75 protein-coding genes, 1 tRNA gene, 2 pseudogenes and 1 riboswitch are annotated in these 85,185 nt (G+C 52.2%); of the genes and pseudogenes, 30 read left to right on the top strand and 48 right to left on the bottom strand.

Annotated features, from left to right (window positions below):
• The 3 genes from CHB59_RS11665 to galU all read right to left on the bottom strand — a co-directional run.
• The coding region (locus CHB59_RS11665) for a hypothetical protein (protein WP_218816230.1) at positions 1-180 on the bottom strand (180 nt) is incomplete at its 3' end.
• Between the two features lie 364 nt (positions 181-544).
• Positions 545-1,093, bottom strand: coding sequence for a hypoxanthine-guanine phosphoribosyltransferase (locus CHB59_RS10700; RefSeq protein WP_089376233.1), 549 nt, complete (start codon positions 1,091-1,093; stop codon positions 545-547).
• Positions 1,094-1,104: 11 nt separating this feature from the next.
• Positions 1,105-1,980 (bottom strand): UTP--glucose-1-phosphate uridylyltransferase GalU, encoded by an 876-nt coding sequence (gene galU / locus CHB59_RS10695; protein WP_089376240.1) that lies wholly within the window; start codon positions 1,978-1,980, stop codon positions 1,105-1,107.
• A gap of 488 nt (positions 1,981-2,468) precedes the next feature.
• Between galU and CHB59_RS10690 the strand changes: the two genes are divergently transcribed.
• Positions 2,469-3,167: an SDR family oxidoreductase gene (locus tag CHB59_RS10690; protein WP_089376239.1), complete on the top strand. Its 699-nt coding sequence runs from the start codon at positions 2,469-2,471 to the stop codon at positions 3,165-3,167.
• Between the two features lie 72 nt (positions 3,168-3,239).
• Here CHB59_RS10690 and CHB59_RS10685 read toward each other — a convergent pair whose 3' ends face one another.
• The 8 genes from CHB59_RS10685 to typA form a co-directional block, all read right to left on the bottom strand.
• Positions 3,240-3,632, bottom strand: a complete 393-nt coding sequence (locus CHB59_RS10685; RefSeq protein WP_089376232.1) for an RNA-binding S4 domain-containing protein — start codon at positions 3,630-3,632, stop codon at positions 3,240-3,242.
• Entirely contained in the window at positions 3,625-5,793 is a 2,169-nt protein-coding gene (locus CHB59_RS10680; RefSeq protein WP_089376231.1) for a Lon protease family protein, read from the bottom strand. Before CHB59_RS10680 ends, CHB59_RS10685 begins: the two co-directional genes overlap by 8 nt.
• A 33-nt stretch (positions 5,794-5,826) precedes the next feature.
• Complete coding sequence (gene moaE / locus CHB59_RS10675) at positions 5,827-6,276, bottom strand: molybdopterin synthase catalytic subunit MoaE (protein WP_089376230.1); 450 nt, start codon at positions 6,274-6,276, stop codon at positions 5,827-5,829.
• Positions 6,277-6,528 carry a molybdopterin converting factor subunit 1 gene (gene moaD, locus CHB59_RS10670; RefSeq protein WP_089376229.1) on the bottom strand — a complete coding sequence of 84 codons (252 nt, stop codon included), beginning with the start codon at positions 6,526-6,528 and terminating at the stop codon, positions 6,277-6,279.
• Positions 6,525-6,704: a hypothetical protein gene (locus CHB59_RS10665; protein WP_089376228.1), complete on the bottom strand. Its 180-nt coding sequence runs from the start codon at positions 6,702-6,704 to the stop codon at positions 6,525-6,527. The genes moaD and CHB59_RS10665 overlap by 4 nt, the downstream gene beginning before the upstream one ends.
• A gap of 7 nt (positions 6,705-6,711) precedes the next feature.
• Positions 6,712-8,037, bottom strand: a complete 1,326-nt coding sequence (locus tag CHB59_RS10660; RefSeq protein WP_089376227.1) for a DNA recombination protein RmuC — start codon at positions 8,035-8,037, stop codon at positions 6,712-6,714.
• Positions 8,038-8,148: 111 nt separating this feature from the next.
• Positions 8,149-9,870, bottom strand: a complete 1,722-nt coding sequence (locus CHB59_RS10655) for a tetratricopeptide repeat protein (RefSeq protein ID WP_089376226.1) — start codon at positions 9,868-9,870, stop codon at positions 8,149-8,151.
• 262 nt (positions 9,871-10,132) lie between these two features.
• Positions 10,133-11,941, bottom strand: coding sequence for a translational GTPase TypA (gene typA, locus CHB59_RS10650; RefSeq protein WP_089376225.1), 1,809 nt, complete (start codon positions 11,939-11,941; stop codon positions 10,133-10,135).
• A 353-nt stretch (positions 11,942-12,294) separates the two neighbouring features.
• On the opposite strand from typA, the gene CHB59_RS10645 reads away from it, so the two are divergent.
• The gene (locus CHB59_RS10645; protein WP_089376224.1) at positions 12,295-13,710 is read left to right on the top strand and encodes a DEAD/DEAH box helicase; all 1,416 of its coding nucleotides are present in this window, start codon (positions 12,295-12,297) and stop codon (positions 13,708-13,710) included.
• 29 nt (positions 13,711-13,739) lie between these two features.
• Positions 13,740-15,101 (top strand): DEAD/DEAH box helicase, encoded by a 1,362-nt coding sequence (locus CHB59_RS10640; protein ID WP_089376238.1) that lies wholly within the window; start codon positions 13,740-13,742, stop codon positions 15,099-15,101.
• A 51-nt stretch (positions 15,102-15,152) separates the two neighbouring features.
• On the opposite strand, the gene CHB59_RS10635 is transcribed toward CHB59_RS10640, so the two are convergent.
• The 7 genes from CHB59_RS10635 to CHB59_RS10605 all read right to left on the bottom strand — a co-directional run bounded on the left by CHB59_RS10635 (position 15,153) and on the right by CHB59_RS10605 (position 24,589).
• The gene (locus tag CHB59_RS10635; RefSeq protein ID WP_089376223.1) at positions 15,153-15,566 is read right to left on the bottom strand and encodes a group II truncated hemoglobin; all 414 of its coding nucleotides are present in this window, start codon (positions 15,564-15,566) and stop codon (positions 15,153-15,155) included.
• A gap of 3 nt (positions 15,567-15,569) precedes the next feature.
• Positions 15,570-16,772, bottom strand: a complete 1,203-nt coding sequence (gene purT, locus CHB59_RS10630; protein WP_089376222.1) for a formate-dependent phosphoribosylglycinamide formyltransferase — start codon at positions 16,770-16,772, stop codon at positions 15,570-15,572.
• A 94-nt stretch (positions 16,773-16,866) separates the two neighbouring features.
• Positions 16,867-18,300 (bottom strand): sigma-54-dependent transcriptional regulator, encoded by a 1,434-nt coding sequence (locus tag CHB59_RS10625; RefSeq protein WP_089376221.1) that lies wholly within the window; start codon positions 18,298-18,300, stop codon positions 16,867-16,869.
• A 53-nt stretch (positions 18,301-18,353) separates the two neighbouring features.
• On the bottom strand, positions 18,354-18,632 hold the full coding sequence (locus CHB59_RS10620; protein ID WP_089376220.1) for a hypothetical protein: 279 nt from the start codon (positions 18,630-18,632) through the stop codon (positions 18,354-18,356).
• A gap of 122 nt (positions 18,633-18,754) precedes the next feature.
• On the bottom strand, positions 18,755-21,076 hold the full coding sequence (locus tag CHB59_RS10615) for a TonB-dependent receptor (protein WP_089376219.1): 2,322 nt from the start codon (positions 21,074-21,076) through the stop codon (positions 18,755-18,757).
• 322 nt (positions 21,077-21,398) lie between these two features.
• The gene (locus CHB59_RS10610) at positions 21,399-23,906 is read right to left on the bottom strand and encodes an ABC transporter permease (RefSeq protein ID WP_089376218.1); all 2,508 of its coding nucleotides are present in this window, start codon (positions 23,904-23,906) and stop codon (positions 21,399-21,401) included.
• Positions 23,903-24,589, bottom strand: a complete 687-nt coding sequence (locus tag CHB59_RS10605; protein WP_089376217.1) for an ABC transporter ATP-binding protein — start codon at positions 24,587-24,589, stop codon at positions 23,903-23,905. Before CHB59_RS10605 ends, CHB59_RS10610 begins: the two co-directional genes overlap by 4 nt.
• A gap of 44 nt (positions 24,590-24,633) precedes the next feature.
• Here CHB59_RS10605 and CHB59_RS10600 point away from each other — a divergent pair, with 44 nt between their 5' ends.
• The gene (locus tag CHB59_RS10600; RefSeq protein ID WP_245835122.1) at positions 24,634-25,218 is read left to right on the top strand and encodes an arylesterase; all 585 of its coding nucleotides are present in this window, start codon (positions 24,634-24,636) and stop codon (positions 25,216-25,218) included.
• On the opposite strand, the gene tilS is transcribed toward CHB59_RS10600, so the two are convergent.
• The 3 genes from tilS to dnaE form a co-directional block, all read right to left on the bottom strand.
• Positions 25,192-26,532, bottom strand: a complete 1,341-nt coding sequence (gene tilS / locus CHB59_RS10595; protein ID WP_245835121.1) for a tRNA lysidine(34) synthetase TilS — start codon at positions 26,530-26,532, stop codon at positions 25,192-25,194. The genes CHB59_RS10600 and tilS overlap by 27 nt on opposite strands.
• A 61-nt stretch (positions 26,533-26,593) precedes the next feature.
• The gene (locus tag CHB59_RS10590; RefSeq protein WP_179212145.1) at positions 26,594-27,562 is read right to left on the bottom strand and encodes an acetyl-CoA carboxylase carboxyltransferase subunit alpha; all 969 of its coding nucleotides are present in this window, start codon (positions 27,560-27,562) and stop codon (positions 26,594-26,596) included.
• 27 nt (positions 27,563-27,589) lie between these two features.
• Positions 27,590-31,039, bottom strand: coding sequence for a DNA polymerase III subunit alpha (gene dnaE / locus CHB59_RS10585; protein ID WP_179212144.1), 3,450 nt, complete (start codon positions 31,037-31,039; stop codon positions 27,590-27,592).
• 157 nt (positions 31,040-31,196) lie between these two features.
• Between dnaE and tpx the strand changes: the two genes are divergently transcribed.
• The gene (gene tpx / locus CHB59_RS10580; RefSeq protein ID WP_089376212.1) at positions 31,197-31,697 is read left to right on the top strand and encodes a thiol peroxidase; all 501 of its coding nucleotides are present in this window, start codon (positions 31,197-31,199) and stop codon (positions 31,695-31,697) included.
• 94 nt (positions 31,698-31,791) lie between these two features.
• On the opposite strand, the gene CHB59_RS10575 is transcribed toward tpx, so the two are convergent.
• Genes CHB59_RS10575 through CHB59_RS10555 form a run of 5 tightly spaced genes read right to left on the bottom strand, consistent with a single transcriptional unit; the run spans position 31,792 to position 36,414 of the window.
• Positions 31,792-32,190 (bottom strand): group III truncated hemoglobin, encoded by a 399-nt coding sequence (locus tag CHB59_RS10575; protein ID WP_089376211.1) that lies wholly within the window; start codon positions 32,188-32,190, stop codon positions 31,792-31,794.
• 9 nt (positions 32,191-32,199) lie between these two features.
• Positions 32,200-32,574: a nucleotide pyrophosphohydrolase gene (locus CHB59_RS10570; RefSeq protein WP_089376210.1), complete on the bottom strand. Its 375-nt coding sequence runs from the start codon at positions 32,572-32,574 to the stop codon at positions 32,200-32,202.
• Positions 32,567-33,724 (bottom strand): THUMP domain-containing class I SAM-dependent RNA methyltransferase, encoded by a 1,158-nt coding sequence (locus CHB59_RS10565; protein ID WP_089376209.1) that lies wholly within the window; start codon positions 33,722-33,724, stop codon positions 32,567-32,569. Before CHB59_RS10565 ends, CHB59_RS10570 begins: the two co-directional genes overlap by 8 nt.
• A gap of 18 nt (positions 33,725-33,742) precedes the next feature.
• On the bottom strand, positions 33,743-34,546 hold the full coding sequence (locus CHB59_RS10560; RefSeq protein WP_089376208.1) for a polyamine aminopropyltransferase: 804 nt from the start codon (positions 34,544-34,546) through the stop codon (positions 33,743-33,745).
• A complete protein-coding gene (locus CHB59_RS10555; RefSeq protein WP_089376207.1) occupies positions 34,546-36,414 on the bottom strand; it encodes a ribonuclease catalytic domain-containing protein in 1,869 nt (622 codons plus the stop codon). Before CHB59_RS10555 ends, CHB59_RS10560 begins: the two co-directional genes overlap by 1 nt.
• Before the next feature lie 80 nt (positions 36,415-36,494).
• On the opposite strand from CHB59_RS10555, the gene CHB59_RS10550 reads away from it, so the two are divergent.
• The 5 genes and pseudogenes from CHB59_RS10550 (at position 36,495) to CHB59_RS10535 (ending at position 40,509) form a co-directional block, all read left to right on the top strand.
• Complete coding sequence (locus CHB59_RS10550) at positions 36,495-36,890, top strand: Fur family transcriptional regulator (protein WP_245835120.1); 396 nt, start codon at positions 36,495-36,497, stop codon at positions 36,888-36,890.
• Between the two features lie 159 nt (positions 36,891-37,049).
• Positions 37,050-37,469, top strand: a complete 420-nt coding sequence (gene dksA / locus CHB59_RS10545; RefSeq protein WP_089376205.1) for an RNA polymerase-binding protein DksA — start codon at positions 37,050-37,052, stop codon at positions 37,467-37,469.
• Positions 37,470-37,496: 27 nt separating this feature from the next.
• Positions 37,497-37,585: pseudogene (locus CHB59_RS11925) on the top strand (GTP-binding protein); the annotation flags it as partial.
• 247 nt (positions 37,586-37,832) lie between these two features.
• Positions 37,833-39,449 (top strand): LTA synthase family protein, encoded by a 1,617-nt coding sequence (locus CHB59_RS10540; RefSeq protein WP_089376204.1) that lies wholly within the window; start codon positions 37,833-37,835, stop codon positions 39,447-39,449.
• 37 nt (positions 39,450-39,486) lie between these two features.
• On the top strand, positions 39,487-40,509 hold the full coding sequence (locus CHB59_RS10535; protein ID WP_089376203.1) for a CobW family GTP-binding protein: 1,023 nt from the start codon (positions 39,487-39,489) through the stop codon (positions 40,507-40,509).
• Here CHB59_RS10535 and CHB59_RS11765 read toward each other — a convergent pair.
• Positions 40,478-41,485, bottom strand: coding sequence for a CobW family GTP-binding protein (locus tag CHB59_RS11765; protein WP_218816229.1), 1,008 nt, complete (start codon positions 41,483-41,485; stop codon positions 40,478-40,480). The two genes, CHB59_RS10535 and CHB59_RS11765, sit on opposite strands and share 32 nt — an antisense overlap.
• A 181-nt stretch (positions 41,486-41,666) precedes the next feature.
• Here CHB59_RS11765 and CHB59_RS10525 point away from each other — a divergent pair, with 181 nt between their 5' ends.
• The 3 genes from CHB59_RS10525 to CHB59_RS10515 all read left to right on the top strand — a co-directional run bounded on the left by CHB59_RS10525 (position 41,667) and on the right by CHB59_RS10515 (position 43,306).
• Positions 41,667-41,849: a PLD nuclease N-terminal domain-containing protein gene (locus CHB59_RS10525; RefSeq protein WP_089376202.1), complete on the top strand. Its 183-nt coding sequence runs from the start codon at positions 41,667-41,669 to the stop codon at positions 41,847-41,849.
• Positions 41,850-41,915: 66 nt separating this feature from the next.
• On the top strand, positions 41,916-42,212 hold the full coding sequence (locus tag CHB59_RS10520; protein WP_089376237.1) for a DUF1840 domain-containing protein: 297 nt from the start codon (positions 41,916-41,918) through the stop codon (positions 42,210-42,212).
• 35 nt (positions 42,213-42,247) lie between these two features.
• Positions 42,248-43,306, top strand: coding sequence for an AI-2E family transporter (locus CHB59_RS10515; protein WP_089376201.1), 1,059 nt, complete (start codon positions 42,248-42,250; stop codon positions 43,304-43,306).
• 251 nt (positions 43,307-43,557) lie between these two features.
• On the opposite strand, the gene CHB59_RS10510 is transcribed toward CHB59_RS10515, so the two are convergent.
• Positions 43,558-45,819: a TonB-dependent siderophore receptor gene (locus CHB59_RS10510; RefSeq protein ID WP_089376200.1), complete on the bottom strand. Its 2,262-nt coding sequence runs from the start codon at positions 45,817-45,819 to the stop codon at positions 43,558-43,560.
• A gap of 229 nt (positions 45,820-46,048) precedes the next feature.
• Here CHB59_RS10510 and CHB59_RS11760 point away from each other — a divergent pair, with 229 nt between their 5' ends.
• Both CHB59_RS11760 and CHB59_RS11920 read left to right on the top strand, forming a co-directional pair.
• Positions 46,049-46,225 carry a hypothetical protein gene (locus CHB59_RS11760; protein ID WP_179212142.1) on the top strand — a complete coding sequence of 59 codons (177 nt, stop codon included), beginning with the start codon at positions 46,049-46,051 and terminating at the stop codon, positions 46,223-46,225.
• Between the two features lie 115 nt (positions 46,226-46,340).
• A pseudogene (locus CHB59_RS11920) lies at positions 46,341-46,532 on the top strand (S24 family peptidase); the annotation flags it as partial.
• Positions 46,533-46,580: 48 nt separating this feature from the next.
• Here CHB59_RS11920 and yfaE read toward each other — a convergent pair.
• From yfaE to nrdA, 3 genes are all read right to left on the bottom strand, one after another.
• Positions 46,581-46,994 carry a class I ribonucleotide reductase maintenance protein YfaE gene (gene yfaE / locus CHB59_RS11890; RefSeq protein ID WP_089376199.1) on the bottom strand — a complete coding sequence of 138 codons (414 nt, stop codon included), beginning with the start codon at positions 46,992-46,994 and terminating at the stop codon, positions 46,581-46,583.
• On the bottom strand, positions 46,991-48,085 hold the full coding sequence (nrdB, locus tag CHB59_RS10500) for a class Ia ribonucleoside-diphosphate reductase subunit beta (protein WP_425435876.1): 1,095 nt from the start codon (positions 48,083-48,085) through the stop codon (positions 46,991-46,993). Before nrdB ends, yfaE begins: the two co-directional genes overlap by 4 nt.
• A 106-nt stretch (positions 48,086-48,191) precedes the next feature.
• Complete coding sequence (gene nrdA / locus CHB59_RS10495) at positions 48,192-50,471, bottom strand: class 1a ribonucleoside-diphosphate reductase subunit alpha (protein WP_089376197.1); 2,280 nt, start codon at positions 50,469-50,471, stop codon at positions 48,192-48,194.
• A gap of 449 nt (positions 50,472-50,920) precedes the next feature.
• Between nrdA and CHB59_RS10490 the strand changes: the two genes are divergently transcribed.
• Entirely contained in the window at positions 50,921-51,235 is a 315-nt protein-coding gene (locus CHB59_RS10490; protein WP_089376196.1) for a thioredoxin family protein, read from the top strand.
• A gap of 13 nt (positions 51,236-51,248) precedes the next feature.
• On the opposite strand, the gene CHB59_RS10485 is transcribed toward CHB59_RS10490, so the two are convergent.
• Positions 51,249-52,349 carry a hypothetical protein gene (locus tag CHB59_RS10485; protein ID WP_089376195.1) on the bottom strand — a complete coding sequence of 367 codons (1,101 nt, stop codon included), beginning with the start codon at positions 52,347-52,349 and terminating at the stop codon, positions 51,249-51,251.
• Positions 52,350-52,463: 114 nt separating this feature from the next.
• Here CHB59_RS10485 and CHB59_RS10480 point away from each other — a divergent pair, with 114 nt between their 5' ends.
• Positions 52,464-53,375, top strand: coding sequence for a LysR family transcriptional regulator (locus CHB59_RS10480; RefSeq protein WP_089376194.1), 912 nt, complete (start codon positions 52,464-52,466; stop codon positions 53,373-53,375).
• Positions 53,376-53,403: 28 nt separating this feature from the next.
• Here the strand turns inward: CHB59_RS10480 and crcB are convergent, their stop codons facing one another.
• Positions 53,404-53,793, bottom strand: a complete 390-nt coding sequence (gene crcB / locus CHB59_RS10475) for a fluoride efflux transporter CrcB (RefSeq protein ID WP_245835119.1) — start codon at positions 53,791-53,793, stop codon at positions 53,404-53,406.
• A 246-nt stretch (positions 53,794-54,039) separates the two neighbouring features.
• Positions 54,040-54,120: riboswitch (Fluoride riboswitch) on the bottom strand.
• Between crcB and CHB59_RS10470 the strand changes: the two genes are divergently transcribed.
• The gene (locus tag CHB59_RS10470; protein ID WP_089376192.1) at positions 54,093-54,482 is read left to right on the top strand and encodes a DMT family transporter; all 390 of its coding nucleotides are present in this window, start codon (positions 54,093-54,095) and stop codon (positions 54,480-54,482) included. Its footprint overlaps the riboswitch before it by 28 nt.
• Positions 54,483-54,515: 33 nt before the next feature.
• Here CHB59_RS10470 and CHB59_RS10465 read toward each other — a convergent pair whose 3' ends face one another.
• From CHB59_RS10465 to hrpA, 3 genes are all read right to left on the bottom strand, one after another.
• Positions 54,516-55,532, bottom strand: coding sequence for a Gfo/Idh/MocA family protein (locus CHB59_RS10465; protein WP_089376236.1), 1,017 nt, complete (start codon positions 55,530-55,532; stop codon positions 54,516-54,518).
• 39 nt (positions 55,533-55,571) lie between these two features.
• Positions 55,572-56,828, bottom strand: coding sequence for a lytic murein transglycosylase (locus CHB59_RS10460; protein ID WP_089376191.1), 1,257 nt, complete (start codon positions 56,826-56,828; stop codon positions 55,572-55,574).
• A 372-nt stretch (positions 56,829-57,200) separates the two neighbouring features.
• Complete coding sequence (gene hrpA / locus CHB59_RS10455) at positions 57,201-61,268, bottom strand: ATP-dependent RNA helicase HrpA (RefSeq protein ID WP_089376235.1); 4,068 nt, start codon at positions 61,266-61,268, stop codon at positions 57,201-57,203.
• Between the two features lie 235 nt (positions 61,269-61,503).
• On the opposite strand from hrpA, the gene CHB59_RS11755 reads away from it, so the two are divergent.
• The 3 genes from CHB59_RS11755 (at position 61,504) to CHB59_RS10445 (ending at position 64,099) form a co-directional block, all read left to right on the top strand.
• Positions 61,504-61,671, top strand: a complete 168-nt coding sequence (locus tag CHB59_RS11755; RefSeq protein ID WP_179212140.1) for a hypothetical protein — start codon at positions 61,504-61,506, stop codon at positions 61,669-61,671.
• 121 nt (positions 61,672-61,792) lie between these two features.
• The gene (locus tag CHB59_RS10450; RefSeq protein WP_089376190.1) at positions 61,793-62,812 is read left to right on the top strand and encodes a zinc-binding alcohol dehydrogenase family protein; all 1,020 of its coding nucleotides are present in this window, start codon (positions 61,793-61,795) and stop codon (positions 62,810-62,812) included.
• A gap of 348 nt (positions 62,813-63,160) precedes the next feature.
• Positions 63,161-64,099, top strand: a complete 939-nt coding sequence (locus CHB59_RS10445) for a YihY/virulence factor BrkB family protein (protein ID WP_089376189.1) — start codon at positions 63,161-63,163, stop codon at positions 64,097-64,099.
• On the opposite strand, the gene CHB59_RS10440 is transcribed toward CHB59_RS10445, so the two are convergent.
• The 3 genes from CHB59_RS10440 to CHB59_RS10430 all read right to left on the bottom strand — a co-directional run bounded on the left by CHB59_RS10440 (position 64,100) and on the right by CHB59_RS10430 (position 67,247).
• Positions 64,100-64,921, bottom strand: a complete 822-nt coding sequence (locus CHB59_RS10440; RefSeq protein ID WP_089376188.1) for a class I SAM-dependent methyltransferase — start codon at positions 64,919-64,921, stop codon at positions 64,100-64,102.
• Between the two features lie 69 nt (positions 64,922-64,990).
• Positions 64,991-65,722 (bottom strand): hypothetical protein, encoded by a 732-nt coding sequence (locus CHB59_RS10435; protein ID WP_143738719.1) that lies wholly within the window; start codon positions 65,720-65,722, stop codon positions 64,991-64,993.
• A gap of 13 nt (positions 65,723-65,735) precedes the next feature.
• Complete coding sequence (locus CHB59_RS10430; RefSeq protein ID WP_245835117.1) at positions 65,736-67,247, bottom strand: alkaline phosphatase; 1,512 nt, start codon at positions 67,245-67,247, stop codon at positions 65,736-65,738.
• Between the two features lie 257 nt (positions 67,248-67,504).
• Here CHB59_RS10430 and ylqF point away from each other — a divergent pair, with 257 nt between their 5' ends.
• From ylqF to CHB59_RS10385, 9 genes are all read left to right on the top strand, one after another.
• Entirely contained in the window at positions 67,505-68,425 is a 921-nt protein-coding gene (gene ylqF, locus CHB59_RS10425) for a ribosome biogenesis GTPase YlqF (protein ID WP_089376186.1), read from the top strand.
• Between the two features lie 126 nt (positions 68,426-68,551).
• A complete protein-coding gene (locus tag CHB59_RS10420) occupies positions 68,552-70,558 on the top strand; it encodes a UvrD-helicase domain-containing protein (RefSeq protein ID WP_089376185.1) in 2,007 nt (668 codons plus the stop codon).
• 171 nt (positions 70,559-70,729) lie between these two features.
• The gene (locus CHB59_RS10415; protein ID WP_089376184.1) at positions 70,730-71,881 is read left to right on the top strand and encodes an MFS transporter; all 1,152 of its coding nucleotides are present in this window, start codon (positions 70,730-70,732) and stop codon (positions 71,879-71,881) included.
• A gap of 55 nt (positions 71,882-71,936) precedes the next feature.
• Entirely contained in the window at positions 71,937-74,039 is a 2,103-nt protein-coding gene (locus CHB59_RS10410; protein ID WP_089376183.1) for an AsmA family protein, read from the top strand.
• 74 nt (positions 74,040-74,113) lie between these two features.
• Positions 74,114-76,015, top strand: coding sequence for an ATP-binding cassette domain-containing protein (locus CHB59_RS10405; RefSeq protein WP_089376182.1), 1,902 nt, complete (start codon positions 74,114-74,116; stop codon positions 76,013-76,015).
• A gap of 180 nt (positions 76,016-76,195) precedes the next feature.
• The gene (gene ahpC / locus CHB59_RS10400) at positions 76,196-76,765 is read left to right on the top strand and encodes an alkyl hydroperoxide reductase subunit C (protein WP_089376181.1); all 570 of its coding nucleotides are present in this window, start codon (positions 76,196-76,198) and stop codon (positions 76,763-76,765) included.
• Between the two features lie 90 nt (positions 76,766-76,855).
• Positions 76,856-78,409, top strand: a complete 1,554-nt coding sequence (ahpF, locus tag CHB59_RS10395; RefSeq protein ID WP_089376180.1) for an alkyl hydroperoxide reductase subunit F — start codon at positions 76,856-76,858, stop codon at positions 78,407-78,409.
• 109 nt (positions 78,410-78,518) lie between these two features.
• Positions 78,519-78,593: transfer RNA gene (locus tag CHB59_RS10390), tRNA-Arg, on the top strand.
• Between the two features lie 152 nt (positions 78,594-78,745).
• Positions 78,746-79,765, top strand: a complete 1,020-nt coding sequence (locus tag CHB59_RS10385) for a tyrosine-type recombinase/integrase (RefSeq protein WP_089376179.1) — start codon at positions 78,746-78,748, stop codon at positions 79,763-79,765.
• Here the strand turns inward: CHB59_RS10385 and CHB59_RS11915 are convergent.
• The 9 genes from CHB59_RS11915 to CHB59_RS11885 all read right to left on the bottom strand — a co-directional run.
• Complete coding sequence (locus CHB59_RS11915) at positions 79,722-79,814, bottom strand: hypothetical protein (protein WP_425435877.1); 93 nt, start codon at positions 79,812-79,814, stop codon at positions 79,722-79,724. The genes CHB59_RS10385 and CHB59_RS11915 overlap by 44 nt on opposite strands.
• 148 nt (positions 79,815-79,962) lie before the next feature.
• Positions 79,963-80,487 (bottom strand): hypothetical protein, encoded by a 525-nt coding sequence (locus CHB59_RS10375; RefSeq protein ID WP_089376177.1) that lies wholly within the window; start codon positions 80,485-80,487, stop codon positions 79,963-79,965.
• Positions 80,484-81,047: a hypothetical protein gene (locus CHB59_RS10370; protein WP_218816228.1), complete on the bottom strand. Its 564-nt coding sequence runs from the start codon at positions 81,045-81,047 to the stop codon at positions 80,484-80,486. Before CHB59_RS10370 ends, CHB59_RS10375 begins: the two co-directional genes overlap by 4 nt.
• Before the next feature lie 278 nt (positions 81,048-81,325).
• Complete coding sequence (locus CHB59_RS10365) at positions 81,326-81,514, bottom strand: hypothetical protein (protein WP_089376175.1); 189 nt, start codon at positions 81,512-81,514, stop codon at positions 81,326-81,328.
• Between the two features lie 12 nt (positions 81,515-81,526).
• Positions 81,527-81,985 carry a Gp49 family protein gene (locus tag CHB59_RS10360; RefSeq protein ID WP_089376174.1) on the bottom strand — a complete coding sequence of 153 codons (459 nt, stop codon included), beginning with the start codon at positions 81,983-81,985 and terminating at the stop codon, positions 81,527-81,529.
• 145 nt (positions 81,986-82,130) lie between these two features.
• Positions 82,131-82,601 carry a hypothetical protein gene (locus CHB59_RS10355; RefSeq protein ID WP_089376173.1) on the bottom strand — a complete coding sequence of 157 codons (471 nt, stop codon included), beginning with the start codon at positions 82,599-82,601 and terminating at the stop codon, positions 82,131-82,133.
• A gap of 99 nt (positions 82,602-82,700) precedes the next feature.
• Positions 82,701-83,768, bottom strand: a complete 1,068-nt coding sequence (locus CHB59_RS10350; RefSeq protein WP_089376172.1) for a recombinase RecT — start codon at positions 83,766-83,768, stop codon at positions 82,701-82,703.
• Positions 83,769-83,773: 5 nt separating this feature from the next.
• Positions 83,774-84,676 (bottom strand): YqaJ viral recombinase family nuclease, encoded by a 903-nt coding sequence (locus tag CHB59_RS10345; protein WP_089376171.1) that lies wholly within the window; start codon positions 84,674-84,676, stop codon positions 83,774-83,776.
• Positions 84,677-84,805: 129 nt separating this feature from the next.
• On the bottom strand, positions 84,806-85,185 hold a 380-nt coding region (locus tag CHB59_RS11885), incomplete at its 5' end, for a pentapeptide repeat-containing protein (RefSeq protein ID WP_143738718.1).

Genomic DNA, 85,185 nt, shown 5'->3' with positions numbered 1-85,185 from the left:
GTTATCGCCGCCGCCGTTGTTACCGCCGTTATCGCCGCCGCCGTTGTTACCGCCGTTATCGCCGCCGCCGTTGTTACCGCCGTTATCGCCGCCGCTACCACCACCATTCAGTGGTGGTACCTTGATGTGGCTACCGCCACCACAACCGACAAGCGCTATAGTTGAACAAAGAATAGCCATGCTGACTGCATGACGCAGTTTTCTGTTTGGTTTCACAGACATTGTATTTCCCCTTACAAATGCGTGTTTAGCGGGCTATAAATATAAAGCCCACTCAATGCCGATCACCTCAGATAATTCAGGAAACCACTCAATTTCCTGGATGATGCGTGATGATCAAGCGCCTTTTTATTACTAGTCAAAAATTACAAACCTTTGCAGGTTAAGGCCGATTCTATGATGTTGACTATAAAAGTCAATGATTTTACAAAAATCGCCTACAAAATTTAATGTAATGATAAAAAAGCGCTGAATATGTTTGAGACATCAGCGCTATTTTGCAAGGACTGGAAATTATTGAATGAATATCTGTTTGGCTATGGTATCAGCCATGAATGGCATAGATTGCCGGCAAATTACGCCACCATCCATGCACATCCATGCCGCATCCAAATACATACTGATCAGGAACAGACAACCCCACAAAATCGGCCTGGACCGGTTTGTTGCGGCCTAACTCCTTTTCAACCAAGACAGCAACAACTACTTGTTTCGCACCCAGAGCAAAGCATTGCGCCTTGACCTCTGCAAGCGTCACTCCTTCATCCAGAATATCATCAAGAAGCAACACGGTTCGACCTGCCACCTGATCACCTGGACGAACTTTCCAGGTCAACTGTTTACCATGTATATGGCCATGATAACGGCTGGCCTGTACGTAGTCGAACTCCAAAGGAAATTGCAATTGTGGTAACAATTGCCCTGTAAATACAACGCCACCACCCATGACACATAACACTAGCGGCACTTCTGTTGCCAGCATTGCGGAAATTCCATCCGCCATGCGGGAAATTGCCTCCTGCACTGCTCCTGCATCATGTATCAATACAGCTTGCTGAAGTATGGTCTCCGGGTTGAGTGGCGATTGCAACACAGTTGTGTTATTTACTTGACCAGATCGCGCAAATATTGAGCGAACTCAGTTCCAAGCTCTTCATGTTTTAATGAATATTCAACGTTGGCCTTGACATAGCCCAGCTTGCTGCCACAGTCATAGCGCTTGCCCTTGAAACGATAGGCCAATACTTTCTGCTTATCCATCAAGGCAGCAATACCGTCGGTCAATTGGATTTCACCACCCTTGCCTGGTTTGACGTTCTCAAGACATTCGAAAATTTCGGGAGTCAGCACATAACGCCCAACCACAGCCAGGTTGGAGGGAGCATCTTCCGGCTTGGGCTTTTCCACAATGCTGTTAAGTTGCAGCACATCTGGCCCTGCCACTTCCTGAGCATCCACAATACCGTAGCTGGCGGTATCTGCAGGATCTACATCCTCCACTCCCAGGATCGACACCCCTTCTTTTTCAAACAATTCCGTCATTTGCTGCATTGCAGGTGTATCTGCATCGATCAGGTCATCAGCCAGGATGACAGAAAAAGGGGCGTCGCCCACGACGGACTTCGCGAGCAATACGGCATGACCGAGGCCCAGTGCCTCTGCCTGGCGCAGGTAAATACAAGACACATGCTTGGGCAGAATATTCTGAATTTGGTCCAGAATTTCGTGCTTTTTACCGTCTTCAAGCGCCAACTCCAATTCGAAGGATTTGTCAAAATGATCCGGGATAGCGCGCTTGTGCCGCCCAATAATAAAAATCAACTCTGTTGCACCAGCTGCAACTGCTTCTTCTGCCGCATATTGAATCAAAGGCTTATCGACAATAGGTAGCATTTCCTTTGGACTTGCCTTGGTAGCCGGGAGAAAGCGGGTACCCAATCCTGCAACGGGAAATACTGCTTTGGTAATCTTGTTCGTCATTTCAATCATCTTTCTTTTAATATAGACATAATACCCAAGTGACAACGCAGGTCAGGAAATCCGGCCACACTCATTACTTTCCTCTCCCACACTCTACATTTTTGTTATCAGAGCTTCACCATCAACCGGTGGCCCCTTTAGTTATGTATGCTTCAGTAGATTTGGCACTCAAGTCTCATCGGCACTGCGCACTCACACAATACGCAACTTATCGTATGGCAGCGGCTAATCAAATGTGATTTACAAGTACCTCTCATGCTCTTTTCCCCAGGTACTCGTCCGCATAAGCTACTCCCCGTCCACTACCGATACCGACTTTTTAATCATACCATAAAGCCACCTCTGAAATTTCCAGTCCCACATGCCTGAAAAGTATTGTTTACCTTGCGACTACACGATCAGACGTGTATACAATACCATTACGCAACTGGGTATTTTATTCCCGAAAATTAAGATTCCGTAGGCATAGATAATAAGGAGTAACAATGATGCCCAATGTCCTGATAACAGGTGCCAGCCGTGGTCTCGGTCTTGAGTTCACTAAACAATATGCTCAAGCTGGCTGGCATGTGCTTGCTGGCTGCCGGAATCCTGAAAATGCAGAAGATCTGTTGCAGCTGGCCACCCACTTCAAGGATTTGATCAGCGTACACAAATTGAATGTGGGAAACTTTCATCAGATCGATGAACTGGCTGCCTCACTGGACAATCAGCCGCTGGACATCCTGATCAACAATGCGGGTATTTATCCTGACAGCCCCAATCAGAACTTCAGCGATGCAGATTATGACGCCTGGCTGGAATCCTTTAGAATCAACAGCCTAGCTCCTGTCAAGATGGCCCAGGCATTTACACCTCACCTGAAACAAGGCCGGATCAAGAAGCTGATCAACATGACAAGCAAAATGGGCAGCATTGCTGACAATACAAGCGGTGGCAGCTATCTTTATCGCTCAAGCAAGGCAGCACTCAACGCAATCAGCAAGAGCTTGTCCATCGAGTTGGCAAAAGACGGCATTACCACACTGGTGCTGCATCCAGGCTGGGTGCTAACAGATATGGGCGGCCCCAATGCCCTGATCAATGCTGAACAGAGTGTCAGTGGCCTGCGCCAAGTGATAGATCGTGCCACACTGGCAGATGCAGGTAAGTTTATTGCCTATGACGGACAGGAGATTCCCTGGTAATCATTCTCCCTGCCCTCCTGCCATTGTCCTGGATGTGTTGTAGCACAAACCTGGAGGGCAACTCCCCGGATACTACCAATCGATACCAGTAAATTTCTTGATATCACGTCGCTGGCGTTTGGTAGGACGCCCCATGCCACGCTCACGCTGGCCATGCTCATACTCACGCGTGACTGCAAGATTCTCGCGCTTGCTGATGCTTTCCGGGGTTTCCTCGTACAATAACGCTGCCTCTGGCGCACCACGACGCTGTGTACTGAGTCCGCGCACCACGACTTCCATTTCCAGCTCCTTGCGGCGGATATGGATATACTGCCCGACACGCACTTCCTTGGCAGGCTTTACCCTATCTCCATCCACATGCACCTTGCCAGTATCCACCGCATCAGTCGCCAGGCTACGGGTCTTGAAAAACCTCGCGGTCCACAGCCATTTGTCCAGGCGGCACTTTGCGTCTTCACTCATGTGATGGCTTTACGGAAAATTGATGGTTACGCTGGTATATACCTTGATATGCCTGCAAGGTATGTTGCACCCTCCCCAGCACGGTTTCATCTGGATACATACCTTGCCTATCTGGGCTGCCAGCCGGCATACCAGTCAAATGCGCGATACCATCCAGTACATGTTCCATGGTGTAGATATGAAATTTTCCATCAGCCACGGCACGCACAATATCCTTGTGCAGGAGTACATGGCGTGCATTACGCGCAGGCAGGAGCACACCCTGCTGCCCATCCAGTCCCAGCTTCTCGCAAAGCCTGAAATGACCTTCTATTTTTTCGTTGATTCCACCTACCGGCAGCACATCACCATGTTGGTTGAGTGCTCCCGTGACAGCTATACCTTGCAATAAAGGCAAACCGGAAAGACTGGAAAGCAAGGCATACAACTCAGCACAAGAAGCAGAATCACCTTCTACACCGTGATACTCCTGCTCAAACACCAGGGAAGCATTCAAGGTCAATGGTGCTTGTTGCGCAAATGTCGCAGCCAACCAATTCTGCAGGATAAACATGCCTTTATCATGTTGCGGGCCAGTCATCTTGACTTCACGGTCAATGTTGATAACTCCCTGACGTCCAGGGTAACAACGCGCAGATATCTGTACTGGGGATCCAAACGCAGCACTTCCCACATCAATATGCGTCAAGCCATTAATACGCCCTGCCTCATGTCCATGCACATTGATCACCAGTTCACCATCCAGGATGGATTCCCGTATCTGCTGTTCGGCATATCCATGACGATTGTGTACAGCACTCAATACCAACTCGACTTCAGCTACGTCCGCAAAATTACCGGCAGCAGTCAAGGCGGCAATCTCTTGCAGTAACGGGATCAACCGTCCCAATTGCAGGCTGACGCGCGCCTGATCCTCTTCCCATTCATGCAATATTTGCAACAATCGCGCCACTGCTGGAGCAGTGAAATGTGGCAGGTGATGATTGTGACAGACATGTGCGATATAACGTGCCAGTTCATGATAGGCATCAGCGCCTGCCAGCATGCTCTCGGCAAACTCGACCTGGACGCTGAAATTTTCAAGAAATGCACCATGCTGTTCATGCAGATGATAATAATCTTCCCTGCTGGCGATCAGGATCAATTTTAAATCAAGAGATACAGCCTCGGACACCAGAGGGTTCAATGCAGCATTAGCAGACACACTGGCAGCATCCTCGATTTGCAGCTTACGATTACGCAGTACCCGCATCAGTTTATCCAGTATGGAATTGGCGCCCTGCTGTTGATCCGTCAGAATATCCTCCAGATGCAACAGCAAAACACCACCATTCGCACACAGCAATTTTCCAGCCCTGAAGCGCATAAAATCTGCCACCTGCTGTTCAGATGCCGACTCTATGCCGCCAAATAAAGAGGCATAGCTGGGATCATCGTCATAAATGACCGGCGCCCCGGTAAGGCCACTATTATTGACCAGCACATTGGCACGAAACCGTCCACAAAATGCTTCCAGCATGCCATCAGACTCACTGCCTGTTGCTGAGGCGAATACGTCCAGATTGTCCAGCACCTCTTGCGTCAACTGTGCAATCCAATGCTCAAATAAAGCAGTATCAAGCACACTATCCTGCATGCGCTCCCGTACCTGAGCAAACTCCTGCTCAAGATACAGCTTCAGTTTTGTCTCGGCTAATTGCAGCAATACAGGGTCATCACCCTGCCCTTCAGCCTGGGATACACGTCCAGATTGCAACAGCTCCGGGATGATACGTAACTGCCTGCGGACAATCTGATCCAGTAACTGGCGCAGCTCATTACCTTTTCCAGCCTTGAGACGTAACAAGTATGGCTTTTCCGGCACCTGCACATTCAGCAGGTAAACCAGGTCAGGCGGCAATGGCTGATGTGCCAATTCATTTTCTGCCATATTCCTGATCAGGGTGGTACGACCTGATCTCGGCTCGCCAATCACCAGTATATGATGTCCGGCATGCTGCATACGCATCCCTGTGCTGGCAGCAGCGAATGCACGATTCTGGCCTATCCATGATGATGTCGTGGCTTGCGTCTCTGTCAACAACTCCAGTGTATTGCTGAAGCCCAGAGTTTGCGGATCAATGGAAATATTGAGTTGTGACGGCGTGAGCTTGCTTAGCATCAGATGACTTTAATGATTAAGGATAAAAAAGGCTTATTGCCAACGTTTCCGTGATAACTGGTCGCTGTCACGCGCATCCAGCCAGACTGTGCCTTCTGAAGTCGCTTCCCGCTTCCAGAAAGGCGCTTCTGTCTTGAGATAGTCCATGATGAATTCGCAGGCAGCGAAGGCATCACCGCGATGCGCACTGGCCACAGCCACCAGCACAATCTGTGCTTGCGGTGGTAACTCCCCGACACGATGAATCACTGTGGCATCCAGCAACGGCCAGCGCTGCATGGCCTGCTCGATGATGGTAGCCAGTGATTTTTCCGTCATGCCAGGATAATGCTCCAGCGTCAACCTGGAAACCGCCTTACCGTCGTTCAGGTCCCGCACCTGGCCAACAAACGCGACAACAGCGCCTGCCATTGGATACTGGAGTCGCAGCTGTGCAATTTCCGCTCCGGTATCAAAATCTGCCTCTTGCACACGTACTGTCATTCAGCCCCCGGTTACTGGTGGAAAGAATGCAATTTCATCGCCTGGCTGGACTGTAGCGGTTTCTGTTGCCAGTTGCTGATTCACAGCCACGCACAAGCTGGGATTGTCGGCAAACTGCTCATGCCAGTTCCCGCCACGCGCAGCCAGTTGTCGTTTCAGCTCCGCGATGCTGGCTGGTACCGGCCATTCCAGTTGTTCACTCCTGGTTCCCAGACTTTCCCGCAGCCGGGCAAAATACAGCAGCTGGATCATGCGCCAGTGACATCCTCGTCAGTGACCGGCCCGCGCTTGCCACTGATTGCCTCTGCCATCAGCACCAGTAATCTTGCTTTGTACTCTTCGTTGTCCATCAGGCTGGAACTGAACGTAATACCAAATTTGGCAGCATATTGCTGCACCAGCATAATCAAACCCTGTTCACTGCTCATATTTCATCTAATCCTCTATATCATTATCCGGCAACGCCAGGCCGGCCTGGATTTCGCCTTCCAGCTCCACCCGCTCTATCTGGGCGAAGCGGCGTGAGATTTTCTGGCTGGTGGTATGAACATCCTGTACATCCTCATGTGCCTGGCGAATATGATCGGCCAGCTTTTTCATACGCACATCAAAGCGGGAGAACTCTTTGGAAAGTTTGCCCAGCTCATCCTTGATGATATGCACCTGCTTACGCGTTTCCACATCCTTGAGTACAGCACGCGCTGTATTGAGCACTGCCATCAGCGTGGTAGGAGATACGATCCACACCCGGCGCTGCATGGCGTAATCGACAATATCTGCATGATAAGCATGTATTTCCGCAAACACGGCTTCCGCCGGAATGAACATCACTGCACCATCAGACGTGATACCGGAAATAATATATTTTCCGGCAATATCATCAATATGTTTTTTGACATCTGCCTTGAACTGCCGCTGTGCAGCCATACGCTCAGCATCTGCAATATCGCGATCCAGCATGCGATGGTAATTCTCCAGCGGGAACTTGGAGTCCACAGCCACGGTACCGGTAGGCTCAGGCAGGAACAAGGCACAATCCACGCGGGTACCATTGCTCAGCACATACTGCATCTCATAGGAACTGACGGGCAATACATTACGCACCAACGCCTCAAGCTGCACCTCGCCGAATGCGCCTCGTGAGCGCTTGTCTCCAAGCAATTCCTGCAAACTCACCACATTGGTAGTCAGCCCGTCAATTTTCTTCTGTGCTTCATCAATCGTCGCCAGGCGCTCCATCACGCGCATGAAAGTATCATTGGTTTTCTTGAAGCCTTCATCCAGTCGTTCCGATACCTTGCCACCAATCTGCTCCAGACGCTGGTCCACAGCCTTGGTCAGGCTCTCGATGCTGCCAGTCAGTTGTGTCGTGGCCTTGAGCATAGTGTCCTGAATCAATGCTTGCTCAGCCTTGCCCTGTTCTGACAAAGTGACATGCAAGCGTTCCAGCACAGTTTCCCGCGTCTGCGCCAGGCTTTCTGTCTGCCTCAATTGCAATACCTGCATGGCATCCCGGGTCTGCTGCAATTCCTGGGCAACAGAAATACGCAGGCGCTCAGATTGTTCACTGAAAGTCTGGTTCAGGCGGTCACCCAATTTATTCAACCCATCATTCAGATCATGCAGCATTGCACGGTGTTTTTCCTCCAGTTGCTGCAGTAATACCTGATTGGCATCGCTGCTATTCAGCTGACGATAAGCCAGCCATAGCAAAAGCAGAAGAATCGCAAAGGAAAGAGCTAGGGTAAGAATAGAGATCATAGGGAGGGAATTATAACGCATCCCCTCCCCACCGGCTGGGCAGCCAGGCAACTAGTTGAAAAATGGTCGTATCGAACCTGGGTCAAGAAAGAACCAGAAGTACCAATCTGACTAAATAAAACCTCTCACAGCCCAGAGAGATACCTCTGCAAACTCAGCTGCAATCATGCTCATGGCACCCAGCATCATGGTTTTCATACTGTTAAAGCTGAGCATCTCCCGCGAAAACTTGCTCGCAGGCTTGATATCGAATGCAATACAGATACGCTCCTCATCGGAATGGAACGGAATAGTCCGATGGAACAGAGAGGATGGAAACAAGACGATATCGCCTACCCGTGGCTGGACAGTCTTTACCGGAAAATCTTCATGCAGTTTAGGATAATCATCCCCATGCGTGCTGAACTCGATACACCCATCGTCCCTGCCTGGTACTTGTTGCGGCAACGCCAGATAGACACAGCCGCTCAACCAGCCAATCTCATGAATATGTGATGTCAGGTGTCCGCCCTGGCGCATGCGCACATACCAGGAACTGGCAAATTCAATATCGTCAGGGAAATACCGCATCAGGTCACAATCACGCTGGGCAAATTCCCCGGCATAGGCATGAACCTCTTTCTTGATCAGGTCAGCCAATGTGCGGAATGACTCCTCCTGCCGCTTGAACAGATTACCGGCCGACTGCATACCATGATGCAAGCGCCCTTGTTTACGTTCAGCAATTTCCGTGAGATTAATATCCTTAAGCAACTGTGCCAGCAACGTATTTTCTAATTGAGCAAGTGCAGGAATGCTGCGATGAAACACAAAATCGACCGGCTGAGCACAAAAACGATATGCATTGTTCTGGCGGAAATTGGTCGCATAATGGGTGGCAAGCGTTGCCAGGAAAGGAGACACATGCTCCTTTTGCATCAACAGGGGCTGCAGGCGCTGCTGGAATAACTCGTATTGACCAGATTTATACAGGCAGTACAGGATGCGCTCCTGCCAGTCTTCCAGGCCGGACATTTCAAAATAGGGTATGGCCTTTGAGAACTGTCCAGCATCATAAAGAAACTGGGCCATATTGAATGCAGCTGCCCGGTGGCCAGGCATCATCGCCAGAGCCTTTTGATAACATGCTACAGCATGCTCCATATGCCCCTGGTCACGGAACACTTCCCCCAGGTTATTGTGAGCATCGGCATAATTGGGCTGCAATACTATGGCTTGCCGATAATGCGCAATGGCCTGCTCCAGCCCTCCACGGTCCCGCAATGCAGTCGCCAGGTTGAAATGACCCAGTGCATGATCAGAAATTGCCAATGCCTGGCGATAACAGGCAATTGCATCATCCAGATGCCCCTGCTGCTGCATGGCAGTCCCCATGGCGCCGTAGGCCTCAAAAAAACCAGGCTCTATAACGACAGCCTGGCGATAATGCCGCACCGCTTCATCGAGCAATGATTTTTTCTGCAATAAAGTCGCAAGATTGAAATGTGCCACGGCCAGGCCAGGGCTGATCTGTATCGCACGTTGATAAGATGCTACCGCCTCGTCGTCACGTCCAAGCTGTGACAATACCGACCCCAGATTAAAGTGCAATTCAGAAATTGAGGGATTAATCACCAAGGCCTTGCGATAATATTGCACCGCCTCTTCCAGCTTACCCTGCCCCTCCAGCGCAACACCCAGCACATTGTAAACAACCAATGCGCCAGGATACTGCTTCAGCAATGCTTTTGCATTTGACTCAGCCGCCTGCAACTGTCCAGTATTGTATAGATTGAAGAGTGCATGCACCTCTTTCTGACCTGGCTGCCTGACTGCATGTACACCTTGTTTCATACCTCATCCCCACGGCTTATTGATGCATATCGGCTCTCTGACCGTTGATGCAATGCTATCCAATATCATTGAGATCAATGCATATACAATGTTGTATATTCACGAGGCATTCTGCATGAAGGATATAGGGCTTGGCAATAGAAATTAGGAAAATATCCCATTCACACCAATATCAACTCCCATCGAAAGTCGGAAAGTATCCTTTACAGGCAAAATAAAACCCCGGCAAGCCGGGGTTTGTTAACGATACCTTGGTGACTGATCAGTCTTTGGCAGCGCGTTTACGTTCATGCTCCAGCAGGTGACGCTTGCGGATACGGATATTTTTCGGGGTAATTTCCACCAACTCGTCGTCATCAATGAATTCCACAGCAGATTCCAGGGTCAGCTGCACAGGCGGAATCAGACGAACGGCTTCATCAGTGCCAGAGGCACGGACGTTGGTCAATTGCTTTCCCTTAATCGGGTTGACCACCAGGTCATTATCCCGGCTATGGATACCGATGATCATGCCTTCATACAGTTTATCGCCAGGCACGGAGAACATACGGCCTCGATCCTGCAATTTCCACAGCGCATAAGCCACTGCTTCACCCTGCTCGGAAGAAATCAGTACACCATTACGGCGACCTGGCATATCTGCCTTCACCGGGGCATATTCATCAAAAATATGTGCCATCAGGCCGGTACCACGTGTCATGGTAAGGAACTCGCTCTGGAAACCGATCAGGCCACGTGCCGGAATCTTGTATTCCAGGCGGGTACGACCATTGCCGTCGGATTCCATGTTCTGCAGTTCACCACGACGACGACCCAGCTCTTCCATTACTGCGCCCTGGCAATCATCTTCCAGGTCAACTGTGAGGATTTCATAAGGCTCACACTTCTGACCATCAATTTCTTTATACACCACGCGAGGCTTGCCCACGGCAATCTCATATCCTTCGCGGCGCATGTTTTCCAGCAAAATGGTCAGGTGCAGTTCACCACGACCGGAGACACGGAAAATATCCGCATCAGCCGTATCTTCCACCTTGAGCGCCACATTGGTCAGCAGCTCTTTGTTCAGACGGTCACGAATCTGACGGCTGGTGACGAACTTGCCTTCAGTACCTGCCAATGGTGAGGTATTCACCATGAAATCCATGGTCAGGGTAGGTTCATCTACTGCCAATACGGGCAGACCGACAGGGTTATCGCGGTCAGCAACGGTAACACCAATGCCGATTTCCTCAATCCCGGAAATAATGACGATATCACCAGCCTCAGCTTCTTCCACCTGCACGCGTTCCAGGCCACGGAAGCCCAGCACCTGGTTGATACGGCCCTGAGCGACCTGTTCATCTCCCTTCATAACGGAAACCACTTGGCCTGGCTTGATGCGGCCATTACGGATACGACCAACACCCAGACGACCAGTATAAGTAGAGTAGTCCAGTGCGGAAACCTGCAGTTGCAGGCCAGCATCACTATCGCCTACAGGCGGCTGCACATGGCTGAGAATAGTCTCAAACAGGGGACGCATATTGTCGGACTCTTGCTTCAGGTCCAACTTGGCAAAGCCATTCAGGCCAGAGGCGTAGACGACCGGGAAATCGAGTTGCTCGTCGGTTGCACCTAGATTGGCAAACAGATCAAAAGTCTGGTTGATTACCCAGTCAGGACGCGCACCGGGGCGATCCACCTTATTAATTACCACGATGGGGCGTAAACCGAGCGCCAGTGCCTTCTTGGTCACAAAACGGGTCTGCGGCATCGGGCCTTCTACGGAATCCACCAGCAGTACCACACCATCCACCATGCCCAATACACGCTCAACCTCGCCACCGAAATCGGCGTGTCCTGGTGTATCGACGATATTAATATGGGTGCCTTCGTAGTTGACGGCGGTATTCTTGGCAAGAATCGTGATGCCACGTTCCTTTTCAATATCACCGGAGTCCATGACACGTTCTGAAACCTGCTGGTGGGCGGCAAATGTACCGGCCTGTTGCAGGAGCTTGTCCACCATGGTGGTCTTGCCATGGTCAACGTGGGCGATGATGGCAATATTACGAAGGGCGCGCGACATGTGTAATTACTCTATTTGCGAAAAAGTGCGCGATTTTAACACATACTTGATTAAATTCGCGTTAAAACCTTTGACAAATTATATCCAGGCTATATACTGCCCGCCTGACTCGATTCACACTGAATCGATGATTCATCGCCCTAGCCTCTCGAAGCCGAGTGTAATTTTACGGCTCTCTTGCATTTGTTACCGGTTAGTGGCTATGCCCGTGCGCCGGTAAGAATGCTAAAAAATAAATTTAGTCATTGCGCCTCAGATACTGCTTGTTGAAAGCTGGTGTCATGATGGCTGCTTGCGCCCTTTTGATGCCTTAGTAGTCAAGGCGTCGCCAGTTTTCCTTGAAAGGGAATTTTGTGTCTTTTGAAAGTTTAAATCTACATCCAGCCATCCTGCGTGCATTAACCGAGGCTGGCTACAACACCCCAACCCCCATCCAGGCCCAGGCTATTCCTGAAGTCCTGAAAGGTCATGATCTCATGGCCTCTGCCCAGACAGGCACCGGCAAGACCGCTGCCTTCACGCTGCCTGCACTCAACCTGCTGGCTACGCCGCATCCCGCTAAGAGTCGCGGCCCGCGCATCCTGGTATTGACCCCAACCCGCGAACTTGCCGCCCAGGTCAATGATGCAGCCCGCAAATATGGCAAGTTCCTGCGCGCCCGCACTGTCAGCATCGTCGGCGGGATGCCATATCCATTGCAGAACAAACTGCTGTCACAACCTATCGACATTCTGGTTGCAACTCCCGGACGCCTGCTTGATCACATGGAGCGTGGTCGTATCGATATGTCTCGCCTGCAGATGCTGATTCTGGACGAAGCTGACCGCATGTTGGACATGGGTTTCATGCCGGATATCGAGCGCATTTCCGCCGCCTTGCCAGGTGAGCGCCAGACATTGATGTTTTCCGCCACGTTTGAAGGCCAGATTGCCAACATCGCTAAGACCTTGTTGAACAATCCCAAGGTGATCCAGATCGCGGCACAAAAGGAAAAACATGCCAATATCGAGCAGAAGTTGCTGTTCGTCGACGACATGGCACACAAGAATAAATTGCTGGAACATTTATTGATTGCTCCTGAAGTGAATCAAGCCATTGTCTTCACCTCGACCAAGCGTCATGCCGACTTGCTGGCTGAAGACCTCTATGCCGCTGGCCACAAATCTGCAGCCTTACATGGCGACATGACCCAGGGCGCGCGCAACCGTACCTTGACCAAGCTGCGTCATGGCGATGTGCGCGTATTGGTAGCAACTGACGTGGCTGCCCGCGGCATCGACGTACACGGCATCACGCACGTCATCAATTACGACCTTCCCAAGTTTGCAGAAGATTATGTACACCGTATCGGTCGTACTGGTCGCGCCGGCAATACCGGAGTAGCACTCTCTTTTGCCTCGCATATTGACCGCCACCAATTGCGCAAGATCGAGCAATACACCGGACAGCGCCTGGAAATTTCCGTGATTGAAGGACTTGAGCCCAAGCGCCCTGCTCCACGCACTGATCGCAGTGACAGACCACGCAATGGTCGCCCGGGACAACGCCCTGGTGGCAACGGCGGCGGTTACAAGTCCAGAGGTCAAGGATATGCAGGTAATCGCGACAACAACGGTTCACGCCCTGAAGGTCGTACCTTTGGTGACCGTGCAGCCAGCGGTCGCGGCGATAGCGCACGTGGCAATGCTCCGCGTGGAGGCGACAAGTTCGGTGCAAACAAACGTCATGATGGCGATCGCCCAGCACGCCGACCACGTACTTTTGCTTAATTTTGTCTAACATCACTACCGAAGAAAACGTGAATACAGAGACTATCAACTTTGCATCACTCAATCTGGCGCCCGAAATTCTCAAGGCGCTGGATGAGTCAGGCTACACAACTCCCACACCCATTCAGGCCCAGGCGATTCCTGTGGTTCTTCAAGGTGGCGACTTGATGGCAGGCGCGCAGACAGGGACCGGCAAAACTGCCGCGTTTACCCTGCCGCTGCTGCAGCAACTACTTCCCCTGGCCAGCTCAAGTGCCTCACCGGCACGGCATCCGGTCAGAGCCCTGATACTGGCTCCAACCCGTGAGCTGGCGATTCAGGTGGAAGAAAGTGTCAAAGCCTACGCAAAACATACGTCACTGCGCTCATTAGTAGTTTTCGGTGGTGTTGATATCAAATCACAGACTCCTACCCTCATGAAGGGAGTGGAAATACTGGTAGCAACACCCGGCCGCCTGCTGGATCATGTAGAACAACGCACGGTACAACTGGGTCAGGTACAGATGCTGGTATTGGATGAAGCGGACCGCATGCTGGATATGGGCTTCATGCCTGACCTCAAACGTATCCTGGCATTGTTACCGAAAAAGCGGCAGAACCTGATGTTCTCAGCTACGTTCTCTAATGAAATCAAGAAACTGTCAGAAGCATTCCTGACCAAGCCGACATTGATTGAGGTGGCGCGCAGTAACGCCACCTCTGAAAATGTCACACAAAAAATCCTGCTGGTGGAAAGCGAGCACAAGCAGCATGTCCTGGCTGACCTGCTGCGCAAGGAAGCCACCCAGGTCATCGTATTCACAAAAACCAAACTATCGGCCAGCCGTCTTGCACGCCACCTCGAACGTGAAGGGATTGCCGCTGGTGCTATTCATGGTGACAAGAGTCAGCTTGAACGCATCCAGGCTCTGGATGCCTTTAAACAAAACAAGATCACTGCTCTGGTGGCGACCGATGTTGCCGCTCGCGGACTGGATATCGACCAGTTACCCATGGTGATCAATTACGAATTGCCAAGCGCAGCCGAGGATTACGTACACCGTATTGGTCGTACAGGTCGCGCAGGAGCATCAGGAGTTGCCATTTCTCTCGTTGCCAATGAAGAACTTAAATTCCTCTTGGAGATTGAGAAGCTCATCAAGCGTGAAATTACCAAGGAACAAGCCGAGATTCCGCATCGAAGCGGTCGCGACAATCGCGGACAATCCCCACAACACCAAGCACAGGTATCATCTCCTCGCCAACGTCAGGCTCCTCGCAAAAAAGAGGACGAGTGGTTTTTCAAGCCTTATGAACCCTCTGCCGATGCCCCTAGCCCCAAACCAGGTCGCTCCAAGGAAAGTCCAAAAAAGGAAATTGCCGCTCTGCTGGGTGGATTGATACGCAAATAATCAACAAAAAAGGCGCTTTAAGCGCCTTTTTTGTACAGTGACCTCAGGTAATCAGCCTTCGCGGTTACGCATAAAATCAGCCACCCCATGCAACGCGGCCCCCATTTTTTCGATCAAGGCCGCCTCCATGCCAACATCATGCATGGCCTTGATCATGCAATACATCCACTGGTCGCGCGCAGACTCATCAATCGGAAATGAGATATGGCGCATGCGCAGGCGTGGATGCCCATAGCGCTCTATATATAATTGCGGTCCGCCAGTCCAGCCTACCAGGAACATGAACAGCTTTTCGCGTGCATTACTGAGATCAGCCGGATGCATGGCACGAATTCCGGCAGCACGAGGGTCGGTATCCATGATGTCATAGAAACGCTCCACAAGTACACGTACCTGCTCTACGCCTCCCAGCAGTTCAAACAATGTTGCCTTGCTGCTGCCAGGTTCGCCAATCTTGTCCAGCACAGCCTATGCCCCATCCCGTGTCTTAACCAGGCCGACAACCCTGCGTGCACGTTCACGTGCCTCATCAATATTATCGCCAGTAGCCAGTGCCACACCCATGCGGCGGCGCTCAAATGACTCTGGCTTGCCAAACAGGCGAATATCCGACTCCGGCACAGCCAATGCCTGTTCTACATGTTCGAAAACCAATTGCTCGGTGTTCACTCCGCCATAAATCACAGCACTGGCTCCTGGGCGTCTCAAATCAACATTGACAGGCAGACCCAGAATAGCGCGCGCATGCAATTCAAACTCACTGAAACGTTGACTGCCCATGGTGACCATGCCGGTATCATGTGGACGCGGACTTACTTCGGAAAACCACACCTGGTCCCCATTCACGAACAGTTCAACGCCAAAAATACCCAGGCCGCCAAGGCTATCAGTCACTGCCTTGGAGATTTCCTGCGCCCGCTGCAATGCCAGTGCATTCATGGGTTGCGGCTGCCAACTTTCAATGTAGTCACCCTTTTCCTGCAAATGCCCGATCGGTGCACAAAAGCTGGTCTCAACCTCGCCCTGGGCATTCAGTGCACGCACGGTCAGCAGCGTAATTTCATAATCAAAATCAATCTGCCCCTCCACAATCACTTTACCCTGATTTACCCGTCCGCCTGTGGCCGCATATTCCCAGGCAGCAGCCACTTGCTCCGGCCCGGTAATCCGTGATTGACCCTTGCCTGATGACGACATGGTAGGTTTGATGAAACAGGGATAACCGATACCTCCTTCAATGGCATCCTGCAAGGCCTGCTGGCTATCAGCAAATGCATAGGGGGATGTCGGCAGTTTCAGCTCCTCAGCTGCCAGGCGACGAATACCTTCGCGGTTCATCGTAAGTTGAACCGCCTTGACAGTAGGAATCACGCGCGTACTGCCTGAACGCTCAATCTCTGCCAGCAAAGCTGTGTTCAAGGCTTCTATTTCAGGCACGATCAGATGCGGTTTTTCCTGTGCAATCAAGGTACGTAACGCTTCCGCATCTGTCATATCCACCACATGGGCACGGTGGGCCAGCTGGTGGCCCGGCGCATTCGGATAACGGTCTACCGCGATCACCTCAACTCCCAGGCGCTGCAAGGCAATAATCACCTCTTTGCCCAATTCGCCACTTCCTAGCAACATGACACGGGTCGCAACAGGAGTTAAAGGGGTACCGATATTCATGAGGTCTCCAGAATTGAATGGCGTGGAAATGGCCGAAATAATACCACGAGCAGCCCGACCAACCCACCACCAGCACAGTCAGGCCATGGAAAACTCAGAGTTTGATCCCGTATCTATCTATACGGTAACGCATCGCCATACGGGTAATGCCAAGCTGGCGCGCTGCTTCCGAGACATTATTGTTGGATTGGCGCAAGGCATTTTCGATCAGCGTTTTTTCCGCCGTCTCCAGGGTAGTCACCATCAGCTCTGACTGTTCTGACATCAACAGCGCGCGCGCAGCCTGCATTTCCACGCCTGGCAATGCAAGGTCCTGAGGAGTAATCTGCTCACCCCGGCACAGCAATACCGCACGACTGATCTGATGCTTGAGCTCCCGCACATTTCCCGGCCACTCATAAAACCTAATCATGTCGATCGTCGCATCGGAAAATGGACTAGCCTCCAGGCCATAACGTCTTTCGGTCTGGGCGACAAAATGCTGCGCCAGCAAAAGAATGTCATCTTCCCGTTCCCGCAAGGGAGGCATTTTCATCGTCAGTACATTGAGTCGATAGAACAAATCCGAGCGGAACCGCCCTTCTTGCACCATCTTATATAAATCCCGGTTAGTCGCTGCAATAAATTGTGCAGCGACACTATATTCCTTCGTCGATCCCAAGCGACGCACCACTCGGCGCTCCAGGACGTTAAGCAACTTGGCTTGTAAAGGCAGGGACAATTCCCCCACCTCATCAAGAAACAAAGAACCATCTTCCGCTGCCTCAATCAGACCTGAGCGTGATCCGTGTGCGCTGGTAAACGCCCCTTTTTCGTGACCAAACAGCTCACTTTCAATCAGTTCTGCCGGTAAAGAAGCGCAATCCACATGTACAAAAGGCCGGTTACTATTTGTGCAGGACAAGTGCAGTAAGCGTGCTGCCACATCCTTGCCAGTCCCGGTTTCTCCCTGGATCAGCACCGTCGGGGGCACGGCATCGGAGCGCGCAGCGATCTGGGCAACACGTTCGATTTGGGCGCGGATTTCCTTGATTTCCTCACTATCTCCCAGTAGCTCCACTCGCTCAATAGCATGCGCATTACGCTGGCGGGAATAATCCAGGTGGTGCTTGAGCTGAGCGGCTTGCTGTGCCTTCTGGACAGTCAGCAGCATTTCATCCAGATCAATCGGTTTCTTGAGATAGTCTGTGGCACCAGACTTCATCGCATGCACAGCATCCGTGACCTCACCATAAGCCGTCATCGCAACCACGGAAATACCACGGGCCACCAGCTCTGACAACAAATCCAGGCCATTGCCATCTGGCAGACGCATATCCAACAACACCACACTGGGCACCATACGACGAACAAGCTCCCGTCCTGATTCCAATGTCGTGGCATGCTCACAATCATATCCTGCCTGTTGCAAACACTTTGCCACTGCGCGTGCAAAGACTACTTCATCCTCAATCAGCAGGACGCGTACCTTACGGTTCCATCGCCCTGCCTGCAACTGATGTTCCTGTTCCGGTAATTGTGCCTGCATGATTGGGTTTGCTTTTTTATATCAAAAATAATTCAAGTTAATTGGAGAAGAAGCTATATTCCTAGGAGCGCCGAATTCCCAGCACATGTCAATCCAGCCAGTTCGTGGCGCACCCACGGCGGCGAAGGTTTCATCCAAGGAAGTGGAACGATGGCATTCACCATTATCCCTCCTGTCGCCATACCAGCACTCAAATTGACCACTACATAACCAGCAATCTTGCCGCTGCCATTGTACAAACCACCCGACTGGTGCTTGTTGTTTTTCTTACCGCAAGTATAAGAATCAGATATCACAATAATATCACCATCAACAGTGAAACGATCAGCCACACGGTAGAGTGAGATTGATCCATAACACTTAAATACCTGAGTTATATAAAAACAGGGCATATCCCGTGAAAGATATGCCCTGTATGCAACGCTTATACGTCTGCGTCTATCAATGGAAGAAATTAGTTCTTCGGTCCGCCGAATTCCCAGCGTACGCCAACCCAGCCCGCACGTGGTGCACCAGGTGCACGCAAGCTGGCACGATGGTCTTCACCACCGTCGAAAGCACCATTAGCCAGGAAATAGGACTCACCAATCATGCCGCCGCTACTATATTCGCGATCGAAAATGTTGATGGCCTTGGCAAACAACTGCCATCCATTGCCGAAGTTGTAACGGGTATCCAGGTTCACAATTGTGTAACCACCCAGTTTCGCACCTTCACCCTGGTCCTTGTTGTTTTCGTTACCGTGTGCATATTGGTCAGAATACATCATGACATTGGCACCTACACTCCACTGCGGAGTGATGGCATATTCACCACGGAACTTCAGGCGGTGCGCAGGGATACCAGCCAGGCGGTCACCCTTGCGTACACTGATCACATCATTATCTGCCGATGTGTTCACTTCATTGGCCAGGGTCATATTGCTTTCATAAGTTGCCTTGATGTAGCTATAACCCACTGTCCAGTTGAAATCACCCTGGTTGCCCATCAGGTTGGTATCGAAGCCCATGCGGCGAGTCTTGCCCACGTTGTCGAAGTAACCCATGCCGTTGGTGGCGTTTGCATAGATGAACTGAATATCATCAGTATTCTGTGCACGATACACACTGGCGGTCCAGCGCAAATCCTCTGCCAGGTTACCACGCAGACCTGCCTCATAGGTCTTGGCAACCACCTGCTTCAATGGTGGGTCACCAGCCATGGCATTAGGCAGTTTGCAAGGCTCATCAGGATTGGCACAACCCAGCTCAATTGCTGTTGGCGCGCGGCTACCTTCATTATAGGAACCGTAGAACGTCCAGTCCTTGGTTGGCGTGAAGTTCAGGCCAATTGCAGGATTGATACGGTTATAGGTATGGTAGCCAGACAGTGACTCAGGACCTGATGGTTCCAGCTTGTCACGGTTTTTCACTGTGGTGTAGTTGTAACGTGCAGACAGTGTCAGATGCCAGAAGTCATTCAATGACAAAGTGTCTGTCGCGAACAGGCTCCAGGTACGGGTACGGCCTGTCAGCTTTACGTCGCCCTCATCGTTGAATTCGCCAATTCCATCTATGCCACGGCTGGCGTTCAGGTTGCCGAATTCGGTTGATTGGCTGAAGCTGGTCTTGCCTTCATCATAGCCAAAACCCACGATGAACTGGTTTTTCTTCTCAAACAGGTTCTGGTTGAAGCTCAGCTGGGTGTTGAAACCATAGCTTTCCTTACGGGCACGGCTACGATTCAACGCGCCACCACAAGCTTCTTCCATCTCGTCATCATCTGCAACGCTACAGTCAGCCAGGTACTCGTCGTCGTCCACATCATCGTTACCATCACCATTCAGGGTGCGGGTATTGGAGTGACGGAAATAGACGTTACCACTCAGCATGACATCATCATTAAACCAGTGGTAACCATTCAGGTTGATAAAAGACATGGTATTCCGTGTCTGGTCAGGACGAGTCAGGATGGTATCGCGACCCAGTGTGCGCAACATGTCGGAAGGCGTCAAACCATTGCCGATCATATCGTTATCCGCACCGGTGTAGCTCAGCTCCAGACGGCTGGTCTCGTTTTGCCAACCTACCTTGGCGAACATCTGACGCACATCGGTTGGAGAATAGTCACGCCAGCCATCTTCACGGAAAGAGTTGGCAGTGATAAAGAAATCCACTGCTCCGTCATCTGACAACACGCCATATTCAACAGAACCTGTCTTGCGCCCCCAGGAACCAACACTGGCTTCCAGTGCAGCACCCTGGTTGTCACGACCATTCTTGGTCTGCAGGGACAAGGCACCGCCCAATGTATTCAGGCCGAACAATGGGTTGGAACCAGGAATCAGTGACATGTTGGAAATGGCGTTCACAGGAATCAGATCCCAGCTGACGACATCACCAAATGGCTCATTGACGCGCACCCCATCAACATAAACCGACAAACCCTGGGGAGTTCCCAGCAAAGGCGATGCGGAATAGCCACGGAAACTGATATCAGGCTGGAACGGGTTGTTTTGTGTATCGTTGACGTTCACACCGGCAATATTGTTCTGCAGGTAATCAGCGATTGTGACACTGCGCTGCTTCGTCATCTGCGGACCGGTAATCAACTGAATGCTCGCAGGTACCTGCTCCAAAGGCACCCCCAGTGATGGCAAAGGTGTAGTGCTGACCACACCAACCTTGTCTGCAACGATAGGGCTGGCATCTTCAGCCTGGGCCATGGATGACATGGCGCAAGCATTCGCAACCAGCACGGCAACCGCGCTTAGCTTGAAGCTCTCTCTCTTAGACATACAATCCTTCCATAGTAATTTTTTTTAGATATAAACCGGTTGAATTTTTACAACCAGCGTACTGACATAAAAGCAACTTCTGTGCCATTTTTACAACAAATCATAACTCATTGTATTTATTAAAATAATTTTTTAGCAAAAAATCATGATTTTGAAATTGGTTATATATAGCCAATTCAGTTGGTTGTATACAGCCAATTGGCTATATATAGCCAATTTATGGTTGTGCTCCAACCAACCATTTCGGCAGCCTAAGCATATAAAAAAACCGTCATTGCCTGGACACGTTATCCAGGCAATGACGGTTCAATCAAAACATGCTTCAGATACTTTGCAATAATGCTTTCGGAGACTGATTCAGGAAACGCCGCATACCCAGCCAGGCAGCCAATGGTACCAATACGGCAGCCAACAACATGATGCCTAGCGCTCCCGGTACATTGAACTGATAGGGAATGTTGAATACCCGGCTGCTGAGGTAGTACGCCATGATGGCAGCCGAGACAGTTGCGACCATCGCGGCCAGCAGTCCTATCATGGCAAACTCGGTCCACAATGCTTGCACTACCTGCCTGCGCGATGCGCCGAGCACCCGCAGCAAGGTTGCTTCTCGCACTCGCTCTTCCCTGGTGGCCACCAGGGCTGCATACAGGACAGACAACCCGGTCAGCACGCTGAAGGCAAATACATACTCCAGCGCGTGACTCATTTTATTCATGATCTCGCGCACCTGCTCCAGCAAAGCTGCCACATCAATAATGGTCAGATTGGAGAATTCGCGTACCAGCTGGTTCAAGACCTGCTCCTGCCCTGCAGGTAGATGAAAGCTGGTAATGTAACTGGCAGGATACTGATCCAGTACTCCTGGTGGTGTCACAGCGAAGAAATTGGCACGCATGCTGTCCCACTCCACTTTACGTATGCTGCTGACTTCCAGTTCAAGCGCATTGCCTGCCACATCGTAAGCCAGTTTGTCCCCCAACTTGATATGCAAGTCCTTGGCAATGCCCTGCTCCAGAGATATCAAAGGCTTGCCCTGCGCGGATGGCTTCCACCACTGCCCTTCCAGCAGCTGGTTGTCTTGCTGCATTTCTGCTGCCCAGGAGAGATTGAACTCCCGCTCGGCCAGGCGACGCACCCGATCATCCTGATAATCCGCCGGATTCAGGGGGCTTCCGTTAATGGCAGTCAAGCGACCGCGCACCATGGGAAAAATGTCCACCTGGTGCAAGCCTTGCCGGGCAAAGAATTGCCTGACCGGTTCTATTTGCTCCGGCTGGATGTTGATAATAAAGCGATTGGGCGCATCTTCCGGCAGGCTCTGCTGCCAGCTGGATAACAAGTCTCCGCGCACTATCGCCAGCAGGATCAGCGCCATCAGCCCTAGGCTGAACCCCATGATCTGGGCAATGGCCAACCCGGGCCTGCGCTTGAACGCTGCCAACCCCAGCCTCCAGGAACCGGTAACATCTTGTGGAAGTCGCATCAACAGACGAATTCCCAGCCAGGCAAGCAGGACCACGGCCAATAGCACTCCTGTCAGGGCCAACAATACAATCCCTGCCAGCCTGAGGTTCCCTGCCTGCCATAACACTAATGCAGCCAGCACCAGCAGGGCTGGCAGGAAATGCAGCCAATGTGCCCGGTATTGCTCTCCAAGGTCCCGACGCAAAATGCGCAAAGCAGGCACATCACGCAAGCGTGCAAGGTGCGGCCATACCACGGCCAGCATAGTGGCAAACCCTGCAGCCAGTCCGGCTAGTGCAGGTGTCAGCCCGGCTGCTGGCAGTTTTTCCACCAATAACCTGCCAGCCAGCACTGCCAATCCTTCCTGGGCCGCAAACCCCACCAGTACGCCGACTCCGCTCCCGACCAGCGCAATCAGCAATGTCTGGCTCATCAGGATAGAAAAGATAAAACGGCGGGAAGCGCCGAAACAACGCATAAGCGCGTAGCTATCCAGGCTTTTCTGCACATAAGGCTGGCTGGCCAGAAACATGGCCACCATGGCCAGGATCACACTCATCATGGCAGATAAGCCGAGGAACTGACTGGCTTTTTCCAGTGCATTACGCATTTCCGGCCTGGCATCTGTCACACTCTGCAACTGCTCTCCGCGTGTCAATTGCGGTTTCGCCCAGTCGGCATAAGACGCTATTTCAGCGGCATCCCCAGCCAACAACAACTGGTATTTCACCCGGCTGCCAAACTGTATCAACCCGGTTGAAACAATATCTTCTCCATTCATCATCAAGCGCGGCGCAATACTGAATACATCGCCCCCACGGGAAGGCTCTCGCTGCAGAATGGCAGATACTTGCAACTGGCGCTCCCCTACTTCCAGGTGATCCCCTATATTCACACCCAGACGGCTCGCCAGCCGTGGCTCGATCCAGATCGTGCCAGGCTCAGGAACACCATGTGCTGCAGCGCCACCCGTCAGCATCAGCGCCGGAGCCACTTTCTGCAACAGCACCGTCAGCTCACCACGTAAGGGAAAACCACTGGCAACCGCCTTGACCTCGACCAGCTGGCTATCCTCGCCATGCAGCACCATGCTGGGAAATTCCGCTGCCTGCGTCACCTGCAATCCGCGTTGCACAGCTTCTTTTGCATATTTTTCCTGAATGGCATGATCTGCTGCCAGCACCAGATCACCACCTAACAGCATGCCACCTTGTCGCACCAGCGCTGATTCCATGCGATGGGTAAAGAATCCCACCGAGGTCGTGGCAGCAACAGCCAGTATCAACGCCAGTACCAACACACGGATTTCACCTGCAGCCCATTGACTGCGCAGTTGCCGCCAAGCAATCAGGAATGCGGTCATGCTGCGACCTCTACCTGCAATTTCCCTTCATGCAAACGTAAGATACGCTGGCATCGACGTGCCAGATTCATATCATGGGTGACCAGGATCAGGGTTGTGCCGGATTCGGCATTCAGGCCAAACAACAACTCAATAATCCTTTCCCCCGTCTGTTCATCCAGGTTGCCCGTGGGCTCATCCGCAAACAGGATGGCAGGCTGCGGCGCAAATGCGCGGGCAATCGCAACACGCTGCTGCTCGCCACCGGACATCTGGCGCGGGTAATGGGAAAATCTGTGTCCCAGACCTACCCGCTCCAGCGCCGTCATGGATCTGTCCTTGGCATCCTTGCGGCCGGCAAGCTGTAACGGCAGCATGACATTCTCCAGCGCCGTCAGGGCAGGCAACAACTGAAACGACTGAAAAACAAATCCCATGCTGCGTCCGCGCACAGCTGCACGGCCATCTTCATCCAGATGGCTGATTTCCGCACCACTGATCAGCACTTTTCCATTGCTGGGGCTGTCCAACCCGGCGAGCAAGCTCAATAAGGTTGACTTGCCGGAACCGGAACTGCCGATAATCGCCAGTTTTTCTCCTGCTGGCACTTGCAGGGACAGGGATTTCAGAATATCAAGCCGGCCGGCATTATTTTCTATATATTTATCAAGACTGATTGCTTCAACTGCCAAAGGTGTTTGCATTAATGATGTTCCGCTTCATATTTTTATTCAGTGTCATCTGGGCCATGATGATTCATTCTGTACAAGCCGCCACGATTGTCGTGCATGGCGACAGCCTGTCCGCGGCCTATGGCATCCCACGCGAACAAGGCTGGGCCACGCTGCTGGAACTCAGGCTCAAGCAGCAATATCCGGGCTACAAAGTGGTCAATACCAGCATCAGCGGCGAAACCACCAGTGGCGGGTCAAGCCGCATGGCTGCAGTGCTGCAGCAGCACAAGCCCGATATCGTCATTCTTGAACTGGGTGCCAACGATGGCTTGCGTGGGCTGCCCATCCGCGATATGCACGCCAATCTGGCCTCCATGATCAGGACCAGCCAGCAGACCCATGCCCGCGTCCTGCTTGTTGGCATGATGATACCCCCGAACTATGGCCCCAAATATACAAAAGAGTTCAGCGCAACCTATCCTGCGCTGGCTCAGGAGTTCAAACTGCCTTTGGTTAAATTCCTGCTGGATGGTGTTGCCGGCCAGCCTGAGTTCATCCAGGATGATGGCCTACATCCCAAGGCCAATGCCCAGGAAAAGATACTTGATAATGTCTGGCATAGCCTGGAACCACTACTCAGGAGCAGTCAATCGCGTTGAGCCGGCAGGCTGCCAATGCACGACTAGCCCCTGTTCCCCTGCCTGGGCCTGCCACCCGCAGGCAACTCCTATCCCTGGCACAACAATTAACTCATCGCCCAGGTAAAGCAGTGGCATGCGCTCACGCAACCATGGAGGCACATGCCGCTCCTGATATAACTGTTTGAGCGTGCGTGTAGGCCTTCCAGCATCCGGCTTGAAACGCTCACCGCCACTGCGATAACGCACTGCAAGCTGGCGCCCCTGGATCCGCACCATGGACAAGCCTACACCATAAGCCTGTTCACACGACAAACAGCCGTTTCCCGGCAATGACAGCAACGCTTCTCCCTGCCAGAATAAATCCGCAGACATGGGCAATGGCAACTCCACACTCAGGTATGCCATGCCTTGATAGCGCCGCAGATAAGTTGACTCGTGCACTTGCACCTTGATCATCGCAGTCTCACCGGCCTGCAGCAACTGCTGCAGCATTTCCTGCAATCGTGGCAGGCCTGGCATGGGCAAGGCATGCATATTCAACCACCAACGTAACAGGTTACGCGCCCGGGCATCAGACAACTGCGACAGCATGGCCAGCTGCAAACCATTGCCATGCAGCACTTGCTGCGCATCCAGGGCGGCCAACTCATCCAGCAACCCTGTAGCCTCCGCCAAATGTGTTGCAGAGCGCGCCAAGGTTTTGCTTACGGCAGGAAAACGCTGCGCCAACAATGGAAACACCTGGTGCCTGCAGAAATTCCTGTCGTAGCTGACATCCTGGTTGCTTTCATCATCCACCCATCCTAACCCCGCCCATGATGCATAGGACTCAAGCTCGGCACGCGGGCAATCCAGCAAAGGGCGCAACAAGCGCCTTGCCCGGTCATGTACTGCCATGCCTGCCAGCCCTTTTGCCCCTGCACCACGCAATAACTGCAACATCAATGTTTCCGCCTGGTCATCCTGATGATGCGCCAGCACGACATGATCAGCCTGTACTGACAACAGGGCTTCATAGCGCGCACGTCTCGCACTGGCTTCTATGCCCAGGCCAGCATCTCTGTCTACCGTCACATGCCGGCAGTGAAATGTCACCTCCAACCTGGCACATTCGGCGCGGCAGAACTCCATCCATGCATCTGCATTGGGACTCAGGCCATGGTGCACATACATGGCCTCAAGGGTGAAACCATATTGATCACGTGCTTCGGCCAGCAGCTGCAGCAGGACTCGAGAGTCCAGGCCGCCACTGAAAGCCAGCAGCAGATGTTGCCCTGACTGGATATGGGAAGAAAGAAAAGCATTCACCCGGCCTGGCAATGCAGGCGGCAAATGAGAGGCTGCAACAGGATCACACGGCTGGGAGCGCTCGCTTCCAGCCGTGAAAATTGGATTATTTGACAGGGGTTTCCTTGAACTTGCCATAACTCATGAGACGCTCATAACGGGCACCCAACAAGTTATCTGTCGACTTGACTTGCAGGCGGGCAATTTCATCTGCCAAAGCGCGACGCAGACTCTGCATCATTTCTTCCGGCGCACGGTGGGCCCCGCCCATGGGTTCTGGCACGATACGATCAACCAGCCCAAGGGTCTTGAGTCGCACAGCAGTGATACCCAGGGTTTCAGCAGCTTCCGAAGCCTTGTCCGCACTTTTCCAGAGAATGGAAGCACAGCCTTCCGGTGAAATAACCGAATAAGTGGAATACTGCAACATCATCAGGTGATCCACCACACCAAGCGCCAGTGCGCCACCAGAGCCACCTTCACCGATAATTACACCGATGATGGGCACAGTGAGTTCAGCCATCACGTACAGGTTGCGTGCAATCGCTTCCGACTGGCCACGCTCTTCCGCACCGATACCCGGATACGCTCCCGGGGTATCAATCAGGGTAATGATAGGCATCCTGAACTTTTCAGCCAGCCGGTACAGGCGTAAAGCCTTGCGATATCCTTCCGGACGCGGCATGCCAAAATTGCGGTACTGCCGTTCTTTGACATCCCGCCCTTTCTGGTGGCCGATCACCATCACCGGCTGGCCTTCAAAACGGGCAATGCCACCGACAATCGCCGGGTCATCGGCAAATGCGCGATCACCATGCAACTCCTCAAAATCAGTGAAAATACCACGGATATAATCCAGGGTATAAGGCCGCTGAGGATGACGTGCCACCTGGGAAATCTGCCACGCGGTAAGCTTGGCATAGATATCCTTGGTCAAGGTCATGTTTTTCTGTTGCAGTCGCTCTATCTCTTCGGAGATATCCAGTGCGGAATCATCCTGCACATAGCGCAGCTCTTCAATCTTGGCTTCCAGTTCGGCAATGGGTTGCTCGAAATCAAGGAAACTGGTTTTCACGTTATTGGTTTTGGCGTTCATAGGGCGTCAATTATAAAGTATTTTCACGTTTTCATCGCTGAGCCATCCCTTCAGCCCATGCAATAATTCATCCTGCAATTCCACACGCCAGTCATCTCCCAGCATCAGCTCAACCTGAGCTTCCTGATTGCGGTATGCCACTTTCACGGCACAACCACGCTCAGCCGGCGCGGTTTCCCGCTTGCAATACGGTGCCAGCAAGCCACGCAGCTTGTCGGCATCAGCCTGACCATTACAGCTGATCTTCAGCAGGCTGGCATAATCATTACGGGCGCCTGCTATATCATTCAGGCGGCGTGCATTGACGCGTACACCACCAGAGAAATCGTCATGGCTGACCCGGCCTTCCACGATCAGCAACTGATCTTCCTTGAGCAAGGCGGCATTTTCATTCAGCAACTCGCCACTGACCACAATATCGACGCGTCCGGCCATGTCATCCAGTGTCACAATCGCCATTTTTCCGCGCCCGGTCATGCGCACACGTATCCCCATCACCACACCAGCCAGTAATTGTGGCTGGTCACTGGGTTTGATATTGGCAAGACTTTGACGCACAAAGGTCGCCACTTCTTTTTGGTAGGCTGCGTAAGGATGTCCACTCAGGTAAAAGCCCAGCGCGGCTTTTTCCTCCTGCAGCTGTTGCTTCTCCGTCCACGGTGGCGTTTCTGGCAACACATGGACAGCACTGTCAATCACGGAACCAAACAGGCTATCCTGCCCGCTTGCAGCCCCACTCTGTTCAGCAGCACTGATGGCAAGGCTGACACCTGTCAGTAATGCCGCGCGATTGGGCTCGATCTTGTCGAATGCGCCTGCACGGATCAAGGATTCAATTACGCGGCGATTGACCTTACGCAAATCCAGGCGGCTGCAGAAATCGAACAAGTCCTTGAATGGCCCATTCTCCTTGCGTGCAGCGAGTATCAGCTCAATCGCTGCCCAGCCCGTGCCCTTGATCGCGCCCAGACCGTAGAGCATCTGTTTGTCATTGATAGGCTTGAAGCGGAATTCACTTGCATTGATATCGGGAGGCAATACTTCCAGCTGGTTGGCAACACAGTCATCATGGAACAGGTGCACGTTATCCGTATTGTTCATATCGGCTGAAATAGTCGCCGCCATGAATGCTGCTGGATAATGTGCCTTCAGATAAGCAGTATGGTAGGCAACCAAGGCGTAAGCTGCAGCGTGAGATTTGTTGAAGCCGTAGCTGGCAAACTTTTCCATCAAGTCAAATAGCTCGCCAGCCTGCTTTTCTGGGGTGCCATTATTGACTGCGCCCTCAATGAAAATGCTGCGCTGCTGCGCCATTTCTTCCGCTTTTTTCTTACCCATGGCGCGGCGCAACAAATCAGCGCCACCCAGGCTATAGCCCGCAACCACCTGGGCAATCTGCATCACCTGCTCCTGATAGACCATGATGCCATAAGTCTCTTTCAGGATGGGTTCCGTTGCCGGATGTGGATATTCCACGCGCTGCAAGCCATGTTTGCGACGACAGAAATCCGGGATCAGATCCATCGGACCTGGTCGATACAAGGCCACCAGTGCAATGATGTCTTCAAACACATCAGGCTTGGCCTGTTTCAGCATATCCTTCATGCCGCGCGATTCCAGCTGGAATACTGCTGTCGTGTTGGCGGCCTTGAGCAACTGGAAGCTGGCTTTGTCATTGAGCGGCAAAGTTTCAAAACTCAGCGGCTCCTGGCCTTTTTCTGCGCGTTGCAGGTTGGCACTTTCCAGCGCCATATCCAGAATGGTCAGGGTACGTAACCCCAGAAAGTCAAACTTGACCAGGCCCACCGCCTCGACATCATCCTTGTCATACTGGCTGACCACACTCTCGCCACCAGCCTGACAATAGATAGGAGAAAAATCAGAAATCTTGCCGGGTGAAATCAGTACGCCACCTGCGTGCATCCCAATGTTGCGTGTCAACCCCTCCAGTCGCAATGCCAGCTCCAGCAGTTCGCCCACCTCTTCTTCCTGCTCGCGACGCTCCTTGAGCTGCGGTTCCTTTTCCAGCGCATCGCTGAGACTGATACCCAGCTCGTTCGGAATCAACTTGGCAACACCATCCACAAAATTGAAAGGCAGGTCCAGTACACGCCCGACATCGCGGATCACGGCCTTGGCGGCCATGGTACCGAAAGTAGCAATCTGTGAGACCGAGTCCAGGCCGTACTTGCGTTTGACATAGTCAATGACACGGTCACGGCCTTCCTGGCAGAAGTCGATATCGAAGTCGGGCATGGAAACCCGCTCTGGATTCAGGAAACGCTCGAACAGCAGCGCGTACTGCATAGGATCAAGGTCGGTAATCCCCAGGCTGTAGGCCACCAGTGAGCCTGCACCCGACCCCCGGCCCGGCCCGACCGGCACACCATTGTTCTTAGCCCAGTTGATAAAGTCCGCCACGATCAGGAAATAGCCGGGAAACCCCATCTGGATGATGATGCCGGTCTCAAATTCCAACCTGGCCTCATATTCCGGGCGCTTAGCTTCACGCTCAGCCTCGTCCGGGTAAAGTACGACAAGCCGCTCTTCAAGACCAGTCTGGGCCTGGAGTTTCAAATACTCATCCAGGCTCTCGCCATTCGGTGTCGGAAATTGCGGCAGGTAATTCTTGCCCAGTGTAAGGGTCAGGTTGCAACGCTTGGCAATCTCGACGCTGTTGGCCAATGCCTCAGGAATATCGGCAAACAATGTTGCCATCTGCGCCTGGGTCTTGAAATACTGCTCTTCAGTGAAAAGTTTTGGCCTGCGGTTGTCTGCCAGCACATACCCCTGGGCAATACATACCCGGGCCTCATGTGCCTTGAAATCATCCTGGGTCATGAACTGCACCGGATGCGTTGCCACTACTGGCAGACTCAAGGCACTGGCCAGAGCCAATGCCTTATTGATATACGCTTCCTGCTGGACATGATCGGTACGCTGCAATTCAATATAGAAACGCTGCGGGAACAGCGCCGCCCATTTTTCTGCCAGCTGCTGCGCCTGGGCGGCATTCCCCTGCAGCAAGGCTTGCCCAATATCACCCCCCATGGCCCCCGACAGGAGGATCAACCCTTCACTGCCTCCTTCATGCAGCCACTCATACTTGATCTCAGCACGATCACGATACTGGTTATGCAGGTAGGCACGACTCAGCAACTCACACAAGCGCAGATATCCCTGATCTGTCTGACACAGCAGCAACATACGGTAAGGCTGGTCGCGCTTGGACTCATTTTCCAGCCAGATATCGGCTCCGATCAGCGGCTTGATACCTTTGCCCCGGGCTGCTTTGTAGAACTTGACTGCACCAAACAGGTTGTTCAGGTCAGTCAATGCCAGGGCCGGCATCTGATCAGCAACTGCCTGCTTGACGTAATCGCCAATACGCACAGTGCCATCAACGACAGAGTATTCGCTATGACAGCGAAGATGGATGAATGATGGATTAGACATAACTGCCCCGATTTTACCTGATTCCCCCATCTTGATACCAAGATATTGTAGCCGGAGCTCCTTCTCATCTGAAGAAGCACTACCCACTTGCGCCCTTACTGCGCTACACTGGGCCTTTAACCATCATTCAACTTGTTTACGGAAAAGGATCTGATTCATGGCAACAGTCACTCTCAAAGGTAACCCGGTACAGATTGGCGGCAACCTGCCACAGAAAGGCGCAACAGCTCCTGATTTTCAACTGGCGGATGCCAAGCGTAGCCTGTTGAGCCTGGCGGATTTTGCCGGCAAACGCAAAGTACTGAACATCTTCCCAAGTATTGATACCCCGACTTGCGCTACCTCAGTACGCACTTTCAACAAGCAAGCCAGCAATCTCGACAATACTGTCGTACTCTGCGTCTCTGCTGACTTGCCATTTGCACAAAGCCGTTTCTGCGGCGCTGAAGGTCTGGAAAACGTAGTGACACTCTCCACCTTCCGTGACACTGCAAAATTCTCCGGGGATTATGGCGTGCAGATTCTCGACAGCAGCCTGGCAGGCCTGACTGCCCGTGCGGTTGTGGTACTGGACGAGAACAACCAGGTATTGCACAGCGAACTGGTTTCTGAAATCGCCAACGAACCCAATTACGAAGCGGCACTGGCAGTACTGTAAATCAGTAAAGCAGTCGCGGCATGCCGCGGCTGCCTCCTCTACTCTTTCTGGAACCTGTCCAGACGAGTCCTGCTCCACTTCATGTCATCAGGCTTTACGTCAATCCTGACGGCAATTCACCTGGCTTATGATGCATTTGGTAACCCATCCATAAGCTATTGGCAATCCTGCCTGCCATTAACTCGGCCTGCGCCTGCAAAGCCTGGTTGGGCTGCATGGCAAGAGTCTGGTGAAACAATGCCAGCCAGTGCTTGAATAATTCTGCATTTAGTTCCGGCAATGCGATATGCCTGGACATGGGCGTGCCCGAGAAGCGCTGGGTGCCCAGCAGGATACCGCTCCAGAAATCAGTCAACTTCCTCAGATGCTCATCCCAGTCACTGACATGGGCATTGAAAATAGGCCCCAGCTGAGCATCCTCGCGCACGGTTGCATAAAACGCATCAACCAGCGAACGGATTTCATCTTCTGTGCAAATAAGGCGCTCACGCATGGAAAAAGCCTATTGATCCTGATAAGCGGTATATTTGGCATTGCTGCCACGTGCCTTCTCGACCGGGTACTTTTTGGCATTCAGGTCGATCTTGGCATTGGCAGCCGCAATCAGGTCTATACCGCAGACTTCTGCAATACGCAGCAGGTAGACCATGGTATCAGCCAGTTCGTAGCCAATTTCCGTCTTGCGCTCTTCGCTCAACGCAATACTTTCCTGCGGCGTATCCCACTGAAAATGCTCAACCACCTCGGCTGCCTCCACAATCATTGCCATGGCAAGATTCTTCGGTGTGTGAAACTGCTCCCAGTCGCGCTCAGCCACAAACTGGTTGATACGCGCACGCAACTGCGCCAGTGAGTCTGCACGAGACTGCTCAGTCATGAGATTTTTCCTTGCGATTAGAACCCGCCACCATCCTGATCTCAAACAAGCGGCACTCAAGTGCCCCATTAAACAAGGGTGTACGCTTGCTTGGCGCAAGGCGCATAAGCTTGGGCAGTCTCATGTCATTGGTCAGGAAATAGGTATTCCATCCCGCAAACTTCCTTTTCAGAGATTCTCCCATCTTGGGATATAACGCTGCCAAGTCTTCATCTTCCCCGATGCGCACACCATACGGTGGATTTGCCACCAGGGTACCTTCTGTTGCAGGAGGCAGCGTTTCGGTAAAGTCACCATGTGCAATCTGTACCGCGTCGCGCAGCCCAGCCTGTTCCAGGTTCTGGCGTGTCACCCTGACTGCCCGCAGATCCAGGTCACTGCCATATAGTTTCTGGAATGTCACAGGCTTGGCACGGCTTTTCGCCTGCTTGAGCAACGACTGCCAGGCAGCGGCATTGAAATTCCGCAATCGTTCAAATCCAAAGCGGCGATTGCTGCCTGGCGCAATGTCCAGTGCCATCATGGCAGCCTCCAGCAGGAAAGTCCCGCTGCCACACATAGGGTCCAGCAATGGCGTACCAGGTTGCCAGCCTGATAGTTTCAGGATGCCTGCAGCCAGGTTTTCGCGCAATGGCGCCTCAATACTCGCGCGACGCAAGCCTCGCTGATACAAGGCATTGCCGGAAGTATCCACATAAAGCTGATACTCCTCTGCGCCCAGGTAGGCATGTACACGGATATCCGGCTCGCGGGTATCAATGGAAGGCCGGCTACCCACTTCTTCACGGAAGCGGTCGCAAATGGCATCCTTGATGCGTAGGGTGGCGAACTCCAGGCTCTTGAGCGGACACTTGACCCCGGTCACCTTGACCATGAAGTTCTGCTCCACATCAAACCATTGAGTCCAGTCTATCTTTTTTGCCCCCTGATACAACTCATCCTCGTTGCTGTAACGCCCCTTACCAACCTGCAGCAGGATGCGCGTGGCAATCCGGCTTTCAAGATTAGCGCGGTAGCAAAGCAACATATCTCCGGCAAACCCCACACCGCCATCCGTTGGCTTGATCTGGCGTGCGTGAAGGCTTTTCAACTCATCTTCCAGCAAAGACTCCAGTCCTCGAGGACAAGTGGCAAAAAATTGATGATGCATGATGTATCCTGAATACTTTTAGGTCTCCAGCAACAAACGGTTGCTGGTACCAGGGTTATGTTCGCGCAGGCGCTCGACAAATTCGAGAAACTCTATCTTGTATTCCGCTTCCAGCGCCTTGGCGCGTACGCGTAATGTACTCCAACGCAGATCATTAGGTGCGCGCTTGAAGCCAAACACCACCACATTGCCTGGTCGGCCTGTCGGCATCACCAGCATCCGGCCATGAAAGCTGGTCTCAATACGCTGCAGGTAAACATCGTAATTTTTATCGCTGCCCCAGAGATTGATCGCACACATGCCATCCAGGGTAATAGCTTCGAAACAGGAATCGAAAAAATCCTGCGAGCACAGCTCTGCCGGCATACCATTGCTACCGAACGCATCCATCATCAGCATGGAAGTCGTACCCGGGTTATCCCTCAGGAAAGCAACTGCGTCTCCCTCAATAATCTCAAAACGCGCATCATTTTCCGGTGTAAAAAAATGGCTGCGGGCCACCTCGATGATGCGTGGGTTAATTTCCACCACCCGTGTCTTCATTTGCGGCAGGTGATGATAAACATACTTGGGAATCGAGCCTCCGCCCAGGCCGAGCACCACCAGATCCACGGGCTTTTTCTGGAACAGCATGAATACCATCATGCCACGGGAATAACGCAGCTCGAGCGCGTAAGGATCCTTTACACGCATCGAACTCTGGATGGTGTCCGAACCCAGGTGCAGGGAGCGTACGCCATCAATTTCGCTCACATCCACGCTATCCTCGCTGGTAATGGCCTTATGGATACTGCGTGCAATCTTTCTTCCGACTCTCAGCATCAGGCAGCCACACTTTCTTCAGTCTCCTCACCCTGCTCCAGGGATTTGAAGCGGCTTTCCAGCTCAACCAGCAGGGTATCAACCTTTTGTATTTCAATCAGCACACGGCTGCCCGGCGCCAGCTCAGGCATGCCATGCACCTTGGTGATCAGTGGCATGCCGTCAATCCGCACCAAACTCTCGCGCCACACCACGGCACCGATCTCACTGATACCTTCCTGCAGTAAATATTGCAGGCACCAGTAGCGCTCCATACGCGTCTGGAATTCGTTGTAGGCGTTATAGGTCAGGTCGAAATTGCGCATTGTCACGGCGAGTTCGTCACTTCCCTGCGGATAAATCGGGCTTTCCTGCCGAACGACAGAAATGATCTGTCGCTGATTCACAAGATCAACCGCCCGGCGCAATGGCGAAGTACTCCAGCTGTACTGGCTCACCCCTAGACCCTGGTGCGGCTCAGCCTTGACGGTCATATACACTTTTCCGTTCCCTTGCGCGCGATAGATTCCAGGTACCTGGTGTTCTGCCAGCAACCCACCCCAATGACTGTTGGCTTCTATCATGAGTTCGGATACCAATTTATCAATAGGAGCCCCTCGGCGGCGGCCCACAATACTGACATGCCCATCTTTCACATAAAAGTTGTAATCTGTTTGAATCGGTCGCGTTGGGTCAAATTTCCCTCGGGCTTTTTCCAATGACTCTGCCAGCCTGAACAGGAACAGCAACTTCTGCCAGTACGGATGCCCGCTATCCTGCTCCAACGTGTTCTCATTGAAATATGGCTCCAGCGTATCATGGCGCAGATTGGCAGCCACTTTCACCTGCTCCACCCGGCTTTCATGGGCAATGATGCTGTAATCAGGTGCCACATCCAGATACAGCGACAAGGCAGGACGCCATTCTCCTTCGTTGAGGCTGAACGGCGTCACCACCTCCTCAGGCAGCATGGTGATCTTGTTCCCAGGCATATAGACTGTAGACAAGCGCTGCAACACCACCTGATCCAGCTCACTACCCGGCAATATCCCCAGCGCGGGAGCCGCAATATGGATGCCTACGCGCGTTATGCCGTCCGCCAGCGCCACCAGCGTAAAGGCATCATCAATTTCCGTGGTGGTACTGTCATCAATACTGAACGCTTCTGCCTCAGCGCGCGGTAAATCCTGTGCAAGTACGGGCAGCTCCAGTTGCGGAAAATCTGCACCATCCGCAAAATACTCGCGCAGGAATGCTCCAAGGTGATAATCATGCACAGAAGCAATGGCCCCACATGCAGCCAATATGCGCACCATATGCTGATGGGTTTCAATCGCCGCTTGTTCTAGCGCTTTCCACTCGAGGCTGTTTTTGTCCGGCTGGTACAGCAAGGCATCTATCACCTTGGCGTCGAACTCTGCCGGCAACTGGTTACGCTTGAGTTGCTCTACATATTGCGCTACTTTTTCTGCTTGCAACCGCTTCTTTTCCAACCCTGCCAACGCTGCCTGCAAGGTCTCCTCAGGGGCCGCCTTGTACCGCCCCTTGCCTTTACGGTAAAAATACATGGGAGCGCTGTGCAACCGTATGGCAATTGCAGCAGCCTGAATGGAAGTAGGCTTGGCACCATGATATTCCTGGGCAAGCTCCTCAAAGCCGAACTCGGGTTCGCCACAACACTCCCACAGGAAAGATACATCCAGCGTTTCAGCCTCAGTTGTCGCCTGCTCCATGAATCCCGAAAGTGTGCCCTCAAAATGCATCAGCACATTGGAAGACTTGATTTTGGAGCGTTTGCCGGAAATGGATTCCACCTGGAGAGAACTGGGGTTTTCCGTCATGACCGAGGCAACCTTGAAACTACCCTCTTCTTCAAAAAATACGTTCATAATCCTGCTTTTTGGTCGTGCCCAGTTGACGGCACGCGTTGATTGTCTGTAATTTAGCGCCTATGCATAACGCCGAACGAATGATACATGAGATCGGGCAACGCCCAACCTCTTCCCGTGTCGCAGTACTCAATATCCTGCTGGAGTCCGAGTTTCCCCTCACTCACCATGAGCTGCTGCAGACACTCACCCAATCAGCACCATTTGATCGTGTCACGCTTTACCGTGTCCTGGACTGGCTGGTGGAATGCAGCCTAGTACACCCTATCATGGGTGAAGACCGTACCAGGCGCTTTCAAGTCACCCAGCATAATGCCAAACACCATCACGCACACTTTGAATGCACGTCATGCGGCAAAATGTTCTGTCTGGATGATGTAAAACCAAAAGTACCCAATAGCGTACCTGCCCACTTTACCGTCGAATCCGTCGAACTCAATATCAAAGGCCAGTGCGATCAATGTAATGCCGCTTGATTAGCGGGCACATTCCTGGCCAGCACATCTACACTGGCCAATTTTACCAGCCTTTTCCTGACGCCTTGTATTACCAATCCAAAAAATAATGCAACATAGTTGCAAAAATAAACTTACCGCCTTAATATGCAACTTTGTTGCATTATTGGAACTCAGGGAATGTCAACTTCCTCTGTCATAACTACGGAAGACTTGCTGTGCATGCCTGGCAATCAGTATATGAATGCACAACAACTTTTATTTTTCCGCCAGCTACTTGAGCAGCAGCTGATTAGTATCCGCAATAACGCTGTCGCCACAGGAAACCATCTGCGTGAACACGAAGATTTTCCTGACCCCGCCGATCGGGCCACGCAAGAGGAATTGCATACGCTGGAATTGCGCACGCGTGATCGCGAAAGAAAGCTGGAAAAGAAAATCAGCGCCGCACTGCAGCGCATCACGAATGGCGAATACGGATATTGCGAAGAGACCGGAGACCCCATCGGCCTAAACAGGCTACTTGCCAGGCCGACGGCCACACTATCACTGGAAGCTCAGGAACGTCATGAAAGACGGGAGCGCCAATTCAGAAGCTAGCTAGTCATTATGAATACAGAAATCAATATGAAAAAAGATAAGAAACTACCCGTCACAGTCCTGTCAGGATTCCTTGGTGCAGGTAAAACTACCTGCTCAATCATATTCTCAATAATATAGGGGAAGTCATACAAATAGGAATTATTCAATAAAATACGTTATGCAGCAGAAAATGGATCATGTATCTTCTGGAAGCATCTACGGGTTATCCGCAGGATGCTCAGGAACACCACAAATCTATCGTACAAAGATGATCTGTTACAATCCTTCCCAACGTCAAATAGAGAAATTGTGATTCAGTACCGTCTGTAAAAATAATCATCATAAAAAATGACAAGATCAAATCGCAATTCAACTTTTATAATGAGTTTCATCAAGAAATACCACTATCCACTTATTTACTTATTGGTCACATCCGCATTGCTTTTTTTCTTTAGTGATGCGTCTTTTTCCATTTCACTCCGCATATGTACAGAAGTATTCCTCATTTGCATCTTTGTTTGCGCAATTAGCAACAACTACCTCAGGTCTACGCTGTGGATCATATATAACCTTGTCTTATCAAGTCAGATAAATTCGGTCATCAGCACAGGAGAATTCCTCATCCCCCTCACCATTTTGAATATAGAGGAGGCATCTGCTGTAGGTAATGAGGCATTATTCAAAATAATACTGGTTACCATATTATATTTCTCTTTATCCCTGCTTATTATCAAACAGAAAAAGTTAAAATTAGGAAGATTCTTAATTGCTCCAGTCATTATTTCCCTGCTATTCACTGGACCGATAAGAAGTAGCATATCCACACTGTATTATACATACAAGCAGGTATCCTATCACCCTTCATATAATTACTTCGATTTAGACCAGAACTTCCTGAAACATAAATTCTACGACACTTCAACACTGCCTGACTCGCTTCAGCATATCAAGAAGAGTCCCAATATCATTGTTATTTTCTCTGAAGGATTATCTTCTATTGTCATCGATAAAAACAATAACAAGGCGCTGAATCTAACCCCTAATATATCCTCGGCATATGAAGAAGGATTTTATGTAGATAATTACTTCAACCACACCGCCGCTACATTCAGAGGATTGAGAGGACAATTAATTTCTGGATATCAGTACAGGGACGGCATCACCAAGCAGAATAATGGCCTGGACCAGATCAATAAAGAAAAAGTAAAAAAAATGTATTCAGGAAAATTGATCTCCCTGCCCGAGATATTGAATAATCACGGCTATCACACCTATTTCATCTCTTCCACAGAAAGAGATAGCAACCTCAATAGCCTATTGGCATCCATGCCTTTTCACAAAGTGTTTGGTATGGAAGATTTCAATTGGTCAGTAAACGATAGAATGTCAGACAAGGCATCATTCAAGGCATTGAGTGATATAGTATCCAGCATGGATACAAATGACCAGCCATTTTTTATTGGCATATATCCATCAGGCACTCATCATGGCTTGGATAGCCCAGATACAGCGTATATGGATGGAAAAAACTCTTATTACAATAAATTCCACAATCTTGATGAGCAAATTGGTTCGTTTATCTCGTGGTTCAGATCCAGTAAATATTATGACGATACGATATTAATCCTGACCGGAGATCACTCAACCTTCCCCACACCTGAATTTAAGAAAAGTTTCGGTACAAACAACTCATTCTTTGTTGACAAAATTCCATTTATGATACTAGGAAAAAGCATAAAACATGATGTGTTTGACGCAAAAGGAAAAAACAGCCTGTCTCTGGCACCTACAATTTTAAATATCATCGGCATTAATGCCGGCGACAATTATTTTCTCGGTTGCTCTTTGTTCGATATTGACTGCAATAATCCCTTATCCAATATTTCTGCCATCGGGGATATTTTCTTTTCAATCAATCCAGACTCCAAAGGGAACTATACCGTCACGCCGTTAGAAGACCATCACTTAATCAGGCTGTTTTATCACATCAGCGGATAGTTTTTATTATCCACCATAATTATTATCAAGGCTTACCATGACTCTGGACCATCGTATCCCGGTCACGCTGCTGACCGGATTTCTTGGCAGCGGCAAGACCACGCTGCTCAATAAACTACTCAATAATCCAGGCATGAAGAATACTGCCGTGATCATCAATGAGCTGGGTAGCGCCGGGCTGGATCATATCCTCGCCCGCACTGTGGAAAGCCAGCAGATTGCCGACAACACCGTGCTACTGGAATCCGGCTGCCTGTGCTGCACCCTGAGCAACGAGCTCGCCGACACCATGCGTGACCTGTTTTTCAAGCGTCAGCTGGAGGCCATCCCCATGTTCAATCGCCTGGTCATTGAAACCACCGGCATGGCCGACCCTGGCCCCATCATGGCCAACTTGCTCAATGAGCCGGTGATTTCCTCGACTTACCGTTTGGACGCAGTGGTAGTCACCATAGACAGCCAATATGGCTTGCAGCAAATCTCTGAACATGGCGAGGCCCGTAAACAAGCGGCTGTTGCCGATGTCCTGTTGCTCAGCAAGACCGACCTGGCCACTGCAGCGGAGCTGGATACGCTATCAGCCACTCTGCAGCAGATCAACCCTGGGGCCTCCCAGTATCGTATTACACATGGCGAAATTGATCCGTCAGCCATCATTGATGCTGGGCTGTTCGATCCCAGCGGCACGCAGGCGCAGCCACAACGCTGGCTACGCGCGCCATCCCGCTCCAAGGCTGTACGCGGAATGTTGCCGCAAACCGTGCATGAAGATGAAATCACCAGTTTCACAGTCACCATGCCCAAGCCGTTGACCTGGATGCAGCTTGAGCCGGTGTTGCAATGGTTGTGCGCCGAACATGGGGAAAGCCTCCTGCGCATGAAAGGCATCATCCATGCTGAGGATCTCCCTGCCCCGATTGCCATCCATGCCGTACACCATACTCTTTATCCGCCTAACCTGCTGCAAGGTTGGGATGAGGATGAACCCATCACGCGCATCGTGCTGATCGGCAAAGGGCTGGATGAACTCAAGATTCGTGATGCATTGATGCAAATCTAGCCAGGGGTTGTAGCAACTGCCTGATTTCATGATCCAGTTCATCCTGGGTGATAAAAACCAGGCGGCTGCGCTGGTCACTTGCATCCCAGTGCCGCAATATTTCCGGCTTACCCAGAACATGCTGAACCCGATGCACAGTCACGGGAGCAGCCTCGTTCTCTAGGTGAAAGATCCCCTTGAAGCGCAATAAGCCCGGAGCAGCAAAACCACGCAGATGGTCCAGCCATTGCTCAAAATCCAGTCGTGGTACCGGCCGATCCAGCGCCAGGCTCAAGGTGCTTATTTCTGCGCCATGCAATACGGGCTGAAGCAGCGCTGATAACCAGTGAGGAAAACCGCGTTCTTCTGTGCTACCGAATAATAGAGCGGGTGTTGGCACTTGCCCGGAGTTGAAGTCAGATAGCAACAGCTGGGCCTGGGGATTCAATTTGTGCAGGCGCGTTTTCAGCGTTTGCAACATGGAAACATCTGTCATATCCAGCTTGGACAGCAAGAGAATATCCGCCAGCTGCACTTGCTTGACCGCTTCCGGATACTTGTCCAGCGTAGTCTCGCCCAGCATACCATCCACCACTGTCACGATGCCATCCAGCTGGTATGCTGCAGCCAGGTAAGTGTCGCGCATCAAGGTATGCAGGATGGGAGCTGGGTCTGCCACACCGCTGGTTTCAATCACGACACGCTGGAATTGCCGCTTGCCATTGCGCGAGAAACGCCACTGGATATCCTTGAGTACCTGCTTCAGGTCTGTGCGCAATTGACAGCAAAGACAGCCATTGCTCAACTCCATCACGACTGTACTGTCCAGCTGGTGCGCTACCAGCAGATGATCTAGGCTGATTTCCCCGAATTCATTGATGATGACCAATGTATCCCGCATTTCCGGCTGAAGCAGCCAATGGTTGAGCAAAGTAGTCTTGCCACTCCCGAGAAACCCGGTCAACAAAGTCACAGGCAGGCGGGTCGCCTCATTCATCAATATACTCCTGGTCAAGATGAAACATTAACTTGCCAAGCTTGCCGGCAAGTCGGTAAAGTCTTACGTGTAATTCACGTATGATCTGATATACGGTATTACATGTGCAACATATGCTCTTGTATGAAGCCCAAACAGGGGGTTGGTCGTTTATTTCATTACTAAGAAAAAGGAAAACACCATGCAAAACCAAAGCATTATCGCCTTACTGATTTTCGTAGCAGATATCTATGCCATCATCAAGATCCTCCAGAGCTCAGCTGATACGGTAAAGAAAATCCTCTGGATTCTTGGCGTATTGATATTCCCCGTAGTCGGCCTCATTGTCTGGTATTTTGCCGGCCCAGGCAGCAAAACCAACTAAATCAGTTGATTGACAGGCTGCATGTTCTCATGCGGCCTGCCTGCCCATATCTTCAAGGCCTTTATCATGCTCGTTACCTTTTCTACCAGCCGTTACAGCGACATCATGCTGTTCGGCGACATTGCAACACAACTGCTCCACCTCATGGGTCATAGCGGCACTATTCCTGGCGCCATCCTGGCTGATGATGTGCCACAGGCCTTGCAACATTTGCAGCAAGGTTTGAGTACAACTGCAGATACCGCTAGCGGAGAGGATAGTGAAGGCAACCCCGCGCATGTCAGCCTTAAAAACCGCGCCCTGCCTTTGATCAAGTTGCTGGAATCTGCCATCAACAACCACAGTGACGTCATGTGGAAATAAATTTCCTGCTCATCCTTCTACCATAGTCCACTTTCATGAACAGCGCTGACTTCCACAACAAATCCTTTATTTTCCTCCTGCTCCTGGTTTCCGCCGGACTCATCATCATCCTGCTGCCATTTTACGGCGCCGTGTTCTGGGGAGTCATCCTTTCCATCCTGTTCACACCACTGTACCGCCGTCTGCTGGTAAAAACCAAACAGCGCAGGAATCTGGCTGCTTTCGGCACCTTGTCTGTCTGTTTCGTGATTGTGATTGTGCCTGTCATCCTGATCGCCAGTTCACTGGTGCACGAAGGCACCACTCTGTTCCAGAAAGTGAAATCCGGCCAGATCAATCCTGCGCTTTATACCCAGCAGATTCTCAATGCCGCGCCTGCGCCGGTACACAAAGTACTGGAGCGCACCGGGTTCGCTGACGTCAGCAACTTTCAGGAAAAACTTTCGCAGATTGCCACCCAGGCCAGCCAGCTGCTGGCAACCCGCGCATTGAGCATAGGCCAGAATACATTCGAGTTTGTAGTTGGCTTTGGTGTCATGTTGTACCTGATGTTTTTCCTGCTGCGGGACGGCTCTGCCCTTTCCATGCGAGTGAAACAGGCAATTCCACTGAGTGCGGAGCACAAGCGCCACTTATTCAACAAGTTCACTACCGTGATTCGTGCCACGGTCAAAGGCAATATCCTGGTAGCGATTACCCAGGGAGCACTCGGCGGATTGATCTTCTGGATATTGGGCATACAAGCTGCCCTGCTCTGGGCCACTATCATGGCCTTCCTTTCCCTGCTGCCCGCTGTCGGTGCCAGCCTGATCTGGGCACCAGTTGCCATCTATTTCCTCGCCACTGGCGCCACCTGGCAAGGCATTACCCTGATTGCCTTTGGCGTATTCGTGATCGGGCTGGTAGACAACATCCTGCGCCCCATCCTGGTCGGCAAAGATACCAAACTGCCGGATTATGTCGTGCTGATCTCCACACTGGGTGGCATGGCAGTCTTCGGCCTCAACGGTTTTGTCATCGGGCCGCTGATTGCCGCCCTGTTTCTGACCATGTGGGATATTTTCGGCAGCTCTCGTCCCACGGATAGAAACTAGCTGGCAGGCTTTTCCTGCAGCTGTTGCATCAAGCCAGAACCAACAGCTATCAGGAAAAGCCAACTAGCCCATCTGGCTTCATGTCCAGGCGAAGAGTAAACGGAAACGGCAAACCCCACACTCATGGCAATCCTTGACAGCTGTAGCACCGCAGCACAGCAACTATCTGTGCACTAGCCCCAGCAACATGATGCTTCCATAAAAAAATGGCCCGCATTCAGCGGGCCATTACTTCAATATTTCAATTCAAACTACCAGTTGTACTTCAGGGTAGCATTGACTACACGCCCCATCCCGTAATAGCAGGCTGTCAATGCAGTACAGGCTGCGACATAGGTTCTGTCTGTCAGATTGCTTGCATTGATTGCAACTTCCGCACCGTGATAACCGAAAGACTTCAGGTTGTAACGCACTGCGGCATCATAGGTAGTGTAACTGTCAGTATGCAAGTAAGGATTGTCAGCAGGCCCTGCTGCACGGGTCATACCGTATGATCCGCCAACATAGCGCACGCCCAGGCCGGCACTCAATCCGTCAAGCTGACCATTGAAAGCATAATTGGCCCACAGAGAAGCCATGTGTTTTGGCACCAGGCTCAAATCCCTACCCTCGGTCTCCGTCACAGTCGCGCTCTTGGTAATTTCGCTATCCATATAGGTGTAGCTGCCAAGCAGGGTCAGGCTATCGGTGACTTCCGCCTTGCCTTCCAGCTCAAAGCCGCGAATCCTGGCTTCACCCACTTGAGTATAACAAGAACCATCGATGCTCTCCGGACAGCTACCAGCTGCGGCCAGGCGGTTTTCCTGCTTGAGCTCATAAACAGAAGCGGTCACCAAGCTATTACTGCCTTGCGGCTGATATTTCACGCCAGCTTCATATTGCTTGGCCTTGATCGGCTTGATGGACTCGTCATTGAGAATGGCGATACCAAGAGCCCCTGGTTCAAAAGAGGTGGAATAACTGACGAATGGAGCAAAACCACTATCAAACAGATAGACTGCGCCAGTGTTCCAGGTGAACGCATGGTCGTTGAAACCGTTACGGCGGTTGTTGGTAGCATTGAAGGCAACCTGGTCGAAATAGTCATAACGTGCGCCAATGCTGAAGCGCAGTTTATCCCAAGCCAATTGTTCCTGCACATAAATACCGGTTTGTTTCTGGTCTACATCATAATCCGATGCTGTCGTCAGTTGCGAAAGGCTAACTGTAGGAGACAAACCATATACTGGATTGAATATGGACATGGAGGAAGCCTGATTGAACGTCCTGCGGTCGCCAGTCCAATTGATGCGCTGGGCATCCAGGCCAACCAACACGGTATGCTTCAGCGCGCCAGTGCTGAAATCTGCCTGCAACTGATTATCGACAGCCACGCCTTCAGATTTGGACGCACCATACGCGAAGGTACGCAAACCGACAATGCCGACTGCAGGCACCTGTGTAACTCCGGCAGTGTAAGAAAGTCCGGTTCCACGGTTCACCACACCCTTGTATTCTGTTTCCAGGTTGGTATATCTCAGGTTCTGGCGGAATTGCCAAATGTCATTGAAGCGATGCTCGAATGCCCAGCCGACCAGCGATTGCTCTCTATCGTATGAATTCCAGTACGGCTCCCCGAGGAAATTAGAATTGCTCATGCGGCGACCGCCAGCACCAGCAGCATACGTGCCATAGTAAGGCAGAAACTGAAAAGTGGAGCCGCCTTTGTCGCGTTGATATTGCGCCAACAGGGTCAGGCTGGTGTTTTCAGAAATTTTCCATAGCAAGCTGGGCGCAAAATAAGTACGCTGCAGATCGGTATGGTCAAGCTGGCTATTGCCATCATTGAAAGAACCTACTAGGCGAAACAGTACGGAATCATCGTCTGCCAGGCTGCCGCCAATATCAGCGGAAATCCTGTATTGATCGAAGCTGCCACCTTGCAGGCGGATTTCATTGACATGATTCGCAGTTGGTTTTTTGGTCACCAGATTAATCATGCCGCCAGGCACTACCTGGCCATACATCACACTGGCAGGCCCCTTCAAGACTTCAACCCGTTCCAGGCCGTAAGTATCAAAACTCGCGCGATTCCATTGGCCACCAGCTTGCACCTTGAGGCCATCGATAAACAAGTTGGAGGCGCCGCTTTCCGAATCCATGCCACTTTTGAAACCACGGATCATATAGGTATCAGCCCGGCTATCCACACCGCTGAGCTCCGTCCGCACGCCAGCCGTATATCCCAAGGCATCGACCAGATTCTGCACATTACGGTCATCAAGTTCCTTGCGGCCAACGATGGAGATTGATTGCGGTGTTTCTATAACCGGGGTATCAGTCTTGGTCGCACCTTTCGTATTCTTTGCAACATAGCTGCTGGTTTCATCCCCCCCCTTGGCGCCGACAACCGCTACTTCCGGTAATACTGAATTATCGTTATCTGCTGCAGTCGCCGGCACTGTAAACAATGCGCTGACCACAAGACAAACAAGCTTGGGCTGCCAGACTGCAGCTATTAAAGTTTGTTGCATTGGTTTTCCCTGACGTAAAAAAGATGGATTATATTAAAAATAATTCTCAATATCATTAGCAACATGAAAAAGTCCAGGCTTTTTTACACTTTGTTAACACTGACACTAACAGATGGAAAAGTAACACCTGTAATTGCTGTCACCTCAGGCAAGACATGGTGTTGGACATATTCAGGACAGGCCGACCCTGCGCTCATGCTGCACAGAAAATATTCAAATAAGGAGTGTATTGCGTTGGGTTCATGGCAGTATTCTCGACCAGCATCGGCCATGCCCTAGCATGTGTCATAAAGAAAAGCAGCAAGGAAAAACCTTGCCGCTCAACCCACAATACTTGGGGGATACGTATCGCGAGGCTTCAATCAAGACGGCAATTCCCTGGCGCGGTTTCTATCCTGCATCCTGAGTAAGTTTTACTCCGTCAGTACCCTGGCATTTGCTCATGCAGTAGGGGATTCCATGTTTCCCACATTCAATGATGGCGATATCCTGCTGATGGATACGGAAAAAAGCCGGTAAAAAAAGACAATATTTATGTGCTAAATATTCAGGGGCGCTTATTCATCAAGCGGGTTCGGCAAAAGATTGACGGGACGTTCGAAATCAGCAGTGACAATCCTGCAATCAAAACCGTTGATTCGCTACATGCAGATGCTGGCATTGAAATCCAGGGACGTTTAGTGTGGATATGGAAGGGCAAAAAAGTATACTGAGCCATCCACTACGCCACCCTCTCTTCCGCGATACCCTGCAGCAAGATTTTAGAACAATGATAAAGTATCGTCGCGCCCGTACTGGGGTGTGACACGCTGCCTGCGCTTTTTCTGCACATGGGATGTTTCCGGCAATGGCAGTTCTTCAGAAAACAGTGATTGCTGCAGTGGGAACATGTCTTCCTGTTCCTGCCATTCACGCCGCTCGGGCCTGAGTTCACAATCCACGCGGATATCCGAAACAGGTACGCAACAACAGGGCAGGATTTCGTCTGCCGCAACAAATGCCAACGGCTGCTCAAGGTATTGCACCTCACCATCCAGTAAACGTACTCGGCACATGCCGCAATATCCATTACGGCATTGATATTCTATTTCATGGCCGGTACGCTCCAACCCTTCGAGCAGGGTCTCATGCGGTGTGAGGTTGAAACTGATGTGTTGGCTGCGTACCTTGCTCACAACTCAAAATCGTTGAGGTCGTCAGCAGACACTTCAGAATCAATCTGGCCGATCAGGTAAGAACTCAGTTCCACCTCCTGTGGCGCCACCTGCACGGTGTCCGAAGCCAGCCAGGTGTTGATCCAGGGTATCGGGTTGCTCTTGGCATGAGGAAATGCCGGAGCCAGCCCCACAGACGCCATGCGGCTATTGGTAATGTATTCGACATACTGGCAAAGAATATCCTTGTTCAGGCCTATCATGGAGCCATCCTTGAACAAGTATTCCGCCCACTGCTTTTCCTGCTCTGCAGCGTTGCAGAACATTTCAAAACATGTCTGTTGCAGCTCTGCTGCAATTTCCGCCAATTCAGGATCATCCTGACCAGCACGCATGATATTCAGCATGTGCTGTGTCCCTGTCAGGTGCAATGCCTCATCCCGCGCAATCAGGCGGATGATCTTGGCATTGCCTTCCATCACCTTGCGCTCGGCAAAGGCAAACGAGCAGGCAAAGCTGACATAGAAGCGGATTGCCTCCAGGATATTGACACTCATGAGACAGAGATACAGCTGTTTCTTCAGCTCACGCTGATTCACCACCTTGGTTTCGCCATTAATCATGTGCTCACCTTCGCCCAGCTGTGAATACAGCATGGTCAGGTGTATCAAGTCATCGTAATAGGCTGAAATATCATTGGCACGCGCTACGATGTTTTCATTGCGTACGATATCGTCAAAAATCAGTGACGGGTCAGACACAATATTGCGAATAATATGCGTATAGGAACGCGAGTGTATGGTTTCGGAAAATGCCCAGGTTTCAATCCAGGTTTCCAGCTCAGGCAAGGAGACCAATGGCAGCAACGCGACATTGGGACTACGCCCCTGGATCGAGTCAAGCAGGGTCTGGTATTTCAGGTTGCTGATGAAAATATGTTTTTCATGCTCGGGCAGATTTTGGTAATCCATCCGATCCTGTGAAACATCAACTTCTTCCGGCCTCCAGAAGAATGACAACTGCTTCTCAATCAGCTTTTCGAATACGGGGTATTTCTGCTGATCGTAGCGCGCCACATTCACCGGCTGACCAAAGAACATCGGTTCTTTCATCTGCTGGTTATCATTTTTTGAAAAAATACTATAGGCCATGTGTCTTCCCGCTATTATTCAATCAGGACAGCATTGCGTCAGTTGCCCTACTCCACCCAACTCCAGACTAGATCTTGCAAGCACCGCTTGCGCAAGCATCGTCCTCGGCTTCTGCCCCGCCTTCGCTCGCACCATCACGCGTGTTGTGGTAATACAGGGTTTTCACGCCCAGCTTGTAGGCCTGCAACAGATCCTTGAGCAATTGTTTCATCGGCACCTTGCCGCCTTCAAAGCGCTTGGGATCATAGTTGGTATTGGAGGAAATCGACTGGTCGACAAACTTCTGCATAATACCTACCAACTTGAGATAGCCATCATTGTTGGGCAAGGTCCACAGTAATTGATAGCGGTCACGCAGGCGGTCAATCTCCGGCACCACTTGGCGCAGGATACCATCCTTGGATTGCTTGACAGTCACCAGGCCGCGCGGAGGCTCGATACCATTGGTCGCATTGGCAATCTGGCTGGAAGTCTCAGATGGCATCAAGGCAGTCAAGGTGGAGTTGCGCAGGCCATGAGTCACGATTTCCTGACGCAGTTGATCCCAATCCAGACGCAATGCTTCCTTGCATACTGTATCCAGATCCTTCTTATAAGTATCAATCGGCAGGATACCCTGGGCATAGGTCGTTTCATTGAAAGCCGCACATGGGCCAAACTCGCGTGACAGCTGCACTGACGCCTTGAGCAAGTAATACTGGATTGCCTCAAAAGTACGGTGTGTCAGGCCCAATGCTGCATCATCGGTATAGCCAGTGTCATTCTTGGCCAGGTAATAGGCGTAGTTGATGACACCAACCCCTAGGGAGCGGCGCTTGTCAGTCGCATTCAGCGCAGCCTTGACTGGGTAATCCTGATACTCCAGCAAGGCATCCAATGCACGTACCACCAGGTCTGCCAGGCCTTCCAGCTCGTCCAGGTTTTCCAGCGCACCGAGGTTGAAGGCAGATAAAGTGCACAGGGCAATTTCACCTTCTTCATCGTTGATGTCATTGAGCGGGTGCGTCGGCAGTGCAATTTCCATGCACAAGTTGGATTGGCGTACAGGAGCCAGCTTGGGGTTGAACGGGCTGTGCGTATTGCAGTGATCCACATTCTGGATATAGATACGGCCTGTACCGGCACGTTCCTGCATCATGAGGGAGAACAGCTCAACAGCGGGCAAGGTACGCTTGCGTATTGTGCTGTCCGCTTCATATTGCGCGTACAGACGCTCGAATTCATCCTGATCGGCAAAGAAAGCCTCATACAATCCCGGCACATCATGCGGGGAAAATAGGGTGATATCCCCGCCCTTGATCAGGCGCTGGTACATGAGACGGTTGATCTGCACGCCGTAATCCAGATGACGCACACGGTTTTCTTCCACACCACGGTTGTTTTTCAGCACCAGCAACGATTCCACTTCCAGGTGCCACAAAGGATAAAACAGGGTTGCCGCACCGCCACGCACACCACCCTGTGAGCATGATTTCACCGCAGACTGGAACAGTTTGTAGAACGGCAGGCAGCCAGTATGCTGGGCTTCGCCACCACGGATCTCACTGCCAAGTGCACGGATACGTCCGGCATTGACGCCAATACCCGCGCGTTGGGATACGTATTTCACAATCGCGCTGGTAGTGGCATTGATACTGTCAAGGCTGTCATCACACTCAATCAGCACACAGGAGCTGAACTGGCGTGTCGGCGTGCGGACGCCAGACATGATAGGTGTAGGCAGGGAAATCTTGAACGTGGAAACAGCATCGTAGAACCGTTTGATATATTCCAGACGGTTCTTGCCTTCATACTTGGCAAACAAGCACATCGCCACCAGGATGTAGAGGAACTGCGGGCTTTCGTAGATTTTCTTGGTCACCCGGTTCTGCACCAGGTATTTGCCTTCCAGCTGCTTTACCGCAGCATAGGAGAAATTCATGTCGCGCCAGTGGTCAATATGCGCGTTCAGCTCATCAAATTCTTCACGGCTGTAATCCGCCAGCACATGCTTGTCATACTTGCCCATTTCAGTGAGCTTGGTGACATGGTCAAACAAATGTGGTGGCTCGAACTGGCCGTACGCAATCTTGCGCAGATGGAAAATCGATAAACGTGCTGCCAGGTACTGGTAATCCGGGGTTTCCTCGGAAATCAGGTCGGCGGCGGATTTAATGATGGTTTCATGGATAGCGTCAGTACGAATGCCATCGTAGAACTGGATATGGGATTTCAGCTCCACCTGTGACACGGAAACGTTGTTGAGGCCTTGCGCCGCCCAGTCAATAACACGATGGATCTTGTCCAGGTTGATTGGTTCCTGACGGCCATCGCGTTTCGTGGCTTTCATGGACTCGTACTTTGTCATCTACGGCTCCCTTATAGGAAGCAAGGCATCCATCATGGCGACAACCACACCATGCATCCATTGCACTCTGGGAACACCTGGCCCAATATCAGCCACGATGACATCATGCAGGAAAGACACCTTGCCTCAAACGTTATAGTATAAAGACAGCTACAGTTGGCAACCGAATTCATGCCCGGGCATTCGTAATTCACACCACTGCTCCGGCAGCTTTTTTCGCGTCAGGGCAGGATCACTACTGGTGCATTACCTGTGCCATCACTCCCATGGCATCGCCTGATCAAATGACAATCAACACTGTAGTGGGATGAAATATACCTCAATAAAATGGGGTTGTGTACTCAAAAAAACACTAGATATAGTTTTTTTTGCTAGTTGCCGGATTTTTAAAGAGAATTTTTTTCGACGAATTATCATTAAAAAATATATTGACTTCGCGCTCACATCCCATGAAACCAGCCACACTCCCTGAACCAGCTCGCACCGCCATTGATCAGACGCAAGGCAAGTTATTGATTGAATTCGGGGCAAGCTGGTGCAGCCATTGCCAGGCCGCCCAGGCGCATCTCAATACCGCGTTATCCGAGCATCCTGATTACCAGCATATCAGGATCGAAGATGGCAAGGGCAGACGCCTGGGACGCAGCTTCGGAATAAAGTTATGGCCCACTCTGGTGATATTGCGCGATGGTGTGGAAATCAGCCGCGTGGTACGCCCGCAGTCAGCCGCAGAGATTCAGACTGCCCTGCGCATTGCAGATTGAAGTATCCAGAACCTCAGACACATACTGGCGTCCCAGCCTCCTGATTAAGCTGGGCAGTCAGCGCCCTTACCTCCTCCAGCTTCTGATCAGCCAATGCCAGCCATGATTTAGCAGCCGTGCCCGAGGCGCCGGTATCAAGCTGATTCATCGGCGTATGTCGCAAGGAGCAATTGGGTGCCACCCAGAGGCGCTCTCCAAGTTTCCTGACCAGTGGCCGCAGAGTTTCAAAACTGCGCTGCAGGTCATTGTTCATCGCGCTGTCTCCGCCCACTATCCCGGCTGACAACACCCAATGGCCAGGCAAGGCATTGAGCCACGGAGCCAATTGCTGCGGCGCATGCACCAGGTCAATATGGATACCGTCAAATGGCAGGTAAGTGATGTATCCCTGATAGCGCGCCACATTGGCAAAATAGGTAGCCAACAATAACTTGGGCCTAGTGGTACGAAACCAGGCATAAGCCCGTTCAAAGGCTTTCAGCCAATGGTCGTCAAGATCCAGTGCAAAAATGGGTTCATCGATCTGCAGCCATTCAACCTTCCTGTAATACAGCTCGCGCAGCAATAAAGCATATTGCTCCGCCAGATTATCCAGCAAATCCAGTTTATCAACCCCAGTCGCTCGGCTCAGATAAAGGAAGCTGACGGGGCCGAGCAGCACGGGTTTTAATGGCCGCCCCAGCTTTTCCGCATCCTCAAGCTGCGACAGGAATTCGTGCACATTGATGGAAAACCTGGTTTCAGCATTCAGCTCCGGCACAATATAGTGCGAAGCAGTCCCGAACCATTGAGCCTTTGCCATGGCTGGCTGAGTGCTGCTGCCCAATGCCAGGGAAAAATAATCCTGCTCGGTCAAAGGCAGCTGCAAGCCAAAACGCTCAGGAACAGCACCCAGCATGACAGCATGATCAAGCACATGGTCATAAAAAGTGAAATCCCCGATTGTGACAAACCCAAGCTGTTCCTGTTTCTTCCAATGCTGCTCACGCAAGCCCTTTCCAACTTCCTGCAAAGCTGCTGTACTGAGATCCCCTTTCCAGAATGCTTCCAGGGCGAATTTGAGCGCTCGCCTCTCACCCAGCGATGGATATCCCAGAATATGTGCAACTGCCATACCAACTTTCCTGTTCCAAAATCACTGCCTATTTTCTGACATGAGATAAATTCAAAAAAGCGAAAGTTTTTTTGATAAACTTGAATCAATTTCATATTAAGAACCCGGGCTGCCATGCTGGAAATCCGCCACCTGAAATCACTGATTGCCATTGCCGATACCGGCAAACTGGTCCATGCTGCAGAGCGGGTATTTCTGACCCAATCCGCGCTGTCCCACCAGATCCGTGTCCTGGAAAATCATTATGCCATCACACTGTTCCAGCGTACTGCCCACGGCATTCGCTTTACGCCCGCCGGAGAACGCCTGCTGGCCCTGGCGCGGGAAGTACTGGAAGCCCAGGAAAAAGCCGAACGGGACTTGATCCGCCTCAAGAGCGACCAATCCGGGGAGTTACGCCTGGTACTGGAATGCCATACCTGTTTCGATTGGCTGACTCCCGTCATGGATGCATTCCGCCGCGCCTGGCCGGAAGTCGAGATTGACCTGGTAGCGGGATTCCATAGCGATCCCTGGCATTTGCTGCACGAAGGCAAAGCTGATCTCGTGATCGGCAGCTTGCCTGAAAAACAGCGTGAGCTGGGCGCCATCCCATTGTTCAAGTTCGAAATCATGGGCGTATTGCCTCCGGAACACATGCTACGTACCAGAGCGCGGCTGATGGCAGAAGATTTTGCCGGGGAGACCCTGATTACCTATCCTGTCCCGGAGGAACGCATTGACGTCATCCGCCAGGTGCTCAAGCCTGCGGGCATTTCCTTCTCGCGCCGTACCAGCGAGCTGACCATTGCCATCATGCAGCTGGTCGCCAGCCGGCGCGGCATTGCCGCCCTGCCCAACTGGGGAATCCAGAGTTATGTGGAACACGAATACGTGATTGCCAGGCCCATCGGCGCCCGGGGACTATGGTCGGAGCTGCATGCGCTCGGCATGCCGGATATCATGGTGCGACCTTACACGCAGGATCTTGCGCGCATCATCCGCGATACGTGTGCGGAAAGACTGAACGACATCAGACTGCTGTGACCCTGGCCTGCAGGCCGTACTGCATGATTCAGGCCTGCACCGCCGCCTTGACCAGCGCAAACCCGAGCCACATCATGGCAAGCCCGACGACGACGCTTGCAACGATGTACGCAGCGGCAATACCGATACGCCCTTCGCGCAGCAGTATCATGGTTTCCAGCCCAAAGGCGGAAAATGTAGTGAACCCACCCATCAACCCGGTAAACAACAGGACGCGCATATCGGCGGAAATAAACCCCTCCTTCAAGGCAAACCCGGCCAATATGCCGATGATGAGGCATCCGAGGACGTTGACCGTGAAGGTAGGAAAGGGAAACCGCCAGTCCAGACTATAACGCAGGACCAAACCTGAAAGCTTGAACCGTGCAACGGAGCCGATTGCGCCACCCAAGGCTACGAGCATGACTTGATTCATCATATCCCTTTCAAAAAGCAAGCCTGAAAAACTGGCATAAGCATTATATCGAATGACAACTCCTGGTCAGGCGGCGGCGCGGGAGGTAGCCTGGATTTTTTCGGCGGATAAGGTTGTGGCGGGCATGAAATGCCTGCACCCGATCTAACGGTTGAGTTTATGTAATATGGATTTTTCATACGCTTGTCCTCTGCGTGCATCAACGTCGGGACAAGGTGCACAGACACGCCTACACATCCCGGTCCCGGGATTCGTGTAGGCATCATCAGCTGTTATAACAGCGGTTGAAAGGTATTCACCTTATGGAGGAATGCCATCTCCAATTGCTGGCTACTATATTACAAAACAGCAGCTCATACTGCAATCCAAACATACAGTCCGGAAGAATAGATTCTCCACCTCTAACGATTTCCATTCCCTTGATCCTGTATGCGGGCATACTGGCTTCCATCGTCCTGCCCTATTGCTGGATCAAGGGTATCGAACACCTGGACCCAGTCCGTTGCAGTATGGTCATGAACTTGCTGCCCGTGTTCACTGCCGTGCTGGCTGTGTTGATATTGCACGAAACCCTGAGCAGTTATCATGTCATCGGCAGCGTAATGGCGCTGATGGGTGTGATGCTTTCCCAGGAGCCTGCACTATGGAATACGCCTGCGCTATGGAACAAGCCCTCAAGACACCCTCGGTGACAATACCGGGCTGGATATCCAGCCCGGATTGGCTCAGATAAGATTGATACGCTGACCTGCAGCAGCCGACTGCATGGCAGCCACAATTGCCTTGCAGTTGCCGCGTGCATCCTCCAGGCTCAGGAATGGTGATTTGCCGTTGAGCACACAATCGCTGAAATGCTCGATCTCGCGATTGAAATGGTTGCTGACTGGCAAGCGCTCTTCCCAGAACCTGCCATCCTCTGTCCACCAACTGATCACCGGCACATCGCCCGCCTGCTGCCAGACGGTATGGCATTTCAATCCACCCTTGCTGCCTGTCACCTGGTATTCGGAACGGCGCGAGCATTCAAAGCTGATATCAAAATGTCCATGCCTGCCGTCGCCAAAATCGAATACGCCGCTGGTGGCAACATCAGCACCGCTTTCGGTGTATTTGGCAAGTGCTGTCACGCTGAGTGGCTCGGTGCCAAAGCAGCTGCGCAGCGAATGGATGGCATAAGGCCCAATATCCCACATGGCGCCGCCGCCATGATCCACATCCTTTTCCAGACGATAGAGCCGAGCGGGTTTCATGATGAAGGAGTAACTGGCACGCGCAAACTTCACTTCGCCAATGATTCCAGAACGCAGCAGTTCTTGCACGCGTGCGAATTGCGGGTGGAAGGCGTACATAAACCCTTCCATGACAGTGACACCATGCTGGCTGGCCGAATTGGCAATGGCATCCACATCCGCCACTGTCAGCGCCAAAGGCTTCTCGATCAGCGCATGCTTGCCTTTTTCTATCGCCTTCAGCGCCCATTCAGTATGCTCATGATTGGACATCGGCAGATATACGGCCTCGACGCGCGTGTCATTGAGCAAGGCGTCAAGATCGTCATAGCACTCAACTCCACCAGCCAGCTGAGGTGCGTGCTTCTTCAGGGTAGCTGCCGCAGCGCCTGCACGGCGGCTCGCAATCGCCACCAGTTCCGAATTCGGTGCCTCGACAATTGCAGGCAAGAGGCGTTCATTGACCCTGGCAGCCCCCAATATACCCCAGCGCAACTTGCGTTCCTGATTCATGTGCATCTCCTCTCAATGATAAATTCGCGATATTCGTGCTTATGGTTGCGTTCCCGGGAAGCCCGGAATCAGTTCAGTATCTGCATGTTGCGCAGCCTGGCTTTTTGCCACATGCAATATCAGTTCTGGCGATGCATAGCCATCTGCCGGCAAATCATGAGCCAGTTGGTATCCACGAATCGCATTCTGCGTTCTGGTTCCAGGCAAACCATCATAACCTCCAGTATCAAAGCCCTGCTCCGTCAACTGCTGCTGCAAGCGCTTGATCGCCTCCATGCTGATGGGCTCCTGCTCAGCAGACGTGGAAGCACGCAAGGCCGGAGTACCGAGAAAACGGTTGGCAAGATGCGCCACTGTCAGCGCATAGTTGGTGGAACGATTCCAGTGCATCACCACCTGGAAATTATCAAATACCATAAAAGCCGGACCGCGCCAGCCCTGAGGCAAGATAATCGCGGCATCGCGGTCCGCTGCTGGCAATGTTCCCTGGCTTGCCGCCCGGACGCCCATTGACTGCCATTGTCCAATACTACGCTTCTGGCTGGCCCCTGCCTGCTGCCAGGCAAATCCTTCAGGCAGGCTGACCTCCACGGCAATCGGCTCATTTCGCTGCCAGCCTACGGATTGCAGATAATGTCCCGCAGAATACATGGCATCAGGAATGGATTTCCAGACATTGATCTTGCCATCCCCATCACCGTCCTCCGCGTATGCCAGGAATGTGGACGGCATGAACTGCATATGCCCCATGGCCCCGGCCCATGAGCCGGTCATATCCGCAGGCGCAACATGGCCTGCATCCAGAATACGCAAGGCATCCAGCAGCTGGTTGCGGAAAAAGACATGGCGACGCCCTTCATAAGCCAGCGTTGCCAGCGCCCGCGGCGTGGAAAAATTCCCCAATATCTGTCCGTAGTTGGTTTCCAGCCCCCAGAATGCCATGAGTACTGCAGGGGGCACGCCATATTTCTGTTCCACTCGCTGCAGCAATTCACGATGCTCCTGCAGCAGCGCCTGCCCACGTTCAACCTGACGCGAAGTAACCCGCTTGCCCAAATATGCCATGAAGGTTTGAATGAATTCAGGCTGGGACTGATCCAACTCGACGACACGCTCGAGCGGATACGCATTGGCAAATGCAGCCTGCAGGCTTGCAGCCGAAATACCCTGTGCCTGCGCCTCGCGGTTGAAATCCGACAGCCAGGCTTCAAAACCCTGTTCCGCTGCCTGGGACAAAGGACTCACCATCCCTCCCGCCACCAGCAACGCAGCCACCACCTGACGCAATCTCAACACCACATTCTCCTTATATATTGAAGCAACCAGCACAAGGCAGATCACACACAACCTACGAGTATGCCCGAAAATCAACCAGCGGGAAGACTTGTCCGCGACAAAACCAAGAGCAAGCAAAGCAGTGCCAAATCTCCGCTGATTTTCCTCCCCTCTGGCTGCGCCGATTAGCACAGCTTTTAATGGATTAAGGACTGCTATCTGTCTGAGCACAGCGAGTTCAGCCAGTTCCCATTAAAAGCGAGCAATGCAGGCATATACCCGAGTCTTCAATACCTCCGCCAAACCATCCACCATCCGCCTGGTGACATGACAGCATCACGACAAGACCTCAGCGCGGAGGCCGGGGCAACAAGCAGGTAACACCCTCCTTGATTACCGTACCAAATCCTCCCAAGCCTTATCCAGCCGCTTGGCCGACACCGGGAACGGCGTCTTCAATTCCTGGGCAAACAGGGAAACCCTCAACTCCTCAATCAGCCAGCGATAGTCCAGCAAGGCTGGCGGCACTTCATGGCTGGCCTTGCGCAATGCCAACACGCGAGACTCCCAGCGTTCCCATATCTGCTGCACAACCTGCCCACTGCGGGTATCGCGATCCACGCTGCCAGGATATTTTTCCAGCCGCAAGCGCATAGCCTTGATATAGCGCGGCAAGTGCTGCAGGGTCTCCCACGGCGTTGCGCTGAAAAATCGCTTGGGCAGTAACCGCGCAAGCTGGGTTTCCACTTCCTTCTTGATTCTGGACAGGCTGGCAGGAACGGCGTTCAACTTTTGTGTGAGTTGCGTATACTCCGCCGCTATGGCTGTCGCCAGACGGCCTGCGCCCTCTACCACCGCTGGCAATCGGGTACGTGCGCGCGACTTCAGTGCCATGAAATCCTGATTGCTACGCGGCGACTCATCATCACCGATGAACGCCCGATCGCTGATGGCAACCAACATGTCCTCGCGCAACTCGTCCGGGTTCATGATATTGCGCAGCTGCAAGGCATATTGGTTGAAACCGGGAAGGCCTTTTTCCAGCTGCTTCATCTGTTCCTTGAGCTCAAAGCGCATCAAACGACACACCCCGGCCCGGTGCGATTGTTGTGCGGCCAGCCCCGTATCAAATAGCTTGATGGCAACGCTGTCCTTGTTGTCCTCCAATGCCGGATAACCGGTCAGCTGGTGTCCATCGCGGCTAAAACTCAAAGTCGGCGGCAAGTCGCCGAAATCCCATTGCTTGAGTCCGGATTTCTCAATGCCGGGCGAACTACTGCGGAAGGTCAGTTGCGCCGCCTGGCCGAGTTGCGCCTTGAGCGCATGCCAGTCACGTCCGCTGCCAAGCTCGCGGTTTTTCTCGTCAACCACGCGGAAATTCATGTAAAGATGCACATCCAACGTATCGGCCTGCCATTCATTGACACTGAGCTTCAAGCTGGTGCGCTGCTGGATATAATTGGCCAAGGCAGGCAATAAAGGCTCTTTTGTATTGGCTGCCGTTTCCAGGAAACCGGTCACGAAATCCGGCACTGGCACGCAGACACGGCGCAAGGTTTTGGGCAGCGCCTTGATCAGCGCCGTGACCTTCTCACGTATCATCCCCGGCACCAGCCATTCCGCCTCGACCGGGTTGAGCTGGTTGAGCAAGGCCAATGGCACGGTCACCGTCACGCCATCCAATGGATGCCCAGGCTCGAAACGGTACTTGAGCGGCAGCTTGACGCCGTCCAGCTCCAGGCTCTCCGGGAACTGCACCTCGGTGACGCCCGCCGCACCGTGGCGCATCAGGTGCTCGCGCGTAAGGTACAACAGCTTAGGGTTGTCCTTTTCCGCATCCGCGCGCCATTTCTCGAAACCCGCGCCATTGACGATACCAGCCGGTATTACGCCATCATAGAACGCAAACAGCGTATGCTCGTCCACCAACACATCCTGGCGGCGCGCCTTGTGCTCCAGCTCCTCGATCTCCGCAATCAGGCGGCGATTGGCGGCGAAGAACGGAGCACGGGTATCGAACTCCATGTTCGCCAGCGCCTCACGGATGAAAATTTCGCGCGACTCCTTGGGATCGATCGGGCCGTAATGCACGCGCCGGCGCGGCACGACGGTAAGGCCATACAGGCTCACCCTTTCCCAGGCCACGACTTGCGCGGGCTTGCGATCCCAACGCGGGTCGCTGTAATGGCTCTGTGTCAGGCTTCGCGCCAGTGGCTCTATCCAGTCCGGCTCTATTTTCGCAACGCAACGTGCATAGAGCTTGGTGGTTTCCATCAGCTCCGCCGCCATCACCCATTTGGGCCGCGCCTTTTTCAAGGTGGAGCCAGGTGCAACATGGAAGCGGATGCCGCGTGCGCCGAGATAATTGTCCGCCTCGCCATCCTTGAAGCCGATATTGCCCAGCAAGCCTGCCAGCAAGGCCCGGTGTATCTGTTCGTAGGAAGCAGGCTCCTGGTTGAGCTTGAGTTCCAGCTCCTCGGCAATTTCGCGTAGTTGCTGGTAAAGTTCGCGCCATTCCTTGAGCCGCAGGAAGGAAAGGAAATTGCTGTGGCACTTGTTGAGCAGATCCTTGTTCGACTTCTTGGTCTTGAACGCGTCCTCGTACCACTCCCAGATCTTGATGAATCCAAGGAAATCGGAATGCTCGACCTTGAACTTGGCATGCGCCTGATCGGCCGCCTCGCGCTTGTCCATTGGTCGCTCACGTGGGTCCTGAATCGCCAGAGCACTAGCGATGATGAGGATTTCCCGCGCACAGCCTTGCTTCTTGCCTTCCAAAATCATGCGCGAGACACGCGGATCCAGCGGCAGCCGCGCCAATTGTCTGCCAGTGTCGGTAATGTTCTGCGCCGCATCCACCGCGCCCAGCTCCTGCAACAGCTGGTAACCGTCAGCGATATAGCGCGAGCTTGGCGCCTCAATGAACGGGAATTCCTGCACGTTGCCCAGCCTAAGTGCGGCCATGCGCAGGATGACGGCAGCCAGCGAGGAACGCAGGATTTCCGGGTCTGTGAACTCGGGACGGTTGTTGAAATCCGCCTCGTCATATAACCGGATGCAGATACCGTTGGACACCCGCCCGCAACGGCCCGCACGCTGGCGTGCCGCCGCCTGGGAGATTTTCTCCACTTGCAGTTGCTCGACCTTGGCGCGCGCGCTATAACGATTGACCCGCGCCAAACCGGTATCGATGACGTATTTGATACCCGGCACGGTGAGCGAAGTCTCGGCGACATTGGTCGCCAGCACCACGCGCCGCCCGCCGCTGGAGCGGAATACTTTCTGCTGATCCTCTATCGACAGACGCGCGAACAGAGGCAATATCTCGACATGGCGCAAGTGCTTATTGAGATAATCCGCGGTGTCACGAATCTCACGCTCGCCCGGCAGGAACACCAGGATATCGCCACCGCCAAGCCGGGAAAGCTGTTCGACGGAATCAAGGATCGCCTCCTCCATCTCCTCTTCGGCGTCATCTTCCTCCAGCCACTTGACCTCCTCGCGTGGCTTGCGCTGCACGCCCATGACATCCTGCCCCAGCAGCTCCACATCCTCCTCGTCGTCGTCCAGCCATTTGCGGATGGAAGGGTCGATATTGCCAGCCTTGCGCCTGACACCGATGTCAATGATATCCTCTTGTGGCACCTCTTCCCGTACCGCGGCAGGCGCTGGCTTGGCAGGCACGGCAACTGGTGCAGGCTGCGCGATCACCATGCGCCGGCTGCCCAGTGGCCGGTAACGGATTTCCACCGGATAGGTGCGACCCGACACTTCGATCACGGGCGCATCGTTGAAATGCTTTGAAAAACGCTCAGCATCGATCGTTGCCGACGTCACGATCACCTTGAGGTCAGGGCGGCGCGGCAACAGCTGCTTGAGATAGCCTAGCAGGAAATCAATATTCAGGCTGCGTTCGTGCGCCTCGTCGATGATGATGGTGTCATAGGCGTTGAGGAAACGGTCGCCCTGCGTTTCCGCGAGCAAGATGCCGTCCGTCATCAGCTTGATGTAGCTGGTCGCCGATACTCGCTCGTTGAAGCGGACCTGATACCCCACAGCTTCGCCCAGCGGCGATTTCAGCTCCTGTGCAATGCGTGAAGCAACGGAGCGCGCGGCAATCCGCCGCGGCTGAGTGTGACCTATCATGCCAGCCACACCGCGTCCCAGCTCCAGGCAAATCTTGGGCAACTGGGTGGTCTTGCCGGAGCCCGTTTCTCCGCTTACGATCACCACTTGATGCTTGCGTATCGTCTCGGCAATTTCATCCTTACGGTTGCTGACCGGCAGCTCGGCGGGATATTCCGGCCTGGGCAATTGCGCCAGCCGCGTCTGGCGCCGCTGGATGGAAGCTTGAATCTTTACTGTCAACTCTGCCAGGGATTGGTCAACGGGCTTGTCCTGCCGAATCAGCGCATCCAGTTGCTGAAGACGGCGCTTGAAATTGAACTGATCCTGCAACATGCATTCGGGAAGTTGCGCCTGCAATCGTTGCAGCATCTGGCGTTCGGAAACGGGGGAAGCGGTATTCTGGACTGTATTCATAGATAGGAACAGATTTTAGCACGGCTGCCTATCAGGCTTTCAGCCTAGGCGACTTGCTAATTGACAAACTTACATAAAATTTACTTTATCCATGCTCGTAGTTTCTATTGGATTCCTGTTATCACAGCACTTCCATGCAGATGAAAGTTACAGCATGGCAATACTCAACGACTACTTATCACGCAGCCATCCCAGGGAGAACAATATGCGGCGACATGATAACAACACCGACCAGGAAATCTATCTCACCAACTATAGCGACAACCTCACCTTTACCCCTCCTCAGCGCCACGACAAAGAAATATTAAGTTGTTGCCGGTGAGGGCGACCAAGTCATGCCGGGCATGACTGACAGTATCTGGCAAGTCTTTACTCTTGCGTCTTTGCCATTGCAGGGCACATTGCTAGAATAGCCAGCATCCCAAACTGTAAGGATCATTGTTGTGAAAGCTGTTGCACTGACGCGCTATTTGCCAACCTATCACCCTGAATCCCTGCAGGACATGACATTACCGACACCGACACCTGGGCCACGGGATCTACTGGTCAGAGTGGAAGCCATTGCGGTTAATCCGGTCGATACCAAGGTACGCGCACCCAAAGACAAAATCGAGCCTGAACCACGTATCCTGGGCTGGGATGCTGCAGGCACAGTCGTCGGCATAGGCAGCGAGGTCTCGCTGTTCCAGGTCGGCGACCCTGTGTATTACGCGGGAGATATTACCCGTCAGGGCTGCAACAGCGAGTTCCAGATAGTGGATGAACGTATTGTGGGCCGCAAACCGCAATCACTTAGCCCGGCAGCGGCAGCTGCCCTGCCGTTGACCACTATTACAGCATGGGAAGCCTTGTTCGAACGTATGGGCGTGGAAATGCCGCCGCGCAAGCAGCGCCGCAAGAGCATCCTGATCATTGGTGGCGCAGGTGGGGTTGGTTCGATGGCGATTCAGCTGGCAGCCAAAGTCGCGGAATTGCGCATCATCGCCACCGCTTCCCGTCCGGAATCCGCCGCCTGGTGCCATGAGTTCGGCGCGCATGCCGTGGTCAACCATCATCAGGATCTAGTGAGCCAGGTTCATGCATTGGGATTTGAGTTTGTGGATTATGTCCTGATACTCAACAATACCGACCAGCATGCTCCTGCCGCCGTGCAGTTGGTCGCGCCCCAAGGTTCCATCTGCAGCATCGTGGAATCCACCAGGCCTGTGGATATTGCCCCGCTCAAGCAGAAAAGTGCGCGTTTCTGCTGGGAGACGATGTTCACTCGTGCCATGTTCAAGACTGATGACATGATCCAGCAGCATCACCTGCTGAACCAGGTTGCCGAACTGATCGACCTGGGCATCCTGAAAACGACGCTAAACCAGACACTCTCCCCCATCAATGCCGCCAATGTCAGGGAAGCACATGCCCGGATTGAATCCGGTCAGACCATCGGTAAGATTGTACTGGAAAGATTCTAGGCTGATTTACAGACTCCCTGGATACTACCTTCGTGCCATCCCAGGCATGACGCCGGCATCAATTTCCCCTATCATTTGCCTCTCGTACCGTCGATGGGCAAATGATAATGTTCCCCTTTCCACAAAACGTCGTACCCCATAATAATTAAATACAAATTATCATTTATATCAATAAATTAAAATAAACACCACATAAATTACTTTAAATAAATACAGTCAATATTCCATCTTCGGAATACGCAGCACAGAATAACTATTGCCTGTCAGTAATATCAAAAAACCTGACAACATTGCCTCCTCACTGCGCAAAACTGCCCAGCGAATGCAACAGGTATAAGGAGAACATTTTTGATCACGAAACTTTTATACAGCCTGAGCCAGCACGCACTCTATCGTCTCAAGTGCCTGCGCCAGCTACTCATCCAGTCTGTCCTTTCCTGGTTCTCGCATCGTGCCACCAGCAAAGGGGCTGCGTTGGCGTTCTACACCATGTTTTCCCTCACACCCATCCTGATACTGGTGATTGCCATTGCCGGCTATTTTCTTGGTGAACGTGCAGCTCACGGGGAAATCGTGGCACAAATTTCCGATCTGGTGGGAGACAGCGGAGCTCAGGTCATTCAAAGCATGCTGGCTCGCGCCCACAACCCGAAATCCGGCATCATCGCCACATTGATTGCCGGCTCCTTGTTATTCATCGGTGCCACGACGGTATTTGCCGAACTCAAGGCCAGCCTGGATGAAATCTGGGAAATCAGCAAAATCAAGGCTCGCGACAAGAAACAGGCTCTCGGTGCATTGGTCAAGACCCGCCTGCTGGCCTTCAGCATCATTCTATCACTAGCTTTCCTGCTATTGACCTCCTTATTGGTCAACGCCGGACTGGCGCTGGTGGAGCAGTTTGCCGCTGAATTCGTGGGCCGTTTCATTACGACCATCGGCATTTTCAAGCACGTGTCAGCATTAGTCAGCTTTGGCGTGATCACTTCCATGTTCGCCGTCATTTTCAAGATGCTGCCTGACGTGAAACTGCCATGGTCGGATGTATGGATAGGCGCTGCGTTTACCGCCATCCTCTTCGGGTTGGGGAAATACCTGATCGGTATTTATCTGGGAAACAGTGCTGTTGCTTCAAGCTTTGGTGCCGCAGGTTCCCTGATCGCCCTATTACTCTGGGTATATTACTCCGCACAGATTTTCTTCTTCGGTGCCGAAATCACGCGGCAATATGCGCTGACCTTCGGCAGCCTGAAAAATATCCCGGCAGACCAGGTACCTCGCAAATAATCAATACACAAACCGGGAGTGCAGGTCCTGCAGGTTGAGCTGTTCCAATATCTGCTCCAGACGTAGCTGGGCATTGCGGCGTGGGCTGTTTTTGTAGCGGGCGACAATCAACTCGTTCTTCATCGAATGTTCCCAGCCTACAAGTTCTGTGACCGTCACTTGGTAGCCATGCGCCTCCAGCTGCAGACAGCGCAATACATTGGTAATCTGGCTGCCGAATTCACGCGTGTGAATCGGATGACGCCAAATCTCGGATAATGGCGTCTTACCGAACGACTCGCTCTTATGGCGGCGCAGGACTTCTGCCACCTCGGCCTGGCAGCATGGTACCAACACCATGAACTGGGCTTTTTTCTCCAGGCCAAACCGGATCGCATCGTCGGTCGCTGTATTACAGGCATGTAGTGCAGTGACAATGTCCACCTGCTCCGGCAATGCACGCGAAACCGTCGCCTCCTCCACACTCAGGTGCAGGAAGTCCATACGATCAAATCCCAGGCGACTGGCCAGTGCCTGTGATTTTTCCACCAGTTCACCCCGTGTTTCTATGCCGGCGATACGCCCCGCCGCTTGTTGCTTCATGAACAAGTCATAAAGAATGAAGCCAAGATAGGACTTGCCCGCCCCATGGTCCACTAGCAACGGGTTGGCATTATTCTCCATCACCTCAAGCAACAAGGGCTCGATGAAGTGATACAGGTGATAAACCTGTTTGAGCTTACGGCGCGTATCCTGATTGAGCTTGCCATCCCGGGTGAGGATATGCAGCTCTTTCAGGAGTTCTATGGATTGTTGTGGCTTGATTTCGGGAATGAGCGTCATGCCTGCATTTTAACATTGAGGCATGCCGATCCGTCATCCACCCGGATTTTTCCTGCTTCATTTTTCAGGCTACTGCCAGTGATCATGCTCCCCTGGCGCGTGATGACGCAGCGACAGACCTGGTGCCCCGCCGCTGGCCAGGTCCAGCCAGGATAATGCATTGCGATCATGCTCCATATCGCCGATATCAGTGAAATCTACATGCGCATATGTGTGCAATATCCCATTCGTGGTTTTCACGACAGGCAATTGTTGATGATAGCGCTCTACCATTTTTACCTTTACCTGATATCCGGGATAGTGATAGGTCAATTGCAACGGGATGCTCAGCGCCGGAATCCAGGTCACTTCAGTGTCCACGCCATTCAACCTGCCTCGGTAGATATCAGTCGCCATCCGCTGCCAGGGTGGGCCCGGCCTTTTATCCAGTCCGGCAAGCTCCTGCTGCGTGACCAACTGTGTCAGTACCTGCCATTGCCTATCATCAGAAGCAATGCCCAGCAAATTCAGATCAATGTTCGTATAGTCAATAGCACGCTGTTTTTCATGCAACAGATACGCATACTCCAGCTGGCCATCCTGCCGCCGTTGCCACAGTTCACTGTGCGCGGCATGCATATCCCGTATCTCGACCTGAGTTGCCTCACGCATCATCAGCCATTCCCGCTTGACGGAAGACTGGCAGGGCAATACACACTGGATGGTTTCAAAACGGGCATCCAGCGCCGGCAATGTCCCTGCCACCGCATGACCGGGCAACCATCCCATCATCAGCCACGCTGCCACTAGCCTATTCTTCATGCTTGCTGCCATCCTAAAATCCGAACGCATCCTTCATAACGTGGAAAATGTAGTTCTGCTCATGAATGCCATGAAAAAGATGCGCCTTAGGGCCGCCTGCAAATATTTGCACCTCCTCAGCGCCATGTGTTTCAGAGTTCAGCGGGACCAACACCTCCTGGTGGAAATCAGGGTGCGTAGTATCCACATTGCTCATGTCTTCAATTCGCCCACTACGGGCCGGCAAATCCAGAACCTGGTCTCCCGGCACACCTGGGTAGTATCCCTTACCATTGGCATAGGCAATGGTGGTATATGGCCGGCCATCCGTGGCACGAACCAGCTTACCGCCTTCCATCACCTTACCCAGGATAGGATTGCCACGCTCAGGATAGCCCCCTATCGTCATGGTGTGGCTATGGTCAGCAGTAACAATCACCAGCGTATCATTCAGATCCACTTTTTCCAGTGCCACCCTGACTGCATTGGACAGGGAAATGGTTTCAGTCAGTGCGCGGTAGGCTTTATTGGCATGATGGGCATGATCAATGCGGCCTGACTCCACCATAAGGAAAAATCCCCTGGGATTCTTCTTCAGGATATCGATTGCCTTACCCGTCATTTCAGCCAGCGACGGCTCCTTGGCAATATCTCCTGGCCGGTCATATTCATACTGCATGTGGGATCGATCAAACAATCCCAGCAGCCGTTGTGTCGTGGCCCTGTTGATGGCATCAAACTGCTCCTGGTTCCAGACGTAAGCAGCACCAAACTTCCTGATATATTCATGAACCAGGTGACGCCCATCACGGCGCTCCCCTTTGCGGCCTGCATATTCGGGGTCATCCTCTGTATCCGGCAGAAAACGACTGCGCCCTCCACCCAATACAACCTCAATGCCATCACCAATACCGTTGGCACCAAAATTATCGATCAGTTGCGATGCGATATCCTTCACATCGGCACCCGCAGGGATATCACGGTCAGATTCCCAATCGCGTGTGGAAGTATGGGCATAAGTAGCCGCTGGCGTGGCATGGGTCACGCGCGCAGTTGATACCACACCGGTAGCCCGGCCATGCTGCTCTGCCAACTCAAGGATAGTAGTCAGCCTGGCTTCCTGCACCTTGCGGTTATCCTTCTCTCCGTTCAGCACACGCTGGTCAACGGAGATGACACCATCGTTGATTTTCACGCCTGTCACGATTGCCGACATGGTAGGAGCAGAATCAGCCGTTTGCTGATTGGCTGAATAAGTCTTGGACAAGGCAAGATATGGCAATGTCTCAAATGCCAACTTATTACGCTCTCCCTCGCGCCCTTGCAGCTGACCTTCAAGAATGCGCGCCGCTGTCACCGTCGATACTCCCATGCCATCCCCCACGAACAAGATGACATTCCTGGCCTGGTGATGATTGGGTTGCAGCTTCTTGGCTGTCGCCAGCGCCTGCTGCCCTTCCTGGTACCAGGTACTGGCATCCTCGGCCAACGTCATGACAGGCCATGCCATCATTACCGCCATGACAGATATTCTTCCTATGCTCATTCCATGTATCCACTGCATCCGGTTGAAAGAAATTGCACCATAAAGCCGCAAACATAGAAGAATAGGCCTTTATCATGTCATTTATATGAAGCAGTAAAGCTGCCTTGTGTCTGCCAACAGGTTATAGCCTCTGTACCATAAGCGTGTAAAACCAGGCCGCGATACGGAGCAGGATGTTAAAATAGCATCCATGCATGGCAGCAAGCTGGCCTGCAACATAAGACGTTACCGCAATCATCACTTCTAGAGCACCCAATATGGCAGCAATTCAATGGTTTCCCGGACATATGACCTCTGCACGCAAAAAGGCAGAAGAAACCATGGAGTTCACGGATATCGTGATTGAAGTACTGGATGCCCGTGTACCTGAAGCCAGTCACAATCCCATGATTGAGGAGCTTCGTCTGTATCGTCAGCGCCCCAGCCTGAAAATCCTGAACAAGGCAGACCTGGCCGACCCGGCGGTGACACAGGCTTGGCTCAATCACTTCAATCGCCAGGACGGCGTGAAAGCCGTTGCACTCTCCTGCAAAAAGCCCGGTGACGCAAAAAAGATTCCTGGGCTCTGCCGTAGCTTGGCCCCACATCGCGGCACCAATCTCAAACCACTGCGCATGATGATCATGGGTATCCCGAATGTAGGAAAATCTACCCTCATGAATGCCCTGCTCAACCGTAGGATCGCCAAAGTGGGAGATGAACCAGCGGTCACCAAAAGCCAGCAGCGCTTCGAACTCAGCCCTCAGCTCGCCATTACTGACACACCGGGCATGATGTGGCCGAAACTCCAGTACGACTCGGATGGCTACATGCTGGCTGCCAGTCATGCCATAGGCCGCAATGCGGTGATCGATGAAGAAGTCGCAGAATTCCTGGCAGGCATCCTGCTGGCACGCTACCCTGAACTGCTACAGGCACGCTACAAGACAGATGTCAGCCATATGGATGCCATAGACCTGCTTGAAGCCGTGGGCAGGCGTCGCGGATACCTGCTCAAGGGCGGTGATTTTGATATGGAGAAAACCGCCATGGCATTTCTGGTCGACTATCGATCCGGCGTCCTTGGACGCATCAGCCTGGAAACACCGGAATCCAGGAATGCCATGATCGCCGCAGTGGAAGCATTACGGCAGCAGCAGGCAGAAGAAAGCCAACAAGCAGAAAACCTGGAAGACTGATGCCATTACACCCAGTTGTTTCCCGCTGGCCTTCATCTCCAGCCCAGAATAAAATTTGCAATGATGTTGTTACATGCTTGTAGCAGCTTTTCCTGATCGACAATCACACCTGCAGGCAGAATCAACATGTTGAACTCAATGAACCCTCAGCAACGTGAGGCTGTGAAATATCTCGATGGCCCTTTGCTGGTGCTGGCGGGTGCCGGTAGCGGAAAAACCCGCGTCATCACGCAGAAAATCGCCTACCTGGTCGAAAAGTGCGGCTATTCTCCCAAGGAAATCGCCGCGATCACCTTTACCAACAAGGCCGCGCGTGAAATGCAGGAACGTGTGGGCCATTTGCTGCAGGGCAATCATTCCAAGGGATTGACCATTGCCACTTTTCACTCCCTGGGTTTGCAAATGCTGCGCCAGGAGGCAGAGCTGCTGGGTTACAAGCCTCAATTCTCCATCCTGGATTCTTCGGACAGCTTCAAGATTCTGTCCGATATTCTGGCAACCACGGACAAGCAATTGCTGCGCAAGACGCAATGGCAGATTTCGAGCTGGAAAAATGCTTTCGTCAATCCAGACCAGGCCGCAGCCACTGCGGATGAAGAAATTGCGCACGCTGCTGCCAAGGTGTACCAGATATACCAGCAGACCCTCAAAGCCTACCAGGCAGTGGATTTCGACGACCTGATCAAGCTGCCGGTAGAGTTGTTCGAGCAGCACCCCGAGGCCTTGCGCCGTTGGCAGCACAAACTCAAATATCTGCTGATCGATGAATACCAGGACACCAACGCCTGCCAGTACCGGCTGGTAAAAATGCTCACTGGCATTGAAGGCCGCTTCACTGCTGTGGGCGACGATGACCAGGCAATTTACGGCTGGCGCGGCGCAGATGTGGAAAACCTGCGGCAACTGACGCAGGATTTCAGCCGACTCAAGGTAATCAAGCTGGAGCAGAATTACCGCTCCACGGTGCGTATCCTGCGTGCTGCCAACCAGGTGATTGCCAACAACCCCAAACTGTTCGAGAAAAAACTCTGGAGCGAGCTCGGTACTGGCGATCTGATCCAGGTCAGCGCTGCCAAGGATGAAGACCATGAAGCTGAGTCTGTGGTGATGAAACTGCTGGCGCACAAATTCGAGCACCGCACCAAGTTTCTCGACTACGCGATTCTTTATCGCGGCAACCATCAGGCGCGCATTTTTGAACAGCAACTGCGCCAGCAGAAAATTCCCTACACCATTTCCGGCGGCCAATCCTTCTTCGACAAGGCCGAGATCAAGGATTTGGTCAGCTATTTACGCCTGATTGCCAATGAAGATGATGATCCGGCCTTCATCCGTGCTGCTACCACGCCGAAGAAAGGCATAGGCAATACTACGCTGGAACGGCTGGGAGAGTATGCCAGCCAGAAGAAGATGTCCCTGTTCGAAGCAGCCTTTGAAGGAGATTTCCAGCGTGAAATAGGCAACCGCCAACTGGAAGATCTGCTCACCTTCTGCCAGTTCATCAACCGCATGCAGGAACGCGCGGAAAAAGACCCGGCAGGTGAGGTGCTCAATGACATGCTCACCGCCATCAATTACGAAGCCTTCCTCTACGATACGGAAGAGCCACGTAGCGCCGAGAACAAGTGGAAAAGCGTGATGGACTTTGTCGCCTGGCTCACGCGCAAGGGTGACGAGGATGAGAAGAACCTGCTGGCGCTGACGCAGATGATCTCGCTCATGAGCATGCTGGAAGGCCGGGAAGATGCCGAGCCGGATGCGGTCAAGCTTTCCACGCTGCACGCTTCCAAGGGGCTGGAATATGGTCATGTGTTCCTGATCGGCTGTGAAGAAGGTATCCTGCCGCACCGCGAAAGCGTGGATGATGGCAAAATCGAGGAAGAGCGTCGGTTGATGTATGTAGGGATTACCCGCGCGCAGAAATCGCTGAATATTTCCTGGTGCCGTCGGCGCAAGCGTGCCGGGGAGCATGAATCCTGTGAACCTAGCCGCTTCATTGCCGAATTGCCTGCAGATGATGTACGTCATTCCGGACAACCACAGAGCGACCCGGTAGCAAACAAGGAAAATGCACGCCAGCGTCTGGCACAAATTCGCGCCATGCTTGGCAGTAGTCCGAAAACCGACAACTGACACTAAAAACTCAGGCTTCGTCGCATCACCAAAAATCCAAGTGCATGCCATAAGCTCGTGCTAAAGTAGCGCCCCTGAACAGGTCTTTCCTTTCGCGCGCTCCGCTCATTCGGAAGCACAGGATTCCTTTCCGGATTTCATTTCTCTAGATTGTTTTTTAAGCGAGCAAGTATGGGCAGTTGGATGATTGCGCTGGCCGCCGGTGCATTCTGCATTGGCATGACTGAATTTCTTCCCATGGGATTACTTCCGGATATCGCGCATGGCCTGGATGTATCCATTCCAGCAGCAGGTAACCTGGTCACCGTTTATGCTTTGGGCGTGGTCGTGGGTGGTCCCCTGATGGTGGCACTGACCATCAACCGTCCACGCAAAGCCACTCTGCTTGGATTGATGGCAGTTTTTACACTGGGCAACATACTGTGCGCGCTGGCGCCTAATTACCTGACGCTCGCCATTGCCCGTATTTTCACGGCATTGAGTCATGGCTCATTTTTCGGCATTGCTGCCGTCGTGGCCCTGTATCTCGCCCCACCCGGCCAGGGCAACCGTGCACTAGCACTCATGTTTACCGGACTGACCATGGCCAATGTGCTGGGCGTACCGCTAGGCACATTGCTCGGTCAGGAAACCAGCTGGCGCATTCCCTTCTGGAGTGTTGCCCTTGCCGGGGCTGCCGCCATATACGCCACATGGCGTTTTGTGCCTGACCTCAGCGCCATGCCCAAGCCGGACATTCGCAAGGAAATGCACGCCGTCTTCCAGCCCAATGTGTTGCTGGCAATGGCAATCACGGCCATCGGTTTTGCTGGTGTTTTCACCATTTTCACGTATATCACACCGATACTGGAAGACATGTCAGGCCTATCTCCCCGCAATGTCAGTGCCATGCTGATTGCCATGGGCATCGCGGCCACCATCGGGTTGAATATCGGCGGAAAAATGGCAGACTGGAAACTATTACCGACAATTGCCCTCTCACTTTCAGGAATGGCGTTGCTCGGCATCCTGTTTGCCTGGAGCATGCAATTCATGCTGGCATCCATCATGACGGCATTCATCTGGGGCATGGTAAGCTTTGCTGTGGGTCCCGGATTACAGACCAATGCCATGTCGCAAGCCGGCGATTCGCCATTGATGGCCTCTACCATCAACCAGAGTGCATTCAATCTGGGCAACGCTGGCGGCGCATTCCTCGGTGGCTCAGTCATTCATTTTGGACTCGGGTTGCCATCAGTGGCACTGGCAAGTGCTGCCGTCGCCATCTGCGGCGTACTGCTGACCTTGTACAGCATGCGACAATACGGGAAAACAACATCATAATTTGCAGCCCATGGAGGTTTTTTGCCTGGGCTGACCAGAAAAATAAAGGTAAAAAATGACACGATCACCCAGACAATTGATTCATGGCCTGCTCAGGTTTGGCAAAACCATGCTTTGGTTGTTTGTTGGGCTGTCTATTGCCTTCATCACCTGTGAAGTCCTCGGCTGGAAATTCCTGCGCGAACCGGCTCAGACGTTACTCAGCAAGCAGTTGCAACGGGAGGTCATTCTGGATGCACCCTTCCAGCTGCATTTATGGGCTGGCATCCAGCTTGATCTCGGCCACCTGTATATTTCCGCCCCGGAATCCTTCAAGGCTCCCCATCTGGTCGATGCGAACAACATCAGCATCAAACTCCGCTACAGCGATCTCTGGCGCTACAAGCAACAAGGCGCATTACACATTCGGGAGATCCGCGTCGATGATATTGATGCACAACTGATCCGACATGCAGATGGCAGCGCCACCTGGCAGTTCCCCAAGGAGGAAGATGACGATGCTGCCTCTCAGCCGCTACCGGTCATTGAAACCCTGGTCGTGAAAAACGGCAGCAGCACAATCAAGGATGCCATCAGCAACACCAGCCTGAAGGCCAAATTCAAGACTGACGAAGGCTCTCTGCAAGATGAACTGCGCTCTGAAGTCAGCATCAATGGTCACTTCCAGGACAAACCCCTGAAAGCTTTTCTGGAAACTCCAGGCTTCCTGCCTATTGCCACACAGGATCAGGACGCCGAACCCATCAAATCCAAAGGCTGGCTCGAATATGCCAAGCTGCGCGTGGATTTCAATGGCAAGGTGTCGGACCTTTTCGGCCGCCAGGATATTGCCGGTGACGTTGTGGTGACAGGCCCTTCCCTTGCCGTGCTGGGTGACCTGACCGGCAGCGTTTTCCCCACCACTGCCCCATTCCGTCTCAGCACGACCATCAATAAACACAGTGATATCTGGGAAGTGAATGTGGATTCAGCCAAAATCGGCAAAAGCAGCCTGAATGCCATACTCAAATATGATCCTCGCCGTCAGGATGGTGGTATCCCGATACTCAGCGGTCAGCTTGGTGGCAGCCGCTTCTACCTTGCTGATCTGGCCCCCGCCTTTGGCGCTTTACAGGCAGATGGCAGCCCAGTTCAGCCTGCCAAGGGTCGCGTCATTCCTGATCGTCCGCTGGATTTACCATCACTGAATTTCATGGATGCCGATATCAGTATCAAACTGGATTACATGGATCTGGGCAATGCATTTGCACTCCCAGTTTCTCCCTTCAAGGCACATCTCAACCTCACTCAGGGGAAACTTGGCATTGATGACATTTTTGCCAATACTGCCGATGGCAGCCTGAATGGTAGCTTCTCCGTTGATGCGCATGAGGATAAGGATAGTGATCAGCATCAATATCTGCCGCAATGGCAAATCAAGCTTGGGTGGAAGAACATTGACCTTGCCAAGTGGTTGCAGGTATCCAAGGATCGCCAGGAAGCTGCGAAGAAACAGGGAAAACAGGCACCACCCTATATTACCGGCACCCTGAATGGGCGCACAGATCTCACCGGAAAGGGTAATTCCACTGCCGGATTACTGAGCTCCCTCAATGGCAAAACCACCCTGTTTATTGAGCATGGAGAAGTATCACGCCTGATCATGGAGCTACTGGGGCTAGATATTGCCCAAAGCATCAGTGCCTGGCTTGGTGGCGACCACTCACAACGCCTGCAGTGCGCCGTCATGGACCTCAAGGCCAGCAATGGACTCATTCAGCCAGAAGTGGCATTGATTGATACACCTGTGACCTTGGTACTGATCAACGGTAGTGTTGATCTGGGGCAGGAAAAACTGGACCTGCTGCTCGCGGCAAAACCCAAGAATTTCTCACCGCTGACATTGCGTTCTCCGATCAAGTTGCAAGGCACTTTTGCCGACCCCAAGGTGCGCCCAGAAACAGTACCGATTGCCGCGCGCCTGCTGGGTAGCGTGGCGCTGGCCTTCGTCAACCCGCTGGCTGCCATCCTGCCATACCTGGATACAGGCTCGAGCAGCCAGGCATATAATTGCAGCCAGTCTCTCAGCACCTATACCGGGAAACCGGTCAAGACTCCAGAAACGCCCAAGGCATCTCCTGCGTCTGAGGAGAACCACGCCATCATTCCCGGCCATTAAACGCAAATATCCTTCCACGCAGGATCTGCCACAGATCCTGCGATCCCTCTCCCGCTACTGATACAATACGCGCCATGCCTTATATCACATTAGATCAAGCCAGCCTGGCTTACGGACACTATCCTTTACTTGACCATGCCAGCTTCCAGCTTGATGCCGGGGAGCGTGTTGGCCTCATCGGCCGCAATGGCGCAGGGAAATCCAGCCTGCTCAAGGTTATTGCGGGCGAAAGCAAGCTGGATGACGGTAATTTCTGGTCAGCTCCCAACGCCCGCATTGTCTACGTGCCGCAAGAACCGCTACTCGATCCGGCACATAGCATCTTCGAGGCAGTCGCTGCAGGCCTCGGCAATTTGCGCCAGCTGTTAGTGGAGTACCATCAGGTCTCCCAGCAGATGGCAGAACCTGAAGCCGATATTGACAGCCTCATGGCCCGACTGCAAACCATCCAGCATGACCTGGACGCACAAGGTGGTTGGCAATCACAAGCCCGGGTGGAAGCTGTACTCAGCCGCCTGAAACTTGATCCAGAAACCAATGTGGCCACCCTCTCCGGCGGCTGGCGCAAGCGTGTGGCGCTGGCACGCGCATTGGTGGCCGAACCTGAAGTACTGCTGCTGGACGAGCCGACCAACCATCTGGATTTTTCTGCGATTGAATGGCTGGAGAATCTGTTGCTGGATTTCAGGGGCAGTCTGCTGTTCATTACCCACGATCGCCGTTTTCTTGACCGTCTCGCGACACGCATCGTCGAACTGGATCGCGGACAGCTCACTGATTTCCAGGGAAATTACTCCCAATACCAGATCAAGAAGGAAGAGCTGTTGGCTGTAGAAGCTACCCATGCAGCCAAGTTTGATAAATTCCTCGCACAGGAAGAAGCCTGGATACGCCAAGGCATCAAGGCGCGACGCACCCGTAACGAAGGCCGCGTGCGTCGGCTGGAAGCCTTACGCCTGGAACGCGCTGCCCGCCGCGAGCGCCAGGGTAATGTCAAACTGACACTGGACAGCGGCGAACGCTCTGGCAAACTGGTCGCGGAACTGGAGAAAGTTTCCCTGGGCTATGACGGCAAACTGTTAATCGAGAATTTCAGCACCCGCATCATGCGCGGCGACCGCATCGGCCTGATCGGGCCGAATGGCGCGGGAAAATCCACCCTTCTGAAGCTGATCCTGGGAGAACTGGAACCAGACAGCGGCAGCATCCAACGCGGCACCAGCCTGAATGTGGCCTACTTTGACCAGATGCGCGAGCAACTGGATGAGGAAGCCACCTTGGCTGACACCATCAGCCCCGGCTCCGAATTTGTACAGATCGGCAACGAACGTAAGCATGTCATCAGCTACCTGGAAGATTTCCTCTTTCCGCCGCAACGCTCCCGCTCGCCCGTGAAATCGTTATCGGGTGGCGAGCGCAACCGGCTGCTGCTGGCACGCCTGTTTGCCCGCCCGGCCAATGTGCTGGTGCTGGACGAGCCTACCAACGACCTCGATATTGAGACACTGGAACTGCTGGAAAGCCTGTTGCAGGAATTTGATGGCACCCTGTTTCTGGTCAGCCATGACCGCGCCTTCCTGGAAAATACCGTCACTCAGATCATCGCCTTTGAAGGCAATGCAGTGCTGAGCGAATTTGGCGGCGGCTACGACGACTGGTACCGCTATACCCAAACAACGGCAGCCGTGACCGAAAAGCCTGCCAGCAAAACACCTGAAAAACCAAAACAGGAATCCAGCACCAGGAAACCAACAGCCAAGCTCAGCTTCAAGGAGATGCGTGAACTCGAAGCCTTACCGACCATGATTGAAACACTGGAAGCTGAACAGTCATCTATCAATCAGGCACTCGCTAACCCGGACATTTATCGGCAGAATGCGGAACAGGCTAGGACTTTGCAACAAAGACTCAATGAAATCGGTACAGAAATTGAGGCTGCCATGTTACGCTGGGAAGTACTTGAGAGCCGGAATTAACAAGGCAGAGGGCAAGGCCCTTTGCTTTTCCAATAAAAAATCCTGTTAAGATATTGTTATTAAAGTAATTTTCATTTTAATTAATTTAATTAATCGATATAATTTACACAATCAATTTTATTTATTAATTAAACTCCCCTACACTGCAATCTCACTATTTCAATACCTCAGGAGATTGCAATGACAACATCCCTTATCAATACCGAAATCCAGCCGTTCCAGGCCACTGCGTTCCACAATGGCGAATTCGTGCCTGTAACTGATGCAGACTTAAAAGGCAAATGGTCTGCAGTCGTGTTCTATCCTGCCGACTTTACATTTGTCTGCCCAACCGAACTGGGCGACATTGCTGACAATTACGATGAATTGCAAAAGCTTGGCGTTGAAATCTACTCTGTTTCCACAGACACCCATTTCACTCATAAAGCATGGCACGACACTTCGGATACGATCGGCAAAATCAAGTTCCCGATGATCGGTGACCCAACCGGTACCATCACCCGCAACTTCGGCGTTATGCGCGAAGGTCAAGGCCTGGCTGATCGTGGCACTTTCATTATCGATCCAAACGGTGTCATTCAGGCTATCGAAGTGACTGCTGAAGGTATTGGCCGCGACGCTGCCGACCTGGTTCGCAAGATCAAAGCTGCCCAGTATGTTGCCAGCCACCCTGGTGAAGTCTGCCCAGCCAAGTGGAAGGAAGGCGAAGCCACATTGGCTCCATCCCTGGACCTCGTCGGCAAGATCTAAAGCTGGACTGCGCCCGGGCAACTACAACCTCCCTGCCTTTCTGCCCGGGCATTTTTGGGAGCAATATCAATACAGAATTGAGAGCACATCATGTTGGATGCAAATATCAAGACACAATTAAAGGCCTATTTCGACAAACTCACCCAGCCTATCGAAATCACTGCTTCTGTAGATGGCAGCGACAAATCCCGCGAGCTGCTGGAATTGCTTGACGACCTCAAGAGCCTGTCTTCGCGCATCACCGTCCAGCAAAGTGATGATGATACTCAACGCAAGCCATCATTCAGCTTGAACAGCCCCGGGAAAAATATCGGCATCCGCTTTGCCGGGCTCCCCATGGGACATGAATTCACATCGCTCGTGCTTGCGTTGCTACAGGTAGGTGGACATCCGCCCAAGGCAGAGCCGGAAGTCATTGAGCAAATCCGCAATCTTGAAGGCGAATTCAACTTCGAGACATATATCTCATTAAGCTGCCACAACTGTCCTGAAGTAGTACAGGCAATCAATTTGATGGCCGCGATTAACCCGAACATCCGTCACGTCATGATTGATGGCTCCCTGTTCCAGAAGGAAGTGGACGAACGCAAAATCATGGCGGTACCCACCATTTTCCTCAATGGACAGGAATTCGGACACGGACGCATGGGTGTGCAGGAGATACTCAACAAGATCGACACTGGCGCGATCAAGAAAGAAGCAGAAAAACTTTCCTCCAAGGAACCATTCGATGTATTGATCATCGGCGGTGGCCCTGCTGGTGCTTCTGCTGCGATTTACTCTGCCCGCAAAGGCATACGCACTGGTATCGTAGCTGAGCGTTTTGGTGGCCAGGTCATGGACACCATGGCAATCGAGAACTTTATCTCGGTCAAGGAAACTGACGGCCCCAAACTGGTAACCGCGTTGGAAGAACACGTCAAGAGTTATGACGTCGACATTATGAACTTGCAACGTGCGTCCGGCCTGGTTCCGGCCAATGGCAATGGTTTGACTGAAGTCCAGTTGGAAAGTGGCGCAATATTGAAGGCAAAATCCGTCATTATCTCCACAGGCGCGCGCTGGAGAGAGATCAACGTACCTGGCGAAACAGAATACCGTGGCCGCGGTGTTGCCTATTGCCCGCACTGTGATGGTCCGCTATTCAAAGGCAGAAGCGTAGCCGTGATTGGTGGTGGCAACTCCGGTGTCGAAGCCGCCATTGACCTTGCTGGCATCGTCAAGGATGTCACCCTGATTGAGTTCAACGGCGAATTGCGCGCAGATGCCGTATTGCAGAAAAAACTGTTCAGCTTGCCCAACGTCACTGTGATTACCGGCGCACAAACCACGGAAATCAATGGCGATGGTGAAAAAGTCAATGGCTTGACTTACACCAACCGCCAGACTGGCGAATCGCACCGTGTTGACCTGGCTGCTGTCTTCATCCAGATTGGCCTCGTACCGAATACCGACTGGATCAAGGATAGCGTGGCGCTGAGCAAATTCGGTGAAATCGAGGTAGATGCCAAAGGCCAGACCTCTGTTGACGGCGTATTCGCCGCTGGCGATGTCACGACAGTGCCTTTCAAGCAAATCATCATCGCAATGGGTGAAGGTTCCAAGGCGGCCCTCGGCGCCTTTGAGCACCTGATCCGCCACTAACCCGGCAGCGGTACTGCTAAACAAGGCCAAAAGCCAAAGATCGACGGTCAAAAACCAAGCGAAACAGTACCGCTTTGCCGACTAAAACGGTAGAATAACGGGCTTGGCTGTCCTCGTGGTGAAACGGATATCACCGGCCCCTCCTAAGGGTCAGTTTCAGGTTCGAGTCCTGACGGGGACACCATCCCAATTCCATTTGGTAACATTCAAGTTACCAATTTGTTAAATTTCAGAGAGTTATCAAGCACTCTTTGAATCCACTTAACAAATATTGACACCAGATTTACTAATTTGTAAGAATGAGTTCCCCATAATTTTCACAGGGAATTCCCCATCTTGGCCTCAATCTATAAAACCAAATCAGGTTATCGCGCGCAGGTTGCAGTGATGGGTAGCCGCGAGTCCAAGGTTTTCCCCACAAAACGTGAAGCCGAGGCTTGGGCTGCTCAGCGTGAAACCTTTCTGAGGGGAGAAGCCAAGAAGTCTCCAGCAGAAAGGCATACCCTTGGGGAAGTGCTGGAAAAATACTCAGAAGAAATAGCATCCGGTATGCGTGGTGCGCGGTGGGCTCAGATCAGGTTGGCAAAACTTCTGCGCGACCCCAACCTCCCCTGCCAGAAATTTCTTTCAGATATACAACCAGAGGATTTTATTGCCTGGCGAGACTCCAGGCTGAGGCAAGTGAGCAGTGGATCTGTGTTACGCGAACTGGGGTTGCTCAACACCAGTATAGAGTGGGCGCGGAAAGAGTTGAGATGGATTACAAAGAATCCACTCAATGATGTCAGCAGGCCCAAGCCCCCGAAACACAGGGAAGTAATTATCTCGCCTTTCCAGATTCGACGGATGCTTGTGTCACTGGGATACTCCCCGACTGGGAAAATACTTGAAGTACGCCAGGTTGTGGCTGTGTGTTTCTTGCTGGCCCTGAGAACTGGAATGCGCGCCGGTGAGTTATGTGGATTGCCCTGGGATCAGGTGAGAAAAGATACTTGCATGTTGCCCGTGACAAAGACAAATGCTCGCGAAGTAAGCTTGTCAATCAAGGCGCTGCGCATCATCAACAAAATGCGCGGCTGGGATGAGCGGTTTGTATTCGGATTGAAAACATCCACACTGGATGCAATGTTTCGTAAATATAGAGAGCGTGCCGGCCTGGATGGATTTGTGTTCCACGACTCCAGGCATACTGCTGCAACGATGCTTGCCAGGAAGTTAGACATACTTGACCTGTGTAAAATGTTTGGATGGACTGATCCAAAAATGGCCATGATCTACTACAACCCGACAGCAAGTGATATTGCACGGCGCATTAACTCGCCTTCCTTGGTTTCAAAGCAGCATCAATCTCGGTGATTGGGATGAGTCCAAACTTGTTGTAACTCAATTCCCCAGTTCTAAGCATGCGAGCTATAGTCTGACGGCTCACACCAAGCATTTCTGCCGCCTGAACCTGATTGACATGCAAAGGCCTTGGCTTCATTTCGGCATACAGTTGTATGGCTTTTATTGCGATTTCTAAGTCTGACATTATTTAATCCTCAACTGCTGGTTTATTGCTGCGGCTTGGCGAACAACTCAACCCACCCAGTCCCATGATGATGTTTTTCTGTTGTGAATTCAGTCTCTACACAATCCCAAGGCAAGCCGTCATAAGTGGAAGCAATTCCGGCTCTGCACCACGCTACAGGCTCCGCATCCCCACTCAGCCCTTGAATATGTGCTAACACCGCCTCAGTGAAGAACATAGGCGCTGTGCCTTTCTTGATGATGCCAGCCTGCTCAAAGTCATCCATCACCATGCTCATTGTCAACCCCATACATTCGGATTCCTGCCGCAACTTACGCTCTTGCTCAAGCATGGTTTCCAACTCTGCTATGCGGGACAGGAGAGGTGCTATCACAGCTTCGGTGATCTCATTCAGTCGATCTTCGTCGTTTATCACGGGGATGAAGTCATCTCTACACATGGAGCCATGAAACCACGCACCCCATACCCTCATGCAGTCGTACGTGTCTGGGCCGATCGCCTCGGCTAATCTATGTATTGCTGACTCTCGCTCACTCTGTGTGCTCATGATGGCTCCCTCTCAATGCGCTTAAACTCAATGACCCATACAAATGGATTGGCTTCCCATGATCCAGGGCCATTGATGGATTCCCAAAGTTCTCTGTAGCGCCATATGGCATCCTCTGGCTCGTCCAAAAGGCTGAATTCAATGCCTTCGTCAATTGCGTCTGTCACGCTGCAATCCTGCAATCGCTCCACGCGTACTCTGACAATCTCAAGCTGGATTCGGCTTGCCCAGCGCGGCAAGTGAATAGATGGCTTCCACGTTCTGCGAATACCATCCTTGGAGTGTTCCAGATCGGCACCAAGTGGATCGTCCAGGAAGTCGGCACGGTAGAAGATGTCGGCTGATGGGTCGGCAGGCTCGTATGGAAAATAACTGTGCTGCCAAGTCTCTCTCACCCATAGCTGATCGCCAGGCTGACCATGAGGGCATGCATGCCCGGCAAGGCCATCCCACTGCTGCATCTCCAGCTCGACATGAAGCATTGTTTGATGTTTCTTGGACGGTAGCCAATGACCAGGCCTGCCATAAGTGTCTGGTGTTATTTCCGGCTGCGGCTTCATAACTCTTCTAGTCTGCGTCTTATTCCCCGCAAGAATCGCTTGCACCATCGGGGCACTAAAAAGTATTGGACGTTCTTTCATCATCTATCCTTATCTGCTGGTGAGACCCGGCTATGGTCTTTCGTGGCATCCATAATTCCTTCTCCTATTGTTGGGCGGGGTGGCGGTTGCTATCCCGCTGCGTGTTTATTTCCGGCTGTTCTCTCAGCTCCATAGACTCTAGGCATTCACCCCATAAACCTTCCTGCTGCGCCCTCGTAAAGACGCAGGTAGAAGGGTTATTGAATCGTCCGCTTTACACAGACATAGTTAACTTTCTTCATTAACGTGGCGAACGAACTGGTTTCTTTTCCAGCAGCCAAGCATTCCGCGTGGGTCGAAAACCCTGGCACACTGGCAATTGAGACAGCATCAGATTTAGCCACCGGACCAGCGTAGAAGGCGATTATCAAAACAAACTCAATCATGATTGATCCTCTCTATACCGCAGGATTATCAGGTCGAGGCTCACCCCGTAGATCAGCCTCTGCATCGGCTTCGGTGAGGATTGGGCCGTTGAGGTCTGGCTCCGGGCGATATAGCTTGCTGCGCAATTCATACCCAAGCAAAGGCCAAATCTTGGCAACTGCATTCTGGCGAGCGATCTTGCGGCCTATCTCTGCGTCGAAGTTCTCAGGGCTGGCGCATGCACTCTCACCAGTGACTGTGAAGCCGTTGCGTAGCACCAGTACGCAGAAGGTCAGAAGATCAAGTGGAGCAATAATTTGCTCTTCTTCATAAATGTCAGCTTTCACAAATGAAGACGAATGCTCAATGCCATTGCCTGCTGTGAAATATGCCTCTACACGAATCGCAGCCTCGATGTCCGCAGGCGTTACACGTGGGGCAGTCAAACCCTTGTCCTGAATCTCTTGCTCAATCTGTGAATCTGTTGCCATATCGTTTCCTTTCAGCTTGTTGAATCACCCAACATGGATGATTTAAAAAGCCCCCTGCAGGGGGGCAGGGAGAAGGTCATTAATTTATGTATTCCTCGATTCCGGTTTCGCTCATGCTGCCTCTTGAAATTCAGATGGTGGTGGTTCAATTAAGGTGATATTGATTTCTTGCTGGATCAGGCTGCACAGCTTTCCGATATCCTGCTCCTTGGGATGCCCAATGATTCGATACGATAGACCTACCGTACCGCCTTCCATGGGTTCGATCTTGAATCCATCTATTTCTACCCCCCCCCATTTCGATGGCTGATTTGTCGTCAATACCAAAGTCAATTTTTACTTCGTATCCAGACAGTTTCAGCTCATATTTGAAAGCTGGTATCAGGGGAAACTTACGCTTGGTGAGGTGTGTTTTATCCTCGATCAATTCAAGTTGATCATCGTCACCCCTCTCGTAGAGAAAGGCTTTCAATGTTGGGTGAAACTCACTCAAGATATCGTTGTGCAGCTTGTGCTCCACTTTGATATCTACTGCCAGAACGGTATCCTTGCCATGCAGCTCTGCTCGCGGATTCACGTTGATGAGCTTTCCAACAGATTTATCCAGGTTAAACATTTGCAATGTCCTTTCGATGTGGGGAGTTGTCCCAATTACATGACGCGCTGATCGCGTAACCTTGCGGCATTGGGAGCATGTCCGTTAGCTAGGGAGGAGCTATTCAGCAACTTGTTTGAAGCTGTCCGCCTTATCCTTGTATGCTTTGTTGAGTTGCTGCTGCTGGTCAAAATCATCAACGTACTGGATGAGATCGGCTGCTACGTCCAACACGTCTTGATCAGTTGAGCGCTCGATTTGCTGTAGCACCTGATCAAAGGTTACTTGGGGCGCATCAGGTTCTGGAGATTGGGCTGGTTGTTCCGTTGCTCCCCCTTCGTTATTGCTGTAGTCAGCCAACAATGGATCATCACCTGCTACAGAAAAATCACCATCTATCGCCAAGTTATCAAGATGCTGGTCTTTGCCGACAGCAGCCTGGCCATCCAATGCTGCAGCAGTCTGGAATTCAATGGATAAAGGTAGATATTTGGCCAGGCGGCGTATTACTGTCTTTCTGCCCATCTCAACATAATGATCTTTCCATGGTCCGTACTTGCCCTTGCTCTGGCTTGCAGCCATGATTTCACGCACTTGCATGTCACTCATGAACTCAAACGCTGTTCCACCATCTTTAAGCTTTGCTACTGCATAGAACCCTATAATCAATCCACGATCACCGAATGATGGTGTGTGAGTCAGTTTTTCATCCAGCCCATAGATCAGTTCAAACGCATCGTTTGCATAGACTTCATGAGCGCTGATGCTGACGATCTGCCCGGAACGTCTTGCAAGATCAATCAACCCCTTATAGCCGATGATGACTTGCACGGATTTAACCCACTCTTCCCTGTCGCCACGCTTACGCTTAGTGTTGAAGGGAACCAGGTACGCATGCCCGAGAACGGTGTTAGGTTCCAAGCCCATTTGCGCGCACTGGCCAATCGCACCCACCAAGCTGGCCACTTCGCATTCCAGCAATGCTGGTGTTGTGGTTGCTGCGATCTGGGCTACTTTCAAAAGACGCTCGGGGTTTAAATGCCTTGGCAACATCTTGGCAATTTCTCCCTGCTTGCGCTTCAACAACTCGGCAATCTGGTCTTTCGGTTTCATCGCTGCCAGGCTTTGGCTATCCGCCCGTCCTGTGGCTACTGCTTTTAATGCTTGTGTTCCTTGTTGTGATGCCATTTGAATTACTCCTTAAAGTTTGCAAGACGGAAATCAACGTATTGGCTGGCGGCGTGTTCCACGACATAGCCTTTCTTGTTAATGACCTTGCGGGTAAAAGCCTTTCCATCTTCAAATCTGATCGCAGAGGATTGGCCCATTTCTGACAGCAGGTGTGCTCTGGCACCGTCCAGGATTCCTTCGTACTTATTCACCATGTCCTTGGCGGTTTCATATACTGCGCGCCAGTGCTCATGCATTGCTGATGCTTCAAGGACGGTGCCATCAGTGCCCGGATATAATCTCTTGAGCGTTTCGATAATGTCCTTATGCTTGTAGTCCAACGGGGGCATAATCTGTGGTAACACGTGGTTATTCCAAAAGTTGGAACAGTGTTCACGCAATGCCTGGATGGTTTCATCGTCACGCTCAACCACATAAGACTTGAGTTCGTCGCCGATCAGGGCGAATACCCTGCAGCGATCGCGCTTCATAATGCCAATCCCATGTTGATTCTGCGCAACGTAGTGGATTGGCAAGCTATCGGTGCCTTGATCACCCCATTCCTTCGCTTTAAACGGGTGGACTGTCTTTATTTCACCGTTTTCTATTTTTCCTGTTTCGTTGTCGAAGTATTCGAAATCAATCTCGCAGGCAAGAAAGCTCAACTCAGAATCTTGGTATTGCTTGTTATGTGCCACTATCTCCAATCCATGCTCCTCGCGGATCATGTCCAAGATGTATGGCTCGAGACGGGAACCTCTGCGTTTGGCGGCCATATTCCTGCCGTCACACACCCTGGGCGTGATCTTGTCCAAGTACAAGTCAACGATGGACTTCCAAGGGCTGATTCCCAGGATGGCGGCTACATCACTACCACCTATAAACTTGGTGCGATCTGGTTGCACAATGGTTTCAGAGGTGTTCATTGCATCATTCCTTATATGTAATCACTGGGACTGGGTATTCGAATCGGCTGTCGTTCATATCCACCAATGCCAGCGCTACCAATAGAACTACAGCAAATACAAAGGCGTAAATTGCACTGACAAGGCGGTTCATTTTTCAGCCGCCTCTTCGGGATGATCTTCTCTGTATTGCAGTGACTTGGCCTTATGTGATGCGCATGCAGCAAGCAGCCATTCCTTGTTTTCATTCCAGAACCAATGCGCGTCACTTGCCATTTGAGCAATGTCTGTATCTTCGAATCCAGTCCATTCTTCATGCGTGTGTCGCTGACATCCGATACGCATGTATGACTCAGAAATAATGATCTCCCAGTGGAGGCCACCAATTTGAATGGGGGCAATAGCCAGCTTTTCGTTTTCCAGGTCGGCACCGTACAGGTTGGCACCGTACAGGTTGGCACCGCGCAGGTCGGCACCGCACAGGTTGGCACCGCGCAGGTCGGCACCGTACAGGTTGGCACCGCACAGGT

The organism is Methylobacillus rhizosphaerae, assembly GCF_900187985.1.
GTDB classification, from domain to species: domain Bacteria; phylum Pseudomonadota; class Gammaproteobacteria; order Burkholderiales; family Methylophilaceae; genus Methylobacillus; species Methylobacillus rhizosphaerae.
Note: the sequence above shows the minus strand (reverse complement) of the source record. Positions and strands in the feature narration are given on the sequence as shown.

Excerpts from the sequence above, each read along its gene's own strand:
- galU (WP_089376240.1), bottom strand. The coding sequence starts at position 1,980 with ATGACGAACAAGATTACCAAAGCAGTATTTCCCGTTGCAGGATTGGGT.
- CHB59_RS10690 (WP_089376239.1), top strand. The coding sequence starts at position 2,469 with ATGCCCAATGTCCTGATAACAGGTGCCAGCCGTGGTCTCGGTCTTGAG.
- CHB59_RS10685 (WP_089376232.1), bottom strand. The coding sequence starts at position 3,632 with ATGAGTGAAGACGCAAAGTGCCGCCTGGACAAATGGCTGTGGACCGCG.
- CHB59_RS10680 (WP_089376231.1), bottom strand. The coding sequence starts at position 5,793 with ATGCTAAGCAAGCTCACGCCGTCACAACTCAATATTTCCATTGATCCG.
- moaE (WP_089376230.1), bottom strand. The coding sequence starts at position 6,276 with ATGACAGTACGTGTGCAAGAGGCAGATTTTGATACCGGAGCGGAAATT.
- moaD (WP_089376229.1), bottom strand. The coding sequence starts at position 6,528 with ATGATCCAGCTGCTGTATTTTGCCCGGCTGCGGGAAAGTCTGGGAACC.
- CHB59_RS10665 (WP_089376228.1), bottom strand. The coding sequence starts at position 6,704 with ATGAGCAGTGAACAGGGTTTGATTATGCTGGTGCAGCAATATGCTGCC.
- CHB59_RS10660 (WP_089376227.1), bottom strand. The coding sequence starts at position 8,037 with ATGATCTCTATTCTTACCCTAGCTCTTTCCTTTGCGATTCTTCTGCTT.
- CHB59_RS10655 (WP_089376226.1), bottom strand. The coding sequence starts at position 9,870 with ATGAAACAAGGTGTACATGCAGTCAGGCAGCCAGGTCAGAAAGAGGTG.
- typA (WP_089376225.1), bottom strand. The coding sequence starts at position 11,941 with ATGTCGCGCGCCCTTCGTAATATTGCCATCATCGCCCACGTTGACCAT.
- purT (WP_089376222.1), bottom strand. The coding sequence starts at position 16,772 with ATGAATATCGGTACCCCTTTAACTCCTGTTGCGACCCGTGTCATGTTG.
- CHB59_RS10625 (WP_089376221.1), bottom strand. The coding sequence starts at position 18,300 with ATGCAGGCACAATTACCGGAACAGGAACATCAGTTGCAGGCAGGGCGA.
- CHB59_RS10615 (WP_089376219.1), bottom strand. The coding sequence starts at position 21,076 with ATGTCTAAGAGAGAGAGCTTCAAGCTAAGCGCGGTTGCCGTGCTGGTT.
- CHB59_RS10610 (WP_089376218.1), bottom strand. The coding sequence starts at position 23,906 with ATGACCGCATTCCTGATTGCTTGGCGGCAACTGCGCAGTCAATGGGCT.
- CHB59_RS10605 (WP_089376217.1), bottom strand. The coding sequence starts at position 24,589 with ATGCAAACACCTTTGGCAGTTGAAGCAATCAGTCTTGATAAATATATA.
- CHB59_RS10600 (WP_245835122.1), top strand. The coding sequence starts at position 24,634 with ATGATGATTCATTCTGTACAAGCCGCCACGATTGTCGTGCATGGCGAC.
- dnaE (WP_179212144.1), bottom strand. The coding sequence starts at position 31,039 with ATGTCTAATCCATCATTCATCCATCTTCGCTGTCATAGCGAATACTCT.
- tpx (WP_089376212.1), top strand. The coding sequence starts at position 31,197 with ATGGCAACAGTCACTCTCAAAGGTAACCCGGTACAGATTGGCGGCAAC.
- CHB59_RS10575 (WP_089376211.1), bottom strand. The coding sequence starts at position 32,190 with ATGCGTGAGCGCCTTATTTGCACAGAAGATGAAATCCGTTCGCTGGTT.
- CHB59_RS10570 (WP_089376210.1), bottom strand. The coding sequence starts at position 32,574 with ATGACTGAGCAGTCTCGTGCAGACTCACTGGCGCAGTTGCGTGCGCGT.
- CHB59_RS10565 (WP_089376209.1), bottom strand. The coding sequence starts at position 33,724 with ATGCATCATCAATTTTTTGCCACTTGTCCTCGAGGACTGGAGTCTTTG.
- CHB59_RS10560 (WP_089376208.1), bottom strand. The coding sequence starts at position 34,546 with ATGCTGAGAGTCGGAAGAAAGATTGCACGCAGTATCCATAAGGCCATT.
- CHB59_RS10555 (WP_089376207.1), bottom strand. The coding sequence starts at position 36,414 with ATGAACGTATTTTTTGAAGAAGAGGGTAGTTTCAAGGTTGCCTCGGTC.
- CHB59_RS10550 (WP_245835120.1), top strand. The coding sequence starts at position 36,495 with ATGATACATGAGATCGGGCAACGCCCAACCTCTTCCCGTGTCGCAGTA.
- dksA (WP_089376205.1), top strand. The coding sequence starts at position 37,050 with ATGTCAACTTCCTCTGTCATAACTACGGAAGACTTGCTGTGCATGCCT.
- CHB59_RS10540 (WP_089376204.1), top strand. The coding sequence starts at position 37,833 with ATGAGTTTCATCAAGAAATACCACTATCCACTTATTTACTTATTGGTC.
- CHB59_RS10535 (WP_089376203.1), top strand. The coding sequence starts at position 39,487 with ATGACTCTGGACCATCGTATCCCGGTCACGCTGCTGACCGGATTTCTT.
- CHB59_RS11765 (WP_218816229.1), bottom strand. The coding sequence starts at position 41,485 with ATGAATGAGGCGACCCGCCTGCCTGTGACTTTGTTGACCGGGTTTCTC.
- CHB59_RS10525 (WP_089376202.1), top strand. The coding sequence starts at position 41,667 with ATGCAAAACCAAAGCATTATCGCCTTACTGATTTTCGTAGCAGATATC.
- CHB59_RS10520 (WP_089376237.1), top strand. The coding sequence starts at position 41,916 with ATGCTCGTTACCTTTTCTACCAGCCGTTACAGCGACATCATGCTGTTC.
- CHB59_RS10515 (WP_089376201.1), top strand. The coding sequence starts at position 42,248 with ATGAACAGCGCTGACTTCCACAACAAATCCTTTATTTTCCTCCTGCTC.
- CHB59_RS10510 (WP_089376200.1), bottom strand. The coding sequence starts at position 45,819 with ATGCAACAAACTTTAATAGCTGCAGTCTGGCAGCCCAAGCTTGTTTGT.
- nrdB (WP_425435876.1), bottom strand. The coding sequence starts at position 48,085 with ATGAAAGAACCGATGTTCTTTGGTCAGCCGGTGAATGTGGCGCGCTAC.
- nrdA (WP_089376197.1), bottom strand. The coding sequence starts at position 50,471 with ATGACAAAGTACGAGTCCATGAAAGCCACGAAACGCGATGGCCGTCAG.
- CHB59_RS10490 (WP_089376196.1), top strand. The coding sequence starts at position 50,921 with ATGAAACCAGCCACACTCCCTGAACCAGCTCGCACCGCCATTGATCAG.
- CHB59_RS10485 (WP_089376195.1), bottom strand. The coding sequence starts at position 52,349 with ATGGCAGTTGCACATATTCTGGGATATCCATCGCTGGGTGAGAGGCGA.
- CHB59_RS10480 (WP_089376194.1), top strand. The coding sequence starts at position 52,464 with ATGCTGGAAATCCGCCACCTGAAATCACTGATTGCCATTGCCGATACC.
- crcB (WP_245835119.1), bottom strand. The coding sequence starts at position 53,793 with ATGATGAATCAAGTCATGCTCGTAGCCTTGGGTGGCGCAATCGGCTCC.
- CHB59_RS10470 (WP_089376192.1), top strand. The coding sequence starts at position 54,093 with ATGGAGGAATGCCATCTCCAATTGCTGGCTACTATATTACAAAACAGC.
- CHB59_RS10465 (WP_089376236.1), bottom strand. The coding sequence starts at position 55,532 with ATGAATCAGGAACGCAAGTTGCGCTGGGGTATATTGGGGGCTGCCAGG.
- hrpA (WP_089376235.1), bottom strand. The coding sequence starts at position 61,268 with ATGTTGCAGGATCAGTTCAATTTCAAGCGCCGTCTTCAGCAACTGGAT.
- CHB59_RS11755 (WP_179212140.1), top strand. The coding sequence starts at position 61,504 with ATGGCAATACTCAACGACTACTTATCACGCAGCCATCCCAGGGAGAAC.
- CHB59_RS10440 (WP_089376188.1), bottom strand. The coding sequence starts at position 64,921 with ATGACGCTCATTCCCGAAATCAAGCCACAACAATCCATAGAACTCCTG.
- CHB59_RS10435 (WP_143738719.1), bottom strand. The coding sequence starts at position 65,722 with ATGAAGAATAGGCTAGTGGCAGCGTGGCTGATGATGGGATGGTTGCCC.
- CHB59_RS10430 (WP_245835117.1), bottom strand. The coding sequence starts at position 67,247 with ATGAGCATAGGAAGAATATCTGTCATGGCGGTAATGATGGCATGGCCT.
- ylqF (WP_089376186.1), top strand. The coding sequence starts at position 67,505 with ATGGCAGCAATTCAATGGTTTCCCGGACATATGACCTCTGCACGCAAA.
- CHB59_RS10420 (WP_089376185.1), top strand. The coding sequence starts at position 68,552 with ATGTTGAACTCAATGAACCCTCAGCAACGTGAGGCTGTGAAATATCTC.
- CHB59_RS10415 (WP_089376184.1), top strand. The coding sequence starts at position 70,730 with ATGGGCAGTTGGATGATTGCGCTGGCCGCCGGTGCATTCTGCATTGGC.
- CHB59_RS10410 (WP_089376183.1), top strand. The coding sequence starts at position 71,937 with ATGACACGATCACCCAGACAATTGATTCATGGCCTGCTCAGGTTTGGC.
- CHB59_RS10405 (WP_089376182.1), top strand. The coding sequence starts at position 74,114 with ATGCCTTATATCACATTAGATCAAGCCAGCCTGGCTTACGGACACTAT.
- ahpC (WP_089376181.1), top strand. The coding sequence starts at position 76,196 with ATGACAACATCCCTTATCAATACCGAAATCCAGCCGTTCCAGGCCACT.
- ahpF (WP_089376180.1), top strand. The coding sequence starts at position 76,856 with ATGTTGGATGCAAATATCAAGACACAATTAAAGGCCTATTTCGACAAA.
- CHB59_RS11915 (WP_425435877.1), bottom strand. The coding sequence starts at position 79,814 with ATGCTTAGAACTGGGGAATTGAGTTACAACAAGTTTGGACTCATCCCA.
- CHB59_RS10375 (WP_089376177.1), bottom strand. The coding sequence starts at position 80,487 with ATGAGCACACAGAGTGAGCGAGAGTCAGCAATACATAGATTAGCCGAG.
- CHB59_RS10370 (WP_218816228.1), bottom strand. The coding sequence starts at position 81,047 with ATGAAGCCGCAGCCGGAAATAACACCAGACACTTATGGCAGGCCTGGT.
- CHB59_RS10365 (WP_089376175.1), bottom strand. The coding sequence starts at position 81,514 with ATGATTGAGTTTGTTTTGATAATCGCCTTCTACGCTGGTCCGGTGGCT.
- CHB59_RS10360 (WP_089376174.1), bottom strand. The coding sequence starts at position 81,985 with ATGGCAACAGATTCACAGATTGAGCAAGAGATTCAGGACAAGGGTTTG.
- CHB59_RS10355 (WP_089376173.1), bottom strand. The coding sequence starts at position 82,601 with ATGTTTAACCTGGATAAATCTGTTGGAAAGCTCATCAACGTGAATCCG.
- CHB59_RS10350 (WP_089376172.1), bottom strand. The coding sequence starts at position 83,768 with ATGGCATCACAACAAGGAACACAAGCATTAAAAGCAGTAGCCACAGGA.
- CHB59_RS10345 (WP_089376171.1), bottom strand. The coding sequence starts at position 84,676 with ATGAACACCTCTGAAACCATTGTGCAACCAGATCGCACCAAGTTTATA.